Source organism: Arthrobacter sp. H-02-3, assembly GCF_003097355.1.
GTDB lineage: Bacteria > Actinomycetota > Actinomycetes > Actinomycetales > Micrococcaceae > Arthrobacter > Arthrobacter humicola.
In genome coordinates this window covers 402,431-506,972 of sequence record NZ_PYUI01000001.1, presented here as the reverse complement: position 1 = coordinate 506,972, position 104,542 = coordinate 402,431, and the positions used below count along the sequence as shown (strand labels likewise).

Below are 104,542 nucleotides of genomic sequence, written 5' to 3'. Positions count from 1 at the left end.
CCCGTGCCCCCCGCCCTCTCGGCGCCGTCCCCCCCCGGCGGGCGCCCCCCCCCCGCCCCCCCCGCCGCGGTGGCCCTCAGCATTACCGTCCGCACACTAAAATCGCCCTGTGATCCTCACCGGCACAGTCATCCCCGACAATAAGCAGTACGACTACCTAAGCGCCGAAGGTGCCACCTATGAGGAGGCTCGCGCCAAGCTCGACACTCTCTTGGCCGACGGTCAAAAGCTCCTCGTCATTCGTAGGGACCAGACCTAAGTTCGTGTCCCGCCGCCGCTTAAGCCATCTTGCGGCTGGGGCTAACTGGCCATGCTGGGCGACGGCCGAGCCGCTGCAGCCGCCGTCCCATCCGGGTTAATCAGACGGCAAATGGACGTAAGCCCACAGGTCTTCTGAAACATTGAAGAGCCGCGCACCGACTTCATCCAGCTCTTCTTGTCCGCGCAAAGTGGACTCCCAGCGCGGGTTCTCTCCATCCGGAACGGGCCCCTTTTTGCGCCGGCTGCGGAACAGCATCTTGCCTTCGAGCATGAGTTCTCCGAGGCTGGCGTGCAGGATCCTATTACGTTCCACTAGGGCTGCTCTCGCTTCCGTGAGCATTGCCATCACGTCGGCTCTGTCCTGGTCGCTGGTTGTCTTCGAGTCGATGACCAATTTCCGTACGAGCTCAATCACTGCTGAAGCACTCATGTTTGCAGTCACGGCGTAGCCAATTTCGTGGTCGTCGATATTGATTAGCCGCGAACACAGGTGCACAAGGTTTTCTTCAACGCTCGCAGCCCAAATGGCGACGCGGCCTATAGCTGCCTCCCCCTCGGGGGTCGTGCCGACGTAGGCCCGGTGACCCTGCACTTCAATGAAGTCTGGATCTGATCCGTAAGAGTATCCCTCTGTCGGTTCCGAGCTCACTTCACGCCGCCCGTGATTCGGACGTGGCCCTGCCGGCCGCCGCCGCGCTCAGTGCACGCGTCAGTGACGACACGCTGACACTGATGCGGTCCGCCGTCTCTTTCAGAGTCTTCCCTTCGCTGCGCAGCTGCAAAGCCGTCTCCAGCTTCCCATCTGTGATGACCCGGGGCCGGCCTCCGAGACGGCCGCGGGCCTTAGCGGCAGTCAGCCCCGCCTTTGTTCTCTCCGAGAGCCTGGAGCGCTCATACTCCGCGAGAGAGGCGAACATATCGAAGATCAGTTTTCCGTGGGCGCTGGTTGTATCCAGCCACGGCTCGGCCAGGGAACGAAATCCTATTCCCCGCTGCCCTATGACAGTCACGATGTCAGCCAGGTCGGCAGTACTCCGTCCGAGCCTGGTCAAATCGGCCACCACGAGCACATTGCCGGGCTGCAGGTAGTCCAGGCATTCCTTCCACCGGGCCCTCGCTTGGGTGGCTCCGGACGCGTATTCCTGGAAGACACGAACCGCGCCGGCAGCTACAAGGGCGTCAACTTGGGAATCCAAGGATTGCCCGCGCGTACTGACTCTCGCGTAGCCAATGGCGTTCCCAATCACGTCAAAACCCTTCATAAATCGTTTTGACTGGTTTTCATTTCGGCAACCAGTTTTGACCAAGAGTAGAAGTACTTTTTCTAGGCTCACGAAGGCTCGCCGCACAGCGGGTCGGAAACGGTCGTATTTGACCATGCCCGCCGACCATCCAAATCGACATGTGAGGTCCCCCAGTCGTCCAGGCCTGGACCCCCAAGCTCGAGGACTGCGTCCCAGTGCCACCAAATTCCCCAGGGGGTCGGAGTCCCGACCCCCTGCACTTCAAGATGACACGGCACCCAGTGGCCTACGCACAGATAACTGACGGACGTCCATCAGTAATCGACCCCGGGCCCCTCCCATGAAAACTCAATCCTGCCGGTGATGCACTGTGAACGCGTTCTTAGAAAAATTCTCTGAAAACATAAACTCATGCTTGACACACTTCTCCCAGGCCGGTAGTTTTGTGAAAACACAAACTCACAAGATGCTGGAGGAAATACAATGCTTGGATATGATCGATCCGTTCACCTGCTCGACATTGAGAACTTGCTCTCCACTGGAGAGATCGAGTCGAATGCGATCAATACCGTTTTTGCTGTCTACAAGGAGCAGGTGACCGTGACGAAGGACGATCTCGTGATCGTCGGCGTCTCCAGCGTCGAAGGCCTACTAGCTGTGGCCACGTCTCATTTGCGGAACTGCCGATTGCTTTACCAACCGGGAAAGAACGGCGCTGATCTTGCACTGCAGGAAGTTCTGGACCATGAACAACTAGAGCGTCGGTTTGAGGTCGTTCACGTCGCAACGGGGGATGGTGGATTTTCACCTTCTGTCGCCGCGTTGGCGGGACGTGGCGCCTATGTGGTCGTCATCTCCCTGCCAGCCTCGCTTTCCAGCCGGCTGCGCCTGGCGGCTCATCAGACAATTGAACTTCACACCGAGGCTATCGAACGGGATGCTGCCTAATGACCACCAATGCTGCCCAGCAGCTCATCAACCCTTCCGGCATCGCCCGCCTCGCCGGCGTTGCACCGTCGACTGTAAGTAACTGGCGGACCCGAGACGAAGGCTTTCCTGACCCGGAAAACGACAACGCTGCCCGGCCCTTGTTTTCAGTAGAAAAAATCACAGCCTGGCTGAAGTCCAAAAATATCGAAGTTGCACCACGGTCCCAGGCCTACGTACTGGCTGACACGATTCGCGGCACGGTGGCTCCCGACAGGTTCATAGATTTGGTTCTCCCATTGCTGTGCGCTGAACAGTGGGCCCGTGATTCAGGGGCAAGCCTCACCGACATGACGGTCGAAACCGTGGGAGTTCGCGAGTCAGGCGGGACTTATGACGCCTCGTCGGTGCTTGCCACGGCCGCCAAGGACATGGCCATAAGCCACCCCCTCGTTGCCTCAGCCATTAACCGGTCGCGTCAGGAACTTCACCTGGAGTGGAAAGGCACGCCGAAGCTCGAACAAGTCTGCATGATCATTTCCGAGATCGATGATCTTTCCCGCGTCGCTGAAGACCTTGTCGAGGCGACGGCCAGAAACGCCAAATCCCCGCTGAACGTGTACTCCGCTCCCCGCTCCTTTGCGCGGTTCCTGAACGCACTCCTGCCTCCCGGTGGAGACACATTCGCCGACCTTGCCTGCGGGTTCGGACAAACCCTGATGGTCGCCGCCGAAGCACGACCAGAGATAGAGCTCGTCGGCAACGACATCGATCAAGAAGCACTGGCAGTCTCCGCTTGCCGACTATTCCTGATAAGCCGGCCTGCCAGCCTCCAGTCCTCCGACCTGTTGGAGTCCCCGCCCGGCCCGGGATACGACCGCGTTGTGCTGCACCCGCCGTTCGGACTTCGGATTTCAGATACTCAACTTGCCAGACCCTGGCCATTCGGGCTTCCACTGAAAGGACAGAGCGACCTGCTCTGGCCTCAGCTTGCGTACCAGGAACTAGGCAAGGGCGGGTACGCCTCGGTGGTCCTCCCGACCGCGGCACTCTCCCGGGGCGGTAAGGCCCGAGACGTGTGGGCACGGATGATTTCCCAAGGCGCGATTGAGGCCGTCATAAGCCTCCCCGGAAACACCCAACTGAACACATCGCTTCCCGTGTCCGTGCTCGTCCTTCGCACAGATGCCTCATCTCGCGGGGTCCTCATGGCACACTTGCCCGACAGCGACGCCTTCTCCAACAAACGCACAGCCGCAACCGACGGACGCCAGTGGGATGCTTACGAATCCGTCGTACAGCTCCTGGCCGCTTGGCGCCAGGGAGAAAGCGGGGCCACTGGCGTATCTGTCGAGGTGCCCCGGGAGAAACTGCTCGCACCTGATGCCGTGCTAGCACCGCAGACATGGCTTGCCGCCCTGACACCGCTCTCCGAGGACCGCATTGAACAACTTGCAGAAACGGTAAAACAAACCGCCTCGGTATGGGAAGAGACCATCCTCGACTGGGACTTTCCCCCCAGCGCAAGACTGCTCGCGCCGTACACCGGAGAACCGGTTCATCTACGCCCCATATCGGAACTTGCGCAGTGCATCCCGCACGGCACCTATACAAAGCCAAAAAAAGACATTCCTGAAGACTCCATTCAGCCGGTCCAAGTGTTTACGCTGCGCTCCCTCCGCTCGGGAAAACCCGAAATCCTGCCAAGCCACCCCGTGCGAGGGACTAAGTCCGTAACCACTCAACCCGGCGACATCTTGGTCGCAACCGTTGGACGGACCATCAGTACTCTCGTATGCAAGGAAGAAGGTGTGGAAATTGACCGGAACGTCGGGCTCGTCCGACCCGCGAAAAACGCCTGGGACGCCGATTTTCTGGCGCAGCAGCTAATGGCCGACCACAACCAAGCAATGCTCTCCGGCGCCACGGTCCAGCGTGTCGACATCAGACGACTGCTGGTTCCCACACTCCCGCTAGCAGAACAAGAAGCCGCCGGCAGCATCATCCGACAGTTCACGCTCTTCACAGAACGGGCCACTGCAGCGGCCCAGCAGGCCGAGCAGTACATATCGACCGTGCGCAACGCTCTCGCCAGCGGCTCTTTCACCGTGGCCGAGCGACCGTAGCCGGCCGTAGCCCTTGCGTTCGACAGCAGCTCTTCTCCACAAGGTATGCGCCTATACGCTACTCAGAGACTAATGAAATGGATCGAAGTTGACTATCTCCGCGCTTGACCCCGCACATCTGACACAGAAGCAGCTTGAAACGACGCTGTGGGCCGCAGCCAACGCTCTAAGAGGACCAGTGGACCCGGGGGACTTTAAGGCTTATGTCTTCCCCGTCATGTTCTTCAAATGGATCAGCGACAGCTGGGATCACGAGCACCTCCGCGCCATCGAAGATTTCGGGGATGCCCTAACGGATGAGATCGAGGCGGATTATCACACGTTCATGATCCCGGAGGGCTGCCACTGGGCTGATGTGATCGAGACGGCCAGCCAGACCGGGGCCAAGCTGGACAACGCCATGCAACGCATCCAGCAGGCAAACCCCGACGCCCTGGCCGGAGTCTTCGGCGACGTCCAGTGGGCAAACCAGGAACGACTGCCCCAGTCGGCGCTGGCCGCCCTACTCAACTCGTTCCATCCTGTCCGGCTCGACCCGGACAGCGTCAACGGAGATATGCTCGGGTCCGCGTACGAGTACCTGCTGCGCGAGTTCGCGGAAGCTTCCGGCAAGAAAGCCGGCGAATTCTTTACCCCCCGCCACGTGGTGCACCTGCTTGTAAAGATTCTGGACCCGAAGCCGGGAGACACCATCGCTGACCCCGCCTGCGGGTCCGGAGGCATGCTCGTCGAAACCGTCACCGCAGTAAAGGAAGCCGGCGGAGACCCCCGCACCTTGCGCCTGCACGGCCAGGAAATCAACCTGACCACCAGCGCCATCGCCAAAATGAATCTTTACTTGCACGGGCTCAAGGAGTTCAAGGTAGTCCGGGGCGACACATTCCGCGAACCGAAACTCCTGGAGGGCGACGGCCTGCAAAAGTTCGACGTCGTCATCGCCAACCCGCCATTCAGCTTGCAGAATTGGGGCGCCGAGAGCTGGTCCGACGACCCATACGGTCGTGTCATCGGCGGTGTGCCCCCGGTAAGCAACGCCGACTTCGCTTGGATCCAGCACATGATCGCCAGCATGAAGGAGGACACTGGGCGAGTCGGCGTGGTGATGCCTCACGGCGTTCTGTTCCGTGAGGTGGGAAGGGAAGGCACCATAAGGGAGCAACTGGTCCGACTGAACCTGCTGGAAGCCGTCATCGGGCTTCCAAACAACCTCTTCTATTCGACGACTATCCCCGTCTGTCTACTCATCTTTCGGAAGAAGAAACCAGCCGAACGCCGGAACAAGGTCCTGTTCATCGACGCGTCCAAACGGCTGGTGTCCGGCAAGAACCAGAACACCTTGTCCGACGATGACATCAAGGTCATCGACGCCGCCTACAAGCGCGGAGAAGACATCGATGGTGAGGGAAGGCTGAGTCTGCGGCTCGTCGACCTGGATGAGATTGAAGCAAACGGATTCGACCTGAAAATTGGCCGGTATCTCAAGGCGGAAAGTATCGCCGAGGTCAACGTTGAGGAAGCCCTCATCGCCTATCAGGAGGCCCGGGAAAAATTCTCCGTGGCGGAGGCCGTACTGGCTGACAAGCTGAAGGCGGCTGGTTTTGTCATCTGAGTGGGCGACAGCGCTTCTAGGTGAGCTTTGCACTTTGACGAAAGGAAAGTCCCCAACCCTTAAGACTGTGCCTGGAGACTATCCGCTCATCGTGACAGGCCCGGAGCCTCTCTCCTCTGTCGACTATCAGTTTGACGGAGAAGCCGTATGCATTCCTATGGTTTCATCCACGGGGCACGGACATGCGTCTCTGAAACGCGTGCACTATGCGAACGGGAAGTTTGCCGTCGCCAACATTGTGACCGCTTGTGAAGTGAAGAATCCGGCGAAGTCCAGCACCCGCTTCCTCCACATCTATCTCCAGCACTACAAGGATGAGCTGATAGTTCCGCGGATGCAGGGGACCGCAAACGTGTCCCTCTCCCAAAGAGAACTGTCACAGGTCCCCGTGCGTCTACCGGCTTTGGACGAGCAGCTCCGCATCGTCAATCTGATCGGGGCTGTCGACCAAGCCGTCGAGGCTAGTGAGACGCGATTCACCGCTTCCAATCAGCTGCTGAACGAATATCTGGAAGGCGCCGACTTTTCGCAACGAAGGCCGTTGGGCGAGCTTGCCTCCATGCGGTCCGGGCCGTCCTGGAAGGCAGCAAACGAGTCGTCAGTTCCAGCGCCTGGCGGCGAATCGGTTCTCGGCATTACCAACACACCGCCGGGACGGGAACTTGATCTATCCAATCGAAAGTACGTTTCTGGGTTGCCGAAAAGCACGAAGAGGGTCACTCCAACATCGATTGTCATGATTCGCACAAATGGGAATCGAGCAAGAATCGGTAACGTCTACCGTCCATCCCCCGAGATCGAGGGCTTCGCTGTCTCGGCATTCCAAATCATCATCCAGCCAACAGATCCGGCCGACTCCGCAATCATTTACTGGGCTCTGAGCAGGCCCAGTATCCAGCGAATGATGTCCGAATCAGCAAGTGGCTCAACCGGCCTCGGAAACATTGCAATAGGTTGGCTGCGCCAGCTAAGTCTGCCGTATCCGACAGGCGAAGAACGCGAAATCTTCTTGGGCACCTGCGAGGCGATGCTCGATGCAATCAAGGCAGCAGATGAAACGTCCCGTTCGCTCAGGACGGTCCGCTCCGAACTGCTTTCTGCCCTCTTGTCGGGCGCGCATAGAATTCCAGAGACGTATGACGAACTAATGGGGGCGTAGTTTCATGGCGGGGTTCAACGAGTCGAACACAGTGCAGCAACCGATCCTGGATCTGCTGGTCTCCGGCGGCTGGAAACACATTCCGGGGTATCAGCTAGACCGGCACACCGAGGACGTGCTGATCGAAGCTGACCTCAAGACGGCACTAGCCCGTTTGAATCCTGCTGTTGCCGAGGCTCCGGAGCGCGCGGCAGAATTGCTGTCGCCGCTCCGGGGTCTGATGCTGTCCGCCCGGGAGGACGGACTGGTCCCGACCAACCAGCACTTCCTGGAGTGGCTTCGCGGTCAGAAAACCCACCGTTTCAACGGCCGGGACAGTTTCGACCCGGTGCAGCTGGTCGACTTCGGGAACCCGTCCAATAACATCCTGGTCGTCTCAGACGAGGTCACGTTTGGCACCCCTGGGCACTCCTGCCGGTTCGATCTGGTGTTGTGGGTGAACGGCATCCCGCTGGTGGTCATCGAAACCAAGACCAGGCTGGAGAAACGCGTCACTTGGCTCAAAGGTGCCCATGACATCCATGCCATTTACGAGCCGGGTTGGCCCGAATTCTTCGTGCCGAACGCGTTTTCGGTAGCCACCGAGGGCAAGGACTTCCATTACGGCGCCGTCGGCCAGGACATCGAATCGTGGGGCGTCTGGGGCTCCACAGAGGAAGACATCCTCCCGGCTGGCTGGCCGAGAGTGAAGCGCAGTGTCGAGCTGCTGCTGAACCCGGATACCGTGCTGTCCGTCCTCGCTGATTTCACCGCCTTCGAGCTGAAGGGTAAGCACTCCGGCGTTCCACGGCTGCACAAGATTGTGCCCCGCTACCCGCAGGTTGAAGCCGTCCGGGCCATCCATGCCCGTGCACTGCACAGCTCCAAGAAGCAGGGCCTGATTCACCAAACCCAAGGATCCGGAAAGACCCTGGCCATGCTCTTCGCCGCCGTGAAACTGGTCAACGAACCGCGGTTGAAAAACCCCTCTATCATCCTGATCGCAGACCGGATCCAGCTGGTTACCCAGATGTATCGCCAGTTCCTGCGCGCCGGAATGCCAGCCCTGGAAGCCCCAAACACTGCGTCTGACCTGCGCCGGATCCTGTCCGAAGACCGGCGCGGCATCATCTTCACCACGGTGCATAAGTTCAAGAACGCAGGGGTCTTGAACACCCGGGAAAACATCATCGTCCTAGTTGACGAGGCGCACCGGACTCAGGAAGGGCAGCTGGGTAAGTTCCTGCGGGCCGCCTTCCCGAATGCCCGGTTCTTCGGTTTCACCGGCACCCCGATCGCTGACGAGGACCGGAACACGTACGAGCTGTTCGGCGACCCGGATGACCCCAACCATGCGATGAACACTTACGACTCAGACCGTTCCATTGCGGATGGCACGACGGTCCCGATGCACGTCTCACCACGGCTGGTCGACTTTCATATCCGCAAGGCAGACCTGGATAAAGCCTTCAACGAACTCGCCGCCGAGGAAGGCCTGACCGAGGAGGAACAGGAGTACGTGGCTGCCAAGGCCACCGACACGCGCACCTTTTTCGCCAACCCGGAACGGGTTCGGAAGGTCTGCAAAGACATCATCGATCATTTCTACTCGACGGTTGATCCGCTGGGTATGAAAGCCCAGGTCGTTGCCTATGATCGGGGTCTGTGCGTCGCGTATCAGGATGAGCTCACCAGGCAGCTGCAGGCTCGCACCAGAGATGGTGCCACGCCTGATGAGTCGGCTGTCATAATGTCCATCCAGTCTAAAGACGACTCTGACTGGCAGCAGTACAAGCTCACCGATGACAAGGAAGAGGCCATCCTCAACCGGTTCCGCCAGCTCGGGGACCCGCTGAAGTTCCTTGTGGTCACCTCCAAGCTTGGCACCGGCTTCGACGCTCCCATAGAGGGCGTCATGTATCTGGATAAGCCGATGAAGCTACACACGCTGTACCAGACGATCACTCGAACCAATCGGAACTGGAAGAACCCGGTGACGGCGCAAGAAAAGCGCTATGGCCTCATCGTGGACTATGTCGGGCTCGGCGACGGCTTCGCCCGGGCGATGTCTCCTGCCAACCCGGAGCACGCCCGCAAGGAAATCGAAACGGATTCGCTCCTGGAACAGTTCGAGATCGAGATCGCCAACGTTCTGGATCGCTTCGCCGGCATCGACCGCGACAGCAATGGCTTCGAAGCACTTCAGGCCGCCCACGACCGGCTGCCCGATGACAAGGCGCTGGAACGCTTCGCGGCTCAGTACGGCATGCTCCAGGGCATCTGGGAAGCTGCCTATCCGGACCTGCGCCTGGAGCAGCACCGGGCAGACTACAAGTGGTTGTCAAAGGTTTACGCCTCGGTGGCGCCCTCCGATGACACCCGGGACCTGCTCTGGCGCCGGCTTGGCGCAAAAACCCTGGAGCTCGTCCACGGCCACATCGGCGAAGTTACCGTCAGCGATACTGGCGTAGACGTCGTCATCGCCGACGAGGGGACGATCAAGAGGCTCATCGAGGCGGGAGTGATCAACCCAGACGCCGGCAGTGGGGACACGCAGGTGACGACCGCCGCCGAAGTCGTGGACAACATCGCCTCGAGGCTGCGTAAACGGCTCGAAGGCGGCAACGGCACCCACCCGGCCTACAAGAGCCTGTCCGAGCGACTGGACCGCCTGCGGGAACGCCAGCTGGCTAAGGCCCAAGACTCGGTGGACTTCCTGCGCGACCTTCTGGATTTGGCCCGAGACCTGGCCGCAGCGGAAAAGGCGGAAGACACCTCAGGAACCGCTGGCCTGGACCTATTGCCCGATCCGAATGTTGGGGCCCTGACGCAGATCTTCGAGGAGTACAAGCCCGAGGGCGTTCCTGTCATCGTCGGCAAGGTTGTCGCCGACATCGACGCAATTGTGAAGGAAGTCCGGTGGGACGGCTGGAATAACTCTAAAGAAGGCGACCGAGCGGTGCGCATCGCTATCCGCAAAGTCCTAGTCCGCTACGGGCTGCCTGCTTCCGGTGAGCTTTTCGATCACGCCTACGCCTACGTATCAGAGAACTATTAGGGCAACCATCGCGGATGCGGCCTGCGCTTTTGCGCAGCCAACTGCGGAGGCGCTTGGGCGTAGACCGGCGGCTGCGGATCGGATCACCAATGGTCGTTTCTGATTGTCGCAGGTAGGACACGCAAAAGATTTTCACATGTTAGTGACAACGACTTGAAAAAGACTTGACATTGTGGTAGAATAGAGTGTATTAGGGCAAGGAAGAAAGTTCCCGGGTTCATGACTCAGTTGCTCACTAAACAAAAGGTCGGGGGTTCGAGTCCCCTCGCCTCCACATTCATGGGGGCGTAGCTCAGTTGGTAGAGCGTTTGTCTGATTTAGATAGGGCAAGGGAAGAGAGTTTCCCGCCGGCTCGTGACCGGATTGCTCACAAAACAGTGTGTCGGGGGTTCGAGTCCCCTCGCCTCCACATTCATGGGGGCGTAGCTCAGTTGGTAGAGCAGCTGTCTCCTGTGACACACCTTCGTGTGTAAGAAGAGGCACGGAACCAGTGGTTCCGTGCCTCTTCCTTTGGGCTTGGCAGACCTTGTGCAAGGTGCGTCGAGGACACTCTCCACATCAGATGTGTCGCGCCATCAAGGCACCGACTAAGAGGGGACTCAAGATATCGGTCGTTTTGCCGCTGCAAACTCATTCTTTGATCTCTGTGCCTAGACTCTAACCATGGACTTAGCAGACGCTCTAGCGACCTTCGATAAGGTGGCCGTCAATCTTGAGAAACTCGAGAGAGTTTGGCAAAGAGCACAACCTCACGTACCAACTGGCCCTGCCTTTGGAACAACTCCGGAGTACACCACTCTCGCCCGCAACTGGGACGACCTCCTCGCTGGTTTGCCTCCCATTGATGGCTGGAAAATTACAGCAGGATTGCCCGACACAAATGAGATCGGGCAACTCTTCCTGGACTACGCCGATATCGGAGAACTTCCCCGTCACGCCTGGGACCTTTCCGAGCAACCGAACGAGGACCTGGCGAAGTACCGCCACCTCCTCGATCGCGCCCGACGTAAGGTGATCGCTTCACGTCTGACTGAGCTAAGCGACCAGGTGACACAGCTTGTAGCAGAAGTTGTTGCCGGTATCCCATCCCTGGATGAATGGATAGCGACACCGCCCGCGCCAAGGGTTCGCATCGAAACACCCCAAGTGAGTGAAATAGAGAGTTGCCTGGCTGAAGTCGAGCGTCTACTCGGCCAGACTGTGGAACGCAAAGGAAGGTGGGCTGAACTTCGCCGCCACCTCCACTTCGGTGAAGTCAACGACTGGCATGACATAGCCATCGATGACTGGCCATCGGTTCAATCGGACATCGAGGCGGCGAAGATAGGTGAGGTGGATCCTGTTCCTGTTCCAGATGTGGACCTGGGTGAGATAGGGAACACCCAACTCACAGGTCAGGCCACTACGGCTTTGAACTGGGCCGCGCTGAACTCAGAGGGCTTTGAGCGGCTCCTTTTCGACATCCTGAGGGACCTAAACGGGTATCAAAATGTCGAATGGCTAATGAACACCAATGCACCGGATCGAGGGCGAGACATCTCCCTTCAGCGAGTGTTCCCCGACGCCTCCGGCACCGTCCGAACAGAACGCGTGATTGTGCAAGCAAAGCATTACACCTCGAAGGCAGTCAGCCCCATCGATATTCAGTCGTCTCTAGCGAGTTTGTCCACGTGGGAACCACCAGTGATCCGGTACCTCATCATCGCGACAAGTAGTAGATTCAGCGCTGATGCTGTCCTTATCGTGGATAAACACAACGTCACCGGGAAGCAACCGGAAATCGAGATGTGGCCAGCCAGCAAACTGGAAGTGCTCCTGTCCCAGCGACCGAAGATCGCCATCACCTATGGGTTGCGGGCGTGACTGGCGACATCGCTGCCCAGAAAGCTGGGTGAGAAACCGCCCAGCCTGACCTGTATGGTGGGCTCCGCCTGCCCCCAATGGGCACAACCGGGGAAGAGTCTTGCTGCGACCTATGAGGAAAGCCTCCGCGCGAATCCATGGACTCAAGCGCGGAGGCTCCCGGTTCTCCAAGCTGGGGGACTGGAGAACCGGTGTAACTCTACTAGCTGGCGTGATGTCCCTGGCCCGCGGGCCGCTGGGAGGCGCGACCTTCGGGCTACCTAACGGGGAGGGCGGCCCCGCGTTCTTCCGGTCTGCCATCCGGGAACGGTGTCGTCCAGGAGCTTGGCCTTCACTGGGTCGAGTTCGCCGCGGCGGTGTTTGTACCGTTGGGTGTGGATCCACACACCCAGGGAGTGTTCACGCTCTGAGTCATAGTCGTGGTGGCGGGGCCAGTCGTTGCCCTCCTCGCGGTAGGCCGCGAGCTGGGCAAGGCGACGGTGCCAGCGGGCTTCGTCCTCGGATTCCCTGCAGTTTTCCTGCCACCCGGGGATCCGGGACAGCCCGTCACGGTGGGCCGGGGCGAGGGTGCCTTTTGCTGCGTCGCGCCGGCGGCCGGCGAGCCACCTGGCCATCGACCTTTCGCCCCGTTGCCCGGAGCGGTCCTCGGGGACTCGGCCTTCGGCCGTGACCCATGCGATGACCTCTTCCATGCGGGCGAGATCCATGGGGGAGGGGTAAGGAACGGGTGCGGCGCCGGCGGCGGCCTGGTGCTCGGCCTCGAGGCCGGGGTCCCGGCGGCGGGCGATGACCAGGTGGTATCCGACAGTGTTGGGCTCGGCGCGCACGAGGGCAGCGATGCGTCGCCGGCTCAGCCCGAGCCGGTACATCAGCACCCATTCGGCGTCAGGAGCGCGCCGCAACCGCCTGTCCATGATGGACCCCATCCTGCCACGGTCTCAGCTCAAGTCGTGCGGCCACCGCGGGCAAGCAGACAATCTCTCCGGCGTCCGCTAGCGCGGTCGCTAGGATCCGGAGGCCCTCTCTGGGGAGGCGGGTATGTCTTCGCTTGATCTGGCGGACGTCGTGACGGCTTCGAAGGATTGGCCGCCCGCGACACCATGCTGGCTCGGCCTGTCTGTTGTCCAGGTGTGAACGGTCGCGTTACCGTCAGGTGGGCGGCGGATGCAGAAAATGTAGCAGGATTGGTATGTGGCGCCGCTGGCAGTCATCCGTCGTAAACGACGAACTCGGCGCGGCTTAGAAATCCCATTGCCGGGTGCCTGCGCAGCGAGTCAATGCCATCCGCGGGACCCACCAGAAGCAGTCCGACTGGCCGACCTCGACGCACGAGATGCTGAAAGGCCGCGACCAGTATCGGCACGCCTGGCGGAAGCGGCGCGACGACATCACAGAGGATGAGGAAACCGGCTTCCTGCGGTGGCAGAGGTGTACCTCCGATTTGACTTGCCGTGAGTTCGTATAAGGTCCAGCCGGCGGCGTTGACGGCACGACGAGCCATCTCCATGACCTCTTCGCTGGTAGTCGTGTCGGGGCACTGTGCCAGAGTTAACAGTGCAGGCGCCCCCGGACCATCGGTAAGCGACTCAGTCAGCTCCTCGCCCCATTCTGCTAAGTTCATGCTGCTTCGGTCACGGCAAGGAAGCGCCGCCTCCCGTGGGACTTTTGCTGCCTGAATCTGGAGAAGCGTTTATCTCGACTTCCAGATAACGGACGGCAAGGCCCCTGGCGTCCATCACCCTGACGTCTTTGTCGTGGTCGTGCCATTGAGGAACAAAGGAAAGAAACTGCCAGAGGTCATGTACCGATACTGCTTCTGCCAGATCGAGAACTATTGAGATGGCCATGGCATCGCCTTTCGGGTTCATTGTGTTTCGCCTCTCAACCACGCTTATGTATCACTAGTGGAGCAGACAAACATGCTCACTTCAAGTGGCATTGGGTGTGCCCACTAGACCGACGCAGACGACAGACGCTCAGCTCCAACGATGGCGGGATCGCCGGAAGCAGGTAGGATCCCGAATCCGCGAGATTCGGATTTCGCAAGAGCTCAGCCAGGAAGCCCTAGGTCTTGAGGCCGGCATGAGTCGAAACATGATCATCGGCATTGAATGGGGTCGCCGGAGTATCGCCTACGAGCGCCTCTGGGATATCGCGGACGTATTGAGAGTCGACCTGCGTGACTTGTTCACGCCACCTCCTTATGCCACCGCTACCGAACCTCAGCGCAAGGGAAGGGTGAAGAGCAGTACCGGTGTCAGAAGGTCGGCCGGTCCGGATGCGAAGTGACTGACTCGGGCCGTATGGACGCCTTGTGGGACCGTCTCTCGTCGGCTCCTTTGTAATTGTCTTGCCCCCTGCAGCGGAGTAGGGCCTCGTGCTGCGCTGCAATTCGTGAAATGGCCTGGGTGCGGAAAAGTTTCAATTCTTCTGCAGCGGTGGTCTGCTGGCGCAGTCTGGATTCTAGGCGCTTGATCCGCCTTAGGAGTTTGTCTGAATCGTAGTTTTGTTGAGGCCCCTTTGCAGAGAGGGCCTGCGCCCGGCGAAGAAACTCATCTTTCAGGGGCGAATAGTGATCGCTGTACAGGGCGCTTCGTGTGATGCCGGCAGCATCTGCTAACGCCTTCACATTGAGAGCGTCAGCCGAGATGCCATCCTGGTCTAGGAGCAACTCCATTGCTTCCCGGATTCTGGTCACGTTCCTTGCCCGATCAGCAGCACTGTTGCGCATTTTGTCTCCCTTGCGGTCACTTCTGGGGATCGCGCGTTGAATCTTTGATCTGACGTATGACTTCCTTGCCGCGTTTGACTTCGAGACGGAGTCGAATCCGTTCCCCTGGCGCCGTCGCCACGCTGTGGGCGAGAGCTTCAGTGTTAGCTGTGTAGTTGGTCCAGATCTGGAGGTGCTCGGGCCCGAAGCTGGCCTGTCCACATCGAGCAGAATCGCACATTGCCGTCAATGGCGCTTTCGCGTCTGTCTTGCCTGCCAGACGGAGACAGAGGGCTTGCTTCGGATCGCGGAAGAAGCAGTAGTTGGCCACATTCACATGGAGTGCCGCCGCTATTTCGCGAATAATGTTCTCCGCGGCTCGGTCACTCTTGACTACCTTTGGACTGGCGACCTCTTCCAGCCGGAGCGCCTCGTCTGCGAGTTTGAGCTGCTCAATGAGCTGTCGTGCGCCGGGACCGGCTGGCACTTTTCCTGCCCGGTAGTCGTCGACAGCCTGTCTTGCAAGGTGCAGCCTGTGCTCGGACTCACTGGCTAACACTTCCCTGTTGAACTGGGCCTGAGCCCCACCAGGGCGGGCAACATAGCCCTCCGTCGTAATGACGCTGGCGTGTTTAAGATGGTACTTTGCTGCGAAGAGCCCCCATGGCCGATTGCCAATCTCGATTGATAACGCACGTCTCAGCATGCGGCCGTTTACCGGACCGGGAGGAATGTGCGCGAGGCCGAGTCTCACCGCGAAGGGTTCTGCAAGCCACGACCGGAAGTTATCAACGAATGAGCCGATGTTGGCTGCCCCGAATATGTGGTCCTTTCCCAAGGAAGCCAGCTCAGCTGCGGTTTCTACTGCCTTGTGGACCGATTCGAGGACGACCCATTCGTCGGGATCCCCACCGAAACGGCGGCGTTTGATGATCTTGCTCCCCAAAATGAAGCGCTTTCCGCCTCCTGGGAGGTGAACAACCGGTCTCGGCGACCTCGTGCTCAGCTCCGCGATTTCGCTGGGCCGCATACCGGTGATTGCGGCAGTCAGCACCATGCTCGCTCCACAGACATAGTGGTTCAAACGGTGCAGATCGTTCTCCGACAAAGGAAGGGTCCACGGCACCAATCCGTCGTTTGATGCCTTCTGCACTAGTACTGCGTCGCGGGCCCATGCGTACTCAACCCCGACGTCTGCCACCGCATCCTCTAAGGAGTGCCTGATGTGGGGAAGATGCGCCCAGTGAAAGCTTCCGATATCGGCCTCACGAAATAGCGCATCGATGTTGACTGCAAGAAGCGGGTCGGACGATTCCCACTTCCCTGCTAGTCGCCGGCTAACGAGGGATTCGGAGAGTTGCGGCAGCGGCGTGTGCGCTTTCACGTACAGAGCCACTACTGCCTCGAAGTCTTGCTTTGCGCTGGTACTAGCTGCGATGCTCCTGGCCCCACGTTTTACGGGAAAGTGTGCCAAACGTTCGCGATGAAGGTCCAGCACTAATGGCGCGATCGTCTCTATCAGGTATGCGCAGTTGCCAATCAAGGGTTGGAGTATTTCCTGGGGGACGGGAGGCGTGCTGTTAATCCGGATATTTCGCTTCCCCACGATTGCAGCCGTCCGGCGACCTCCCCAAGGTGAGAACTCCTTCTTGTAGGCGTCTCCCGGGAACAGATCGCCATAGCAGTAGGGGAGTCTAACCGCCTCGACCCACTGGGCTAGACTGCCTGACACCAATCGGCGTTTCTTGCGACGCAGACCGTTGCGGCCTTCCCTGACAACCCTCAGGTACCGGTCGCAAACGTCTTGATCTACCGCCTGCAGTGACGCAACTCCTATGGAGCTGAGCCAGTTAAACCACCGAACGAGGCCACAGAATCGCGTGAAAATGGTTCGAGGATCGTAAATTCTCCGGTGGGCGGTAGCTATCAACACAATGTCAGGGTGCTTTGGAACCATTAGTGCAAGTAGAAGATCTTTGGCCATCGACCGCCACGACGGGTTGGAAATCCGCCTAAAATCCCAGATCTTTTCCCTATCCGTCATGGTTTTTGGGGCCAAGCTCAGTCCCCTCCAGTCCCAGACGTCGTCTTCATATAATGGTCGAACTGCTCCTGGCTCGTGCTCGTGGCCTGTCAACTGAAAGAGATCAGCGCCAGCGAACAGCGAGATTTGAGGATGAAGAGCCTCGAACCGGGCAGCGTTTGTCATCGGGTTGCCTCCTCCGGTCGCAAGGGCAGCGCATAGTCCTGATCCGTGACGCCGAGAGATGCCAGTTCCAGTACCTTTGGACTGAACCGGGGGAGAATCTCCTGATCCAAACGGATGGCGTAGGGACCATAGATGCTCATGAACTCCCGAATCGGAAGTTGACGCGACTGACGGGCAAAAAACGCCTTCAACTCAAGAAGATTTCCAGCGTGTCTCGGTAAGAAGACGGCGAGCGGACATAACAAGCACACCCAGACTCTGGCTGCGCACGCCTTACCTTTTACGCCGAACGGACTCGCAAGTTGATTCGCACATGACGCTAAGAAGACGTCCTGTTCTCCAGACAGCAACTGCTCAACGGTGGAGTCAGACGGCATGTGGGCATTGAGGCCGTCAGCAAAGTCATAGCCTGAATGTGCTAACTCCTCATCAGTCAAGACATTCACGGGCACACCCTTTCGCAGCATGTCCGTTTGAGCCTCTTCGACTATCTCCGTCAGCATCAGTTCGTATGTGTCGTCGATGCTTGCCAAATAATGGCGCCCTTCGACTGCTGCGCTGTGGTTGGGGTCGATGGTCGATCGACCATTCCAGTGCCTGTTGGCCATGAGAGTAAGGTAGGTGGCCCTAATGCGTCCTCTATTAAGTCGAAGAGGCATCCCTTGATCGTCCAAAATCTCATACTTCTCGGTGATCTTCCCGCTGTGGTTTGCGAAAGACGCGGGACCTGAAATGCGGTCTTCGTGGGCCTTTGAACCGCAGACGATCCAAAGATCTTCGGTACGCGATGGTGAAGCGTGGCGTCGAAGAGGCTCGCTGTGCGCCAACCACTGCTCCAGCAGTCTCGATGCGTTCTTTGAAAGGGTGAGTCCCTCGGGTCCCGTACGACCTTTGACGTACTTGATATTGGCAACGTGAGGGCTAACCCACGAAATGTCACGTACTTTCAGTCTGTCGATGCCATCCGGGACGACGCCCGTGAGCATCCCCAGCCGCAGCCGATAGGCCAGCTGGATCTCTATGTCATTGAAGAGAGCCCGCCTCACGGCCGCGATTGTGGCACCGGACACAGATCTCCCCTTCCGGCGCAGTGCTTCCTGCACCTCGAAGACAGTCGAAGGACCCGTTCGGAGAAGGTGTACTGCGGCAAGCCACTCCAGGTATTCTCCACTGGGGCCGTCTATGTCGTCTTCCCGCTGCGCGACATGCAGCAGCCTCTTATGGGCCAGCCAGGAACGGTTGATTATGACTTCACAAGCGTCCATAAGTCGTTCCCATTCGGGCTGGCTGTAGGCCTTGTAAGGGACGGTGGACGGCCGCGTGTGAATCTGTCTTGCGCCCAGGTGCAGACGGAGCGCAGGCGCAAGTTGGCCCGCTATGGAATCGAACCCTCTGAGTAGGGCCCGGGTGTTTCTCTCATGAGCGTGCGGCCGGGATAGCCAATGCTGTATGACGATCTCCCGCGTTAGGTCTCTGGCGGGGCCACGGAAACCAAGTTTGAAAGTATCTTCCACCATTCGCCGAAGGCTCACCGCGTGATTCTCGGCTGAAGACTTACTCGCAATTGTGCCGTGGGGATGAGCCAACAACGCCAGCCCCCTTGCCAAGTCCTGGGCCAACTCGGGGTTCGGGGTTCCCTCGAAGCGCCCGATCCATTCTGTCCCATCGGGAAAGAGGAAGTGGACGGAGACCGGGTCATCGTAGTAGACGGCCGGCACTAGCCATCCTCCTCTAGGAACTCTGATTCAACTTCGTCGCGGATGGCTTCGGAGCCGCTGTGCATATCCAACTCAGCGGACTCAAATGCGTCAGCAAAGATCCGGCGTGTATCTAGACGATCGAGATACAACTGAGTGGTTGTGACAGAGCTGTGTCCCAGCAGATCCCGAAGAACCATTAGTGGGTCCTGGCGCGTCATGTAGAGCGCCAATGCGGCGTTCCGATTTGTTCGCGATGAGACTCTCGCGACAGCTTCGTAGTACCCACGCACGAGACGCTCCAGAGTGTTCATGGCGAAAGTGTGACGAAGCATGTGCGGACGCACATGTGGAAACTTTTCATCGAATTCGAGCGCGATTTGCGCCGCTGTTCGCCGGAGGACTGTGCCGAGCGCTCGAAACGGAGCGCCGTTGCTCTGGAGAGCCAGGAGGCAAGAGCCGCCTTCGGGCGCTACCAGCCGGGCTCGCTCCTCCAATGTCACCTCTGACCAGCTTCGGCGTTCGCCGTCGATTATTGCGCCCAAAGTGTCAGCACCCTCCACGTGCAACGGCCCACCCGTTTTTGCCTTTGGAGTCCATGTGGATCGGCTGGCCGCGATTCTTCTCTCCCATTGGAGATACTCTTTCGCCTGCATCAGTGTGTCGAAGTCGATCCAAGTAGTACGTGGCCTTCCCCGCTTCGTTATGGTTCCAGGTATAAAAAATTCGATTGGCATATCCGTCCTTTCTTGGGGTAGATGAGGCAGCTCGTACGAGGTTAGAAAATTCAGTTCCTGACTTCGTAGTCCGGTCGTAATCAGAAGCCTTGTTAGAAGGCTGTTCCGCGCCAAGTTCCTTGCTTTGGTCTTTGCGGGTTGGCTCCCGTCAGGGGAAAGGCCCTCCAGTGTGTTGAGCAATATTCGTTGATACTCTTCTCCGAGATATTTGATAGTGCTGTGACCTTTGGGAATGGGCAGTTTAGCGTTGTTTTGTAAAACCACAACGGGTATTTCATCTCGCCACACCGTAATCTCTGCGTAGGTGAAAGGTGTCGCTTTCGCGTAGTTTTCTGAGATTGCCCACTTATAAAACTCTGATATGCACGTAATGTTGAGGTCCCATGTGGAATTGGCCCAGCGTCTTTTGCATTTACCTGACAGTTGAAAGTCGGCGTATAGACCTAGGGCTGCTTGAAGGGAGGCCCGATCTCCCAGGAGTTCGAAGCCGTTGCGGCGCAGGAAGACTAGCCAGGCAAGTAGGGCGCCTAGGTAGATGTTGAGTGTTCGAGTGGATATCCTCGGTTCGTGGGAACGATTTATTATCCATGCATTGACTATCCAAGAAGGACGATTCTTATCGGAGTCTTGGAACAACAAATCGTCATCGATGATTAGAGGCGTGCCCTCAGGTATTCTCAGATCTCCCTGCAGATGCGCGGCATCAGCGCCATCTAAGTGAAAGTGGATTCTGTGCATGACGCGACGTTACTTTCAGACGCGAAAATTTGCAATGACTTCACAAAGAAAATTTGGATGGCAACTTTGGCAGATTCATACACGCTTGACAGGAATCGAGCAAATCGCGTGCAAAAGCAATTACTACTCACTTCCCGGTGGAGCGTCAAGTATTCAGACACTGTTTAAGCAAAAACAACAGCCGAATACGCCATCGCAACACTCGCCGCCGTGGGGTTTGCCGGAGTTCTCGTGTTCATCATGCGCAGTGATGAGGTCCGGGGGTTCCTCCTGAACCTCATCCGCACGGCGCTTACGCTGCCATGACGTGGGTCTGGCGCGCGGGTGGGAGTGGGCGGCGGGGGTCGCCGCGAACCCCGGACTGCCTCGGGGCGGTCACAGCGGAGTTCGCCGTGGCGCTGCCGTCGGTCGTCTTTCTGCTCGCCATGCTGCTCGCGGGTTCGGCAGCCGGGGTGATGCAACTTCGCGTCGAGGAAGCGGCCCGGGGTGGTGCCCGTGCGCTGGCCAGAGGAGCCGCAGCCGTCGAAGTCGGAGGGATTGTCCGCCAGCTTGCCGGCGAAACCGCAGCGTCGACCGTGGCCCTCGACGGCGAATGGCTCAGGGTCACGGTGTCCGGCCGTGTCCCCGGGGCTGTCGGTTCCCTCATTCCGTGGACCCTGAGCGCCAGTGCCTGGGCGCGTCCGGAAACCCCCGGCGCGGCACAACCTGTCCCGGGTGGATGGGGCTTCCCGCTCGGGACGGGCACATGACGTCGCCGGTTAGTGCCGGGGCCAGCGGGCCATGGCACCGGACTCCGTCCCCAGGCCATGACGTGTACCGCTGCCGGCCGCGGGAGCGGGGATCAGGGACGGTCCTGGCCTTGGGACTCGGGCTGGTCGTGATCATGGCGGCAGTCTTGTTGCTGCTTCTGGCTCAGTCAGCCGTCGCTGCGGCCAGGGCTGCGGCGGCTGCCGACCTCGCAGCCCTGGCGGCAGCGGACGCCGCCCGAGGAATCACATCCGGTGAGCCGTGCGCCGTCGCCCGGGAGGTCGCACGGAAGAACAATGCCATTGTGCTCGCCTGCTCGAAGGGCGCGGACACGTCAGTCCAGGTCAGCACCGAGATCAACATCGGGCCGTTCCTCGGCGCTGCCAGAGGTCTGGCCAGGGCCGGTCCACCCCCGGCGCCCCGGAACGGACCCTCACCGTGAGGGCTGCTTTGCCCGCGGCAGGACGCGCGGCGCTTCGAAACAACCGGGATTCACCCGCTGGCACGCCCTGCTAGGGCCGCGCCAAACGCGCTATGGCGGCCCTGCTAGGGCCGCGCCAAAACGTGCTATCCGGCGCGGAGCGGTTGGGCGGGATCTTTTTCCGTACCGACCGCTGTACCGGCCGCCGTACCGGCAGCGGCCGTGGCCGCACCCGCCGCGCCGGCGCCCGCAACGGCCGTGCCAGCAGCAGCCGTGCCAGCCGCCCCCGTCCCAGTGCTGTCGGCGTTCATCAGCTCGCTGGCGTCTTTCAGCAGCACGTCAATCAAGGTGACGGCGGCGTCCTTGTCGAGAGGGTTGTTCTTGTTGCCGCACTTGGGTGACTGGACACAAGATGGGCAACCGGACTCGCATTCGCAGGCCTTGATGGCGTCCCGCGTGGCGGTCAGCCACACCCGGGCCTTGTCGTATCCGCGTTCGGCGAAGCCAGCCCCGCCGGGATGGCCGTCGTAGACGAAGATGGTAGGCACCCCGGTGTCGGCGTGGATGGCGGTGGACACCCCGCCGATGTCCCAGCGGTCGCTGGAGGCCACGAGCGGCAGGAGACCGATGGCTGCGTGCTCGGCGGCATGCAGGGCTCCGGGGAACTGCGCCTCGATCAGTCCCGCGCCGGTCAGCGAGCGGTTGTCCACAACGAACCAGACCGCCTTGGTAAACAGGTCTCTGGCCCCCAGTTCCAGTGGTTCTTCCCCGAGGATTTCATTTGAAATCAGTGCCTTGCGCTGGAACGAGACCACCTGGGTCGTCACCTTGACCTCGCCGAAATGTACGGCCACGTCGCCCCACCGGGTGGTGCGTTCGGTTTCGAGGATCTCGATCTGGGTCACGTCGCGGGCGGTGGTGTAGTAGTCGGGGTTCGCCCGGCGCACCATCACGCAGTGATCGCCCTCATTGAGGTCCTCCACGACGTAGCTGTCGCCCTGGTGGACGTAGACGGCGCCGGTGTGGGCCTGGTAGTGGGTCTGGGGCGAATCCATGGTGCCGAGCAGGGACCCGGTGTCGGCATCCACGATGCTCACCGGACCCCCGCCGTCGGCGCGCAGGTTCACCATGGCCGCAGCACTCTGCGGGTGGGTCCAAAACCAGCCGGCCGGCCGTTTGCGCAGGTAGCCCTGCGCCACCAGGCGCTCCAGCAGCTTCTCCGAGGTGGCCCCGAAAAGGTCAAGTTCGGCGAACCCCAGCGGAAGTTCCGCGGCGGCGGCGCAGAGATGCGGGCCCAGCACATAGGGATTGGAGGGATCGAAGACCGTGGCTTCCACCGAGACGTCGAAAATCGCCTCGGGGTGGTTCACCAGATAGGTATCCAGCGGGTCGTCGCTGGCTACGAAGGCCGCGATCGCGTCCTGCCCGGCCCTGCCCGCCCGGCCGATCTGCTGGAACAACGACGCGCGGGTGCCTGGCCATCCGGCCACCAGGACGGCGTCGAGACCGGAAATGTCGATGCCCAGCTCCAGCGCAGACGTGCTCGAGACGCCCAGCAGCTCACCCGAGCGCAACGACTTTTCCAGCGCCCGCCGCTCCTCCGGCAGGTAGCCCGAGCGGTAGGCGGCCACACGCTGCGGCAGGCTGGGGTCCACTTCATCGAGCAGGCGTTTGGCAATGGAGGAAATCGTCTCGGCTCCGCGCCTGGATTTGATGAAGGCAATGGTCCGGGTCCGGGAGGACACGAGATTGGCCAGCAGATCGGCGGTCTCGGCGACGGCGGTACGCCGCTCCTTGGCGCCGTTCTCGCCCCGCACTTCGGTCAGGGCAGGCTCCCAGAAAGCTACGGTCGTGGATCCGTGGGGCGAGCTGTCTTCGGAAACGGCACGGACCGGTGCGCCGATGAGCCTGCCGAAGGACGTTCCGGGCTCTGACGCCGTGGCCGACGCCGCGATGAACACGGGGCCCGGGTGGGAGCCGCCCGGGCTGTAGTAGGCACAGATCCGGCGCAGCCGGCGCATGAGGTTGGCGACATGGGAGCCGAACACTCCGCGATAGCTGTGGGCCTCGTCCACGATCACATAGCGGAGGCGCCGGAAGAACCGGGCCCACCAGGCATGGTTCGGGAGGATGCCGAAGTGCAGCATGTCAGGATTGGCGAGGATGAAGTTCGCATGGTCCCGGATCCAGCGCCGGGACGCGGGATCGGTGTCGCCGTCGTAGGTTTCGGCCCGGACGGTGGGGAGTTTCAGCGCGCGGATCGCGGCCAGCTGGTCCGCTGCGAGGGCCTTGGTGGGGGACAGATAGAGGGTCACGGCGCCGTCGTCGTGGATCTTTCCGGGATCGGCCAGGACCCTGAGTTCGGAACGGTGGATCGCGTCCAAGGCTGGTAGCTGGTACGCCAGGGACTTGCCGGACGCCGTGCCGGTGGCAATGACCACGTGTTCTCCGGCGTGGGCCAACTCGGCGGCCTGCACCTGGTGGCGGTAGGGCTCGTGGATGCCAAGGGAACCGTAGGCTGTCACGAGATCCGGGTGGGCCCAGCCCGGCCACGGCGCATTGACGGCCTGGCGGGCGGGGATCGTTCGCACATGACGCAGCTGTTCCGGGTCCGGACCTCGGCCCAGCAGCGGAATCAGGGACTCATGCGGGTTCACTCACACATTCTTTCATCCGGCCTCAAATCGCCGGAGAAGGCAGCCCGGGTCCCGCAGCGCCCGGCACGCGCAGAGCCTCAGCCGACGGAGAGGTCAGCGCCTTCGTCCGAGGTCGACAGCATCAGAACGTGGCAGACCATGCGCCAGCCGAGGTGCGAATAGAGCTTTTGGCCGTCCAGCGAGGCGAGCAGCAGCCCGGAGTCGACGTCGTGTTCGAAGGCCTGGGCCGCCAGGGCCTTCATGATGAAGCTGCCCAGTCCCCGCCGCTGGTACGCAGGCGCCGTCACGATCTTGTCGAAGATGGCGGTGTGTCCCACCACAAATACGCGCCCGCTCGCGGCGGTCTCTTCGCCTGCGTGGACCACAGCGTGGTGCACGCCGTCCGTCCGGGACGTCTCCAGCTTGAGGTCGTCGTCGGAAAGCCAGGGGTCCTCCGAGTCCTGAGTCTCCATGTCCACGATCATCATGGTCTGGGAAGCCGAGGTGACATGGAGGCCGTTTTCCTGGCCGAGGAACGTGTACCGGGCCACGTCATTGGTGAGGATCGTGAGGACTCGGGCCGGCACTTCAGCCGTCCTCGCCGCCAGCTCCGCAAACTCCGAATCGGACGGGTCGAAGGCAAAATATTCCCATTGACCGGTGGTGTCCGCGCGCAAGGCCGCAGGGAACCGTCCCTCCCTGCGCGTCTCATATCCGCGACAACCTGCCCATCCGGCAACCCAGATTTCCAGCAGATGAGTGGTGTCTTCAACCATGGCGTCAAGACTCATGTGATGAGCGTATTCCAGCCGTGCCACAAGCAACAGGGGCCGGGTCCGGGAAGTGTGCTCGCTTATGGAATTGTGACTGTCTCCCGGCCTCCCGTCCCAGCCAGTACCCTTAAAAGTGTGGCTTTGAACAGGATTGTGCTCTTTTACGGATTTACCCCCCTCGCTGACCCGGACGCCGTCCGGCTGTGGCAGCGCGCGCTATGCGAAAAACTCGGCCTCACCGGCCGCATCATCATCTCCAAGGACGGCATCAACGCCACGGTCGGCGGGGAGCTGAACGCCGTGAAGCAATACGTCAAGACCACGCGGGAGTACAAGGGATTCCACGGGATCGACGTGAAGTGGTCCGACGGCGGGGCGGCAGACTTCCCGCGCCTCAGCGTCAAGGTGCGGGATGAAATCGTCTCCTTCGGCGCCCCGGGCGAGCTGAAAGTCGACGCCGACGGCGTGGTGGGCGGCGGGACGCACCTCAAACCCGAGGAACTCCACGAACTCATTGAAGCCAAGAAGGAACAGGGCGACGATGTCGTGTTCTTCGACGGACGCAACGGCTTCGAGGCCCAGATCGGAAAGTTCAAGGATGCGGTGGTCCCCGACGTCGCTACCACCCACGACTTCATCAAAGAACTCGACTCGGGCAAATACGATGCCCTCAAGGACAAGCCGGTTGTCACCTACTGCACGGGCGGCATTCGCTGCGAGGTGCTGTCGAGCCTCATGGTGAACCGCGGGTTCAAGGAGGTCTACCAGCTCGACGGCGGCATTGTCCGGTACGGAGAGATCTTCAAGGACCACGGCCTGTGGGAGGGATCCCTGTACGTGTTCGACAAGCGCATGCACCTGGAGTTCAGCGAGGACGCCAAGACCATCGGCCAGTGCGTCCGCTGCTCGGCGCCCACGAGCAAGTTCGAGAACTGCTCCAATCCGAGCTGCCGGACCCTCACGCTTTACTGTGCCAGGTGCGCAGCGAGCCCTGAAACCCTGCGATGCCCCGAGGGCTGCGCCGCCTGATCGGCTGAGGCTGGACTATCCCAGCCGGTCCTGGCGCCCCGAGGCCCCCTGCACGCGCGGCCCCGCCCGTTGGGCGTTGCTTACGCAAGAGGCGTTGCCTACGCAAGAGGCGCGGCCCCCAGTGCGAGGGTTGTCTCAGATCCGGCTCACGCGGTAGGCGAAGTTTGCTGCGGCCCGCCCGGTCACCTGGACGGAGAGCACCGCGTCCACGGGCAGCGAGACGACGTTCACTCGTGAAGTTCCGCAACGCAGGCTCAGGTCTACCAGCGACTCTTCCCCATTGCGGACGGTGAAAGACACCCGGGCCGTGCTGCGGCACGCCAGCGTCAGGGAATAGGTACCGGCAGGCAGTTGCGTTGTCGTCTCTGTGTGCACCGCGCCGGCCGCCACGGAGCCGTAGCTGGTGTGAAAAACCTGCCCCGCGGCGTCGGGAAGCGCGTCGTCGACCCACTGCTCCAGCTCTTCACCGGACACCGGCTCGTTGCGATGGGGATCCTGCGGCAGGGCGGCGTCGGTGGTCGGCGCGGTGGAAACAGTGGGCGAGCCATCGTCCCAATGGTCGGCGCTGTATTCGTACTCGCAGCCGGACAAGACCGCCCCGAGGAACACCGCAATTGACAGCACCGCGGCGGCGGCCGGGGTGCGCCGTCGCGGCAGCCTGCGGGCCGGCACAGTTGGCATACCCTGAGATTAAGGTCGCCCCGATGCAAACACCAGAGGTCGAAGGTCCGCGGCGGGCGGTTTTCCCGGAAGGTGCCGAGCCGGCCGCCGTGACCGGGTTGCGGGCGGACCCTACTCGGACGCGGCCAGGTGATAGGCGTAGATGATTGGGGCGTCCACGCTGGACGTGCTGAGCTTCACCTCGCCCGCGGCGGGCACCGTGATGCGGGCGGTTTCGCGGCTGCCGTTGCAGGCAGCTCCTGCCTCGGTCAGCGGCCGGCCGGCCAGGCTGACGGCGAAGAACGCCTTACCGCCGCCGTCGCAGGTCATGGTCAGGGTGTAGGTGCCGGCGGGCACACCGGACGCGGTCCGGACGATCGGATCGCGGTTCAGGATTTTGCCGGCGTCCTCCAGCACAGTCCCGGGGGCCGAGGGCAGAGCGGTCGCCTTCCAGGCCGGGACATCGACGCCCTGAATTGAACCGGGCGGGGTACATGCCGTTGCGGCCAGCACGACGGCGGCTGCGGCCGCGCCCGTAAGCGTCCGCCTTACCAGCAGGGTCGCCGGCGCGTGAGAGGAGGGAAAAACCATGCCTCCAACTTACCGCCTTGCGGCTTCACCCCCGGCCGCGCCGGCCGTCCAGCGGCGCCTCCCGCGGGCTCTTGACGTTGACGTAACGTCAAAGTTTAGAGTCGTGGGGACGGCCCGGCAGGCGACAAGCGCGGCACCGGGAGACGGTGCTCCGGGGGACGGCGAACCGAGCTGACCGGCGCCGTCGGCAAGCTACTTCCGACGGGGCAGCCGGCCCTACGCAAAGGAGGAGATATGGACTGGTCCGTCCAACAAATCGCGAAATTGGCGGGCACCAGCGGACGGACTCTGCGTCACTATGACGACATCGGCCTGCTCAAGCCCAGCCGTACCGGCAACAACGGCTACCGGTACTACGGCCCCGACTCGCTGGTCCGTCTGCAGCGGATCCTACTACTGCGTGACCTGGGGCTCGGGCTGCCGGCGATCGCGGACGTACTCGCCGGCCAGGCGGACGCGGAGTACGCCCTGGGGCGGCATCTGGAGTGGCTGCAGCAGGAACAGGACCGGCTGGGGCGGCAGATCGCTTCGGTCCGGCACACCATTGAGGCACTGCAAGCGGGAGGAAAGATCATGGCAGAGGAAATGTTCGACGGCTTCGACCACACCCGGTACCGGGACGAAGTCCAGCAGCGGTGGGGCCAGGACGCCTATGCGACCTCAGATGCTTGGTGGCGCGGCATGCAGGCCGAGGAGAAGGCTGCCTGGCAGGAACAGTCCCGGCAGCTTGGTGCCGACTGGAGGGCCGCGGCAGAGTCGGGCGTCACGGCGGACAGCGTTCAGGCCCAAGACCTGGCCCGGCGCCACGTCGAATGGCTCAGGGGCATTCCCGGCACCCCGGCGGCGCCGCCCGCCGCAGGCGGTGGCAAGGGAGCCGGCGGTAACAAGGGAGGAGGCGGTGGCAAGGGAGCCGGCGCTAGGGCAGCAGGCGGCACCGCAGTTGCCGTGCCGGACATCAAGGGGTACGTGACGGGACTCGGCGAGATGTACGTGGCGGATCCCCGGTTCGCCGCGAACTACGGCGGTGCCGAGGGCGCGGCCTTCGTCCGGGATGCCCTGCGGCTTTATGCGGAGACCCGGCTCTCGCCGGCCCCGCCCAGTCCCCGGGACTAAACTTGTGCGGTGACGTCCTCAGCTCAAAACCCCGCCCCGCAGGCTCCCGCAGCACCGCGTCCGGCCACGCCAACTCCCGCCATGGCGGTTCGTTCATCGCCGTTCACGGCCGGCAACACTCCGGAGGCGCCGCGGAGCGACCTCCCCGGCCTCCTCGAGGCCCTGGCCGGGGACCTGCGGGCCGTTGGCTACACCGTGGATGGCGTCGCCGGGCTGTTGGGTGAGGCTGCGCACTCTGCCCTCAGCCGGGACCAGCTCATCCCCGCACTGATCGTCACCGGGCGCGCCTCCGGTGAGCCGTCGACGGCGGCGCTCGCCGCCGTCGTGCGTCTCTGTCTCCTGGCCGAGCCGCAGCGTGCGGAGACCCTCGACGCCGCGCTGCCCGGCATCCGCACGGAGGGGCTGACGGAACTCGGGCTCGTGGAGCGGTCCGACGAGGACCTGATCCGGGCGAAGGTGGATCTGAGGCCGTACGGCTGGGACCCCACTGTCGGGGACGATGGCGTGGCGAGCGGCGGGGCGGACCTCTGGGTGGCCAGCGACCTCGCGGCCCACCAGCGCGCAGGCGTCCTCCGTCACGACCACGTCCTGGGGATCGGGCAGGCCTCCACCACCCTGGTCCAGGTCACGGCCCGCCGGCATGTGGCCAGGGCCCTCGACCTCGGCACGGGCTGCGGCATCCAGACGTTCCATCTGCTCCACCACGCGGAGCACGTGACCGCCACGGACATTTCCGAACGCGCCCTCGCGTTCACCCGGTTCAATCTCTTGCTCAACGCCGCCGAGCTGCACCTGGACCCGGCGGATCCTGAGGCCCGCGTGAGCCTGAGGCTCGGGTCCCTGCTGGAACCCGTCGCGGGGGAGGAGTTCGAGCTGGTGGTGTCCAACCCGCCGTTCGTCATTACGCCGCGCAGCCTGGGCGAGACCCCCGTGGACCAGTTCACCTATCGCGACGGCGGCCTGCCGGGGGACGAGATCGTTTCTTCGCTGGTCCGGGCCCTGCCCTCCGTTCTCGCGCCGGGTGGAACGGCCCAGCTCCTGGGCAATTGGGAAATCGAGGCGGGGGCGGCCTGGTCCGAACGGCCCCAAAGCTGGGCCGACCCGGCCGCCGACGTCTGGTTCATCCAGCGGGAGCAGGTGGGGCCGGAGCAGTATGCCGAGACCTGGCTGCAGGACGCCTCCGAAAACCGGGACCGCCAGCTCTACCAGGACTCGTATGCGGCGTACCTTGACGACTTTGCCTCGCGCAATGTGGCGGGAATCGGTTTCGGCATGATCTGGCTGCGCCGGCCGGCTGACGGCGCCGGGCGGGTGATTTCCCGCTTCGAGGAGATCACGTACCCCATCGAACAGCCCGTGGGGCCGCACCTGGGCGCGGCGGTCGAGCGTGCCGACTGGCTGGCCGCCCACGATCTGGCCGCCGCTCACCTGCTGGTCGCGGAGGACGTCACCGAGGAGCGGCACCAGCGCCCGGGGGCGGAACACCCCGGCGTCATCCTGCTGCGGCAGGGTGCCGGGCTGCGCCGCACCAACCTGCTGGGCACCGAGCTGGCCGGCTTTGTTTCAGCGTGCGACGGCGACCTCTCTGTCGGGCAGATCATCGGCGCCCTCGAGGCCCTGCTGGGCGGCTATGAGGGGTTCGACGGCGCGCAGTTCCGCGCCGGCCTCCTGACCGAAGTCGGTAACCTGGTTCGCGACGGCTTCCTGCTGCCGGCCTGAGACGGCAGGCGCCGCCGCAACCGTGTCTGGCGCCCTCATGCCTGCCGTTCCAGCCCCGGCGGCCGTGACGGCAGGCGCCGCCTCGATACCGCGTGCGTCCTCCCGGCCGAACCTCGGCAGGACGTACGCGGTGAGGGCAAGAGTGACCAGCACCGCGATGGCCCCGGTGAGCAGGAAGCTGACACGCACCGGCACCAGTGCGCCCAGCAGCCCGCCCAGGGCCAGGGCGGCGATCGAGACGGCGCGTGTCATCCCGCCGACGATCGCCATGGCCTGGCCCCGGCCGCGTTCGGGTATCCGGAGGATCGCGATCGCCCCGAAGCAGGCATTCAGGACGCCGCAGGCCATTCCCGTCCCCGTGTAGGCCACAAAGAGCATCTCCACGGTGGGGACCATCCCCGTGATGCCCAGGAACGCCGAGACCAGGGCCATGGAGGCCAGCAGCACGCGCAGCCGTAACGCCGGCGTGGTGATCCTGCCGGCCATCGCGGCCCCGCCCGCCATGCCGAGGCCGAACGCCGCGGCCAGGAGGCCATACTGCGTCTCGGTGGCGCCAAGTTCGCCGCGGGCCAGGAACACTTCAAGAACATTCGTGGCCTCGCCCACGACGATAAAGAACATCGCCCCCAGGACCAGGGCCCAGACCAAGCTGTCCCGGCGGATCAGGCGCAGCCCGTCGAGCAGTGCGGGCTTCGCCTGGCCGGCCCGTTCGGCCGCCGTGCCGCGGCGGGTTCTGATTAGCAGGGCGCCCAGCCCCATGGCGACATAGCAGCCGCTGGCCACGGCGAACACGAGCCCGGCGCCGCCCCAGCCGCTGAGCATGCCGCCCGCGGCCGGGCCGGCCATGCCGGCAATCATGACGGTCGCCTGCATGGTCCCCATCGCCCGCGGGGTGCGGTCCTCGCCGACGAGCCGGGGCAGCAGGGCCTGCCAGGTGGGGCCGGCCACGGCCTGGGCCGCGTCGAGCAGGAACGTCATGGCAAAAAGCACGGGCAGGTAGTTCTCCACATACTGCATGCTCAGGCCCATGCCGGCGACGGCGGCGGCACTGACAGCAGAGGCCGCCGTCGCCAGCGTGCGGGAGTCCCTGGTGTCGGCGAGCCGGCCGGCCCAAGGGGCCAGCAGGACCAGCGGCAGCGCTGAGCAAAAGAGGTAGGCAGCCACGAGCCAGGGCCCGGCGACAGGGGTTCCCCCGGCAGCGGCCGCGTTCTGCAGGTGCAGCATGACGCTCACGACGACGGCGCCCATCCCCGCTGTCGCAACGAACCTGGCGGTGCTGGCGATCAGGAAATCGCGGTTGCGCCACAGGGGCTGCACCGCCGCTGAGGGGGCGGACGATTTATGAAATATCTGTTTCATAAATAGGAAGCTAGTCCCGGCCGGCAATAGATGTCAAGCATTTCTTTCATATTTTGGAGTGGCTGGATACACTGGAGGGGTGAATGCAGAAACCCCGACGGCGGAGTCCACGGCTCCGCCGGCCGCCAAGCGCCGGCATCGTCCGGAAAAGCAAGTGGAAATCACCGACCCGAAGGCGATCCGGGCCCTCGCTCACGCCGCCCGGCTGGAGGTTATTTCCGAACTGTATTCCACCCAGGTGAGCCGGACGGCCACCGAACTCGCGGCGCAGACCGGCCTGACCCCCAGCGCCATGAGCTACCACCTGCGGGCGCTGCAGAAGTGGGGCATTGTGGTCCCCGCAGCTACGGCAGGGGACGCCCGGGAGCGGCGCTGGAAGGCTGCCGGCACCGATTTCACTATTCACTCGCTCGGCGGAGTGGCCAGCCCTGAGCTCGCCGTCCTTGATCTCGAGCTCGAAGCCTACCGCCGCCGGGTGCTTGCGTACGCCAAGACCCGCAACGAACGGCGCGAGCGCGGCGAGACCGGCGACGGCCCGTCGTCGGTGGTGCTGGCGAGTAACCTGCTGTACCTGACGCCGGAGCAGCGGTCCGAGTTGACGCGGCGCGTCTTCGACCTCCTGCGCGATTATGAACTCGAGGATCCGGACCATGTGCCCGACGGCGCCGAACGCATGGCCACCATGTGGTCGATGATTCCGGACGACCGCGGCCCGGCCGCCGCGAAACCCGAGGCCGGCAGCGCCTGAGCCTCCGCCCGGCGCGGCCTCCAGGACCACCGGGCGCCCTGCTCTTTTGCGGCCGGAACCCGCCTCCGCGGGGCCGTCATTTCCGGCCGGATGCGCGCGATTCTGCAAAATATGGTGAACTAGGCGGGTATGGGCGCATCTGCCCGAGCAACCTTTTTCTGTAGGAGCACCGTGCCAAGCAAGGCCAAAACCGGCAAGAAACTCGTGATCGTGGAGTCTCCCGCCAAGAGCAAGACCATCGCCAAGTACTTGGGCGAGGGCTTCATCGTTGAGGCCTCCATTGGTCACATCCGCGACCTTCCGCAGCCTTCCGAGCTCCCCGCGGAACTGAAGAAGACCCCGCTGGGCAAGTTCGCCGTCGACATTGAAAACGACTTTAAGCCGTACTACGTGGTGTCCGCGGACAAGAAGAAAAAGGTCGCCGAACTCAAGGCCCAGCTCAAAGACGCCGATGCGCTCTATCTCGCAACCGATGGGGACCGCGAGGGCGAGGCCATCGCGTGGCACCTGCTGGAAGTCCTGAAGCCAAAGGTGCCGGTCTACCGGATGACCTTCGGTGAAATCACGAAGGAAGCCATCCACCGCGCCATGGACAACCTGCGCGACGTGGACCAGGACCTGGTGGACGCACAGGAAACCCGGCGCGTCCTGGACCGCCTCTACGGCTACGAGATCTCACCGGTGCTGTGGCGCAAGGTGGCCCGCGGTCTGTCCGCCGGCCGGGTGCAGTCGGTCGTGACCCGCATGGTGGTGGACCGGGAGCGTGAGCGCATGGCGTTCAAGGCTGCCTCTTACTGGGACCTGACCGGCCAGTTCGGTGCCGACGCCGGAGCCTTCAAAGCGAAACTCGCTGCCGTGGACGGCTCCAAGGTGGCCAGCGGCCGCGACTTCAATGACAACGGCGAACTCACCTCCCGCAACGTCGTCCACCTCAACGAGGAACTCGCCACCGCCTTGGCGGTCGGCCTGCAGACCGCTGATTTCCGCGTCCGTTCTGTCGACACCAAGCCGTACACCCGCCGCCCGGCGGCGCCGTTCACCACCTCGACGCTGCAGCAGGAGGCCGGCCGCAAGCTGCGCTTCTCCTCCAAGAGCACCATGCAGGTGGCCCAGCGGCTCTACGAAAACGGCTACATCACCTATATGCGCACGGACTCGTCCGCATTGAGCGACGAAGCCGTCACCGCCGCCCGGCGACAGGCAGCCGAGCTGTACGGCACGGAATACGTGCCCCAGTCCCCGAGGGTCTACACCAGCAAGGCCGCCAACGCCCAGGAGGCCCACGAGGCCATCCGCCCCGCTGGCGACTCCTTCCGCACCCCGGCCCAGGTCGCCAAGCAGCTCTCCGGCGACGAATTCCGGCTCTACGAGCTGATCTGGAAGCGCACCGTCGCCTCGCAGATGGCTGATGCCAAGGGCTCCACCGCCACCATCCGCCTGGGCGCCGTGACCGTGGGCGGCGCTGCTGCCGGCCGCGACGCGGAATTCTCCGCCTCCGGCACTGTCATCACCTTCCCCGGTTTCCTGGCCGCCTATGAAGAGGGCAAGGACGAAAGCCGCGGCGATGACGACTCCGAGGAAGCCCGCCGCCTGCCGAACGTGGCCAAGGACGACTCCCTGACCGCCTCGGACATCGTCGCCGTCGGCCACGAGACCTCGCCGCCCCCGCGCTACACGGAAGCATCGCTGACCGCTGAGCTGGAAAAGAAGGGCATCGGTCGTCCGTCCACCTACGCCTCCACCATCTCCACCATCCAGGACCGCGGCTACGTCCGGAAGCAGGGTTCCGCGCTGGTCCCGAGCTGGATCGCGTTCTCCGTGATCCGGCTGCTTGAACAGCACTTCCACGACTACGTGGACTACGAGTTCACGGCCGACATGGAAGCTGACCTGGACAAGATCGCCAACGGACAGGCGGCCGGACCCGCTTGGCTCAAGCACTTCTACTTCGGTGAAGACGCTGAGCCCGGCCTGCTGAGCATCGTCAACAACCTCGGCGAGATCGACGCCCGCGAAATCAACTCGATTCCGATCGCCGAGGGCATCACGCTGCGGGTCGGGAAATTCGGCCCGTACCTGGAAAGCTCCGTCCCGACGGTCGATCCCAAGACCGGCGAAGTGGTTGAAGCCGCCCGCGCCAACGTCCCCGAGGACCTGGCGCCGGACGAGCTCACCGCCGCCAAAGCCATTGAACTCATGGAGACCGCGGCCCCGGAAGAGCGCGTCCTCGGCACGGACCCGCACACCGGGCACACGGTCGTGGCCAAGAACGGCCGCTATGGCGCCTACGTCACCGAGATCATCCCGGAAATGACCGAGGAGCAGCTGGCCAGCCAGCCCGTGGAGTACTACAAGAACGGCAAGCCGAAGCCGCCGAAGAAGCCCGTCAAGGCCAAACCGCGTACGGGTTCCCTGTTCGCCTCGATGAGCGTGGAGACGGTCAGCCTGGACGAGGCCCTGCAGCTCATGAGCCTGCCCCGCGTGCTGGGCCAGGACGCCGAGGGCAACCCGATCACGGTGCAGAACGGCAGGTTCGGCCCGTACCTGAAGAAGGGCACGGACTCCCGCTCCATCGGCTCCGAGGAGGAAATCTTCACGATCACGCTGGAACAGGCGCTGGAGATCTACTCGCAGCCCAAGCAGCGCGGCGCCCGTGCCGCCGTGCCGCCGCTGGCCGAGTTCGGCCCGGACCCGGTCTCGGAGAAGAACATCGTGGTGAAGGAAGGCCGGTTCGGCCCGTACATCACCGACGGCATCACCAACATCACCGTGCCGCGCTCCACCTCGCTGGAGGAGCTCACCCGGGAACAGGCCGTCGAACTCCTCGCGGAGAAGCGCGCCAGGGGCCCGGTCAAGCGCACGACGACGGCCCGCAAGGCCCCGGCCCGGAAGACGCCGGCCAAGAAGTAGCCGAGCCACACCGGGTTCGCCGGAAAGCTGCGGAGTCGCCGGAATTTTCCGGCAACTCCGCAGCTTTCCGGCGATTCTGCGTTTGCGGAGCGGGCGCGGACGTGATCGAGTAGGACCATGACTGAACAGCCCGCACACCTGGACAACCAGCCGCTGAACGAGCTCGAAGAGCAGCTTGCCCGGGGGGAGCAGCCGGACGCCAACCCGGTGGACGTGATCCTGGCCTTCCTCAACAACGAGGTCTACGTGGTCAGCTCCGACGCCCTCGAGGGCCCCGACTCCCAGGTGGAGCCGCTGGTCCTCGCGAATTCCTCGGGCAAGCCGGTTCTGGCCGTCTTCTCGCACCCGAGCCGCGTCACCGAGCAGTATCTCGCGGCCGCTCCCAACGTGCTGGGCACACAGGGCGCCGCGATCATTGGCAACCTCGGCGACGAGCTCGGCATGGTGATCAACCCGGGGGCCGCCTACGGCTTTGAAATCGATCCGGAGGGAGTGGCCAACATCCGCCGCGACTTCAAGCCCTCCGACGAGTTCGCGGACGGTACTGCCGGGTCCGCGGACCACCCGGCGCAGGGTACGGACCTCGCCTGAGCCAGCGTCCCGGACGGCGGTAGTCTTCGCGAATACCGCCGTCGCAGTTAGACCAGCCGCTTCAGTGGGGGCAATAATGGCAACATGCGTCTAGGCGTCCTCGATATCGGGTCCAATACCGTCCACCTCCTGCTGGTCGACGCACACCCCGGCGCCCGGCCGGTCCCTTTCGCTTCACACAAGCGGCCGTTGTCCCTCGTGCAGTTCCTCGACGGCGACGGCAACATCAACGACGCCGGCCAGCATGAGCTTGTCGAGTTCGTCCTTGAAGCGTGGGAATTCGCCGCCAAGCACAAAGCCGACGACCTCCTCGCGTTCTGCACCTCGGCCATCCGCGAGGCCACCAACGGCGCGGAGGTCCTGGCCCGCGTCAAGCATGAAACCACGGTCACCCTCCGGGAACTCACCGGCAGCGAAGAGGCGTCCATGACGTTCTTCGCCGTCCGCCGCTGGTACGGCTGGGGCGCCGGGCCCATCCTGAACCTGGACATCGGCGGCGGCTCCTTCGAGATGGCCCTCGGACAGGACGAACTCCCCGAGCTGGCAATGTCCGTGCCGCTCGGGGCCAGCCGGCTGACGCGCGACTGGCTCCCCGGAGACCCGCCCTCGGCCAAAAGCATCAAGGAGCTGCGCCGCTACATCCGCTCCACGCTAAAGCCCGCCGTGCGCAAATTCGAGAAACTGGGCAGGCCCAACCATGTGGCGGGCACGTCCAAGACCTTCCGGTCCCTCGCCAGGATCGCAGGGGCCGCCCCCAGTGCCGCCGGTCCGTACGTCAAGCGCGAGCTGCAGGCGCTGGACCTGGGGCTTTGGGCGCAGCGTGTCTCGGCCATGGAGATCGGGGACAGGTTCCACCTGCCCGGCGTCTCCGAGGCCCGGGCGCCGCAGGTCCTCGCCGGCGCGCTCGTCGCGGAGGCCGCCTTGGAAATGTTCGAGTTCGCCAGCATGGAGATCTGCCCGTGGGCGCTGCGCGAGGGACTCATCCTCCGCCGCCTGGACCAACTGGTGTTCGAGGGGCCGCTCGACCCCGCACCGCATGTGGCGCAGCGGCCGCCGGCGCAGCTCCAGTCCCCGGAGAAGGTTTCCTGACCTGGTCAGTGTCCGCTGCGAATCCTGCGGGTTCGATTGGAAGTGCCGCTTGGAAGTGTCGATCTGCAGGGGTTCCGTTCGTGTAGATGCTGAGAGGCCGGCACGCCGCCGGCGGATTCGACAAGGAGGCACCTGAAATGTCGCAGTACCTGCTCAGCATTTACCAGCCGGACGGCCCGGTCCCGGGACCTGAGGTCCTCGAACCGATCATGCGGGACCTGGCGGCCCTGAACCGTGAGATGCAGGCAGCCGGGGCCTGGGTGTTCGCCGCCGGACTGCACCCCGCGGAGTCCGCCACCGTCCTCCGGCCCCGTGACGGCGAGATTCTTATCACCGACGGCCCGTTCACCGAAGGCAAAGAGCACTTGGGCGGTTTCACCGTCATCGAAGCCCAGGACCTGGACGCGGCCCTCGGCTGGGCCCGGAAGCTGGCCGGCGTCACGACCCTTCCCGTTGAAGTCCGTCCCTTCCAGCACTAGCCTCCGGACGGGAACGCTGCCGTGAACGGTCATGGCCACCGCGCCGGTGCCACCGAGGCGGACATTGCCCGGGTCTTCCGGAACGAATACGGCCGGGCAGTAGCCGTCCTGACGCGCACGTTCGGGAACATCGATATAGCCGAGGACGCCGTCCAGGATGCCTTCACGGCGGCGGTCCGGCACTGGCCCTCGGCAGGCGTCCCGCCCAGCCCGGCCGGCTGGATCATCACCACGGCACGGCGCCGGGCCATCGACCGGCTCCGGCGGGAGTCCTCGCGCGAGGACAAATACGCACAGGCCGCTTTCCTGTCTGCGGCACCGGCGGGGAACGGATCAGCACCGGCCGCGGACGAGCAGCTCCTGGCGGACCAGGCAGGAATCGACAACGTGGACGACGACACTTTGCGGCTGATTTTCACCTGCTGCCATCCGGCCCTGGCCAGGCCCGCCCAGGTGGCGCTCACGCTGCGGCTTCTGGGCGGACTGACGACGCCGGAGATCGCCCGGGCCTTCCTCGTTCCGGAGAGCACCATGGCCCAGCGGCTGGTCCGGGCCAAGGCGAAAATCCGTGACGCCAAGATCCCCTACCGCGTCCCGCAGGGCGCCGACCTGCCAGAGCGGCTGAAATCGGTGCTCGCCGTCGTCTACCTCATCTTCAACGAAGGCTACAGCGCCGGCCCCGCGGACAGCCCCGGCCGTACGGAGCTCTGTTGGGAGGCCATCCGGCTTGGCAGGCTGTTGACGTCCCTCATGCCGGACGAACCGGAGGCGAGGGGACTGCTGGCATTGATGCTGCTCATCGAGTCCCGCCGCGCCGCGCGGTTTACTCCCGACGGCGGACTCGTGCTGCTGCCTGAACAGGACCGGCAGCAGTGGGACAGGGCGCTGGCCGCCGAGGGCCAGGAGCTGGTGCGTCAGTGCCTGCGCCGGAACCGGCCGGGGCCCTATCAGCTTCAGGCCGCGATCAACGCCGTCCACAGCGACGCCGCGACCGCCCGCGGCACCGACTGGGCGCAGATCCTGCAGTTGTATGACCTGCTCCTGGCCGTCGCACCCGGACCGGTCGTGGCCCTCAACCGCGCCGTCGCCGTGGCGGAGCTGCACGGTCCCGCTGCCGGGTTGTCGGAGGTTGAGAGCCTGGGACTGGACAATTACTACCTCTTCCACGCCGTCCGCGCCGACTTCCTGGTGCGCCTGGACCGCGCTCCGGAGGCTGCCGGGGCCTACCGGCGGGCGCTGGAGCTTGCCGGGAGCGCGGCGGAACACCGGTTTCTGGAAGAGAAGCTCCGGAGCTGCTGGCTCGCCGGGGCCGGAGACTGCGAGCGGCCGGACCCGCAGGTGCCTTGAAGCTCGCAGCCCGCTTAACGGAGTAGCGCCGGGCGCTTGGAGCAGGACTTGGGGGAAATCTGCTGCAAACACCCGGCGCACCGCCGGCTCCGGTGGAACCGGCTATCATCACTCGCACCTGTTGAGGCACGCTCCACGGTAGTGGCCGTAGATGGGCGCACGGCGGGAGTCACCTGTGTGTTCGCTGACAATCCGCGGTCGTTCCGCTGCGGTGGCGTGCCGACGCAGGGGTCAGTCGGAATGGGCGCCCGCTTAAACGGAAAAGGCACCGATGGTCCACTGCGGGAAAATGGGAAAACCCGCCGCAGACCACCGGTGCCACGCAGGCATCCGCATGCCTGCTGCATCACTCGCACCCTCAATGAGGTAATGACAACGCTAGGCTCCGAAGTTGTGCGCTGACTGCGGCCAAGGTGTGAGCTGGCTGGGAATCGGGCCGGACTGCAATGATGGGAGCATGAGCAACCGAATCGCATTCCTGGGCTGTGGATCAATGAACGAGGCAATCATGGGCGGCCTGATCGACGGCGGCGTCGATCCCGCCGACATCGTCGCGACGGTGCGCCGGGCTGACCGCGCGGCCGGGCTCGCAGAGCGCCATCACGGGATCACGGCCATCGCCGGCGAAGAAGAGCCCGAAAACAACAAACAGGCGGCCACCGGCTCCGGCGTCGTGATCCTGGGCGTCAAGCCGGCGGGCATCGCGGACCTGGCACGGGAAATCAGCGGTTCCCTCTCTCCGGACACGATCGTCATCAGCGTCGCAGCCGCCGTCTCCCTGGCGCAGCTCGAAGCCGTGCTGCCGGCCGGCCAGCCCGTCATCCGCACAATGCCGAACACTCCGGCGAAGCTCGGCCGCGGCATGGTCTCCGTCACCCCCGGAAGCAGCTGCTCGGCCGCGCAGCTCCAGCACGCGAAAGACATCCTCGCAGCCGCCGGCACGGTGGTGGAGGTTCCCGAAGAGCAGGTGGACGCCGTCTCGGCGATCAGCGGCTCGGGCCCGGCCTACGCCTTCTACCTGGCGGAAGCCATGGCGGCGGCCGGCGTCGAACTGGGCCTGGACCCGGAACTGTCGCTGCTGCTCGCCCGCGGGACCGTCGCGGGGGCCGGCTTCATGCTGGCCGAGCCCGGGGCGGACCCCGCATCGCTGCGCAAGGCGGTCACCAGCCCGAACGGCACCACGGAACGGGCCATCGCGACGTTTGATGAGCGCGGCCTGCCGGCCATCATCGCCGAGGGCGCCCGCGCGGCCGCCGCCCGCTCGGCCGAAATCACCCGCCAGCTCGGCTGAACTCAGGGGCGCGCGGCGAACCGTTCCAGCAAGTCCACGTGGCCCGAAACAATGAGCATGTCCCGTGAGGAAACCTTCGTCTCGGGCCGCGCATAGGTGAAGTCCTCGCCCGGAGACTTCACGCCCACAATCGTGACGCCGTACTTGGACCGGACCTTGGACTCGTCGAGCGTGAAGCCCACGGTTTCGCGCGGCGGGTACATCTTGACGATGGCGAAGTCGTCGTCGAATTCGATGAAGTCCAGCATGCGGCCCGAGACCAGGTGCGCGGCGCGGACGCCGGCGTCGGCTTCCGGGTAGATGACGTGGTTGGCGCCGATCCGGGTCAGGATCTTGCCGTGCGAGGGCGTGATCGCCTTGACCCAGAGGTGTTCGATCCCGAGGTCCACGAGGTTCACCGTGATCAGCACCGAGGATTCGATCGAGGTGCCCACGCCCACCACGGCGGAACTGAATTCCTGGGCGCCGAGCTGGCGGAGGGCGTCGATGTTGGTGGCGTCGGCTTCCACCACGTGCGTCAGGACGCCAGCCCACTTCTGGACCAGGGTGCGGTCGCGCTCGATGGCAAGCACCTCCCGGCCCTGCTTCACCAGCTGCTCTGCGGTGGATGCGCCAAAGCGGCCAAGCCCGATCACCAGCACGGGGGCATTGTGGGCGGGGCGGTTGACGGCGCCTGAGGAACTAGCCAATGATCGGTCTCTCTTCCGGGTAGTGGTACAGCTGGCTGCGCTGGCGCAGGGCCAGGGCGGCGGCGAGGGTGACCGTCCCGACACGCCCGGCAAACATGAGCACAGTGAGGACGTAAACCCCCGACGGCGGTAATTCGGCACTGAGATTGGTGCTCAAGCCCACCGTGGCGAAGGCGGAAATGGTTTCAAACAGGACCCGGTCCAGGGAGGCGCCGCTGATGTGCAGGAGCAGCAGGGCCGAGACCGAGACGAGGGTGGCGCCGGCGACGATCACCGAGATGGCCACGCGCATGGTGCCCTCCGGGATGGTCCGGCCGTAGATCTTGACATCGGCATCGCCGCGGGCCTCGGCGGCGATCGCCAGGAACATCACCGCAATGGTGGTGACCTTGATGCCGCCGGCCGTGGATGCCGAGCCGCCGCCGGCGAACATGAGGGCATCGGAGACCAGCATGGTGGTGGATTCCATGTTGTTCTGGTCCACAAGGTTGAAGCCGCCTGAACGCAGCATGACGGAGGCAAACAGCGAATGCGTGATCTTGTCGCCGAGGTCCATGCCCCCGATGGTGCGCAGGTTGTCCCATTCCAGGAGCCCCCAGAGGAGCGCCCCGGCGGCGAAGAGGATGAAGGACACCTGGATGGTCAGCTTGGTGTGCAGGTTCCATTTCTTCCACCGCAGCCCGTTCTGCTGCAGCACCATGACCACGGGGAAGCCCAGGCTGCCCAGGAACACACCGAGCATGAGCGGGATGAGGATCCAGAGATCGGTTTCGTAGGGGACGATTCCGTCCGAATGCGGAGTGAAGCCGGCGTTGTTGAACGACGAAATTGCGTAGAAGACGCCGTGCCAGAGGGCCTGCGGGAAACTCTCCCCGAGGATCAGGAAGCGGGGGACCAGGGCCAGCGCCAGTGCGCCCTCGATCACGACTGACGTCACGATCACGATCCGGAGCAGGGTACCGACCTCGCCGAGCCGGCCGGCGTTGTTCATGGCCTCCTGGGCAATCAGCTTACCGCGGACACCGAGTTTCTTGCTGACCATGAGCGCCAGCAGCGACGCGAGAGTCAGGGTGCCCAGGCCGCCCACGAAAATGCCGACCAGAATCACGAGCTGACCGAAGAAGGACCAATACGCGGCTGTGGAGACCACGGTCAGGCCTGTGACGCAGACGGCGGACACCGCCGTGAAGAGGGCCTCGTGCAGGGGTGTGACCTGTCCGGTGGCGGAAGCGATAGGCAGCGAAAGCAGCGTGGTGAAAACCACGATGACGATGCCGAACACTGTGAGGGCCAGGCGGGCCGGCGAGCTGTTCGCGATGCTGTCAATGAAGTCGCGCAGGCGTGTGAAGATCCACAGGCCGTCCCGCTCCGGCATGCCTGGCTGCCAGCTGGCCGGGCGCGTGGACCTCGACTGGCTTTGCGTCATGTTTTTCCTTGGTTGAAACTGCTTCCCTCAGTAGTAAACCACTAAAGTCCGCGTCATGACCGGGGGAGCGCGCCTGCGCACGCGGGAAGCAGGGGGACGCTCGGGTAGCCTGTGAGTGATGACATTCCTGCCCGGACTCTCTCAGGCCGCGCTGCCAACGACGGTGGTGTGGGCTCCTGCCATGACCGCCTACAACTTTGGCCACAGCCACCCGATGGCGCCCGAGCGCATGGAGCTCACGGCGAAGCTGGCCGGCAGCCTGGGACTGCTGGATCTGGAGCACGTAACGGTAGCTGCCCCGGAAGTCGCCGCCGACGAGGAACTGTGCGCGGTCCACAGCCCCGAGTTCGTAGCCGCCGTGCGGCGCGTGAGCGAAGATCCGGACACCCCCGATGAAGCCAGGGGCCTCGGAACCGAGGACGACCCCGCCTTTGCCGGCATGCACGAGGCCAGCGCCCGGCTGGCCGGCGGCTCCCTGCTGGCGGCCGCCGCCGTCCTGGACGGCAGCGCGGTGCGGGCCGTGAACTTCGGCGGCGGAATGCACCACGCCTCCCGGGACCGCGCAAGCGGTTTTTGCATCTACAACGACGCCGCCCTCGCGATCCAGCGACTGCTTGACGGCGGCATCCGGCGCGTCGCCTACGTCGACGTCGACGCCCATCACGGCGACGGTACGCAGAGCATTTTCTGGGACGATCCGCGCGTCCTGACGATTTCGCTGCACGAGTCCGGGCTGACTCTCTTCCCGGGCACCGGGTTTGCCAATGAGATCGGCGGCCCGGGGGCGCAGGGCAGCGCCGCGAACGTGGCCCTCCCGGCGGCCACCGGCGACGCCGGCTGGCTGCGGGCCTTCCACGCCGTCGTGCCGCAACTCATCGGCGCGTTCGAACCGGAAGTCATCGTGAGCCAGCACGGGTGCGACTCGCACCGGCTTGACCCGCTCACCCATCTGAACATCAGCGTGGACGGCCAGCGTGAGGCCGCCACCGCGATCGGCAATCTCGCCGCGCGCTACTGCGACAACCGCTGGATTTCCACGGGCGGCGGCGGCTACAACGTCGTCAGCGTGGTGCCGCGCTCCTGGAGCCATCTCATCGCCATCGCCGCCGGCCGGCCTGTCCCCCTGCGCACCCCGGTTCCGGAGGACTGGCGGCGCTACGTCAGGGACAAGTACGGGGCCAAGTTCGGCGTGGAGCCCCCTGAACTGATGGGCGACGACGTCGACGTCTGGTGGCGGTCCTGGGAAGTGGGGTTCGACCCCAACGACGCGGTGGACCGCACCATCATGGCCACCCGCAAAGAAGTGTTTCCCCTGCATGGATTGGACCCCTGGTTCGACTAGCTCCGCGCCGCGGATCAGGCTAAGCGGCAGCCCGCCAATTTGTGGATGCCATCTGGCGTATATGTCGCTAGTGTGGAGGACATGGTGACAGACGACGTATTTGCCGTCATTGCTGAGGCAACCAGGCGTGACATTCTGGTGGCCCTCCGCAAGGGGGATAAGGCAGTGGGGGAATTGGTCCAGGAGCTTGATGCAAGCCAGCCCACCATTTCAAAACATCTCAAGGTCCTCCGGGAAGCGGACCTGGTGAGCATGCGCGCCCAGGGCCAGAAGCGCTACTATGCGCTCAACCCGAAGCCCCTTGCCGGCGTTGCCAACTGGCTGCAGACCTTCGACGTCGTCCCAGCAGCGGCCCCGGACACGGCACCGGCCCGCCACCCCGAATCCAGCCCCACAGCGGTGCCGGACAGCCTGGCGGCCGCGGCCGCCCCGCAGCCGTCACCGGCCGCCCCGCAGCCGGCGGCGGCACTGGCCGGCCGCCCTGCCGGCAGCCCGCTGAGCCCCGCCGTCGTTATCCCGGTGGGAACCGCCGGCGAGGATAAGATGCCCCAGCAGATCGGGCGGACCGTGGGCCGCGCCGCCACCAAGGCCGCGGACCTCCTCGCCAACCTGCCCAAGTTCGGCCGCAAGAAGTAGCCCTCCGGCCTCCCGTCTTGTGTTGGCGGTTCGCGCCAGTGCCCGGCGCCAACTCTGCCGCGAAATGCCGTCTCGGAGCGGGCTTACCCCTTGAGGATCCGTACGTGGTCCGGGGTGAGGTCCGCGATGCGGCTCACGCCCAGCAGGGCCATGGTGCGTTGCATGTCCTTCTCCAGGATCTGGAGGGCGCGGTCGACGCCGGCGCGGCCGCCGGCCATGAGTCCGTAGAGGTAGGCGCGGCCGATCAGCGTGAAGTCGGCGCCCAGGGCGAGGGCGGCGATGATGTCCGCGCCGCTCATGATGCCGGTGTCCAGGATGATCGCGGCGTCGCTTCGGTCCGCTTTCAGGGCGGCGGAGACTTCGGGGAGCAGGTGGAAGGGGATCGGTGCCCGGTCCAGCTGGCGGCCGCCGTGGTTGGAGAGCACGATCCCGTCCGCGCCGTGGCCCACCACCTTGCGGGCGTCCTCTACCGTCTGGATGCCCTTGACCACGAGCTTGCCCTTCCAGGTCTCGCGGAGCCAGTCGAGGTCGGCGAAGGTCAGGGTGGGGTCGAACATGGAGTTGATCAGGTCCGCGACCGTGCCCGTGTAGCGGGAGAGCGAGGCGAAGGTCAGAGGCTCGTGGGTGAGGAAATTGAACCACCATGCGGGCCGGTAGGAGGCGTCCAGGACGGTCTTGAGCGTCAGTGCGGGCGGGATGGTCATGCCGTTGCGGACGTCCCGGAGGCGGGCGCCGGCGACGGCGGTGTCCACCGTGACCATGAGGGTGTCGTTGCCGGCCGTGGCGGCGCGCTGGATCAGTTCCAGGGACCGGTCCCGGTCCGTCCAGAGGTAGAGCTGGAACCAGTTGCGGCCGGCCGGTGCGGCGGTGGCGACGTCCTCGATGGACGCCGTGCCCATGGTGGAGAGGGTGTACGGGATGCCGGCGGCTTCGGCGGCCCGGGAGCCGGCGTATTCGCCTTCGGACTGCATCATCCGGGTGAATCCCGTGGGCGCGATGCCCACCGGCAGCCGGGACGGCCCGCCCAGGATCTCGGTGCTGAGGTCGATGCTGGAGACGTCGCGCAGGATGCCGGGACGGAATTCGATGTCCAGGAAGGCCTGGCGGGCGCGGCGGAGGGTGATTTCAGCCTCGGCGGCGCCGTCGGTGTAGTCGAACGGCGCCTGGGGTGTGCGGCGCTTGGCGATGTCGCGCAGGTCCCAGATGGTGCTCGCGCGGCGCAGCCGGGCGGCCCGGCTGAACTCCGGCTTCTTGAACTGCATCAGGGGCGCGAGGTCGGCGTACCTGGGCACGCGGCGCCTCAGCGCCGCCGGAACGGCCCCGGGGCCGGCCTGCCCGAATGCACGGGCGCCGGGCGCCCGGATGTCCGGCGCCGTCGCGCTCGGCGTTGTGGGGGCCTCTGGGTTCTCGGGCGGGAAGGTCTGCGTCATGGCTTCCTCCAAAGCGGTCGGATGCTCGTGTTGGGGTCCTTTCACACTCTAGGGGGTGGCCGGTGGTGACGAGGGACGCGGTTGGCGGCAGCGCCGGTAATGGGCACTGCCGCCAACTGCTCCTTCGCCAAGCGTCGGGCGGGCCGAAAGGCCTTAGCGCAGTTCGATGTCCAGGGTCTGGAAATCATCGGCCGAGTGGCGGCCTACCAGCAGCCGGAAGGTTCCGGGCTCAAACTGCCAGCCGCCGTCGTAGTGGCCGAACGCCTTGGCCGGGATCCGGACTTCAACGCTCTCCGTTCCGCCGGGCGCGAGGTGTGTTCCGGCGTAGCCGGCCAGCCAGCGGACCGGCCGCTCCACGGCGGAGTCGGCGCGGTCCAGATAGACCTGGACGATTTCCCGGCCGGTGCGCGTGCCCGTGTTCCGGACCGGCACGTGCACCACCACGTCCTGGTTGGCGGGAACGGATGCCGGAGCGTGCGGGCTGCCGACGTCGAACGTGGTGTACCCGAGGCCGAATCCGAACGGCAGGGCCGGCGCAGCTCCGCCGTTGGCCTGCTGCCGGAGCCACGCGCGGTAGCCGATGTGGATCCCCTCGGAATACACCACCTTGCCGTCGACGGGGCTGGTGGCGAGCACCGGAACGTCCGCCAAAGCCGCAGGCCAGGTGGTGGGCAGCCGGCCGCCGGGCTCCTCGGCGCCGAGCAGGATATCGGCGACTGCGGTGCCGAACTCCTGGCCGCCGAACCAGCCCAGCAGGACCGCGTCAACCTTGTCCAGCCACGGCATGAGTACCGGCGAACCGGAGTTGACCACAACTACCGTGCGCGGATTGGCCGCGGCTACGGCTTCCACGAGCTGGTTCTGCCGGCCGGGCAGGTCAAGGTCCTTGCGGTCGAAACCCTCGGATTCGATCGCCGCGTTGGTGCCAACCACCACCACCGCGACGTCGGCGTCCCGTGCGGCGTCCACGGCAGCGTCGATCTCCGCCTGGGGATCCGTGACCACGGTTTCCTCGCCCAGCAGGATGGCCGTGAACGGGATGACCTGCTGCTTCGGCAGCTGGTATTCGGCGTCGATCCGGACCCTCCGGTCGGCCGCGGCCTCAAGGGCGTGGACGGTCTTGGGCGGGTCGAACAATGCGGCGCCAAGGACGTCGGTGTCGTCCTCGAGCTCACCGTTGAACACTTCATCCCCGTCGAGGGCGAGCCGGATCTGACCGACGGTCCCTACGCCGAGGTGGTGGATACCGGCCGTTTCCGCGGTCCAGTCGGCCTGCATCCGGATGGCTGCGGTGCCGTCGGGAATGCCCACGCCGAACCAGATCAGATGTGAGGCAAGGCGGTCTTCGCCCGAGATCTCCGTTCCGTCCGCTGTGAGGAAAGTGACCCGGATTCCGGGCACACCTGATACCGGGTTGTGAAGCGAGGTGCGCGGGAACGCCTGAAGGCCTTCCGCCACCTTGGCGCCGCGGGCATAGGTGACGTCGACGCCGTCGGGCAGCGCCTTTCGCAGTCCCTCCAGCGGCGAGACGGTGTATTTGGGCATGACGGTGGCGCTGCCCCCGCCCTGCGTGCGCGCCTCCTCGGCGTTGTGGCCGATCACTGCCACGCTGCCCAGCTTCGCGGCGTCCAGCGGCAGGATTCCGCCCTCGTTACGGACCAGTACCGCGCCACGGACAGCCACTTCACGGGCGACGGCGGCGCCGTTCAACTGTGCAGGCAGGTCCGTCACGGCCGGCGTGAATCCCTCGATGGAACCCACGCGGGCGGCAAGCCGCAAGATGCGGGTCACTTTTTCCAGGATGGCGTCCCGGCTGACCCGGCCGTCGTTCACGGCCGCCAGCAGCTTCGGGCCCCAGTGACCCACAGGTCCCGGCATTTCCAGGTCCTGGTGCGCATTGGCAGCCTCCACGGACCGGACCCCGGTCCAGTCAGACACGACGACGCCGTCGAAGCCCCATTCCGTGGCGAGCGGCGTCTCGAGGAGTTTGTTTTCGCTGGCCGTGGTGCCGTTGATGGAGTTGTACGAGCTCATCACGAGCCAGGCGCGGGCTTCGGTGATGGCGTCTTCGAAGGCGGCGAGGTAGAGCTCGCGGAGCGGGCGCTCGGCCACGACGGAATCCGATGTGAAACGCTCCGTCTCGGCCTCGTTGGCGAGGTAGTGCTTCGGGGTGGCGCCCACGCCCATGGACTGCACGCCGGAGACGTACCCGGCGGCCAGCGTCGCGGTGAGCCGGGGATCTTCGCTCATGCACTCGAAGTGCCGACCGCCCAGCGGCGAGCGCTGGAGGTTGATAGTGGGGCCGAGGACGGCGTGGACGCCCTTGCGCCGGGCCTCCTGCCCGAGTACCTGACCGTAGCGGCGGGCGGTTTCAACGCTCCACGTCGCGGACAGGGCGGAGGACGAGGGCAGCGAGACGGAGTCGTGGCGCTCATCGAAGTCCTCGCCGCGGACGCCGGCGGGGCCGTCGGACATGACGACGCGGCTGAGCCCGATTTCGGGGATGGCGTGCGTGGACCACACATCCGCTCCGGTCAGCAGCTGGATCTGCTGCTCCAGGCTCAGACCGGCAGCGAGCTCGCGGATCCGGGCCTCCGCATCCGGCGAATCCGGGGAGAGGGCCAGGACGGCAGGGGATAGCGAGGGGTTCATTTACTTGACTCCTTTGATACGGGTGACAAGGATCGCCCCGATGATGCCGACGACGGCGCCGCCGAGGAACAGTGCGGGGTATCCGCCCAAGGCGATCACGGGGAAGGCGACGGCGGGCACCAGGGACTGGGGAAGCGCCTGGGCAATGTTGAACACGCCGAAGGTCTTGGCGTTTTCAGACTGGGTACCCGGCAGGAGGTCGGCGATGAGGGCGACGTCCACGGCGCCGAAGCAGCCCAGGCCCAGTCCGGCGATGGCCTGGCCCACCAGGACCTGGTCGGTGGTGCTGGACGTGGCGATGACGATAAGGCCCACCATGATGATGAGGGCCGAGGCGATCACCATGCCCTTTCGCTTGCCGATCCTGTCGCTGAGCCAACCGCCGGCCACGCTGGTGAGCACCGTGCCGGCGGAACTGATCAGCGTTGCCTGGAAGACCAGGGTGGTGACCTGGGTCGGGGCCACGTGGAGCTGGTCGGTGAAGAAGTACGGCAGATAGAGCAGGGCCGCGCAGTAGCCCACATAGACCATGAACTTGGTCAGCCAGGCCCAGCCCAGGCCAGGGTAGGTGCGGGGGTTGAAGTAGAACGAACCCAAGATCTCCTTGAGGTTCAGCGGAGCGGGCTTCTCGGTGAGGACACGGTCCTTGAAAGTGAAGGCGAAGCCGATGGCCAGGGCGGTCCCCACGACGCCGGGAACAACGGCCATCTGCAGGGCATTGTCGAAGAGCTGCGCGAAGAACGCCGCGGCCACAAGCCCGACGGACAGGGTCATGCCGATGAGCCCGGACAGGCGGCCGCGTTCCGACGGGGCGGCCTGGTCCGGAAGGGTGGCCACCAGCGCCGCGAGTGCCGCGTTGAAGCCTAGCTGGGCAAAGATCCACGCGACCAGGACCCCCGTGACAGTGGTGGCCGAACCCAAAAAGAAGAGCGCAACAAGCCCGGTCAGCGCCCCGCCGATGATCCACGGCTTGCGCATTCCGAAGCGGGACGTCGTGCGGTCACTCAGCCGGCCGAAGAACGGATTGGCGAGAAGGGCGACGATGGCGCCGACGCCGGCGACAAGGCTCAGTGCACCGGCGCGCGTGTCCGGCGTGGTGATTTCGGAAACCTTGATGGCCAGAACAACGATGGCCGGCGCAAGCACCGCCATCCACAGACCGGCGCTCGCGATCGGCATCCCGATCACGTAGGCGCGGGAAGCCTTGCTGATTGACGGTTCCAGGCTGCTGGGAGCCTGATGGGCGGCCTGAGCCGCTGAATCCTGGTTGATGGTCCTGACGGCCACATTGCCTCCTGACGAAAAGTGGCCCTCCGTTGGGCCCGGGAATGATCGTAACCATAAAAACCGAGTACGACTAGGTTTTAAGACAAAAAGGTGAAATAAACTGTGTCAATGTCAATCTCGAAGCCGCGCGGGCCCTACGCCAAAGGAGCGGAACGCCGCGAGCAGATCGTTCGGACAGCGACCGATGTGTTCGCCACAGAAGGCTTTGAGGGCACTGCCCTGAAGCGCGTCGCCGAACTCGTCGGCGTGAAAGAGGCAACACTTTTCCACTACTTCACTGGCAAACAGGAACTCCTGACGGCCGTGCTGGCCGAACGGGACCGGCGCAGCCGGGAAGCCGGGGGGATGGGGGACGCGGGGCTGTCTTCCCTCGCCGTCGTTGCCGAGCGAAACCGCCGCGAACCGGGCCTCACTACTCTGTACGCCGTGGCGTCGGCGACCGCCAACGACCCCGGACATGATTCCCACGGCTATTTCCAGGACAGGTACGCGCAGCTGGTCGAGGAATTGCGGCAGGACATCGCGCACCGCCAGGGTGCGGGTTCGGTGCGGACGGACGTTGCGCCGGACATCCTGGCCAGGTTGGTGATCGCAGCGTTTGACGGCCTGCAGCTGCAGTGGCTCTACGACAAGGACGTGGACATGGCGGACGGCTTGACCCAGCTTGTCGACGTCCTGCTGGCCCCGCCGGCGGCCTGATCCCGAGCCTGCCCCGAGATGACACTTCGCGGCAGCATCGACCCGCAAGATAGCGCCGTGATCTGCCGTCTCGACGACGTGGGGCGGCCGGGGAGCTGGGGTGGCCCGCCGGCTGGGTGGCGGCGGTGCCGGCGAAATGTTACGCCCGGCGTTTGCCCCTGCCTCGGCTCCGGGGCTATGGTCGACGCTATGACTAACCGTTGGTATGCGTATTTTTCGTTGGCTCTGGAGGGGCCCGCGTCTAACTGACACGCATCCAACTTTCCTTCAGAGCCAACAGGGCAGAGATCATTCTCTGCCCTTCGCCATTTCTCCGGCGGGTTCTGATCAGGGCCCGCTCCGCACCCGGAACAGGACCCGAACATGAGCATCGAAGCAGCCGCCGACACCCAGCAATCCACCTCGAACCTGCGCGTCAGCGAGTTCACCCCGCTGCCCACCCCGCAGGACCTCATGGCGGAACTGCCGCTGGAGGCCCGCATGGCCGAGGTGGTGGGACGAAGCCGCGACGAGGTCCGAGCCATCATGGACGGCGTCGATGACCGGCTGCTGGTGATCGTGGGTCCGTGCTCCATTCACGACCCCAAGGCCGGCCTCGAATACGCCCGCCGGCTGGTGAGCCAGGCAGAAAAGCACCGTGAAGACCTGCTGATCGTCATGCGCACGTACTTCGAAAAGCCGCGCACCACGGTCGGCTGGAAAGGCCTGATCAACGACCCCCGGCTGGACGGCAGCCACGACATCGCCGCAGGCCTGCGCGCGGCCCGGTCATTCCTGCGGCAGGTCACCGCGCTCGGCCTGCCCACGGCCACCGAGTTCCTCGAGCCCATCAGCCCGCAGTACGTCGCGGACCTCGTCTCCTGGGGCGCAATCGGCGCCCGCACCACGGAGAGCCAGATCCACCGCCAGCTGGCCTCCGGGCTGTCCATGCCGATCGGGTTCAAGAACGGGACCGACGGCGACCTCCAGGTGGCGCTGGACGCCTGCAGCGCCGCCGCGGCCGCCCAGGCGTTCCTCGGGATCGACGACGACGGCAGGGCCGCGCTCGTGGCCACCGCCGGCAATCCGGACACCCACATCATCCTCCGCGGCGGACGCAAGGGACCCAACTACTCCGCCGCCGACGTTGAGGCCACGTCGGCCAAGCTGGCCGCGAAGCAATTGAACCCCCGGCTGATCGTCGACGCCAGCCACGCCAACAGCGGCAAGAACCACCACCGCCAGGCCGAGGTCGCCCTCGAAATCGGATCCCAGCTGGAAAGCGCCGGAGCCGCTGCCGGGGCCATCGCCGGCGTCATGCTGGAGAGCTTCCTGGTGGGCGGGGCACAGAACCTGGACGTCAACGCCTCGGCCAACGCCGCCGGCACAGCCGAAGAACCAGGCTCGGGGCGGGACGAATTGGTCTACGGCCAGAGCGTCACGGACGCCTGCATGGACTGGGACGTAACGGCGTCGGTGCTCGGCCAACTGGCGGCCTCGGCCCGCACGCGCCGGACCCGCGCCTGAGGCCGCAACCCGGACCAGGGAACGGGGTGCCGGCGCGGCCAGCATTTCGAGATTCCTGCGGAAAGTGCGTGGGTATTCCTGCGGAAGCCTTTCACATTGGCACCATGAGCAACTACAGTTGCTTTCACATGGTTGTTTGATGGCTCAGCATCGGCACACCGCCATGGCATCAGGTGGGGCTGCCGTTCGCTTGAGCAAAGGAATAAGGGAAATGTCTACGGAGGCCAACTTCTCCAAAGCCCGTTTTTTGACCGTGGCTGAGGTCGCGGAACTCATGCGGGTATCAAAGATGACTGTGTACCGTCTGGTGCATTCGGGGGAGATGCCGGCCGTTCGCTTCGGCCGCTCCTACCGTGTACCGGAGAACGCCGTCGAGCAGTACCTCAAGGGTGCTGTCGTCGACTCGAGCGACGGCCACGCCGGGACTGGTTAAACAGTCCGCAACATCTTTCTCAGCGTGAATTGACTGCTTTGGGGCCCGCATACGACCCGCGGTCGTGGGGTGCCCCGGAGAGGCGGTACCCTGTTAAGGAACGTTTTACGTCATTGTAAGAACCTGTCAGTTGTTTCAGTCTGCTGCTTAGCCCGCGGACCCTTCCCAACAGGCAGGTACTGCATCTAGCCGGTAAGGAACTTTCGTGGGTTCAGTTATTAAGAAGCGTCGCAAGCGTATGGCCAAGAAGAAGCACCGCAAGCTGCTTCGCAAGACGCGCCACCAGCGTCGCAATAAGAAGTAGCAATACTTCGCACTGCATGAAATGCCCGTTGCCTTCCAGGTGGCGGGCATTTTCTTGCCTTTGTGCGGGCGGGCAGGGATTTTGCGCCGGAAACGGGCACGGGCTGCGGAACCGGGCGCAGGCTACGGGACCGGACGACGGCGGGCCGGATCCGCGCCGCGCGCGACCGGAACCGCGGCGGAAAGGTCTGGAGCTTAGCGGCCGGGGCCGCGGAAGCGGGAGAACCCCCGCCACAGGCCGTAGATGGCCCCGCCCACCGTGGCGGCCTTGAACCCCAGAGTGGCAGCGCGCCGGCCGGAGCGGAAATCGTAGACCGGCCAGTTGTGCTCGCGGGCGTAACGGCGCAGCTTGGAGTCGGGATTGATGGCGACGGGGTGTCCCACCATGCTCAGGAGCGGGATGTCGTTGTGGGAATCGCTGTAGGCCCAGCAGCGGCCAAGGTCCAGGCCCTGGTCCTCGGCGATTTCGCGGACCGCCACCGCCTTGGCCGGGCCATGGAGGATTTCGCCCACGAGCTGTCCGGTGTAGGAGCCGTCCAGGATCTCGCCCACAGTGCCCAGCGCCCCGGTCAGGCCCAGCCGGCTGGCAATAACGTTCGCCACCTCGACCGGTGTCGCCGTGACGAGCCAAACCTTGCGCCCGACCCGGAGGTGCTGCTCGGCCAGGGCTTTGGCCCCTGGCCAGATCCGTGACTCGATCATCTCGTCATAGACCTCTTCGCCCAGGGCCTCGATATCCTTCGCCGTGATGCCGGCGGCGAGGGACAGGGCGGAATCCCGGACGGCATGGACATCGTCCATGTTTTCGCCGCGCAGGATGAACATGAACTGCTTCCAGGCGAAGCCGGCAGCCTGCCACAGGGTGAAAGCGCCGCGCTGGTGCAGTTTGCGTGCCACGTGGAAAAGGCTTGCGCCCTTCATGAGGGTGTTGTCGACGTCGAAGAACGCGGCCTCGCCGTGCTGCGGCGTTGCAGCGGGCTCGCTGGCCACAGCGACGTTTTTCTCCTCGGGCATGCCACGAGTCTAGTCAATGACCGGCCCCGGACCGCCCGCGGGGCGCGCGACGCGGCGGCAGGACTGCATGACGGCCCCCAAGCGCCGCCGCCGGTGTTGTCCCCATGAGGGGAGTGCAGCGCGTCGACGCCGACGCGCCCGCCGGGCTACGGTGGATCCATGGCCACACCCGCGTCTTTCCCCGATGTAGTTCTGATCACCAAAGCTAACTGTCACCTGTGCACGGAGGCGCGCGCCGCCGTCGCCCGCGTCACTGCTGCCCTCGGGATCGGTTGGACGGAGCAATCCGTGGACGACGACGCCGGGCTGCGCGACCGCTTCGCGGAGGAGATCCCGGTGGTGCTGGTGGACGGCGTGCAGCGGGATTTCTGGAAGATCGACGAGGCCCGCCTGACACGGACGCTTCAGCGGGCCCTCGGACAACAGCCCTGACGCCTGGTGCTTTGTTGCGTGATGCGCGGGGGCTCTAGAGTGGGAAGCACAACGCGACGCAATGGAGCAGATAGTGACTTCGCTGGATTCATCTCCCGAGGCTGTTCCCGGGGGAGCCGGGACTGCCGCCAAACAGATTCCGCCCGCGGCCGTGGCGCGGCTGACCATTTATCTGCGCGCCCTGACCACACTGCTGGCTGAAGGGGTGGACCGGGTCTCGTCCGAGTCCCTGGCCGAGGCCTCCGGGGTTAGTTCCTCGACGCTGCGCAAGGACCTCTCCTATGTTGGCTCCTACGGAACGCGGGGCGTGGGGTACGAGGTCCAGTACCTCAACCGGCACATCGCGGCCGCCCTCGGGCTGACGCATGACTGGAAGGTCGCAATCGTCGGTGCGGGCAACCTGGGCAAGGCCTTGGCCCGGTACGGCGGATTCGAGTCGCGGGGCTTTGACATCGTGGCAATTTTCGACGCCGATCAGATGGTGGTGGGTAGCGAAGTCGGCTGGCTGCGCGTCAGCGACGCCGCGGACCTTGAGCCGGTATTGCAACGGACGGGCGCCAACATGGTGGTCCTAGCCCTGCCCGCCGCGGTGGCCCAGGATGTCTGCGACCGCGTGATTGCCGCCGGTGTGCGGAGCATCCTCAGCTTCGCCCCGGTGATGCTGCAGGTCCCGCCGGGGGTCAACCTCCGCAAGGTCGACATGGCAACTGAACTGCAGATCCTGGCCTATCACGCACAACGGGCGCAGGACCCGGAGGACGCCGACTAGGTTCGGCCAGGTCCTCCGGCTCCCGCGCCCGTTGGGCAGTTCCCTGTTGGGGAATCCTTGGTTCAGCTACTTCCCGAAGGGGGCGCCGGGACGCCCGTAGGGGTTGGCAAAGGGTTGCCGCTTCTGGAAATAGGGCGACGCCGCGGGCAGGTACAGCAGCACGATGGCCGCAATGCCGAGCAGCGCGGCCAAGGTGGCGAGGCTGAACGGGAAGAGGTTGAGGATCGACAGCGCAGCAAACACCGTGCCCAAAATACGGGCCCAGTTATTGCCCTTGCGGACATTGAACGCGACGAGGGCGTACAGCCCGGCGGTGATCACGGCGATCACCACGATGGTGCCGATCAGGACACCTTTGAGGGACTCGAAATCGACCTTCGTGCCGCTTGTTGCCATCTGCTGCTCGAACAGGTCCCGAACGGCGGGGCTGTCCAGGGTGCCCAAGGACAGCAGCATGGAAATCACCCACACCGCGCCTGCCGCGATGATCAGCCAGAACGAGGTGTTGACGAGCTGGGGAACGGGGCCAGCAGCCTGAGGCTGCTCGGACGGGTACTGGGCGTAGGGGGACTGGCCGTACTGCGGGGCATTCTGGCCATACTGCGGTGCGTTTTGGCCGTAGGCCGGGGGCGTCTGCTGGCCATACTGCGGGGTTTGCGGGGCGTTTTGGCCGTAGGCCGGCGGGGTCTGCTGGCCATACTGCGGAGTCTGCGGGGCGTTTTGGCCGTAGGCCGGGGGCGTCTGCTGGCCATACTGCGGAGTCTGCGGGGCGTTTTGGCCGTAGGCCGGGGGCGTCTGCTGGCCGTACTGCGGAGTCTGCGGGGCGTTTTGGCCGTAGGCCGGCGGGGTCTGCTGGCCATACTGCGGTGCGTTCTGGCCGTACTGCGGAGCCTGCGGTGCGTTCTGGCCGTAGGCCGGGGGCGTCTGCTGGTCGTACTGCGGGGTCTGCGGCGCGTTCTGACCGTTGGCAGGGGTGGACTCCCCTCCCGGCTCGGAGCCGTTGGGAGGTGAAGGCTGGACTGGAGGGTTGCTCATGAAGCGGTCCTTTGCGAGTCGATCACGGAATCGGCCACCGGGACCAGCGATCCTGCCCTGCCCCCAGCATGGTTTAGCTCCACCGTACCGCGGGCCGGCCGCCGTGCGGATCATTCCGAAGAGGTATTCTCAACCCTCGTTCGACCCCCGGCTGTGCCGCGGCTGGACGGCAAGCGGGACGGGCGGTCGGGCCGCGCGCACGCCACTGCCATCAGACGGAATCCCGGGGCGCGGCAGGCCTAGATTCGGCCCCGATGGGCGACAAACCAAGCCTGTGAATTTGGCAGCCACATGAGCACGGTTGCCGCCAGGCTGATGAAGAAGCCCGGCAGGCCTCCTCCGCCCCGACCGGCAGCGACACCGGCACTAACGATGGCCAGCACCAAGGAGATGCCAACAAGGACCGTGAGGGCGAAGCGGGCCCACTCCCGGCCCTCCTTCATCTTCATGGCCAGGATGATCTGGGCAGTCGCCAGCACGAGGGCCACCAACACCAGGACGAACACCAGGAGCCCGAGGGGCGGCGCAAAGGCGATGATGACAAAGGACCCGAACAAACCAATGATTCCGCCGAGGATGCCCAGAAGCCCGCCGATGAGCCAGATCCAGTACGAGACCTTCAGCTCTGTGGGCATTGCGGTGACCTTAAACATGCCGGACAGGCCGCCCGCGGGCAATGCATCGCTAAAGCTTCTCGGGCGGTCCGCAGGCATCTCGAAGCGGAATCCGCCCGTAGGCGCCGGCTGCCCCTGGTAGCCCGGCGGCGGTGCCTGGTACCCGGGTGGAGGTGCCTCATAGCCCGGCGGCGGTGCCTGGTAGCCCGGCGGGGGCGGCTGATAACCCGGCGGCGGCGCCTGGTAGCCCGGCGGCTGCTCCGGGCCGGCCGGCGGGACACTGCCCGGCGGCGGCGGGGGATGGGCACCTGGCTGCTGCGGCGGTACATCACTCGGGTTGCTCATGGCTCTCACTGTAGACCGGCGATTCCCTGTTATCTAGGGAATCCGAGGCCCGCCGCGGCCCGCGAAGCAACTGCAGAAAAATGGCGGAAACAACGGCGCCCTGCTACATCGCGAAGATGAAGCAGGGCGCCGGAACCGGCCACCCGGCGTCGGGCGGCCAGCGGGGAGAGTAGTGGCTATGCCGCGGGAGCGATGAAGGCCAGTTCCAGGTTGATGGCAACCTTGTCGCTGACCAGCACGCCGCCGGCTTCGAGGACTGCGTTCCACGTCAGGCCGAAGTCCTTCCGGCTGATGGTGGTTTCGGCGGTGAGTCCGGCGCGGGTGTTGCCGAACGGATCGACGGCCACGCCGTTGAACTCGGTCTCGAGGGCCACCGGGTGGGTGATGCCCTTGATGGTGAGGTCGCCCTGGAGTTCGTAGGCGTCGCCCTTGGGGACGATGGTGTTGGAGACGAAGGAGATCTCCGGGAACTTCTCGACGTCGAAGAAGTCCTCGCCGCGGACGTGGCCGTCGCGGTTGGCATCGCCGGAGTCGAAGCTCGCGGTCTTGATCGAGGCGCTCACCTTGGAGTCGGTGACGTTCTCGGAGAGGTCCAGCGTGGCTGCGGCGTCGGTGAACTGGCCGCGGACCTTGCTGATGCCTGCGTGGCGGACGGTGAACCCGATCTCGCTGTGCGACGGGTCGAGGGTCCAGGTGCCGGTGGTGACGTTTGCGGGAAGTGCCATGGTGATGCTCCTTGAGTCGGGTGGGTCCTGCTGCGGTTCGTCTGATCGTTACTTGAAACCTCATTGGTTGAAATCTCAACTAACTGCTTCACTCAGTATAAACATGCATTTGCATCTTTTATTCCAACTCCAGGGAACATTTTTCAAAACTCGTCAGTTCTACCTTCCGTAGAAGATTTCAGATCGACCGTCATCTTTGAGAAACTGGTAGACATGCCCCAAGCCACTGTTCATTTGCTCCGCCACGGCGAGGTCCACAATCCCGATGGTGTCCTGTACGGCAGGCTGCCGGAATTCCACCTCTCCGAACTCGGCCGGGAGATGGCCCGCACGCTGGCCGAACACTTCAGCGAGCGGTCCGAACAAGGGGCCCGGATCGTCCACCTGGCGGCGTCGCCGCTGGCCCGGGCGCAGGAGACTGCCCAGCCGATTGCCGCAGCCTTGGGCCTTGAGATCGCCACCGACGCCCGCATTATCGAAGCGGCCAATTACTTTGAGGGGCTCCACGTCTCCAAGGCGGAGCTGCTCCGGCCCAAGCACTGGACCAAGCTGTACAACCCGCTCCGGCCGTCGTGGGGCGAGCCCTACAAGGAGCAGGCTGCGCGGGTCATCGCGGCGGTCCACGACGCACGCGTCCGGGCGATCGAGCTTGGCGGCGACGGGGCCGAAGCCATCCTGGTCAGCCACCAGCTGCCCATCTGGGCCACGCGGCTCAGCGCCGAGGGCCGCCCGCTGTGGCATGATCCGCGGAAGCGCGAGTGCACGCTGACCTCGCTGACGTCCCTGGTGTTCGACGACGCCGGCGTGCTTGTACGGGTTGACTACAGCGAGCCCGCTGCCGCCCTCTTGCCCGGTGCCGCCAGCACCCCGGGAGCCTGACCATGGCAGAGAACCGACGTGCCGGGGCTCCGCTGTCCCGCCGCAACGTCCTGACGGCCGGCGGGGCCGCCCTCGCCGCAGTATTCGGGCTGTCCGGCTGCGCCCAGGACGATGCCCTCGCCAAGCAGGCCAAGGCCGGGGACAACAAGAACTATGTGGCCGGCGACGGATCCGTGACCGAATTCGCCGTCGCGGACCGCAAGAGTCCCGTGGAGCTCAAGGGGACGCTGTTCGACGGCACCGCCGTCACCTCGGCGGACTTCACCGGCAAAGTCACCGTGCTGAACTTCTGGTTCGCCGCGTGCGCCCCCTGCCGGGTCGAAGCGCCCACCCTTGAGTCGCTGCACCAGGAATTCAAGAACCAGGGCGTGCAGTTCTTCGGCGTCAACCTGCGCGACGAGAAACCCACGGCCGACGCGTTCGACCAGACCTTCAAACTGACTTACCCAAGCTTCAACGACAAAGACGGCGCCGTACTGCTGGCCGTCTCCGGTCTCGTGCCGCCCGGCGCTGTGCCCACCACCCTCGTGCTGGACAAGCAGGGCCGCGTCGCGTCCCGGGTGCTCGGCGAAATCCAGCAGGGCACCCTTAAATCCCTCATCGCCGCCGCCGTGGCCGAGTAGCTCGGTCCACACCGTGAACAGCCCCTTCGCCGAAGCCATCCTGAACGGATCGCTCCTGCTGGCCATTCCCGTTGCCCTCCTGGCCGGATTTGTCTCCTTCCTCTCTCCCTGCGTCCTTCCGCTCGTCCCCGGATACCTCGGCTACGTCACCGGGCTGACCGGCGTCGACCTGCAGAAGCAAAGGCGCGGCCGCATGCTGGCCGGGATCGGGCTCTTCGTCCTGGGCTTCTCCGTGATCTTCGTGCTGCTTGGCGGGGCGTTCGGGCAGCTGGGCAGCCTCATCACCGGCTCGCAGAACAAGTGGATCACCCAGTTGCTGGGTATCCTGGTGATCATCATGGGCGTGGTGTTCATGGGCGGCTTCGGCTGGCTGCAACGCGATGCCAAGATCCATGCCAAACCCCCGGCCGGCCTATGGGGTGCGCCCTTGCTCGGCATCACCTTTGGGCTGGGCTGGGCCCCGTGCATCGGTCCCACCTATTCCGCCGTCCAACTGCTCAGCCTCTCCGGCGGCTCGTCCGCGGCGAAGGGGGCGTTCCTGGCCTTCGTGTATAGCCTTGGGCTGGGTATCCCGTTCCTGCTGATCGCGCTGGCTGTGCGCCGCGGCATTGGCGTGATGTCCTTCTTCCGCAAGCACCGGCTCGCCATCCAGCGCACCGGCGGCGGCATCCTGATCCTGCTCGGCGTCCTGATGGCCAGCGGCGTGTGGGGTACCTGGGTCTCCGGGTTGCAGTACTGGTTCCAAACCGATGTGAAATTGCCGATCTGATGAGCGAGCGCGTGAACGTAAAGAAGAAGAAGTCCCCCAAGTCCGAGGCCGTCATGCCCTCGCTGGGTCCGTTGGGCATGCTCCGCTGGGCGTGGACGCAGCTGACCAGCATGCGCACGGCCCTGTTCCTGCTCCTGCTGCTGGCCGTCGCCGCCGTGCCCGGCTCGCTGTTCCCTCAGCGGCCCGCCAACCCGTCGATTGTCACGCAGTACATCCAGGACCACCCGGACTACGGCAAGATCCTGGACTCGGTCCAGCTCTACGACGTCTACTCTTCGGCGTGGTTTTCCGCGATCTACCTCCTGCTGTTCATCTCGCTGATCGGCTGCGTGATCCCGCGTGCCATCGCGCACTACAAAGCGATGCGCTCCCAGCCTCCGCGCACCCCGGCACGGCTGTCCCGCCTCCCCGAATACGGCACCCTGGTGATTCCGGCCGACGCCGGGATCCCGGCGTCGGCGGCTATCTCCGACGCCGCGGAGCTGCTGAAAAAGCGCGGATACCGGGTGGATGTCCGGGACCGCGATGGCGAGCGGCCCTCCCTCGGGGCCGAGCGCGGCTTCCTGAAGGAAGTCGGCAACCTCGTCTTCCACACCGCGCTGATCGGGGTGCTGGTCTCGGTGGCGGCCGGCGGCCTCTTCGGCTACAGCGGTCAGCGGATCCTGGTGGAGGGCGACACCTTCGTCAACACCCTGGTCGGCTATGACCAGTTCACGCCCGGCACGAACTTCCAGAGCAGCCAGCTTCAGCCGTATTCCGTCCAGCTGGATAAGTTCGACATCACCTTCGACCGCGAATCCAAGGGCAAGTTCGGACAGCCCATCGATTTCACCGCCGAAGTGACCACGAAGGAAAACCCGGACGCGCCGGCCAAGAAGGAATTGCTCAAAGTCAACGACCCCCTGAGCCTCGGCGGCACCAGCGTGTACCTCACGGGCAACGGCTACGCCCCCGTGGTCACCGTCCGCGACGCCGCCGGGAACATCGCCATGCAGGGGCCCGTGGTCGCCAAACTCCAGGGCGAGAACTACTACTCTTCCGTGGTCATCAAAGTCCCGGACGCCAAGCCCGAGCAGCTCGCGTTCGCCGGGTTCTTCCTGCCGACGGCCTTCATCACCGACAAGGGCGTATCCTTCAGCGGTGATCCGGAGCTCATCAACCCGCAGCTGACCCTGAACTCGTACTTCGGCGACCTCGGCCTGAACGCGGGGGCCCCGCAGAACGTGTTCGAACTCGACGTCAAGAAGCTGACGCCGCTCAATGCGCGGAACCTGCCCACCAAGGGCATCGTCCTGGCGCCCGGGAGCAGCTACACGTTGCCCGACGGCAAGGGCTCCATCAGCTTCGACGGCGTGAAGCGCTACGTCGGCGTGGACATCCACCACAACCCCGGCCAGCTCTACGCCCTGATCTTCGCGCTCCTGGCCGTCGCCGGGCTGGTCACCTCGCTCTACGTGAACCGCCGCCGCGTCTGGGTCCGGACCGGCACCCACGAGGACGGCCGCACCATGGTGGAATACGGTCTCCTGGCCCGCGGCGAGGACCACCGCCTGGCCGGGGAAGCCGCGGCCATCCGCAAACTCCTGTCCAGCGAATGGCTGCTGGGCGAGGACGCCGCGCCCGGTTCCCAGCCCGCTCCCAGCAGGACGGCGGATAATGACCGGGCAGATACCGCCGAGAGCGGTGCCGGCGGCACGGACGCCTCCCCTGAACACCCCGCAGAAGACTTCATTCAGTCAACAGCCGGCTCCTCTGAGTCGAAGAAGGATCAGTAATGCTGTTCTCGATCAACGAAACCATGGGCCAGTACAGCGAGCTCTTCATGCTGCTGGCCGCCGGCACATACACAGTGGCCTTCATCGCCTTCGCCTGGGACCTGGCCAAGAGCAGCAAGACGCTGCGCGCGGTGGACCTCAAGGCGGCGGAACTCTCCGGCCAGTCGACCGAGGCCGCGCGCGTCCCCGTCGGCGTCGGTGCGGGGGCCGCCGGAGGCGACGCCGACCGCGCCGATTCGGATGTCAGCGGACCCGTGGGCCGCGCCGAACGTCCGACGTCGTCCTCCTCCGGCCGTAGCGGCGCGGCAGGGGCCGGCTACACCGCCGACGGCAGCATGCGCTACGGCGGCGAGCGGCGGGTCCCCGCGCGGGTGGCTGTCGCGCTGACCGTCCTGGGCGCCGCAATCCATGCTGCCGGCGTGATCACCCGTGCGCTCGGCGCGGGCCGGGTGCCGTGGGGCAACATGTACGAATTCCTCACCACCGGTGCCTTCGTGGCCGTCGCCGTCTTCCTGCTGGTCCTGATCCGCCGCGACCTGCGCTTCCTGGGCACGTTCGTGATCGGCCTGGCGATCATCATGCTCGTTGCGGCCTCCATCGCCTTCTGGACGCCCGTGGGGCACCTCGTGCCCGCTCTGCAGAGCTACTGGCTGATCATCCACGTCTCGATCGCGGTGATGTCCTCTGCCCTGTTCACCCTGACCTTCGCCATGTCCGCGCTGCAGCTCGTGCAGTCGCACCGGCAGAAGACCATCGCCGCGGGAGGTGCCGACAAGCTGGGATTCATGCGCCTCGTGCCGAACGCCCTGAGCCTGGAGAACCTGTCCTACCGCATCAACGCCATCGCGTTCGTCGGCTGGACGTTCACGCTCATGTTCGGCGCCATCTGGGCGGAGAAGGCCTGGGGCCGGTTCTGGGGCTGGGACACGAAGGAAGTCTGGACCTTCGTGATCTGGGTGGTTTACGCCGGCTACCTGCACGCCCGCGCGACCCGTGGCTGGACCGGAACCCGCGCCGCCTGGCTCTCGATCGTCGGCTACCTGTGCGTGGTCTTCAACTTCACGATCGTGAACCAGTTCTTCAACGGCCTGCACTCCTACTCGGGGCTGTAGACCGCACCCCAGAGCCACAAGGCTTCCGCGATCCGCCACGAATGGCCGCCAAGCTACCGCGTTTGGCGGCCATTCGTGTCAAGTGAGTGCGGTGTGGGTCGGCTGGGGCAGCGCGGCATGGCTCGGCGGCACTGGGCTGCGTCGGCCCCGCACTTCCTCGATTCGCCACAGAAGGCCGCTACGCCACCAGGCTCAGCGGCCATTCGTGTCAAGTGAGTTCGGTGTGGGGTGAGCACGCTGACGTCGCCCCTGCTGTGTAACCGGGGCGGGAGTCCAGCCGCGCTCCGTCAACGCGGCACGCACTCGGGTAACCGCCGCCGGCTCCATCCCCGGGGCGAACGGGGTCAAGTGCCATTGGGTCAATACGACGACGCGCCACCCGGCATCCCTGGCGTTCTCATCCCGGAAGATGTCGCTGCGGCGCTGGGCCGGAGTGGCATGATGCCCGCCGTCGAACTGAATCGCTACCTTTTCTTGCTCGTACGAGAGGTCCGGGTCCTGGATCCAACCGCCGGTCTCGTCGAACATGGGGACGTTGATTCCGGGTTCGGGCAGGCCGTGCCGAATCAGAAGTAGCCGGAGTTCCGTCTCTTTGGGGGAGTCCGTGTCGGCGCGTATCAGGGAGCGGGCACGCATAGCGCGCCGGTAGCCCGCCCTGCCTTGCTTCCCGGCGAGGTATGCGTCCAGCCTGTCGATCGTGGTCAATGGATTTCTCCGCCGTAATAGGAAGTCCCCGGCAATCACCAATTCATCGAGACTCAGTATGCCGGCGAGATCGAACCACGTTCGCAGCGGGGATGTGCAGCTCACCCTGACACCGGACACGATCTCTTCCGGTTCGAGTGACTGCTGATGGCCCACCACATTCTTATGCCGCACAGCGCGCCGGCCCGGTTGACTCGTCAGGTGGACGACGGTCAGGTTCTCCAAGGCGCGCGGCAGGGGGAAGCCCCACAGCACGGCCGCAGACAGATGGCTCACGACTGCGCCCGTCACCGCCGTCAGGGCGTGCACACGTGCCAGCAAACTATTCGGGGCGGCGGCGGTGGCGCGCACTCCGTAACAGGGGCTGGCGAGATCCTGGGCCCGGGTCCGTCGTCGGCTCAGCCCGGCAGCGCGGGCCTCGGCCACGGTGAAGGGTCGATGTCGAAGGTGCGGGGGTAGCTCACTGGGCTCGCGCATATGAGCATTCTGCGCCCGCGTCGAGGAGGCTCGGGCGTTGTCCACAGAGCGGGCCGGGTGTGGGGGAGCAGTGGGCCGTGTGAGCAGCAGCCCCCGAGTGGATGAGTGGCGGCCATTTGCCGGAGATGGCCGCTTTGAGGCCGGGATTCCGGCCATCTGGGGCGAATGGCGGCAGTTAGTATGGCGCGGAGTCGTTGGACCGGGGGAATGAGGGCCGGAGTACTGCTACTTGACCTCGTCGGTGCCTTGCGTGCCGGCGTCGCCTGGTTCGCGGGCATCGCCGGCGCTCTCCGGGCGGCTCGCATCCCCGTTGCCGGCGTCAAGCTTGCGCTCCTTGGCATCGAGTTGGTCCTTGAGCCTCTTGAGCCGGTCGGCCTCGGCCTGGTTGCGGCGGCGGATTTCAAGGTTGCGCAGAAAATCGGGGTCGTCGTCGGGCGCTACGGGGTGGCTGTAGGCGACGGGCGCGGTGTCCGTGGCACGGGGGCGTCCGATCAGGAACCACAGGATGGCGCCGACCACGGGGAGGAGGATCTGCACGAAGATCCAAGCCGTTTTGGAGATCCCCCTGGTCAACCGCTTGTCAGTCCGGATGAGGTCGACAAGTCCATAGACGAATACGACCAGTATGACGATCGGGACCACTACTCGGAGCATATCTTCAGTCTAGCCGTCAAGCGGCCCGACGGCGCCGATCACCGCCCCCGGTCCGTCCCCGGGTCCGGGCACCGGTACTGCTGCCGGGACACGTCAGGGGCGCCGCAGCCGCGGGGAGGTCGGCGGCCGAAGCCGGGCTGCCGTCCTGGCGGCTAAACTTGGGGTGTGGCTTTCCTCAAATACTCCCTGATTCGGTTGGCGCTGTTTGCGCCTCTCTTCGCACTTTTCCTCTACCTGCAGCTGGGGGTGCTCCTGGCCGCGCTGTGCGCCGGGATGATGTCTTTCGCCATCAGCTTCCTGTTCTTCCAGAGGCAGCGCGACGCGGCCACCGCGACGCTCCACCACCGGTTCTCGGGCAAGGCCAAGCCGCTGCGCAGTGCCGGCGAGGTGGCTGATGCCGAGGCCGAAGACCGAATGGTGGATGCGAACCCCGACATTGCCGTCCACACGGACGCCCGCCCCAAAAACTCCTAACAGCGCCGGGCCGGAACCCGCCGGGCCGGAGCGCCGGCCATGACTCGGAAGCAGCGCCGGGCCACGGACTCGAATCCGTTCTTAGAACCAGCGTGCTAGAAGCCGTGACTCAGGACGAGTCCCAGTGAAAACAGTGCCGCGAAGCCGAGGTTGATCAGTCCGGTCTGCTTCAGGACCGGGATGAGGCTCTTCCGGCGCCGCCCGGAGATCATGAGCCAGGACGGCATGAGGCTGGCAGGGATCAGCAGCAGCACAATCAGCATCCACGGCCGGGCCGGGGCCAGGACGATCACCAGCAGGATCGCGACGGCGAGCATCAGCACGTAGCTTTCGCGGGCATGCTTGTCGCCGAGCCGCACGGCCAGGGTTTTCTTTCCGGCCTTCCTGTCGGTCGGGATGTCGCGGACGTTGTTCGCCATCAGCAGGGCGCACGCGATCAGCCCCGTGCCGATCGCCCCGATGATGGCGGCGAGGCTGAGCTGGCCGGCCTGGGTGTAGGTGGTGCCCAGCGTTGCCACGAGGCCGAAGAACACAAACACAAAGACGTCGCCCAGGCCGAGGTAGCCGTACGGGTTCTTGCCGCCCGTGTAGCCCCAGGCGGCCAGCACGCAGCCGATACCAACCAGGATGAGCCACCAAGCCTGCGTGATGATCACCAGGATCAGGCCAAACAGCATCGCCAGCCCGAACGCCGCGAACGCGGCCCGTTTGACGTGTTCGGGCTTGGCCGCGCCGGAGCCCACCAGCCGGAGCGGGCCCACCCGGTCTTCGTCCGTACCGCGGATGCCGTCCGAGTAGTCGTTCGCGTAGTTGACACCGATCTGCAGGAGCAGGGCGACCAGTGCGGCCAGCACGGCGTTCAGCAGGATGAACGAATCCATCTCGTAGGCCGCCGCGCTGCCGATCAGCACCGGCGCAATCGCGGCGGGCAGGGTGCGCAGTCGGGCGCCTTGGATCCATTGTGCGGCTGTGGCCACGGTCAGTACCTCATTGGTTCGTTGAATGCTCGTTGGTTGGTTCGATACCCGGCCGGAAGCCGGAAGCCGCTTGTCTATTTTCCCTGATGCAGGGCATCGAGCAGGACCGTCATGCGGAGGCGGTCCGGCTTGCCGTTGGGCAGCATGAGCAATTCCGCGGCGGGCAGGACCGTTTTAGGCGCCAGCGCACCCAGCGCCGTCCGCCAAGTTTCGTTCCGGCCGTCGGCGAACGCGGCCAGGCCTTCCGGGGAACTGTCGGCCACCGCGACGTATGCGGCCAGGGCGTGGCCCCACTCCGCGGAGGGCACGCCGGCCACGAAGGCGGCGCGCACGCCGTCGAGCTTTTCCAGCTCGGCCTGGACGCGCGCGGCCGAAACCTTCAGGCCGCCGGTGATCACGACGTCGTCGGCCCGCCCGAGCACCGTGAGCCGGCCGTCGGCGTCCAGTTCGCCGAGGTCGTTGGTGCGGTACCAGCGGACGCCGTCCTCGTCGATGAAGGCGCCGGCCGAGAGCTCGGGGGCATCCAGATACCCGGCGGCGACGGTTGCCCCGCCCAGCAGGATGCGGCCGTCTTCCGCCACGCGGACCAGGACGTCTTCGAGCGGGAAGCCGTCGTACACGCACCCGCCGCAGGTCTCGGCCGACCCGTAGGTGGTAACCACCTTGACTCCGGCGTCACGGGCCGCCGCGAGCAGCTCCGGGGCCGCGGGGCCACCGCCGAGCAGGACGGCGTTAAAGCGCCGCAGCACGGCCAGCGTCTCGGCCGAGGGCGAGTCCAGCAGCCGCTGCAGCTGGGTTGGCACCAGCGAGGTGAAACGGATCTTGTCCGTGAGCTCCAAAGCCGCGGCCGTGAAGGCCTCCGGGGTGAAGCCCCCGGACATGTCCATGACCCACGGGCGGGTGCCCGCAAAGAGGGAGCGGACCAGCACCTGCAGGCCGGCCACATACTGCACGGGGAGGGCCAGCAGCCACTGGCCTTCGCCCTTCAGCGCAAAGGCGGTCGCCACCGACGACGCCGCCAGGGCGTCGACGGTGAGGACGGTTGCCTTCGGCGTGCCCGTGGACCCGGACGTCCGCACCACGACGGCTGCGTCCTCGATGCCGGGCGTTGCGGGGAACGCCAGCACCGGAGCGCCGTCGGGCCCGGCGGAGAGTTCGACGGCGGGTCCCTCGCCATGGAGGGCAGCAGCCAGCGCCTTGAGCGCAGGTTCGATGTTGATAGCTCCGGAAGTCACACTGCGCCTTAGAAGTAGTACGGGAATTTGGACCAGTCGGGGTCGCGCTTTTCGAGGAAGGCTTCCTTGCCTTCCACGGCCTCGTCGGTCATGTAGGCCAGACGGGTCGCTTCGCCGGCGAAGACCTGCTGGCCGGCCAGGCCGTCGTCGGCCAGGTTGAATGCGAACTTGAGCATGCGGATGGCCTGCGGGGACTGCCGGGCGATGTCGGCGGCGTACTCCAGCGCGACGTCCTCGAGGCGTTCGTGGTCCACGGCCTCGTTGACCGCGCCCATCCGGACCATGTCTTCGGCGGAATATTCGCGGGCCAGGAAGAAGATTTCCCGGGCGGCCTTCTGGCCGATCTGACGGGCCAGGAGGGCCGAGCCGTAACCGGCGTCGAAGCTTCCCACAGTGGCGTCGGTCTGCTTGAACTTGCCGTGCTGGCGGGAGGCGATGGTGAGGTCCGAGACCACGTGGAGGGAATGCCCGCCGCCGGCTGCCCAGCCGTTGACGACGGCGATCACCACCTTGGGCATGGTGCGCATGAGCCGCTGGACCTCCAGGATGTGGAGCCGGCCGGCGCGGGCGGGGTCGATGGACTCCTTCGTCTCCCCATCGGCGTAGCGGTACCCGTCGCGGCCGCGGATCCGCTGGTCGCCGCCCGAACAGAACGAGTGGCCGCCGTCTTTGGAGGAGGGGCCGTTCCCGGTGAGCAGCACGGTGGCCACGTCCGGGGTCATCCGGGCGTGGTCCATGGCCCGGTAGAGCTCGTCCACGGTGCCGGGCCGGAAGGCGTTGCGGACCTCGGGGCGGTTGAAGGCGATGCGCACGGTGGGCAGGTCCCGGACCGCCTCTCCGTCGGCGGAGCGCTCCACCTGCCGGTGGTAGGTCATGTCCTGGAAGTCGTCGAAACCGGACACGGTGCGCCACCGCTGGGGGTCAAAGACGTCGGATACCTTGGCGGGGATTTCGTTGCTCACAGTCCGAGTCTAGTAATCGGCTCAGCTGATGCAGAACTCGTTGCCCTCCGGGTCCGCCATGGTGTGCCATTCGTGCGGTCCCTGGCGGGCCGTCCAGAGGAATGTGGCGCCGCGTGCCTCCAGGGCAGCGCGCACCTCATCCTTGTCCGCGCCGGCGAGCCGCACGTCCCAATGGACCCGGTTCTTGACGGACTTTGGTTCCGGGACCGTCTGGAACAGGATGCGGCGGGCGGGCGCTGTGGCGTCGAGTTCTTCGGGCGGCCGGATGGCGGCGCCGGCACCCCACACGAGTTTGCCGTGATGAGTCCGGGTTTCCGCATCCGTCGCGAAACCCTGCTCGATCATGGAGCGGATGAAGCCCTCATCCTGCGGCTCCACGGCCCAGTCCAGGGTTTCGGCCCACCAGTCGGCGAGCCCGTGCGGGTCGATGCAGTCCACCACGATCTGAATGTTCAGTGTCATGGGAAGAACCTACGACGCCGGGGGCCGCGACGGAAGGTGCCCGGGCCGCGCGGTAGGTGCCCGGTCTCCCCGCGTTGTTTCGCCTAGCCCTGGATCCGCTGCAGCTGTTCGAGGACCTCCGGCGGAATCGCGTAGATGAAGACCACCGCCAGAAGATTCTTGGAGGCGTGGACGAAGTAGGAGAACATCACGTTCTTGCCGGTCCAGACGTACACGAACACCAGGACGGCGCCCATGGCGAGGTACGGCATCAGCACCTGCAGGGTCATCTGCTCCTGGCCCACGATGTGCAGGGCCGCGAACAGGACCACGGACAGGCCGCAGCACAGCCAGAGGTTGACCCGGCGGCTCAGCTTGCCGATCAGCAGGTGGCGGAAGATGTACTCCTCGACGAACGGGCCCACGATCACCAGCAGGGGCACCATGAGCCACACCGGGACCTGCTGCATGAGCGCTTGAAGACCGGCCTGGTTGGCGGAGGTCTGCACCGGCCCGCTGACGGCCACGAACACGGCGGTGAGGATGAGCATCGCCACCACGGTCAGCGGCACCATGAGCGCGGTGAACCAGGGTCTCGTGGCCAGGACGCGGAGGTCCCGCGCGGCAACGCGTCGGGCGGCGGCCAGCGCCAGGATGCCGATGGTTGCGTAGAAGATCAGGTTCACCGTATAGGACGCCACGGCCGGATTGGGGGACAGCCTCAGCAGCAGCGGCGCCAGCAGTTCGCCCGCCACGGCGAAGAATGCGGCCACGGCCACATAGAGTCCGGCAGTGATGAAATCTAGCCGTGAGAACCGGTAAAGCTCCGGCTGCGGCGCCGGCGGTGTGCGGAGAGCTGTACCCATGCCCCCAGCCTAGCGCCGGGGCGCACTGACGCGGTCAAGTACACCATGCGGCAGTCGCCGCGGTACCTCAGCAAGAGTTGACGGTGCGATACTTGAGGACGCAAGCCGCCGCCGGCAGGCTGGGCACATACTTGCGAGGACTCCTTGAGCGAACATCTCCGCCTTTCGGGCGTATCCCATGGTTATGGGGACCGCCAGCTATTTGCCGGCGTCGAACTGGCCATCACAGCCGGTGAACATGTGGCGGTAGTCGGCGAAAACGGCGCGGGCAAATCAACGCTGCTCCGGGTTCTGGCCGGCCTTGAGGCCCCGGACGAGGGCACCGCCGTCAGCCAAGGCCGTGTCGGCTACCTTGCCCAGGCTCATGGCCTGCCCGATCAGTTCACCGTCAGCGACGCGATCGACGCCGCACTGGCATCGCTGCGCGCACTGGAGGCCGAGCTGGACCGGCTGGAGGACGGGCTTGCCGGCGCGGAAGCGGACGAACTGGAGCGCTACGGAAACCTGCAGACGCGGTACCAGCTCAGGGAAGGCTACGCCGCGGAATCCCGGGTGGAGGCGGCGCTGGACAGGCTGGGCCTGGGCGGACTGGATCGGATGCGGACGCTGGGCTCGCTCTCCGGCGGGGAACAGGAACGCGTGGCACTCGCCTGCGTACTGGCCGATCCCGCGGACATCCTCCTCCTGGACGAACCCACCAACCACCTTGACGCCAGCGGCACGGCCTGGCTGGAGGCGCGGCTGGCGGCGCACCGCGGAACCGTGGTGGTGGTTTCCCACGACCGCGTGCTCTTGCGCAAAGTGGCCTCAACCGTGATTGAGGTTGATGCCGAACGCCGGACGGTCAGCCGCTATGGCAACGGATATGAAGGTTACTTGCGGGAGAAGGCTGCCGAACGCCAGCGCTGGGCGCAGCAATACCAGGGGTGGCTGGACGCGATGGCTGCCGAACGGCTCCAGGCGGACACGGTCGCGGGAAGGATGGGCTATGCCCGCCAACGCGACGGCGACAAAATGGGGTTCGACTTCAAGGCCGGCACGTGGCAAAAGGCGGTCACCAGCAAGGTCCGCAATGCCCAGGAGCGTCTCCGCCGGCTGGAGGCCAACCCCATCGACCGTCCCCCGGTGCCCCTGAAGCTGGCAACGGATCTGCAGGCGGACGTTGCGGCGGGTCCCGCTCTTGAAGCAAGCGGGGTGGCCGTGCCCGGCCGCCTGGAGCCCACGGACTTCCGGGTGGAGGCGGGCCAGAAAATCCTCATCACGGGCCCCAATGGTGCAGGCAAGTCCACACTGCTCTCTGTCCTCGCGGGCACGCTGGAACCGGCCAAGGGCACCGTGGTGAGGCACGGCCGGATCGGGTACCTGCAGCAGGAGTTGGAGCTCCCGCGGCGTCCGGCCTTGCGCCTCTTGCCTGCTTTTGCCGCGGGCCTGGGCGGCAACATCGATGAGCACGCCGAGGCACTGCTGCGCCTGGGGCTCTTCCGGACCAGCGAATTCCACGTACCGGTGGGCAGCCTTTCCGCAGGGCAACAACGCAGGCTGGCGCTGGCCCGGCTCCTGCTCGGCGGGTTCGGGACGATGCTCGTGGATGAGCCCACCAACCATCTGGCGCCCGTCCTCGTGGAACAGCTTGAAGCGGCCCTCTCCGACTTCGCAGGGACGCTGGTCATAGTCAGCCATGACCGCGCGCTGGGGGAGTGGTTCAGCGAGTGCGCCCGTGCAAACAGCAGCGGGAACCGCACCGGGCACGGCGTTGAGGCCGGGAACTGGCGCCGGTACGCCATGCGGGACGGCGCCGTGACGCAAGGCAATGATGCGCCGGGATTTACGGACTCCAAATAGAACATTATTCGGCCTTTGAGAAGATCGGGCATCATTAATTAGGCATAGTGCCCGTCTGGTGTTGCCCGCGTCACGGTGCGGCCGGGAATTCTAGTACGATGGATGAGCCGCGCGAAGCTTTGACTTTGTGAGGTTCGGTACACGCTGCCGCCCCGCCGGGGCAAACCCGCATGTTGTGTAACCGAATCCCGGTCCCGTCCCGGCCCTAATCCGACCTGCAAGGAACTGTTGTGCCACAAAGTACTTCCACCGAACTTCAGAGCGCGCCGGCGCAACCCGCCGTCGTCGACTCGACTCTCAGCGCCGAGGGCTACAAGAAGACCCTGAGCGGCCGCCACGTGACGATGATCTCGATGGGCGGCGCAATCGGCGTCGGCCTGTTCATGGGAGCCGGCGGACGCCTGGCCTCCACCGGCCCCGCGCTGATCTTCTCCTACGCCATTGCCGGCGTGATCGCCTACCTGCTGATGCGGGCCCTCGGCGAGCTCATCATGTACCGGCAGACCTCGGGCTCCTTCGTCAGCTACGCCGGCGAAATGTTCGGCAAGAAGGGCGCCTTCATCTCCGGCTGGATGTACTTCATCAACTGGGGCATGACCGGGATCGCGGAACTGATCGCGATCGGCCTGTACTTCCAGTTCTTCTTCCCCAACGTGCCGGTGGAAGCCTCCGCGATTGCGGCGCTCGCGCTGCTGGTGGCCGTGAACCTGTTCAGCGTCAAGGCGTTCGGCGAGTTCGAATTCTGGGCGTCCTGCCTCAAGGTCGGCGCCATCCTGATCTTCCTGGCTGTGGGCACCTTCATGGTGGTCACCAACGCCAAGGTGGGCGCGGGCCACGCCTCGGTGGCCAACCTCTTTGCCGACGACGGCGGGATGTTCCCCAAGGGCGCCCTTGTCATGGTCCTGGTGCTGAACGCCGTGATCTTCGCGTACAACGGCATCGAACTCGTCGGCATCACCGCCGGCGAGATGGAAAACGCCAAGCGCGAAGTGCCCAAGGCGATCCGCGCCGTCGTACTGCGCATTGTGGTCTTCTACGTCGGTTCCGTACTGCTGCTGGCCATGCTGCTGCCGTCGGACCAGTACAAGGCCGGCGTGTCCCCGTTCGTCACCGTCTTCGGCCAGATGGGCCTTGGCTGGGTGGGCGACGTCATGAACATGATCGTCATCACCGCCGCTCTGTCCTCCTGCAACTCGGGCCTGTACTCGATCGGCCGAGTCTTCCGCACCATGGCCAACAACGGACATGCCCCGCAGTGGCTCACCAGGATGTCCAAGCGGCACGTGCCGTACGCGGCCATCCTCGCCATCGCCGCCTTCTACCTGGTGGGCATCCTGCTGAACATCTGGCTGGGCGGCTCGCACGCCTTCGACCTCGCGCTGAACACCGCCTCGATCGGCGTGATCTTCACGTGGGGCGCCATCTTCGCCAGCCAGATCGCGCTGCGCCACCAGAAGGGCCGCGTCTCCAGCCTCCCGATGCCGGGCTCGCCGTGGACCAGCTGGGCCGGACTGCTCGCGCTCCTGGCGATCACCGTGCTGATCGGCTTCGATACCATGACCAGCAAGACCGGCGAGGTCTTCCACCTCGGCCTGTGGACCCTCGCCACCGTTCCGTTCTTCGCCCTCATGCTGTGGATGGGCTGGCAGAAGGTCAAGCACAACGCACCCAAGAGCGAGCTCTACAGCTAGGAGCCGCCGCTGGTGCCCATCGATTGCTCCGTAACCGCCCTTCTGGAACCCCATGAGGGCGGTTTCGGAGCAGCCGATGCGGAACACGCGGTCGCTCAGGCTTTCAAATGCTCACGCCTTCAGATGCTCAGCGAAGTGGTCCTCGATCCGCTGCCAGGCTTCCGGAGCCGACTGCGGATCGGGGCCGACGCCCATGACCCGGAAGAGCGGCCGCAGCGCCCTCGGTCCGGCCTCCGCGTCATTGAGGAACGCGTGCCCGGCGGAGGGGAACTCCTTGACATCGTTTTCCACTCCGAGCCGGTCCAGGACGGACTCAAGCTTCGCCGCCCCGCCGGGAATGCTGCGGTCCTTGCCGCCAAAGTTGCCCACCACCGGGCAGGCGCCGGCCAGGGCCTTCTCGGGGTTCTTGGGGAGCCGGCCGTAGTTGACGGCCGCGGCGTCGAAGCGGTCATTGGCCAGGAGCAGGGCGAATCCGCCGCCCATGCAGAACCCGATCACGCCGATTTTGCCGGTGGTCCGGCCGGATTCCAGCAGCCAGTCCCGGGCTGTCGCCAGGTCGGTGAAGGCCCGTCCCTCGCCCGCCGCCAGCGCCCGCATGGTGGCCACGAGGCAGCGGCGGGCGCCGCCGTCGCTGAACAGATCAACGGCCAGCGTCAGGTATCCCGCCGCCGCCAACCTGTCAGCGTGGCGGACCGTGATGTCGTTGAGGCCGAACGCTTCGTGGATCATCAGGACCGCCGGGAAAGGCCCCTCGCCCTCCGGCGTCGCCAGGTAACCTCGCAGCACCCGCGAACCGCCGGCCGCGGCGCTGGCCTGGCTCAGGTCGACGTTGCTGAGATCCCGGCTTGCGGGCTTGCCGTGGTCTGCCTCGGTGCGTGCCATGCTGTCCCCTCTGTGGCTGTTTGGGCCATTGTTGCAGGATGTTCGCCCGGAGGGCACAAAAAAGCGGCGCCGGACATCCCCCAAAGGAAAGTCCGGCGCCGCAATTCTTGAAAAGGACTAGTCCTTTTTGAAAGCGTCTTTGACGTTTTCGCCGACCTTCTTCGCGTCGGCTACAACCTGGTCGCGCTGCCCCTCGGCCCGCAGCTGGTCGTTGTCAGTCGCGTTTCCTGCGGCTTCCTTGGCCTTGCCGCCAAGGTGCTCCGCTTCGTTCTGAATCTTGTCTCCGATACCCATGGTGCAGGCCACCTTTCGTTTCCGGTAGAAATTCACTGTCCGAACACCATAACACAAAGCATGCTTACTACTTCAAGGGGCCCCGTCCAAAAAGGTGCCGCGAGCTGATCGGTGGATGTCGCCGCCGGCCGCGGCAGAGCGGCGCGAACCCTGGGGGCTTTTCCCGGCGGGCGCTCCCCGGGCTAGGCTCGGAGTCATGGACCACAAGACCACTCTCACGCAGCACATCAAGGCTCCGGCGGACTCGGTCTGGGCGGTGGTGTCGGACATTCCCGCATCTGCCGCAACCCTGTCCGGCGTTGACGCGATCCAGATGCTCACCGATGGACCCTATGCCGTGGGGACCCGCTGGAAGGAAACCCGCACCATGATGGGGCGCTCGGAAACGGTGGAGATGTGGGTCTCCCAGTGCGAGGCGCCGTCGAACGGCCGGGGCGGCGGCACCACCGTAAAGGCTCTCCAGGGCGGCGCGGACTACACCTCGCGCTTCTCCCTGGCGGAGCGCGACGGCGGCACTGACCTCACGCTGACATTCGGTGCCGAGCTCGCCAGCCCCACCCGTTTCAGCAAGATCATGCTCACCGTGTTCGGTCCGCTCGGCATGCGCATCACCCGCAAGGCGCTCGCGAAGGACCTGGCGGAAATCGCAGCCAAAGCCGAGTCGCTCTGATGGTCCGGCACACCGGGGCGGCCAAGGCGCCCAAAGTCACCGCCCCCCGCCTCGCGCCGGTTCGGCCGGGGGAGTTGCGGGATGAGCCCGCCCCGGACTTCCGGCGCGGTATTCGGTACGACGGTGGCCGGTACAGCCGCGCGTCGGCCGACGGCCTGGACCTTGGCGGCACGGACTTTGCCGAGTGCGAGTTCGCAGGGGTGTCGTTCAATGAGACCCAGTTGCGCGGCGCCACCTTCCGCGACTGCATCCTCACCGAGGTCTACGCCCCGGTGCTGACGGCCGCCCGGACCAGCCTGCGCGACGTGGAGATCGGCAATCCCCGCTGGGGATCGGCGGAGCTCTACGAAAGCGGCTGGCAGTCGGTGCGGATCGACGGCGGCAAACTCGACTACGTGAACCTGCGCGGATCCAAGCTCACCGACGTGCAGATCAGCGACTGCATCATCAACGAGTTGGATCTGGGCTCCTGCACCGCCACCCGGGTCGCCTTGAAGAACTGCACGATCGGCACCCTCGATTTCACCGGAGCCCGGCTCAAGGACTTCGACCTCCGCGGCACCGACTTCCGCACGATCAGCGGCCTGGGCAGCCTGGCCGGCCTCGTGATCAACGACTACCAGCTCACCCTGCTGGCCCCGCTGCTCGCAACGCATCTGGGTGTGGTCGTCGCGTAATCCGGCGGCATCCGGTTGACCCGCTTGCCCTGCCGTGTAATCTTTATAGAACGAACGGTCGGTAAATTAGTCTGCTGCCGGCCCCGCTTTCTTGGTGAAGGATGTTCTCATGGTCGAGGCTTTTCTTGTAGGCGGTGCCCGCACCCCGGTTGGCCGCTACGGCGGCGCCCTCTCCGCGGTCCGCCCCGATGACCTGGCCGCACTGGTGGTCCGCGAAGCCGTGGTCCGCGCCGGCGTCGACCCGGACAGCATTGACGAGGTGATCCTCGGCAACGCCAACGGCGCCGGCGAAGAGAACCGCAACGTGGCCCGGATGGCCACGCTCCTGGCCGGGCTTCCCCTGCACATCCCCGGCATCACCGTGAACCGGCTGTGTGCCTCCGGCCTCAGCGCCATCATCATGGCCAGCCAGATGATCAAATCCGGCGCCGCCGACATCGTGATCGCAGGCGGCGTCGAATCCATGAGCCGGGCCCCGTGGGTCCAGGAAAAGCCCCGGACGGCCTTCGCCAAACCCGGCGAAATCTTCGATACCTCCATTGGGTGGCGTTTCGTCAACCCGCGGTTCGCCAAGGGCGAGCTCGCCCGGGACGGGAAGATGACCTACTCCATGCCGGAGACGGCCGAGGAAGTGGGACGGGTTGACGGCATCTCCCGTGAGGACGCCGACGCCTTCGCCGTCCGTTCCCACGAACGCGCCCTCGCCGCGATCGCCGCAGGCCGCTTCGCCGACGAGATCGTTCCGGTGACCGTCGCGTCCCGCAAGGGCGAGACGATCGTGGACACCGATGAGGGCCCCCGGGCAGGCACCACCATGGACGTCCTCGCCGGCCTCCGGCCCGTCGTCAAGGGCGGCTCGATTGTCACCGCCGGCAACTCCTCCACCCTCAACGACGGCGCCTCCGCCATCATCGTGGCCTCTGAAGCCGCCATCCAGAAGCTTGGCCTCACGCCGCGCGCCCGCATCATCGACGGCGCCTCGGCCGGCTGTGAGCCCGAAATCATGGGCATCGGCCCCGTCCCGGCCACCCAGAAGGTCCTCAAGCGCAGCGGGCTCAGCGTCGGCGACCTCGGCGCCGTCGAACTCAACGAAGCATTCGCGACCCAGTCCCTGGCCAGCATGCGCCGGCTCGGCCTGGACCCGGAAATCGTCAACCGCGACGGCGGCGCGATCTCCCTCGGCCACCCGCTGGGTTCGTCCGGGTCGCGGATCGCCATCACGCTGCTGGGCCGGATGGAACGCGAAGACGCCAGGATCGGCCTCGCCACCATGTGCATCGGCGTCGGCCAGGGCACGGCCATGCTGCTGGAGCGCGTGTAGTGGCGGCCGAGACGCTCGACCCGGCCGGCTTCAGCACGCTCCTGGTCGAACAGCGTGAGGACCGCGTCGTTGTGGTCCTCAACCGCCCCGAGGTCCGCAACGCGATCGACCAGCAGATGGTCGACGAACTCCACGCCGTGTGCGCCTACCTCGAGCAGCACCCCAAGATCCTCATCATCGCCGGCGCCGACGGAGTCTTCGCGTCCGGCGCCGACATCGCACAGCTGCGCGAACGCCGCCGGGACGACGCCCTGCAGGGCATCAACTCCACCATCTTCGTCCGCATCGCCAAGCTGCCTATGCCCGTCATCGCGGCCCTGGACGGCTTCTGCCTCGGCGGCGGCGCCGAGTTGGCCTACGCCGCCGACTTCCGAATCGGCACCCCGTCGGTCCGGATCGGCAACCCGGAAACCGGTCTCGGGATCCTCGCCGCGGCAGGTGCCAGCTGGCGCCTCAAAGAGCTTGTCGGGGAGCCTGTGGCCAAGGAGATGCTGCTCGCCGGCGCCGTGCTGCGCGCAGAACGCGCCCTGGCCGTCAACCTCATCACCGAAATCCATGAACCATCCGAGCTCATGGCCGCGGCGCACAAGCTCGCCGACCGGATCGCCACGCAGGACCCGCTCGCCGTGCGGATCACCAAGTCCGTGTTCCATGCCCCGGCCGAGGCGCACCCCCTCATCGACCAGCTGGCGCAGGGGATCCTCTTCGAATCGCAGGCAAAATTCGACCGCATGCAGGCGTTCCTGGACAAAAAATCCGACAAGAAATCCGACAAGAAATCTGCCGCCAAGACGGCAGCCAACGAATCCGAGAAGAAGAACTAGCCATGGGCAACTCCGTACTCCCCGCCAACCTTCCCGCAGCCGTGGGAGTCCTCGGCGGCGGCCGCATGGGCGCCGGCATCGCCCACGCCTTCCTGATCAAGGGCGCCGATGTCCTGATCGTGGAGCGCGACGAGGCTTCGGCCGAGGCCGCCCGCGAGCGGGTCGAGTCTGCCGCGGCCAAGAGCATCGAACGTGGCGCCGTGGACGGCAATCTGGACGAGATGGTCTCCCGCCTCGCCGTCACTGTGGACTATGACGACTTCGCCGGCCGGCACCTGGTGGTCGAGGCGGTGCCGGAAGACTGGAACCTGAAGGTCACCGCCCTGCGCGGCATCGAGGAACGGCTCGACGACGACGCCTACCTCGCCTCCAACACGTCATCACTGTCCGTCAACGGGCTGGCCCGCGAGCTGAAGCGGCCGCAGAACTTCCTGGGCCTGCACTTCTTCAACCCGGTTCCGGCGTCGACCCTGATCGAAGTGGTCCTCGGCGAACAGACCTCCCATGCCCTGGCCCAGGCCGCCCGCGGCTGGGTGGAAGCTCTCGGCAAGACCGCCGTCGTCGTCAACGACGCCCCCGGCTTCGCCTCCTCGAGGCTTGGCGTCGCGATCGCCCTCGAAGCGATGCGCATGGTGGAAGAGGGCGTGGCGTCCGCCGAGGACATCGACAACGCCATGGTCCTGGGATACAAGCACCCCACCGGACCCTTGCGGACCACAGACATCGTCGGCCTCGACGTGCGCCTCGGCATCGCGGAATACCTGCAGTCCACCCTGGGGGAGCGCTTCGCCCCGCCGCAGATCCTCCGCGACAAGGTGGCCCGCGGCGAACTGGGCCGCAAGACCGGCAAGGGCTTCTTCGACTGGACCGAGTGACCGCAGGGCGGGGACTACCTTGCTGCCCGCGCGTCCAGGGTCTTCTTCATGCCGTCCATGGCCGGAGCCGCAAGTGACTGGAAGGCCGGCTTGACGAACGGTTCGGCAAGCTTGAGCCAACCTTTGAGCTGGAATTCTGCGGTGTACCGGACTTCGGATCCGGAGCCTGAAGGCGTGACGTCGATGGTGTCCACGGAGATGACTGACTTGTTTTCACCACGCAGTTTGATGACGGTCCCGGCCAGCTCCACGACCTCGTAGATCAGCGTCTGCCGCTTGCCGCGAAACTCCGCTTCGGCGTGATAGCGGTGGCCCACAGCCACCGGGCCGTCGGAGAGCTTCCTGACCACCGGCGTCCCGGGATCCCATTCCGGCGTGTGTTCGAAAGCGGCGAGGTATGCGAAGGCGCTACTGGCATCCAGGGCGGAGCGGACCGTACCGGTGACTGTGATCATGGGCCCCAGCCTACCCAGAAGGCCCGGCATGGGGACCGAACCTGCCTCCGGGCCGCCCGAGATCCGGCAAACAGCCGTCTCCCGCACCTAGGATGGTCGCGTGAACCGCATCCATCCCACAACGCTCACCGGAAAATATGTCGTGCTGGAACCGCTGAGCCAGGACCACCACGACGGCCTCGTGGACGCGGTGCGCGACGGCGAACTGTGGAAGCTCTGGTACACCGGCGTCCCCGAGCCGGAGGGGATGGCAGCGGAGATTGACCGCCGTCTCGCGCTCCAGGAGCAGGGATCCATGCTGCCGTTCGCCACGCGGCTGATCGATCCGGCCACCGGTACACCCGGCGCGGTCATCGGCATGACCACCTACATGAACATCGACCCGGTCACGCCGCGCGTCGAGATCGGATCCACCTGGAACGCCGCCTCCGCGCAAGGCAGCGGCACCAACCCGGACTCCAAGCTCCTGATGCTGCGGCACGCGTTCGAAACGCTCGGGTGCCCGGCGGTCGAATTCCGGACACACTGGCTCAACCACCAGTCCCGCGAGGCGATCGCCCGGCTGGGAGCCAAGCAGGACGGCGTCCTGCGCAGCCACTCCCGCACCGCCGACGGCGTCCTGCGGGACACGGTGGTCTTTTCCATCCTCGAGCACGAGTGGCCCATGGTCCGCAACGGCCTCGAGGCCCGGCTGGCCAAGCGGCGCTAGCGGGCCGAATAGGCTCCGGCCGCGCTCAGCGACGCGAAGTATGCCTGGTAGCCCTTGGCGTTGGGGTGGAAGTTGCCGGGACTTGTCGGGGCCGACAGATCGAGGTTGATCCACGGGGCCGCGGAGTTTATGCCGTGACCGGCGAATGCCGCACTGACATCGACATACTCCGTACCGGTGGCCCGGGCGGCGGCGGCGATGGAGCCGTTCAGTCCGTCAGCCAGTTGAGTGGCCTGGTAGATGAACAGCGACGTCGGATCGGACCGGCCGGGGGCGACCGGGTCGTAGAGGTAGGGGTAGCCGGTCACCACAATCCTGGCGCGGGGCGCGGCGGCCTTCACTCTCTGAATCATCGCGCCGACGTCGCCGGCGAGTTGTCCGCTGGCGATCTGGGCAGTGGCGTCACTGCCGGCCTTGTAACAGCCCGGCGCCGCGGTCGGATCGTATATGGCGGTGACGCACTTCGTGACGATGGCCCCAAATCCGAGGTTGTTGCCGCCGGCAGTGATGGTCACGAGCTCCGTGCTCTTGTTCAGCTGGCGAAGTTGGGTGTTCACGACTTCCTGGGTCGTTTTGCCGCTGCAGGCCGCATTCGTGACCAGCTTGACGGCCTTTGAGTCGGCCGCGAGTTCCGAATAGGCGTTGTCGCTGCGGTAGCAAGCATCCAGGTATGGACCCGCACCCTGTCCGGCGGCGTAGGAGTCTCCGAGCGCGATGTACGTTGTCTTGTCAACGGCTTGCGCCGGGACCGCCGCCACCCCGACCGCCATTGCCAGGGTGGCGAGACCGGCAGCCAGAGCCGTTCGCCGGCGTCGAAGATTCAGAGTTCCCATGGTGTTCCCCTCAGTAGCACGCTGGTTCAGCGCCGTGCCGCGATGGGGTGTCAGCCCCGGCGACAGACGGGCTGAAAAAGAGCCCGGCGGCTACCGGGATCACCGCCACCCTACGGCGCAGTCTTAACCCGGCACCATGCCAATGGTCCCGTTGTGGGTATCTTTCGTGAATCCGGGTCGTGGATCGGCGCCGGGGCGTGTGATTAGCTTTCAGGATGACGATTCCTGCCGCCTCGGGTGGCTATGCCAATGGGATGGCGGTGCACAGAGCGATGCGCTGGGAGGGTGCGGTCAACGCCTGGCACGTGGCCGGGGACGTCTACCGCATGGGACGCCGCGAATGGCTGACCGAGGCCGGCTGGCGGCAGGCGTACGACCACGGCATCCGGACCATCGTCGACCTCCGCAACGAGGCCGAAATCCGGCGCCGGGAGACCGACCCGCCGGTGGACGAGGCAGCCCTGGCGGCCTTCGAGGTCGTGCTGGCCCCCACCGAAGACCCGGCCAACAGCGAATTCCGTGAACTCTGCGTGCCGTACCTGAACGACCCCGCCTCCTATGCCGACAACGCCAGGCTCTTCCCGGACCTGCTGGCCGGCGTCTTCAAAGCGGTGGCCGCCGCGGAGGGCGGGGTGATCATCCATTGCTCCGCCGGGCGGGACCGGAGCGGCATGATCGCCGCCATGCTCCAGGACCTCGCCGGGCACAGCGACGACGCCATTGTGCGTGCCTACCAGCGCTCCATGCGGGGCATCAACGAGCATCACCGGCGCTCCGCCGTCCCGCATCCGCACGAGCGCTTCCTGCCCGAGGACGCCCTGGTGCCCCTGCTGGAATCCCGCGGCGAAAGCCTGCTGCGGTTCGTTCGCCACGTGAAGACTGAAAATTTCTTACGCCACAATGGCATAACGGACCGGGAGTTGACGGCCATCCTGTCCAAATTGGGACGTTAGAGTAACCGGGTGAAGACTCCGAAGTTCCAGCTGATGGCGCGTGCCGCCGCTGCCCTCGCGATCGCGCTCGCCGGCACCGTGTCCGCCGGAACCGTGTCCGCCATGCCGGCCGTGGCCGAAGCCAGTACGGGCACGCCGACGCCGGTCTCGGCTGAGCCGTCACCCTCAACCTCTCCCTCGTCGGTCCCAACGGCGACGGCGGCGGCGCCTGCCGCGTCTTCCCCGGCTAAGACTTCGGCTGGTTCTTCGGCTGCGTCTTCTGCGGCTGACTCTGCTCCGGCGCCTGCCACGGCGCCCATCAGCGGTACCGGTCTCGCCGAAGCCGTGCAGCGGGACCTTGGCATGACCCTCTCGGAATTCAACGCCGCCGGGGCCCTGGCCCGGCGGGCCGCCGACGCTGCGCCCTCCCTCCGTGCGCTCCCCGGCTATGTGGGGATCAGCCTCCACGCCGGCACGATCGTCGTCGAAGGCGACGGCCCCGAGCTCCAAGCGCGCGTGGCAGAACTCAACCGCGTGGACCAGCTGAATGGCGTGGACCAGCTAAATCAGGCCGGCCCTGCCGATTTCGTGCTGGCCGCCCCCGCATCCGCAGCCGTGGTCCCCTCGGCCGCCGAGCTCCTAGCCTCCAGCACGCAGCAACTGTTCGAGGCCTATGTCCGCGACGTCGGCGCCGCCGGGCTCCAGGCAGTCACCTACACCAACGGCCACTTCGTCATCCGAACCGGCGGCACAACGACGGCGCAAACCGGGCCGGCCTCCAGCGCCAGCCTGCTCACCGGCCCGGACACAACGCCAGCGACGGCGCCGGACACCAAGCCGAAGATGTCCGCGGCGGACTTTGTGGCCCGCTACGCCAACGTAGCGCTGGAGCAAGGATCCCGGATCGCCACGGAAGAGGACTACTTTGGCGGCGAGGGCTACATCATTGACGGCCGGACCGTGTGCTCGGCCGGGTTCGGAGCCTTCGGCCCCGCGGGCGAGCCCCTGGTCCTGACGGCCGGGCACTGCGCCGCTGACGGCGCCGCGAAGCAGGCCGAGATTGAAAACCCGGCGGGTGCGCCGGCGGCCGGCGGGGCCGGTTCCGGCACAGCCGCCGGAACCCTGGGGTCCTTCGGATTCAGCCAGTTCGGCGGTCCGGGCAACACCAAGGTTGCCTCGGACGGGACCAATGTGGGCACGGACATCGCCGTCCTCCAAGGCATCAGAAGCGGCCTGGACCTCCAGCCCGCCGTCACCCGGTGGGACAACCCCGCCGATCCTGGGCCGACCTCCGTGAAGATCGTGGGAACCGTGGCTCCCTTCCAGGGCCAGCCCGTGTGCCGATCCGGCCGGAGCCTCGGCTGGTCGTGCGGAACCGTGGACTCCGTGGGAACGTGGGTCATCGCCGGTCCGGACTCCCTGCCGCCGGACTACGACAACGATCTCCGGGCGCTGAACGGCTTTGACTCCACCACGGTCAAGTCCCGCCCCGGCGACTCGGGCGGCCCGTGGATCAGCGGGAACTTCGCGGTGGGCACGCACACCGGGGCGGAAAGCGACGGCGGCGTCCAGACCCGCGCCATCGCGACGACGCTCGAGGACGCCACCGGCCGGATCCCCGGAGGAGTCCAGCTGCAGCTGTTCCTGAACAAGCCGACGCTCGCCGCGGCCGCCAACGGAACCCTCACGGCCGGCGAGCCCATCACGGGCCACGTGGATGCCGGCCCGGCTTCCGTGGTGGCGCCGAATTCCAAGGTCCGCATCACCGTCCAAAGCTCAAACCCGGGCCAGAAGCCGGGCCAGCCGTTGGAAGTGCCGGTGGACGCGTCGGGAAACTGGCAGTTCCCCGCACCCGAGTGGGCCGGTTCCTTCACGTTTTCCGCGGAAACCGTGAACGGCTTCAGCCGCTCCGGGGCGGTCTCCCTGTCCGTGAAGGTCTCCGGCCTCGCGGCCCCGGTCATCACGGCTCCGGCAGACGCCCGGACGGACGGCCATGCGGACGGCCCTGGGCTTACCGCCGTCGAAACGATTGAGGGAACGGGGGAGCCCGGCCGCACGGTGCGGCTCTCCGGTGACTTCACCGGGACCGGACTGGTCGCCCCAGACGGCCGCTGGAGCATCAACGTGGCCGATCAGTCGGTCTTCGGAAAAGTCTCGGTGACCGCGGTGCTGACGGCTCCGGGCCAAACGGACAGCCCCTCCGCGACCAGCAGTTTCACCGTCACCCCGCCAGTCCCGGCGGTCTCGGGCATCCGCGATGGCAAGCATCTCCGCCAGGATGCCCTGCCCGCGAGCATCTCCGGGACCGCCGTCGATGGCGCCGAGGTCAGCGTGTCCATGGACGGTGCGGCCATCGGATCGGCACAGGCAAGTTCCGCCGGTGCGGGGGCGAGGGCCGCGCTGCAGCCGCGGGTTCCGCAGGACCTGGCCGGCGGCGCCCGGTGGAGTGTCCCCTTCCCTGCAGGCCTGGCCGCCGGGGCGCATAGGCTGACGGTCACGCAGGCAATTGACGGGGTCGCTTCACTTCCGGCCGCCGTCGCGTTCACCATCGACGCCGCGCCTGCTTCCGCGGGCACCCCCGATGAGACGCCGGCGGCTCCCCAGCAGCCGGCCGTCCAGCAGCCCGCTCCCCGGCAGCCCGGAATTCCTGCGCAGTCGACAGTTCCGGCGCAGGTTCCCGTTGCGCCGTCCACCGCCCCGCCCTCTACCGTCCCGCCGTCGGACGCCTCCGTCACGGTGGGCGGCACGCCCCCGGGCAACGCAAACCAGCTGGCCAGCACGGGCGCCGGAGGGCTGTTGTACGCCGCCGGTCTCGGCGCCGGTGCCCTGCTGCTGGGCGCGGCCTTCGTGATCTTCGCCCGGCGTCGGGCGGTGCGTTAGCTACCGCGGCTACTGGAAGTCAGCCAGCCAGAGATCCGGGCCGAAAACCTCGTATTGAATGTCCTTGGCAGGGACGCCGCCGGCAATCAGGGCGCTGCGCACCGACTTCAGGAACGGCAGGGGACCGCAGAGGTAGTACTCGGCGTCGTCGGGGAGCTCCACCGCGCTGACGTCCATGAACCCGGAGAACACGGATCCGGACGACTCTCCGGCCTCCGGGGGAGTCAGGAACCACGTCTTCAAGGTCCCGTCCGCCAGCGTCGCGAGATCCTCCCGGACCTGCGCCCGGAGCGGAAAGGACGCCTCGCTGTCATCGGCATGGAGGAGCATCACCTGGCGCTGGGAGCCGGACTTCACCAGGTGCGACAGCATCCCGGCCATCGGGGTGATCCCAATCCCCGCGCTGGCCATAACCAGCGGACGGTCCGTGTACTCCAGCACCACGTCGCCGAACGGTGCCGAGAGCACCACCTCATCGCCCACCTGGACATCGTTGTGGAGCAGCGTGGACATCTCGCCGTCGGGAGTCGCGAGGCCATGGACGCGCTTCACCGCGAACTGCCGGTGCTGCCCGTCGTCGGCCTTGGTGAGGCTGTATTGCCGGGGCTGCTGCACGCCGTCGGGCATGGCCATCTTGAGGGTCACGTACTGCCCCGGCAGGGACGGCTTGACGTCTCGCTCGTCGGTCCGTTCGACGACGAAGGAGACAACGTCCTCCGTCTCCTGGATCCGCCGCACCACCCGCCACGTCCGCCATATGGTCTCGGGGGAGAGATGCACGGCGTTGTACAGTCCGCGTTCCTTGTTGATGAGCAGGTTCCCCATCAGCCAGTAGACCTCGTCCCAGGCGGCGGCGACCTCGGGGGTCACAGCGTCCCCGAGGACATCCACGATCGCCCACATGAGGTGGTCGTGGACAACCTGGTATTGGTCCGGGCTTAGTCCCAGCGAGACGTGTTTGTGGGCCACCCGGGAGAGCAGATGGTCCGGGACCTGATCCGGTTTGTCCACGAGCATGCCGGCGAAGGCCGCGATAGATCCGGCGAGCGCCTGCTGCTGGCGGCCGTCCGCCTGGTTCCCCCGGTTGAAGAGGCCGTCCAGGAGGTCCGGCCGCGCCTCGAACATATGTTTGTAGAAGCGCTTGGCGATCTCCTCGATGTGCTCGCCGACTACGGGAAGCGTTGCCTTGATGACGGGAAGCGAGGTGTCTGAGAGCATGATGGGTCCCTTCCGGTGTGACCGGTTGCACCCAGCGTTGCCGGGCGACTCAGCACTTCCAAGCTAACAGTCCCGTCGTCGGGCCTTCCGGGTCGATCGGCCCTACATCACGCGGGGAGAGCGGTGTAGGCGGGCCTTGGCCCAGGACCCAGTTCGCCGGAAAGCTGCGGGCTCGCCGTACGGCTACGGCGAGCCCGCAAGTCTGGGGCGACCTCGGGGGTGCGGGACGGAACCCCGGGCCGCGAACTCGGCCGTCAGGACTTGCGGTCCAGCAACAGGTTGGTGATCCGCAGCGTGCAGAGCCGCTGGCCGGCCTCGTTGGTGATCAGGACCTCGTGGGTGGTCAGGGTGCCGCCGAGGTGGATGGGGGTTGCCGTGATCGTGATGGTCCCCTCCCGGGCCGACTTGTGGTGCGTGGCCGAGACGTCGACGCCCACGGCCGTCTTGCCCAGCGTGCTGGCGTGGATCACGGCGGCCCAGGATCCCACGGCCTCGCCCACGGCCAGCGAGGCGCCGCCGTGCAGGAGCCCGAACGACTGCCGGTTGCCCTCCACCGGCATGGTCGCCACCACGCGGTCCACGGACTCCTCGACGATCTTCACGCCCATCTTCTCGTCGAGTTCCCCGAGGGTGATCTTCCACAACTCGGTGCTGCCGGTCTCGGGCGTCATAGCGTCTCCTTCGTTGCCGGCCGGCCATTGGCCTGGCCGGTCTGTGCTGCCGTAGCTAGTGTGCGGCAAGCCTCATTCATGTACTGTAGACATATTACCGAACGGACGGTCAGTAATGCTGGCCGTGTTGATCTTGCCCCGCGTTGGAAGGACCCGTCAACGATGACCACCACAGTCGTACCCACAGTAGACACCGTAGAGATCGTTCCCAGCTTCATCCGGGGTTCCTGGTGGACTCCCGACGCAGTCTCCGCCGCCGGCGCCGCGCCGGTCCTGGACGCCAGCACCGGCGAACTCCTGGCCAAGGTGAGCACCGAAGGACTCGACCTCGCCGCCGTCGTGGACTACGGCCGCACCACCGGGCAGGCGGAACTCGGCAAGCTGACCTTCCACCAGCGCGCCCTCAAGCTCAAGGAACTGGCGCAGTACCTCAACGGCCGGCGCGAGGAGTTCTACGCCCTTTCGGCGCAGACCGGCGCCACCAAGATCGACTCCATGATCGACATCGACGGCGGCATCGGCGTGCTCTTCACGTTCGGTTCCAAGGGCCGCCGCGAGCTCCCCAACTCCCAGGTGGTGGTAGACGGCCCCATGGAGGTGCTGTCCAAGGACGGCTCCTTCGCCGGAGAACACATCTACACCCGCATCCCGGGCGTCGCCGTGCAGATCAACGCCTTCAACTTCCCGGTCTGGGGCATGCTGGAGAAGCTCGCCCCGGCCTTCATTGCCGGGGTGCCGACCATTGTCAAGCCCGCCACCCCCACCGGGTACGTGGCCGCGGCCGTCGTCAAGGCAATCGATGAATCCGGCATCCTCCCCAAGGGCTCGCTGCAGCTTATTTCCGGCTCCGTCCGCACCCTGCTGGACCACCTGGACTACCGCGACCTCGTGGCGTTCACGGGCTCGGCCTCGACCGCCAACACGCTGAAGTCCCACCCCAACGTGGTCAAGGGCGGCGTCCGCTTCACTTCCGAAACCGACTCCCTCAACGCCGCGATCCTGGGCCCGGACGCCGTCAAGGGCACGCCGGAATTCGACGCCTTCATCAAATCCCTCGTCACTGAGATGACGGCCAAAGCAGGCCAGAAATGCACCTCGATCCGCCGCGCGATCGTTCCGCAGGAGCAGGTTCAGGACGTCATCGCCGCAGTCGGGGAGCGCATCCGCGAACGCGTTGTGCTCGGTGACCCCCGCGCGGACGGCGTCACGATGGGCGCCCTGGCCTCCCGGGAGCAGCTCGCCGATGTGCGCGCGGCCGTCCAGTCCATGCTCGACGCCGGCGGCGAGCTTGCCTACGGCACGCTCGATTCGCCGAAGGTCACCAGCGCGGACGGGAGCATCGGCGTCGTCGACGGCGGCGCCTTCATGTCCCCGGTCCTGCTGAGCTGGGCCGACCCGGAAGCCGAGGAAGTCCACTCGCTCGAGGCCTTCGGCCCGGTGTCCTCGGTGATCGGTTACACGGATCTGGCCGACGCCGTCCGGCTCGCCGCCCGCGGCGGCGGCTCGCTCGTCGCCTCGGTCTGCACCAACGATCCCGCCGTGGCGCAGCAGCTGGTCACCGGGATCGCGGCCCACCACGGCCGTGTGCTCATGCTCAACCGCGAGGACGCCCGGAGCTCCACCGGCCACGGCTCCCCGGTCCCGCACCTGGTCCACGGCGGACCGGGTCGCGCCGGTGGCGGCGAAGAGCTCGGCGGCATCCGCTCCGTGATGCATCACATGCAGCGCACCGCGATCCAAGGCTCGCCCAACATGCTCACCGCGGTCACGGGCGTCTGGCACACGGGCGCGGACCGCAACTTCACGCTCGAGACCGAGGGTCAGCACCCGTTCCGGAAGTCCCTCGCCACGCTGCACATCGGCGACGCCATCCGCTCGGGGCTGCGCGAAGTGTCCCTCGAGGAGATCACGAAGTTCGCGAACTCCACGGGCGACACCTTCTATGCCCACACCAACCCGGAAGCCGCGGCGGCCAACCCGTTCTTCCCGGGCATCGTGGCGCACGGCTACCTGCTCCTGGCATGGGGCGCCGGCCTGTTCGTAGAGCCCGCGCCGGGCCCGGTTCTGGCCAACTACGGGCTGGAGAACCTGCGCTTCATCACGCCCGTGGCGGCCGGGGACTCTATCCGGGTCACCCTGACTGCCAAGAAGATCACCCCGCGCGAGACCGACGAATATGGCGAGGTGGCCTGGGACGCCGTCCTGACTAACCAGAACGACGAAATCGTGGCCACCTACGACGTCCTGACCCTCGTCGAAAAGTAACCCCTTCCCGTTGCCCTATCACTTGTGGCTGCCTAAACCCCGGAATAGCAGCCATAAGTGATAGGGCAACAGTGGTGGAGGGGGCAATTGGCGGGCTCTTTCCACCGGGCTCCGGCGTAAAATCGTGCTCGTAGGAGGTGGCGAAATGTCCCTAGTACTCAGTAAAGCCACAACAGTCCTGCCAGTCGATGATGCAGAGCGTGCCCGGCATTTCTACGCGGACACCTTGGGACTCCCGCACCGCGGCGTGGCTGAGGACGGAAGCGAAATGTTCGGCTCAGAAGGCGGCCCCATGCTGCAGCTGATGCCAGTCAAGGATGGGATGCATTCAGAGCACACCACCCTGAGTTTCGAAGTCAGCGAGATCGAACGCACCGTCAGGGAGATGGAAGCCAAGGGCGTAACGTTCCAGGACTACGATCTCCCGGATCTCAAGACCGAGAACCACATTTGCACAACGGACTCCGAGAAGTGCGCCTGGTTCATGGACTCGGAACACAATATTCTCTGCGTGCACGAGAACATCACCACGGTAGCTGATTATCAGCTCTAGGCTGCGGCTCCCGGCGTCCAGCCTGCAGTAGAGCATTGCCGAAAAGAACCACGGAACAGCACCCCGGCCATCCGGGGTGCTCTTCTGTTCTTTTTTGCTGCCGTCAACGGGTTTCCCGGCCTTGTGGGGGGATGGGATTCCGCGCCCGAACCAGGGCGGAGGGACGGATCGCGCCCGGGAGCGTCAGGCCTGGCTGGGGACGTGGAGGCCGTGGAAGGCCATGGTGATGACGTCGTCGGCCAGCTTCTCCGGGGACAGCGAGCCGCCGGGCTTGTACCACTCGACGATCGAGTTGATGGTGCCGAACAGCAGGCGGGTGACGGTGCGGGGATCGATGTCCTGGCGCAGCGAGCCTTCGTCGCGGGCGGCGGATATGAGGGCCGCCACTTTGTGGTCGAAGGTGCGACGGCGTTCCAGCGCATTCCGCTCAATCTCGGTGTTGCCGCGCAGGCGCAGCAGCAGCGTGACGAACGGCAGCCGTTCCACCAGGACCGAGATGGTCTGGCGGACCACGAATTCCAGCCGGGCCTCGGCCGAGCCGGTCTGCGCCTCGGGCCGGTCCAGGATGGCTTCGAGGCCGCCGAGGGCGTGATCCAGCGCGAGCTTGAGCAGATCGCCCTTGGACGGCACGTGGTGATAGATCGCGGACTTCGAGATGCCCAGGTTTTCGGCGAGGATGCCCATGGAGGTGGCGTCGTAGCCGTGGCGGTTGAAGACGTCGACGGCGATCACCAGAACCGACTGCTGGTCATAGCCGGGGCGGCCGCGCTTGGTGGTTACTGTACTGGGCATACTCGCTAGTTTCTCATGAACGGTCGGTCAGCCCGGCCAGCCCCGCCCTGAAGGACGGGCGGGCCGGGCTGACCTGGTGGCTGGACCGGCGGGCCAGGGTCAGCCCTTGGGGCGCATGTCGTAGATCCGGCGCAGCTTGCCGTTGGACCGCTCCAGCGAGCCGGGGTCGACGACGTCGACGGTGCAGGAGGAGCCGACGTGAATCTTGATCTGCTGCTGCAGAACCTTGGCGGCGGCCGCGCCGCTCTCGATCGTGACGGTGTCGCGGCGTTCAATCTTGACGGTCATCTGGTCCATCCGATGGCCCTCGGGGCGGGTGAGCTCCAGCTGGAAGTGCGGGCTGAGCTCGGGGATGCGCAGGGCGATTTCCTCGATCTGCGACGGGAACAGATTCACGCCGCGCAGGATGATCATGTCATCGCTGCGGCCGGTGATGCGGCCCATGCGGCGGTGTGCCGGCCGCGCGGTGCCCGGCAGAAGCCGGGTGAGGTCCTTGGTGCGGTACCGGATGATCGGCAGGGCTTCCTTGGTGAGCGAGGTGAAGACCAGCTCGCCGGGTTCGCCGTCGCCCAGCACCGCGGAGGGGTCGAAGGCGTCGATGATCTCGGGACGGAAGTGGTCCTCCCAGATGTGGCTGCCGTCTTGCGTTTCCACGGCTTCGCCGGCCACGCCCGGGCCCATGACCTCGGAGAGGCCGTAGATGTCGCATGCCTTGAGGTTCATTGTCACCTCGAGCTCGTGCCGCATTTCCTCGGTCCACGGCTCGGCACCCAGCACGGCGTACTTCAGCGAAGTGGAGGCCGGGTCGATGCCCTGCTTGATCATGGCGTCCGCGATGGTCAGCAGGTAGGTGGGGGTGGCCAGGATAGCGTCGGGCTTGAAGTCCTGGATGAGTGTGATCTGGCGTTCGGTCTGGCCGCCGGAGATCGGGATGACGGTGCAGCCGAGGGCCTCGGCGCCGGCGTGGGCGCCCATGCCGCCGGTGAACAGGCCGTAGCCGTAGGCGTTGTGCACCTTCATGCCCGGCCGGACGCCGGAGGCGCGCAGCGAGCGTGCCACGAGCTTGGCCCAGTCGGCGAGATCCTTCTTCGTGTAGCCCACCACGGTGGCGCGGCCCGTGGTTCCGGAGCTGGCGTGGATCCGGGCGACCTCGTGCTGCGGCACGGCGAACATGCCGAACGGGTACTCGAGGCGGAGGTCTTCCTTGGTGGTGAAGGGGAACTTGCCGAGGTCGGAGAGCTCGCGCAGGTCGGTCGGGTGGACGCCGGCGGCGTCGAACTTGCGCTTGTACAGGGGAACGCGGTCGTAGGCGTAGGCCACGGTGTGCTGCAGGCGGCTGAGCTGGAGCGCCTCGAGTTCGTCGCGGGAAATGGTTTCCTCGCGGTCCAGGACAGCATCGGTAGTGGCGGCGGCAGTTTCTTGGGTCATCTGTGGTTCCCTGTTTCTATTTCTTGGAGATGGTGCGGCTGCGGCCGCGGAACTCAGCGACGAGTTCGCCCGGGGCGATGTCGGTGGGGAGTTCGCCCGGAACCGTGGCGGCGGGAGCCGGGCCGGCGGGTGCCGCCGTCGGAGTGCCCTCGCCTGGATCGGCGGCGTAGATCTGGATGTCGTAGAGGCCACTGCGCCCTGTGCTGGCGCGGCGGTTGGCGACGGCGGTCAGGACCTGGCCGCGGAAAGCCGGCTTGAGGAAGTTGATGTCTACGCCGGAAGCCACGGTGATTGTGCCCGAGTCGATCCTGGCTTCGCCCGGTTTCGGGTTGGCCGGGTTGCAGGCCAGCGCGAAAGCTGTGTCGCCGAAGGCGAAGATCATCCCGCCATGGGCCATGCCGAATCCATTGAGCATTTCCTGCCGGAGCGTCATGCGGATCGTGGCATGTCCGTCGTCCAGTGCCACAACTTCGATGCCCATCCACTCCGATGCGTAGTCGTCTTTGAGGATGGGGTGGGTGTCACCGGAAATCGTCAGTTCAGCCATGCGTCGTTGCCTCCAGCTTTATTTACCGAATGTTCATTAGGTAATCCCATTTGGGTGCCCGCTGTCAAGAGCTGGCGGCCCATCCGCCCGAACATCGGGCATATTTCGGGACCTGCTCCGTGGGCTCCGGGCGCCGCATGGAGAAACTGCGGCAACTGGTGAAAGTATGGAGGGACGGAGCACCACCACGACACGACCTAAGGGCGGATCATGGCCAAGGGGATATACGTCAGCGCGACCACACCGGGATCCGGGAAGTCGCTCATAGCGCTGGGGCTGGCGGACACGCTGCACCGCCATGCTGACCGCATCGGCTTTTTCAAGCCTGTGGTTCACGGCAACGACGCCGCGGCGGACCCTATGGTGGCCCTGATGAAGGCCCGGTTCGACCTTGACGACCAGCGCTGCCGCGGCGGCCTGACGTTTACCGAGGTCCGCGGGCTGCTGGCCGAGGGAAACCGGGCGGAGATCGACGCCCGGTGCGTGGAGATCTTCGCCGAAATGTCACGCCACTGCGACGTGGTGATCGTGGAGGGAACGGACCTCACCGGCCAGGACGCCGCCGTCGAATTCGACCTCAACGCACGCCTCGCGAACAATCTGGGCGCCTCCATCGTGGCTGTGGTGGGCGCGAAGGGGCGGACTGTCGCGGAAGCGGCCGACGCCGTCGAGGTTGCCCGCAAGGAACTCCTCGCCGAACGCTGCACGCTCCTGGCGATCATGGTGAACCGGGCCGACCCGGAGGACCTGGACGGCATTGCCGCGGCCGTCCGCCCGGGCGCCTCGGGCCGGCCCGTGTACGTCCTGCCGGAGCTGGAGTCGATCGCCAGGCCGACCACCGGCGAGGTCGCCTCCGCCCTGGGTCTGGGACAGGTCGCCGGGCTGCCGGACCTGGAACGTGACGTGCATTCGGTCAAAGTAGCGGCCATGAACGTCGCCAACTTCCTGCACGTGCTCGACGACGGCGCCCTGGTGATCGTTCCCGGCGACCGGGCCGACGTGCTGGTCGCCTGCCTGGCGTCGTCGTTCTCGCCCGAGTTCCCCGTCCCGTCCGCGCTGATCCTGACCGGCGGGCTGGCACCCGATCCCACCATCTACTCGCTGCTGGCGCAGGCCCCGTTCCCGATCTTCGCTGCCCCTGACGACACCTACGTGACCGCCAAGCGGGTCTCCGAGGTGCGCAGCGAGATCTGGTCCGGACACCGCCGCAAGGTGGCCTCCGCCCTGGGCCTCTGGGCCAGGCGGGTGGACGAGGCCGAGCTGCTGGAGCGGCTGCACCTGCCCCGGCCGGAACGCATGACGCCGCTGCGGTTCCTGCACGATCTCATTGAGCGGGCCAGGCTGCAGCGCCGGCACATCGTCCTGCCGGAGGGGAACGACGCGCGGATCCTGCGTGCGGCCGAGATTCTGCACCGGCGCGACGTCTGCGACCTCACGATCCTGGGCAACGAGTCGGCGGTCCGGGAGCTCGCGTCCACCCAGGGCATCGACCTCTCCGGCATGAGCATCGTGGACCCCGCGACGTCGGAGCTGCGCCAGCAGTTTGCGGAGAAGTACGCGGAGCTGCGGGCACACAAGGGCGTGGACCTCGCCCGGGCGCTGGAAGTCATGCTGGACGGCAGCTATTTCGGCACCATGATGGTGCAGCTGGGCGTGGTGGACGGCATGGTGTCCGGCGCCGCGCACACCACCGCCCACACCATCCGTCCCGCACTGGAGTTCGTCAAGACCCGCGACGGCGTGAAGATCGTCTCCTCCGTGTTCCTGATGCTGATGCCGGACCGCGTGCTGGTCTACGGGGACTGCGCGGTCAATCCGGACCCGAACGCGGAGCAGCTGGCGGACATCGCGCTGGCCTCGGCCGAGACCGCCGCCCAGTTCGGCGTGGAGCCCCGCGTGGCCATGTTGTCCTACTCCACGGGCGGATCCGGCAGCGGCGAGGCGGTGGACAAAGTCCGGCAGGCCACCGAAGCGGTGAAGGCGCGCCGCCCGGATCTCGCCGTCGAGGGCCCCATCCAGTACGACGCCGCCGTGGATGCCGCGATCGCGCAGTCCAAGATGCCCGGCTCAACCGTCGCCGGGCAGGCCACCGTGTTCATCTTCCCGGACCTCAACACCGGCAACAACACCTACAAGGCGGTGCAACAGTCCTCGGGTGCTGTCGCCGTCGGGCCCGTCCTGCAGGGGCTCCGTAAGCCGGTGAACGACCTCTCCCGCGGTTGCACAGTGGAGGACATCGTGAACACAGTGGCCATCACCGCCGTCCAGGCGCAGTCCGCGGAGATCCAGCCAGCAACCAAACTTCCCGTCGAAGCCAAGGCTTAGGAGGCCCCGTGCTCGTGCTCGTCATCAACTCCGGCTCATCGTCGCTCAAGTACCAGGTACGTGACGTCGAGGCTGGCAGCGTGCTCACCGAAGGCCTGGTCGAGAAGATCGGGATGGGCACCGGCGGTGAGGGGGACGGCCAGATCGAGGGCCCGCGCGACCACGCCGAAGCCCTGGAACAAGTGGACGCGGCCATCCACGCAGCCCTGGGGGACCGGGCCCTGGACGCCGTGGGCCACCGCGTGGTGCACGGCGGCGAACGCTTCGCCGAGCCGGTGCTGGTCAACAACGAGATCACCCGGGCCATCGAACGGCTGAACCCGCTCGCGCCGCTGCACAACCCGGCGAACGTCCTGGGCATCCGCGCCATCTCGAAGAAGTGGCCGCAGCTGCCGCAGGTCGCCGTGTTCGACACCGCCTTCCACCGCACCCTGCCGGAGCACGCCTGGCGCTACGCGGTGCCGGACGAGCTCTACACGAACCACGGGATCCGCCGCTACGGGTTCCACGGCACCTCGCACGAGTACGTTGCGCACCGGGCGGCGGCGCTGCTGGACGTTCCGGTCGAAGAGTTCGACGCCGTCATCGCCCACCTGGGGAACGGCGCCTCGGTCACGGCCATCCGCGGCGGCCAGTCCATCGACACGTCCATGGGCTTCACGCCCCTCGAGGGACTCGTCATGGGCACCCGCTCCGGTGACCTCGATCCGTCCATCCTCGTCTTCCTGGGCCGGGCCGGCTGGTCCCCCGAGGACCTGGATTCGATGCTGAACCGGCAGTCCGGGCTCAAGGGCCTTGCCGGAAACAACGACATGCGCTCGGTCGTGGAGGCCGCGGAGGCCGGCGACGCCAAGGCCGCCATGGCCCTTGAGGTCGCGTCCTACCGGCTCGCGAAGTACATCGGCGGGTACCACGTGGCTGTCGGCGGCGCGAAGGCCCTCGTGTTCACGGCGGGGATCGGCGAGAACTCGCACCAGTTCCGGACCCTTGTGGCACAGCGGCTCGGTGCCTTGGGCGTGGAGCTCGACGCCGGGCTGAACCGGGAGCGGTCCAAAGAACCCCGCGTCATTTCCACCCCGACGTCGGCCGTGCCCGTTCTCGTCGTGCCGACCGACGAGGAGCGCGCGATCGCCGAGGCGACGGCCGCCGTCGTCGCCCAGGCGTCCGTTGCTCCGTAGCCGCCCCAAGTAGCTCGCAGCAGGGGTCGTTTTGAGCCCCCAAAACGGCCTCAACTGCGAGTCACTTGGGCGGAGGGTAGCGTTGGGGACATGAAGGAACCCACGCCCCTCCCTCCGCTGCCACTCCGCACCGAACGGCTGGTGCTGCGGCGCTTCGAAGCCGCCGACCTCGACGCCTTCCACGCGTACCACTGCCTGCCCGAGACCGCCCGGTTCCTGCCCCGCGAGGCCAAGAGCTATACCCAGTCGATGGAGACCGTGGGCAAGTACGCCAACTTCGAGTTCGAGAAGGAGGGCGACTGGGTTGCCCTGGCCATAGAGGCCCAGGATTCGCCCGGGCTGCTCGGTGAGGTGGTCCTGAAGTGGCTGGAGGGGCCGGGCCAGGCCGAGATCGGCTGGAGCCTGGCGCCGGAGGCCCGGGGACGGGGCATCGCGAGCGAGGCCGCCCGGGCGCTGCTCAAGCTGGGCTTCGAGGAGTTCGGCTTTCACCGGATAGACGCCAAGCTCGATGCCCTGAACACTGCCTCGGCGGCGCTCTGCGAACGGCTCGGCATGCGCCTGGAATCCACCCAGGTGGACAAGTGGCACTACAAAGGACAGTGGGCCACGGAAGTCGTGTACGCCCTCCTCGAGGAGGAATGGAAGGCCCGCTAACCGGGTTCAACCATCGGACGAACCAGGCCCATAGGTCCCGTACGTCGGAAGCCCTGCCGACTCATAGACAAGAATCGCGAGTCCGCCGGGCGTCGACTCATTGCGGACCAGACGCAGGCCCGCCGGGGCTCCCCCCGCCGGAAACAGCCGCCTGCCGTTCCCCACCACCACCGGGGCAATCACCAGCCTCAGTTCGTCGATCATCCCCGCGCCCAGAAGCGACTGGGCCAGCCGGGCACTCCCGTGGATCTGCAACTCCCTGCCGGGCTGCCTCTTCAACTCAGCCACCTGTGCGGGGACGTCCCCGGACAGGATCGTCGTCGGTGCCCAACCAGCCTGCGCCAGGCTGCGCGAGGCCACGTACTTCGGCAATCCGTTCATTTTTTCAGAGAACGGATCATCAGGGTCCGTGATTCTCGGCCAGTCCCTCGCAAAGTTGTCGTAGGTCCGACGGCCGAACAGTAACGCATCCGCCTCACCGAGCCAGTCCGCCGCCCGCTGGACGAAATCCTCGTCCAGATAGGGGACGAACCAACCTCCTTGTGAGAAGCCGTCGCTGGTGTCCTCCTCGGGCGATCCAGGACCTTGCGCCACGCCGTCCAATGTGAGGAACTGTGTCAGCGTTAATCTCATCGTCTTACCTCTCCGTGTTGGGTGCCGGGCTCCAACGGCTCGGCGTGGGCCTGGAATCACAGCAGGTGGAAGAGTGGCACTACGAAGACGAACCGGCCACGGAAATGGTGTACACCATCGTCGCGGATGAATGAAAGACCCGCAGGAGGTATACGGCGGTTGAGGGCTCCGGGACGCGCCGACCTTGCGGAACGCCAATCTGACGCAGATGGCCGGAATGAAGTCCTCATTGCGGCCATCTGCGTCAGATGGGTGCCGTTAGGGTCCCAGCCTAGGGTGCGGGCGGCGCGGTGGATGCGGGCGCTGGTGAGAGCGTGCCCGATGCCGGAGCCGGCGCAGTCGGTTGCTGCTCTGCAGGCACCGTGGCACCGGAGCCCGGGGCAGGACCGGACGACGCCGCACCGCCAGTCGGCGCAGCACCGCCGGTTGGCGCCGTGGTCACGCTGGCACCCGGTGACGCGGCCTGCGTGCTGCCCGGGGTGGCTCCCGTGGCGCCGGGCGTCGCTCCAGGTGTCGCGGAGGGACTGGCTCCCGGTGCGGCACCCTGCGTCGCGCCGGTCCCTCTCGTGGCAGGAGCCCTGCCGGAGGACCCGGCCGGGCTGGCACTGGGATCGGCTTTGATGACCGCCATGATCTGTTCCTTGTACGCGCTGAGCCGGTCCTGGATCTCCGAGAGGGGCCGGTTGCGCAGGTCCTGACCGTAAGCGGCGATCTCCTGCCACAGCGCGTTGAGCCTGGCCGTGCCGTCGCTGCTCAGGGGACCGTCGAGGGTGAGGACCAGTTGGCTCGCCAGGGCATAGGTCAGGCACCGTACGCAGTTGTAGTTGGCGGACGCCGAGAGGTTCTCCGGGACGATCACATCGGTCTGGCCCACAATCAGGACCACCTGGAAGCCCACCGCCACGGCGGCGCAGTCTGCGCAGTTCGCGAAGGCGTAGGCCTCATTCTTGGTGTCCACCGTGTCGCCGTCATCGGCCCAGACCAGGGCGAAGGCGACGTCGTACACCACGGAACCGTCAGTGGTATTGACCGCGAGGGACTGGTTGCCGTCGTCCTGGGGAGCGGCCGGCTTGTCGAACGGGAAAACCCAGGAAGGGGCAGCCGGCGCCGCTGCGGCGCCCGCAGGACCTGCGGTGCCGGCCGCGCCGGCCTGCCGCGGCACCAGGACCATGCTGAGCTGGGGCTCGTCGCGCGTGGGTCTCCGGGCGCCCTCGGGCCACAGGGCAACGGTCCTTCCTGACTGGCCCTCCGCCATCCGGCCCGTGGCCGCAACGGGGAAGACTGCCACAGTGGCGTCGGCCAGGGTGCCGCGCTCGTAGGGCTGGACGGGGCGGTAGGTGTCGCCGCCGGGCCACCAGGCCCACGCGAGGCCGGCGGCAACGGCCGCGATGGCAACCATGGCGGTAGCCCGCTGCAGCGACTTGCCGCGGGTTTTCTGCCACAGCCCAGTGACGAGCTGGCGGAGAAGGCGCAGCAGGATGTACAAGATGCCCAGCACCGGCAGTGCCAGGCAGGCGATCGCGATCACCCGGACCGCGGCGTCGGCGAAGTCGCCGGCGGAGATGCTGTGGGAGAGCATGGCCTGCTGCTTCAGTCCGTTGTCCCAGGCGGTCCCGAGGACGCGCGGCAGGGTCAGCACCATGGTGACCATGCTGAAGACCAGCAGGGGAACCGTGACCAGCACCCAAATGGTGACTACCGCCCGCGCCCAGGGCTTCAGGAGCCGGGCTTCGGGGTCGGTGCGGCGCCACGGTATCAAGGCGAGCAGGGTGGGTTTGATCCGCTGGAACAGGTCCGGGACGCCGGTGGCGTCGGCCAGAATGTGATAGCCGTCAAAACGGACCATCGGCATCAGCTGCCGGACCATTTGCAGGATCTGGGTGACCACCACCAGCAAGAGCGCATCGAAGCCGGTGGCCCACCAGATGCCCATGATCGCGACGGCTACGATCGCGTTGAAGTACAGTCCGCCGAGGTCGGTGCGGAGGCGGCCGCCCCGCCCGAGCCGGTAGGAGTCGGTGACATCGGTGTAGAAGGCCGGCCACATCAGGTACAGTCCTGTGCCCATGGCGCCGGGGGTTGCCCCGCCGCGGCGGGCAGCGGCGGCATGGCCGAATTCATGGAAACCGGCAGAGAACACGGTGACCACCAGAATCAGGAGCACCAGGCCGGGGTTGGCGAATGCTTCGTGCGTGGCCGACGCCAGCCCCTTGACCATCAGCACCCACCAGCATGTGGCCAGGAAGGCCGCGGTCACGGCCACCACGATCAAGGGGTTGAACAGCGTGGCGAACGGCGCGGTGATCTTCCGGGTGCGGTCCGGATCGGTCACCGAGTACCGGAAGCGCATACCCAGCAGCTGGTTCGATTTCTTTACCGCCGGCTCGGAACCGTCAGCCAGCCGGAGGAGTCCGAGGGGTAGGAGCTGGGAGGTAATCAGCGTACGGACGTTATCGGCACTGACCAGCCGTCCGAAACTGTTGCTGGCGTGCTCGGCGATTTCTTCCGTGTCCCGGCGGCCGTCGATCGCCTCGAGCACGAGGTACAGCAGGCGGGTGAGCTGGATGGTCTGGCCGTCGGAACGGCGCACGAGGGACGGGGCTTCCTTGTAGCCGGAGCCCTTCGCCTCGCCGATCAGCTGGATGCCGGCGGCCCGCGCCGGAACCGGCTGCTGGCTGACCGCCACGGACGACGCCGGGCGGCCAGTCCCGGCGGCAGCTGCAGCAGGAGTTTCAGCGGCCGTGCCGCCGGCAGTTCCAGCGCCGCCGCTGGGAGGCAGGACCGGAGGGCCGCCCTGTTCGGACGGCCCTCCGTGCACAGTGCTCATCGAGGTGCTACTGCTTCAGAGTGGACTGCTGATCGGCCGAGGACGTGGCATCGCCGTGGATGTCCTGGTTGATGATGGCGTCCTGGTGGGCAACTGCGTACGCGTTGCTGTCGATCGAGCCGATGTTGGCGCCGACGGCCGCGTCGATCGGCGCTGCCACGTTGGCGTTGGCGGCCACGGCCCCGTTGATGGGCGCTGCGATGCCGGCATTGGCGTCCAGGTTCACGTCGACATTGAGCAGGTTGCCGTTCAGGGCACCAGCGGCCCCAGCAGCACCGGCGGCACCGGCGACATCCGTCGGCAGCGCGCCGCCCAGGTCCGGGGCCGTGCCGCCCAAGTCTGTGCCGCCCAGGTCCGTGGTCGGATCCGTGACTGGGGTCGGGGCCGGGGCCGAGTCGGTGGAGGCAGGCTCGGTGGCGGTGCCCGTGCCCTGGTCGATGCCGCTGTCCTGCACGGAATGCGCCGTGGCATCGCCCGTGATGCCCTGGTTGATGAGGGTGCCCTGATCGGCCAGCGCCTGCGATTCGGACCCGACGGAGAGAACGTTGGCCGAGGCGCCGGCGTCGATCGGGGCGGCAACGTTGGCGTTGGCTGCGACGCCGAGGTCGATCGGCGCCGCGGCGCTGATGCCCAAGTTGAGGTCGGCGTTCAGGTCCAGGACGGACGCAACTTCCTTGTCCGGAAGGGCCGTGCCGCCCTGCGCCATCAGCTCATCATCAGTCAACGGGGTCATTCCCTGCTCAACGCTCACAATAAACTCCATCTCCGGCACCCTGTGCCCGGTCAAAGCTCTGCGACGCCCCGCCCCCAGCGGCCGGGTTCCACGTCGAAGTGCCCATCATGCCAGTAAATAGTAAGCATGATTACCAATTAGGCAACAGGCAACCCGATCGGTTGCTCCGCAACTGCCCTAATGGGCCCCCAAAAGGGCGCCTGCGGAGCAACCGATGGGGGTGGGGGATCTACTTCAGCCCGGCCCCCGGCAGCAGCTCGGTGGCGCCGAGGGAATCGGCCACGAACGCGTAGTCCCAGGCCCGCTCGCGCCACTGCACGTACCGGCCCGAGGCGCCCCCGTGGCCGCCTTCCATCTCGATCTTCATGACAATCGGCTCGCTGCCGGTGTTCACTTCGCGCAGCCGCTGCACCCATTTGGCGGGCTCCACGTAAAGTACCCGCGTGTCATTAAACGAAGTGACCGCGGCGATCTTCGGGTAGGCCACGGCCCTGACGTTCTCGTACGGCGTGTACGACTTCATGTACGCGTACACCTCCGGGTCGGTGATCGGGTTGCCCCATTCCTCCCACTCCAGCGCCGAGAGCGGCAGTTCGGGGTCCAGGATGGTGGTCAGCGCGTCCACGAACGGAACGGCCGCCACGATGGCGGCGTACTTTTCCGGTGCCAGGTTGGCGACGGCGCCCATCAGCAGGCCGCCCGCGGAGCCCCCCATCGCGGCGATCCGGGCCGGGTCCACCCAGCCGGATCCGGCGAGCCAGTCCGTCGCGGCGATGAAATCGGTGAACGTGTTCTTCTTGCGCAGCTTCTTGCCGTCGTCGTACCAGTGCCGGCCCAGCTCGCCGCCGCCGCGGATGTGCGCGATCACGAACACGATGCCCCGGTCCAGCAGGGACAGCCGGGGGATCCCGAAGCCCGGATCCATGCTCATCTCGTAGGAGCCGTAGCCGTACACGAGGCCGGGCGCCGTCGAATCCTGCCGGACCGAGGCGTGCCGGAGGACCGAGAGCGGGACGCGGGTCCCGTCGTCGGCCGTGGCCCATTCCCGGGTGGCGACGTAGTCGGACGGCGAGTAGCCGCCCAGTACCGGGCTCTCCTTGCGCAGCAGGAGTTCACCGCCCGGGCGCTCCGGGGTCGGCAGCACGAAGTCGTAGACCCGGGACGGGGTGAAGTACGAGGTATAGCCCATCCGGATCACGGGGGCCTCGTAGTCGGAGCCCGCGACGCCGGCCGTATACAGCTCCTCGTCGAAGGCCGGCTCCACCGCGGCGCCCTGCTCCGGGGTGCCCAGTCCGGCCAAGGGCAGGACCTGGACCCGTTCAATCGTGTCCTTACGGATCGAGACCACCACGTGGGTCGACGTCACGCCGGCGCCGTTGACCCGGACCTGCTCGGAATGCGCGACGACGGTGCTCCAGTGCTGCTCGGCGAGCGGCTTCGCGAGCTCGGCCGGGTCCACGAGCGACACCATGGAATTGATGGCGTCCTTGTTGTGGGTGAGCAGGATCCTTTCCTGGCCGCGGCCGGAGGTGTCGGCCAGCAGGAACGGCTCGGCCTCGTACAGGATGCGCTCGTCGCGGGAGATCACGGTGCGGAGTCCGGCGTCGGGGTCATCAAAGCGCAGCAGGCGGGTTTCGCTGAACTCGGAGCAACCGATGCTCAGCACCAAGTGGCGCCGGTCGGCGGAGAGCTCGAAGCCGAGCCACATGGCGACGTCGTCCTCCTGATAGATGACCTCGTCCTCGCTGACGGGGGTGCCGAGCACGTGGGACTTGACCTGGTACGGCCGCCAGGAGTCGTCCACCACGGTGTAGAAGATCCGGCTGCCGTCGGGGGAGAAGGAGATGCCGTAAAAGACGTTCTCGATCACGTCCGGCAGCAGCTCGCCGGTGCGGAGGTCCTTGATGCGCAGCGTGAAACGCTCGTCGCCGGCGTTGTCCACGGCATAGGCGTAGAGGGTGCCGTCGATGGTCGTTGCGGCCCCGCCCACGGCGAAGAACGGCTTGCCCTCCGCCTCGATGTTGCCGTCGAGGAGGACCTCCTCGCCGGGAATCACGACGCCTGCCTCGACCGCCGGCGGAGTCCAGTCCGCGACGCGGTCCCCGGTGTCCTGGCCGCGCACGCGGCAGTGGATGCCGTACTCCTTGCCTTCGACCGATCGGGTGTAGTACCACCAGCCATCCTTGCGGTTGGGGACGGAGAGGTCTGTTTCCTGGGTGCGGCCCTTGATTTCCTGGAAGATGGCCTCGCGGAGCGGCTCCTGGTGCGCGGTCACCGCCTCCTGGTAGGCGTTCTCCGCCTTGAGCAGGTCCACGACCTCTGCGGATTCCTTGTCCCGGAGCCACTCGTAGTTGTCCTCGAAGGAGTCGCCGTGGTGGGTGCGCACCGAGGGGACTTTCCGGGCGACAGGAGGCTGCGGGGACGGCTGGACGGGTGTCTGGGTCATGGACCCAATGTACCGAAGAGCGGCGCTTCAGTTGCCGTTCTGCAGATTGTTGGCCGCCACGTAGCGGGCGAGCGTTCCCGAGTCCAGCGCGGCGGAGAGCGCGGCGGTCGCGGCACGGTCCTGCAGGACAATCGACTGGCCGTCCCGGCTGGTCCCGGTGCCGGAGGTCGGGAGCGTGAAGAACACGCCACGCCCGGGCGCCGTTTTGCGGAGGCTGAAGGCGAGCTCCTCCAGCGACGCCGGGGTGAAGCTCGCATCCAGGGTCACATGCGGCAGCACCGTCGTGACGAGTTTCCGGACGGTATCGCGGTCCGCCAGGCCGCCGTCGGAGGCCATCTTGGCCATCACGGCCTTCAGGAACGTCTGCTGGTTCCGCACCCGCTGGTAGTCGCCGTCAGGGAAGGCATGGCGCTCGCGGACAAAAGCCAGGGCCTGCAGTCCGTTGAGCCGGTTCACGCCCGCCGGAAAACGCACTTTGTCATCCACGGTGCCGGTGAACGGCTGCTTGATGTCGACGTCGACACCGCCGAGCGCGTCTGTCAGGGCCGCGAACCCCTGGAAATCAAGCATGACCGTGTGGTCGATGTGCGCACCAAGGAGCGCCTCTACCGTCCGGGTCATCAGGGGCAGCCCGCCCAGTTCAAGTGCGGCGTTCACCTTCGCCTCGCCGTGGCCGGGGATGTCGACCCAGAGATCGCGCATGATCGAGAAGCCGTAGATGCTCTGCCGGTCCGCCGGAAGGTGGATGAAAATGAGGGCATCCCCGCGCTGGTCGGAGGTGCTGCCGGCGGCCGCCGCCGCCCGCGCATTGACCCGGCTGTCGCTTCCGATCAGCAGGATGTTAAGGGCGGCGGCGGGTGGTTCCGGCGTGGGCGTAGGACTGGGCGGCGCCGATGGCACGGCAGCCGGGCTGGCGGCCGGCGCCGTGGCTCCCGACGGCCCCGGCCGGGAACGGGTGAGAACGAACACCGCGGCCGAGGCAGCGACGGCGAGCACGAGCAGCACGCCCAGAAGCAGCACTAGCCGACGTCGGCCGGTTCCGGCCTTGGGAGACGGCGGAGGCGGCGGGGACGCCGCGGAAGCCTCGGCTGCCGGCTCCTGAGCGCTCCCCATGAGCGGACGCTACCATTGCCGCCCGCCGCCGACCATGGGCCCAAGGGCCCGCCGCCCCGGATCAGGTGGCGGGAATCAGTTGCCGTTCTCGAACTTGTTCGCCGCGACGTAATCGCCCAAGGTGTCCGAGGCCATCGCGCCGGAGATGGCCTGGATCGCGTTCGGGTCGGTCACGACGATCGACTGGCCGTCGGAGGATGTTCCGATGCCGCCGGTCGGGAGCGTGAACATGACGGCATTCTGCGCCCGAATGTCCTTGAGTTCAAGGGCCAGACCCGCCACGGCTCCTGAATCCAGGGACTTGTCCACGGTGACGAACGGCGAGACGGCGCCCACCATGTTGTTGATCGTGATCGGGTTGCTCAGCGTCTGGCCGGCAATCGACTTCTTGATGATGGCCCGCAGGAACTCCTGCTGGTTGCGGACGCGCTGGTAGTCGCCGTCAGCGTAGGCGTGGCGTTCGCGCACGAACGCCAAAGCTTCGGTTCCGTTGAAGGTGTGCTGGCCCGGGGCGAAAGACTGGCCCGGAAGCGCGGTGGAGCTGAACGGCACCTTGATGTTCACGGTCACCCCGCCCAGCGCGTCGGTGAGGCCCTTGAAGCCCTCAAAGTCGATCATCGCGACGTGATCGATGCGCTGCTGGAAAATCGACTCGACGGTCTGCACCATCAGGGGCGTGCCGCCCAGGGCCAGCGCGGAGTTGATCTTCGCCTCGCCGTGCCCGGGGATGTTGACCCAGAGGTCGCGCATGATGGACATCGTGTAGATGTTCTTGCGGTCCGCCGGGATGTGCATGAGCATCAGCGTGTCCGCGCGCTGGTTCGTGGGCGTGCCGCCGCCGGCATCTGACTCGGTGGCGCCGCGGCTGTCGCTGCCCATCACCAGGATGTTCATCGCCGTGCCCGTCTTCTGCGGGCGCGTGGACTCGTCCGGGAAGGCCTGGTCAATCTTGCTGGTGCCCGAGTCGAAGGTGCGGGCGAGGTTGAAGAGGTAGCCGCCGGCCACGACCGCGACGAGCGCCACCACCACGGCGACGGCGATCAGCACCGTGCGGCCCCGGCGTTTCCGTGCGGGGCGCCGCTCGCGGGACCCGGGCCCGGGGATGTGGTCTGCGGTTTCGAAGGGGTCTGTCATGTGTTCCTCTATGTCGGCCGGGCTTCGTACCCGG

At 65.8% G+C, this 104,542-nt stretch carries 95 protein-coding genes, 1 tRNA gene and 2 pseudogenes; 52 read left to right on the top strand and 46 right to left on the bottom strand.

Annotated features, from left to right (window positions below; translation table 11 throughout):
• The first annotated feature begins 109 nt into the window (after positions 1-109).
• Entirely contained in the window at positions 110-259 is a 150-nt protein-coding gene (locus C9424_RS21600) for a hypothetical protein (RefSeq protein WP_202615746.1), read from the top strand.
• A gap of 96 nt (positions 260-355) precedes the next feature.
• Here the strand turns inward: C9424_RS21600 and C9424_RS02390 are convergent, their stop codons facing one another.
• Positions 356-910 (bottom strand): hypothetical protein, encoded by a 555-nt coding sequence (locus tag C9424_RS02390; RefSeq protein WP_133247469.1) that lies wholly within the window; start codon positions 908-910, stop codon positions 356-358.
• 1 nt (position 911) lies between these two features.
• On the bottom strand, positions 912-1,523 hold the full coding sequence (locus tag C9424_RS02385) for a recombinase family protein (protein ID WP_116765316.1): 612 nt from the start codon (positions 1,521-1,523) through the stop codon (positions 912-914).
• A 465-nt stretch (positions 1,524-1,988) separates the two neighbouring features.
• On the opposite strand from C9424_RS02385, the gene C9424_RS02380 reads away from it, so the two are divergent.
• The 7 genes from C9424_RS02380 (at position 1,989) to C9424_RS02355 (ending at position 12,226) form a co-directional block, all read left to right on the top strand.
• Complete coding sequence (locus tag C9424_RS02380) at positions 1,989-2,453, top strand: NYN domain-containing protein (protein ID WP_116765315.1); 465 nt, start codon at positions 1,989-1,991, stop codon at positions 2,451-2,453.
• Positions 2,453-4,558 (top strand): N-6 DNA methylase, encoded by a 2,106-nt coding sequence (locus C9424_RS02375; RefSeq protein ID WP_116765314.1) that lies wholly within the window; start codon positions 2,453-2,455, stop codon positions 4,556-4,558. The genes C9424_RS02380 and C9424_RS02375 overlap by 1 nt, the downstream gene beginning before the upstream one ends.
• 88 nt (positions 4,559-4,646) lie before the next feature.
• A complete protein-coding gene (locus tag C9424_RS02370; RefSeq protein WP_116765313.1) occupies positions 4,647-6,167 on the top strand; it encodes a type I restriction-modification system subunit M in 1,521 nt (506 codons plus the stop codon).
• A gap of 34 nt (positions 6,168-6,201) precedes the next feature.
• Positions 6,202-7,326 carry a restriction endonuclease subunit S gene (locus C9424_RS02365; RefSeq protein ID WP_161958186.1) on the top strand — a complete coding sequence of 375 codons (1,125 nt, stop codon included), beginning with the start codon at positions 6,202-6,204 and terminating at the stop codon, positions 7,324-7,326.
• 4 nt (positions 7,327-7,330) lie between these two features.
• Complete coding sequence (locus C9424_RS02360) at positions 7,331-10,363, top strand: type I restriction endonuclease subunit R (protein ID WP_116765311.1); 3,033 nt, start codon at positions 7,331-7,333, stop codon at positions 10,361-10,363.
• Positions 10,364-10,644: 281 nt separating this feature from the next.
• A tRNA-OTHER gene (locus C9424_RS21385) sits at positions 10,645-10,772 on the top strand.
• A 254-nt stretch (positions 10,773-11,026) separates the two neighbouring features.
• Complete coding sequence (locus C9424_RS02355) at positions 11,027-12,226, top strand: restriction endonuclease (RefSeq protein ID WP_116765310.1); 1,200 nt, start codon at positions 11,027-11,029, stop codon at positions 12,224-12,226.
• Between the two features lie 260 nt (positions 12,227-12,486).
• On the opposite strand, the gene C9424_RS02350 is transcribed toward C9424_RS02355, so the two are convergent.
• From C9424_RS02350 to C9424_RS21265, 3 genes are all read right to left on the bottom strand, one after another.
• A complete protein-coding gene (locus C9424_RS02350) occupies positions 12,487-13,140 on the bottom strand; it encodes a helicase associated domain-containing protein (RefSeq protein WP_116765309.1) in 654 nt (217 codons plus the stop codon).
• 293 nt (positions 13,141-13,433) lie between these two features.
• Entirely contained in the window at positions 13,434-13,847 is a 414-nt protein-coding gene (locus tag C9424_RS21270) for a hypothetical protein (protein ID WP_133247468.1), read from the bottom strand.
• A gap of 10 nt (positions 13,848-13,857) precedes the next feature.
• On the bottom strand, positions 13,858-14,094 hold the full coding sequence (locus C9424_RS21265; protein ID WP_133247467.1) for a hypothetical protein: 237 nt from the start codon (positions 14,092-14,094) through the stop codon (positions 13,858-13,860).
• 64 nt (positions 14,095-14,158) lie between these two features.
• On the opposite strand from C9424_RS21265, the gene C9424_RS22190 reads away from it, so the two are divergent.
• Positions 14,159-14,515 (top strand): helix-turn-helix domain-containing protein, encoded by a 357-nt coding sequence (locus tag C9424_RS22190; RefSeq protein WP_202615733.1) that lies wholly within the window; start codon positions 14,159-14,161, stop codon positions 14,513-14,515.
• Here the strand turns inward: C9424_RS22190 and C9424_RS21595 are convergent.
• The 4 genes from C9424_RS21595 to C9424_RS02320 are packed head-to-tail and all read right to left on the bottom strand — an operon-like array spanning position 14,484 to position 20,317.
• The gene (locus C9424_RS21595; RefSeq protein ID WP_202615745.1) at positions 14,484-14,957 is read right to left on the bottom strand and encodes a hypothetical protein; all 474 of its coding nucleotides are present in this window, start codon (positions 14,955-14,957) and stop codon (positions 14,484-14,486) included. The genes C9424_RS22190 and C9424_RS21595 overlap by 32 nt on opposite strands.
• Positions 14,958-14,973: 16 nt before the next feature.
• Entirely contained in the window at positions 14,974-17,145 is a 2,172-nt protein-coding gene (locus C9424_RS21260; protein WP_133247466.1) for a hypothetical protein, read from the bottom strand.
• A complete protein-coding gene (locus tag C9424_RS02325) occupies positions 17,142-18,863 on the bottom strand; it encodes a hypothetical protein (protein ID WP_116765305.1) in 1,722 nt (573 codons plus the stop codon). Before C9424_RS02325 ends, C9424_RS21260 begins: the two co-directional genes overlap by 4 nt.
• Positions 18,863-20,317 carry a tyrosine-type recombinase/integrase gene (locus C9424_RS02320; protein ID WP_116765304.1) on the bottom strand — a complete coding sequence of 485 codons (1,455 nt, stop codon included), beginning with the start codon at positions 20,315-20,317 and terminating at the stop codon, positions 18,863-18,865. Before C9424_RS02320 ends, C9424_RS02325 begins: the two co-directional genes overlap by 1 nt.
• 177 nt (positions 20,318-20,494) lie before the next feature.
• On the opposite strand from C9424_RS02320, the pseudogene C9424_RS02315 reads away from it, so the two are divergent.
• The 3 genes and pseudogenes from C9424_RS02315 to C9424_RS02305 all read left to right on the top strand — a co-directional run.
• Positions 20,495-20,623, top strand: a pseudogene (locus C9424_RS02315) (DUF4244 domain-containing protein); the annotation flags it as partial.
• 86 nt (positions 20,624-20,709) lie between these two features.
• A complete protein-coding gene (locus tag C9424_RS02310) occupies positions 20,710-21,066 on the top strand; it encodes a TadE family type IV pilus minor pilin (RefSeq protein ID WP_237563247.1) in 357 nt (118 codons plus the stop codon).
• Positions 21,067-21,176: 110 nt separating this feature from the next.
• Positions 21,177-21,506 (top strand): Rv3654c family TadE-like protein, encoded by a 330-nt coding sequence (locus C9424_RS02305; protein ID WP_442862004.1) that lies wholly within the window; start codon positions 21,177-21,179, stop codon positions 21,504-21,506.
• Between the two features lie 125 nt (positions 21,507-21,631).
• Here C9424_RS02305 and C9424_RS02300 read toward each other — a convergent pair whose 3' ends face one another.
• Entirely contained in the window at positions 21,632-24,142 is a 2,511-nt protein-coding gene (locus C9424_RS02300) for a DEAD/DEAH box helicase (protein ID WP_237563245.1), read from the bottom strand.
• Positions 24,143-24,219: 77 nt separating this feature from the next.
• Entirely contained in the window at positions 24,220-24,912 is a 693-nt protein-coding gene (locus C9424_RS02295; RefSeq protein ID WP_116765301.1) for a GNAT family N-acetyltransferase, read from the bottom strand.
• 117 nt (positions 24,913-25,029) lie between these two features.
• Here C9424_RS02295 and trhO point away from each other — a divergent pair, with 117 nt between their 5' ends.
• The gene (trhO, locus tag C9424_RS02290; protein ID WP_116765300.1) at positions 25,030-25,923 is read left to right on the top strand and encodes an oxygen-dependent tRNA uridine(34) hydroxylase TrhO; all 894 of its coding nucleotides are present in this window, start codon (positions 25,030-25,032) and stop codon (positions 25,921-25,923) included.
• A gap of 135 nt (positions 25,924-26,058) precedes the next feature.
• Here trhO and C9424_RS02285 read toward each other — a convergent pair whose 3' ends face one another.
• The gene (locus tag C9424_RS02285) at positions 26,059-26,604 is read right to left on the bottom strand and encodes a hypothetical protein (RefSeq protein WP_116765299.1); all 546 of its coding nucleotides are present in this window, start codon (positions 26,602-26,604) and stop codon (positions 26,059-26,061) included.
• Between the two features lie 111 nt (positions 26,605-26,715).
• Complete coding sequence (locus C9424_RS02280) at positions 26,716-27,174, bottom strand: hypothetical protein (RefSeq protein ID WP_116765298.1); 459 nt, start codon at positions 27,172-27,174, stop codon at positions 26,716-26,718.
• Positions 27,175-27,408: 234 nt separating this feature from the next.
• Here C9424_RS02280 and C9424_RS02275 point away from each other — a divergent pair, with 234 nt between their 5' ends.
• Entirely contained in the window at positions 27,409-28,287 is an 879-nt protein-coding gene (locus tag C9424_RS02275) for a MerR family transcriptional regulator (protein WP_116765297.1), read from the top strand.
• Positions 28,288-28,368: 81 nt separating this feature from the next.
• Positions 28,369-30,006, top strand: coding sequence for a DUF7059 domain-containing protein (locus C9424_RS02270; protein ID WP_237563254.1), 1,638 nt, complete (start codon positions 28,369-28,371; stop codon positions 30,004-30,006).
• 78 nt (positions 30,007-30,084) lie between these two features.
• On the opposite strand, the pseudogene C9424_RS02265 reads toward C9424_RS02270, so the two are convergent.
• Positions 30,085-31,254: pseudogene (locus C9424_RS02265) on the bottom strand (MFS transporter); the annotation flags it as partial.
• A 190-nt stretch (positions 31,255-31,444) separates the two neighbouring features.
• On the opposite strand from C9424_RS02265, the gene C9424_RS02260 reads away from it, so the two are divergent.
• From C9424_RS02260 to proC, 7 genes are all read left to right on the top strand, one after another.
• A complete protein-coding gene (locus tag C9424_RS02260; protein ID WP_116765295.1) occupies positions 31,445-32,113 on the top strand; it encodes an ArsR/SmtB family transcription factor in 669 nt (222 codons plus the stop codon).
• Positions 32,114-32,284: 171 nt separating this feature from the next.
• Positions 32,285-35,023 (top strand): type I DNA topoisomerase, encoded by a 2,739-nt coding sequence (gene topA, locus C9424_RS02255; RefSeq protein ID WP_116765294.1) that lies wholly within the window; start codon positions 32,285-32,287, stop codon positions 35,021-35,023.
• Between the two features lie 117 nt (positions 35,024-35,140).
• Entirely contained in the window at positions 35,141-35,614 is a 474-nt protein-coding gene (locus C9424_RS02250; RefSeq protein WP_116765293.1) for an SseB family protein, read from the top strand.
• Positions 35,615-35,698: 84 nt separating this feature from the next.
• Complete coding sequence (locus C9424_RS02245; protein WP_116765292.1) at positions 35,699-36,703, top strand: Ppx/GppA phosphatase family protein; 1,005 nt, start codon at positions 35,699-35,701, stop codon at positions 36,701-36,703.
• A gap of 137 nt (positions 36,704-36,840) precedes the next feature.
• Positions 36,841-37,182 carry a YciI family protein gene (locus C9424_RS02240; protein WP_116765357.1) on the top strand — a complete coding sequence of 114 codons (342 nt, stop codon included), beginning with the start codon at positions 36,841-36,843 and terminating at the stop codon, positions 37,180-37,182.
• Positions 37,183-37,203: 21 nt separating this feature from the next.
• Positions 37,204-38,529 carry an RNA polymerase sigma factor gene (locus C9424_RS02235; protein WP_116765291.1) on the top strand — a complete coding sequence of 442 codons (1,326 nt, stop codon included), beginning with the start codon at positions 37,204-37,206 and terminating at the stop codon, positions 38,527-38,529.
• A gap of 457 nt (positions 38,530-38,986) precedes the next feature.
• Entirely contained in the window at positions 38,987-39,820 is an 834-nt protein-coding gene (gene proC / locus C9424_RS02230; protein ID WP_116765290.1) for a pyrroline-5-carboxylate reductase, read from the top strand.
• Positions 39,821-39,822: 2 nt separating this feature from the next.
• On the opposite strand, the gene C9424_RS02225 is transcribed toward proC, so the two are convergent.
• Together C9424_RS02225 and C9424_RS02220 are read right to left on the bottom strand one after the other, a co-directional pair.
• A complete protein-coding gene (locus tag C9424_RS02225; protein WP_202615744.1) occupies positions 39,823-40,461 on the bottom strand; it encodes a potassium channel family protein in 639 nt (212 codons plus the stop codon).
• 40 nt (positions 40,462-40,501) lie between these two features.
• A complete protein-coding gene (locus C9424_RS02220) occupies positions 40,502-41,935 on the bottom strand; it encodes a TrkH family potassium uptake protein (RefSeq protein WP_116765288.1) in 1,434 nt (477 codons plus the stop codon).
• 118 nt (positions 41,936-42,053) lie between these two features.
• Between C9424_RS02220 and C9424_RS02215 the strand changes: the two genes are divergently transcribed.
• Positions 42,054-43,277 carry an acetoin utilization protein AcuC gene (locus C9424_RS02215; RefSeq protein WP_116765287.1) on the top strand — a complete coding sequence of 408 codons (1,224 nt, stop codon included), beginning with the start codon at positions 42,054-42,056 and terminating at the stop codon, positions 43,275-43,277.
• 81 nt (positions 43,278-43,358) lie between these two features.
• Entirely contained in the window at positions 43,359-43,913 is a 555-nt protein-coding gene (locus C9424_RS02210) for an ArsR/SmtB family transcription factor (protein ID WP_116765356.1), read from the top strand.
• 83 nt (positions 43,914-43,996) lie between these two features.
• Here C9424_RS02210 and C9424_RS02205 read toward each other — a convergent pair whose 3' ends face one another.
• From C9424_RS02205 to C9424_RS02195, 3 genes are all read right to left on the bottom strand, one after another.
• A complete protein-coding gene (locus tag C9424_RS02205; RefSeq protein ID WP_116765286.1) occupies positions 43,997-45,343 on the bottom strand; it encodes an alpha-hydroxy acid oxidase in 1,347 nt (448 codons plus the stop codon).
• 153 nt (positions 45,344-45,496) lie between these two features.
• A complete protein-coding gene (locus tag C9424_RS02200) occupies positions 45,497-47,995 on the bottom strand; it encodes a beta-glucosidase family protein (RefSeq protein WP_116765285.1) in 2,499 nt (832 codons plus the stop codon).
• The gene (locus C9424_RS02195; protein WP_237563244.1) at positions 47,996-49,282 is read right to left on the bottom strand and encodes an MFS transporter; all 1,287 of its coding nucleotides are present in this window, start codon (positions 49,280-49,282) and stop codon (positions 47,996-47,998) included.
• Between the two features lie 108 nt (positions 49,283-49,390).
• Here C9424_RS02195 and C9424_RS02190 point away from each other — a divergent pair, with 108 nt between their 5' ends.
• From C9424_RS02190 to C9424_RS02175, 4 genes are all read left to right on the top strand, one after another.
• A complete protein-coding gene (locus C9424_RS02190; RefSeq protein ID WP_116765284.1) occupies positions 49,391-49,981 on the top strand; it encodes a TetR/AcrR family transcriptional regulator in 591 nt (196 codons plus the stop codon).
• Positions 49,982-50,344: 363 nt separating this feature from the next.
• A complete protein-coding gene (locus tag C9424_RS02185) occupies positions 50,345-51,487 on the top strand; it encodes a 3-deoxy-7-phosphoheptulonate synthase (RefSeq protein WP_116765283.1) in 1,143 nt (380 codons plus the stop codon).
• A gap of 211 nt (positions 51,488-51,698) precedes the next feature.
• Positions 51,699-51,920, top strand: a complete 222-nt coding sequence (locus C9424_RS02180) for a helix-turn-helix domain-containing protein (RefSeq protein ID WP_116765282.1) — start codon at positions 51,699-51,701, stop codon at positions 51,918-51,920.
• Between the two features lie 205 nt (positions 51,921-52,125).
• Positions 52,126-52,224 carry a 30S ribosomal protein bS22 gene (locus tag C9424_RS02175; RefSeq protein ID WP_003792170.1) on the top strand — a complete coding sequence of 33 codons (99 nt, stop codon included), beginning with the start codon at positions 52,126-52,128 and terminating at the stop codon, positions 52,222-52,224.
• A gap of 194 nt (positions 52,225-52,418) precedes the next feature.
• Here the strand turns inward: C9424_RS02175 and C9424_RS02170 are convergent, their stop codons facing one another.
• Positions 52,419-53,237 (bottom strand): HAD family hydrolase, encoded by an 819-nt coding sequence (locus C9424_RS02170; RefSeq protein ID WP_116765281.1) that lies wholly within the window; start codon positions 53,235-53,237, stop codon positions 52,419-52,421.
• A gap of 159 nt (positions 53,238-53,396) precedes the next feature.
• On the opposite strand from C9424_RS02170, the gene C9424_RS02165 reads away from it, so the two are divergent.
• Positions 53,397-53,669, top strand: a complete 273-nt coding sequence (locus C9424_RS02165; RefSeq protein ID WP_116765280.1) for a glutaredoxin family protein — start codon at positions 53,397-53,399, stop codon at positions 53,667-53,669.
• Positions 53,670-53,742: 73 nt separating this feature from the next.
• Complete coding sequence (locus C9424_RS02160; RefSeq protein ID WP_116765279.1) at positions 53,743-54,438, top strand: redox-sensing transcriptional repressor Rex; 696 nt, start codon at positions 53,743-53,745, stop codon at positions 54,436-54,438.
• Between the two features lie 66 nt (positions 54,439-54,504).
• On the opposite strand, the gene C9424_RS02155 is transcribed toward C9424_RS02160, so the two are convergent.
• From C9424_RS02155 to C9424_RS02145, 3 genes are all read right to left on the bottom strand, one after another.
• Entirely contained in the window at positions 54,505-55,473 is a 969-nt protein-coding gene (locus tag C9424_RS02155; RefSeq protein WP_116765278.1) for a Yip1 family protein, read from the bottom strand.
• Positions 55,474-55,712: 239 nt separating this feature from the next.
• The gene (locus C9424_RS02150) at positions 55,713-56,108 is read right to left on the bottom strand and encodes a hypothetical protein (RefSeq protein WP_237563243.1); all 396 of its coding nucleotides are present in this window, start codon (positions 56,106-56,108) and stop codon (positions 55,713-55,715) included.
• Between the two features lie 500 nt (positions 56,109-56,608).
• Positions 56,609-57,157 (bottom strand): YceI family protein, encoded by a 549-nt coding sequence (locus tag C9424_RS02145; RefSeq protein WP_116765276.1) that lies wholly within the window; start codon positions 57,155-57,157, stop codon positions 56,609-56,611.
• Between the two features lie 213 nt (positions 57,158-57,370).
• Here C9424_RS02145 and C9424_RS02140 point away from each other — a divergent pair, with 213 nt between their 5' ends.
• Genes C9424_RS02140 through ccsB form a run of 5 tightly spaced genes read left to right on the top strand, consistent with a single transcriptional unit; the run spans position 57,371 to position 62,315 of the window.
• Positions 57,371-58,036, top strand: coding sequence for a histidine phosphatase family protein (locus C9424_RS02140; protein ID WP_116765275.1), 666 nt, complete (start codon positions 57,371-57,373; stop codon positions 58,034-58,036).
• 2 nt (positions 58,037-58,038) lie between these two features.
• On the top strand, positions 58,039-58,659 hold the full coding sequence (locus tag C9424_RS02135) for a TlpA family protein disulfide reductase (RefSeq protein ID WP_116765274.1): 621 nt from the start codon (positions 58,039-58,041) through the stop codon (positions 58,657-58,659).
• Positions 58,660-58,672: 13 nt separating this feature from the next.
• Positions 58,673-59,428, top strand: a complete 756-nt coding sequence (locus tag C9424_RS02130; protein WP_116765273.1) for a cytochrome c biogenesis CcdA family protein — start codon at positions 58,673-58,675, stop codon at positions 59,426-59,428.
• On the top strand, positions 59,428-61,203 hold the full coding sequence (resB, locus tag C9424_RS02125) for a cytochrome c biogenesis protein ResB (RefSeq protein WP_116765272.1): 1,776 nt from the start codon (positions 59,428-59,430) through the stop codon (positions 61,201-61,203). The genes C9424_RS02130 and resB overlap by 1 nt, the downstream gene beginning before the upstream one ends.
• Positions 61,203-62,315: a c-type cytochrome biogenesis protein CcsB gene (gene ccsB / locus C9424_RS02120; RefSeq protein WP_202615732.1), complete on the top strand. Its 1,113-nt coding sequence runs from the start codon at positions 61,203-61,205 to the stop codon at positions 62,313-62,315. The genes resB and ccsB overlap by 1 nt, the downstream gene beginning before the upstream one ends.
• 192 nt (positions 62,316-62,507) lie before the next feature.
• On the opposite strand, the gene C9424_RS02115 is transcribed toward ccsB, so the two are convergent.
• Positions 62,508-63,497 (bottom strand): hypothetical protein, encoded by a 990-nt coding sequence (locus C9424_RS02115; RefSeq protein WP_237563242.1) that lies wholly within the window; start codon positions 63,495-63,497, stop codon positions 62,508-62,510.
• A 225-nt stretch (positions 63,498-63,722) separates the two neighbouring features.
• Positions 63,723-64,151, bottom strand: a complete 429-nt coding sequence (locus tag C9424_RS02110; protein WP_091251080.1) for a PLD nuclease N-terminal domain-containing protein — start codon at positions 64,149-64,151, stop codon at positions 63,723-63,725.
• Between the two features lie 165 nt (positions 64,152-64,316).
• Between C9424_RS02110 and C9424_RS02105 the strand changes: the two genes are divergently transcribed.
• Positions 64,317-64,625 carry a DUF4229 domain-containing protein gene (locus tag C9424_RS02105; protein WP_116765271.1) on the top strand — a complete coding sequence of 103 codons (309 nt, stop codon included), beginning with the start codon at positions 64,317-64,319 and terminating at the stop codon, positions 64,623-64,625.
• A gap of 95 nt (positions 64,626-64,720) precedes the next feature.
• Here the strand turns inward: C9424_RS02105 and C9424_RS02100 are convergent, their stop codons facing one another.
• From C9424_RS02100 to C9424_RS02080, 5 genes are all read right to left on the bottom strand, one after another.
• Entirely contained in the window at positions 64,721-65,602 is an 882-nt protein-coding gene (locus C9424_RS02100; protein WP_116765270.1) for a 1,4-dihydroxy-2-naphthoate polyprenyltransferase, read from the bottom strand.
• Between the two features lie 74 nt (positions 65,603-65,676).
• On the bottom strand, positions 65,677-66,837 hold the full coding sequence (locus C9424_RS02095) for an AMP-binding protein (RefSeq protein WP_237563241.1): 1,161 nt from the start codon (positions 66,835-66,837) through the stop codon (positions 65,677-65,679).
• A gap of 8 nt (positions 66,838-66,845) precedes the next feature.
• A complete protein-coding gene (locus C9424_RS02090; RefSeq protein WP_116765269.1) occupies positions 66,846-67,799 on the bottom strand; it encodes a 1,4-dihydroxy-2-naphthoyl-CoA synthase in 954 nt (317 codons plus the stop codon).
• A gap of 21 nt (positions 67,800-67,820) precedes the next feature.
• On the bottom strand, positions 67,821-68,261 hold the full coding sequence (locus C9424_RS02085; RefSeq protein WP_116765268.1) for a VOC family protein: 441 nt from the start codon (positions 68,259-68,261) through the stop codon (positions 67,821-67,823).
• A gap of 83 nt (positions 68,262-68,344) precedes the next feature.
• On the bottom strand, positions 68,345-69,106 hold the full coding sequence (locus C9424_RS02080) for a CPBP family intramembrane glutamic endopeptidase (protein WP_116765267.1): 762 nt from the start codon (positions 69,104-69,106) through the stop codon (positions 68,345-68,347).
• 144 nt (positions 69,107-69,250) lie between these two features.
• Here C9424_RS02080 and C9424_RS02075 point away from each other — a divergent pair, with 144 nt between their 5' ends.
• Positions 69,251-70,948 carry an ABC-F family ATP-binding cassette domain-containing protein gene (locus C9424_RS02075; protein WP_116765266.1) on the top strand — a complete coding sequence of 566 codons (1,698 nt, stop codon included), beginning with the start codon at positions 69,251-69,253 and terminating at the stop codon, positions 70,946-70,948.
• A gap of 230 nt (positions 70,949-71,178) precedes the next feature.
• Complete coding sequence (locus tag C9424_RS02070; RefSeq protein ID WP_116765265.1) at positions 71,179-72,639, top strand: amino acid permease; 1,461 nt, start codon at positions 71,179-71,181, stop codon at positions 72,637-72,639.
• A gap of 111 nt (positions 72,640-72,750) precedes the next feature.
• Here C9424_RS02070 and C9424_RS02065 read toward each other — a convergent pair whose 3' ends face one another.
• Both C9424_RS02065 and C9424_RS02060 read right to left on the bottom strand, forming a co-directional pair.
• Positions 72,751-73,521 carry a dienelactone hydrolase family protein gene (locus C9424_RS02065; RefSeq protein WP_116765264.1) on the bottom strand — a complete coding sequence of 257 codons (771 nt, stop codon included), beginning with the start codon at positions 73,519-73,521 and terminating at the stop codon, positions 72,751-72,753.
• A gap of 117 nt (positions 73,522-73,638) precedes the next feature.
• Positions 73,639-73,815 carry a CsbD family protein gene (locus C9424_RS02060; protein WP_116765351.1) on the bottom strand — a complete coding sequence of 59 codons (177 nt, stop codon included), beginning with the start codon at positions 73,813-73,815 and terminating at the stop codon, positions 73,639-73,641.
• Positions 73,816-74,011: 196 nt separating this feature from the next.
• Here C9424_RS02060 and C9424_RS02055 point away from each other — a divergent pair, with 196 nt between their 5' ends.
• The 5 genes from C9424_RS02055 (at position 74,012) to C9424_RS02035 (ending at position 78,182) form a co-directional block, all read left to right on the top strand.
• Entirely contained in the window at positions 74,012-74,485 is a 474-nt protein-coding gene (locus C9424_RS02055) for an SRPBCC family protein (protein WP_116765263.1), read from the top strand.
• Entirely contained in the window at positions 74,485-75,162 is a 678-nt protein-coding gene (locus C9424_RS02050) for a pentapeptide repeat-containing protein (protein WP_116765262.1), read from the top strand. The genes C9424_RS02055 and C9424_RS02050 overlap by 1 nt, the downstream gene beginning before the upstream one ends.
• A 109-nt stretch (positions 75,163-75,271) precedes the next feature.
• On the top strand, positions 75,272-76,483 hold the full coding sequence (locus C9424_RS02045; protein ID WP_116765261.1) for a thiolase family protein: 1,212 nt from the start codon (positions 75,272-75,274) through the stop codon (positions 76,481-76,483).
• A complete protein-coding gene (locus C9424_RS02040) occupies positions 76,483-77,307 on the top strand; it encodes an enoyl-CoA hydratase/isomerase family protein (protein ID WP_116765260.1) in 825 nt (274 codons plus the stop codon). The genes C9424_RS02045 and C9424_RS02040 overlap by 1 nt, the downstream gene beginning before the upstream one ends.
• A 2-nt stretch (positions 77,308-77,309) precedes the next feature.
• A complete protein-coding gene (locus C9424_RS02035) occupies positions 77,310-78,182 on the top strand; it encodes a 3-hydroxyacyl-CoA dehydrogenase family protein (RefSeq protein WP_116765259.1) in 873 nt (290 codons plus the stop codon).
• Between the two features lie 14 nt (positions 78,183-78,196).
• Here C9424_RS02035 and C9424_RS02030 read toward each other — a convergent pair whose 3' ends face one another.
• A complete protein-coding gene (locus C9424_RS02030) occupies positions 78,197-78,637 on the bottom strand; it encodes an SRPBCC family protein (protein ID WP_116765258.1) in 441 nt (146 codons plus the stop codon).
• 100 nt (positions 78,638-78,737) lie between these two features.
• On the opposite strand from C9424_RS02030, the gene C9424_RS02025 reads away from it, so the two are divergent.
• Complete coding sequence (locus tag C9424_RS02025; RefSeq protein WP_116765257.1) at positions 78,738-79,346, top strand: GNAT family N-acetyltransferase; 609 nt, start codon at positions 78,738-78,740, stop codon at positions 79,344-79,346.
• Here C9424_RS02025 and C9424_RS02020 read toward each other — a convergent pair.
• Complete coding sequence (locus C9424_RS02020) at positions 79,343-80,179, bottom strand: SGNH/GDSL hydrolase family protein (RefSeq protein WP_116765256.1); 837 nt, start codon at positions 80,177-80,179, stop codon at positions 79,343-79,345. The two genes, C9424_RS02025 and C9424_RS02020, sit on opposite strands and share 4 nt — an antisense overlap.
• Positions 80,180-80,451: 272 nt before the next feature.
• Between C9424_RS02020 and C9424_RS02015 the strand changes: the two genes are divergently transcribed.
• Positions 80,452-81,132, top strand: coding sequence for a tyrosine-protein phosphatase (locus C9424_RS02015; RefSeq protein WP_116765255.1), 681 nt, complete (start codon positions 80,452-80,454; stop codon positions 81,130-81,132).
• Here the strand turns inward: C9424_RS02015 and C9424_RS02010 are convergent.
• On the bottom strand, positions 81,129-81,431 hold the full coding sequence (locus C9424_RS02010; protein ID WP_116765254.1) for a hypothetical protein: 303 nt from the start codon (positions 81,429-81,431) through the stop codon (positions 81,129-81,131). The genes C9424_RS02015 and C9424_RS02010 overlap by 4 nt on opposite strands.
• Positions 81,432-81,474: 43 nt before the next feature.
• On the opposite strand from C9424_RS02010, the gene C9424_RS02005 reads away from it, so the two are divergent.
• A complete protein-coding gene (locus C9424_RS02005) occupies positions 81,475-83,991 on the top strand; it encodes a S1 family peptidase (RefSeq protein WP_116765253.1) in 2,517 nt (838 codons plus the stop codon).
• A 9-nt stretch (positions 83,992-84,000) separates the two neighbouring features.
• On the opposite strand, the gene C9424_RS02000 is transcribed toward C9424_RS02005, so the two are convergent.
• Together C9424_RS02000 and C9424_RS01995 are read right to left on the bottom strand one after the other, a co-directional pair.
• The gene (locus C9424_RS02000) at positions 84,001-85,209 is read right to left on the bottom strand and encodes a globin domain-containing protein (protein WP_116765252.1); all 1,209 of its coding nucleotides are present in this window, start codon (positions 85,207-85,209) and stop codon (positions 84,001-84,003) included.
• Between the two features lie 254 nt (positions 85,210-85,463).
• A complete protein-coding gene (locus tag C9424_RS01995; protein WP_091251117.1) occupies positions 85,464-85,880 on the bottom strand; it encodes a PaaI family thioesterase in 417 nt (138 codons plus the stop codon).
• Positions 85,881-86,042: 162 nt separating this feature from the next.
• Between C9424_RS01995 and paaZ the strand changes: the two genes are divergently transcribed.
• Both paaZ and C9424_RS01985 read left to right on the top strand, forming a co-directional pair.
• Positions 86,043-88,145, top strand: a complete 2,103-nt coding sequence (paaZ, locus tag C9424_RS01990) for a phenylacetic acid degradation bifunctional protein PaaZ (RefSeq protein ID WP_116765251.1) — start codon at positions 86,043-86,045, stop codon at positions 88,143-88,145.
• A gap of 145 nt (positions 88,146-88,290) precedes the next feature.
• Complete coding sequence (locus tag C9424_RS01985; protein WP_116765250.1) at positions 88,291-88,698, top strand: VOC family protein; 408 nt, start codon at positions 88,291-88,293, stop codon at positions 88,696-88,698.
• Positions 88,699-88,881: 183 nt separating this feature from the next.
• On the opposite strand, the gene C9424_RS01980 is transcribed toward C9424_RS01985, so the two are convergent.
• The 3 genes from C9424_RS01980 to C9424_RS01970 all read right to left on the bottom strand — a co-directional run bounded on the left by C9424_RS01980 (position 88,882) and on the right by C9424_RS01970 (position 91,465).
• Positions 88,882-89,490, bottom strand: coding sequence for a TetR/AcrR family transcriptional regulator (locus tag C9424_RS01980; protein ID WP_116765249.1), 609 nt, complete (start codon positions 89,488-89,490; stop codon positions 88,882-88,884).
• Between the two features lie 99 nt (positions 89,491-89,589).
• Positions 89,590-90,918 (bottom strand): phenylacetate--CoA ligase PaaK, encoded by a 1,329-nt coding sequence (gene paaK, locus C9424_RS01975; RefSeq protein WP_116765248.1) that lies wholly within the window; start codon positions 90,916-90,918, stop codon positions 89,590-89,592.
• Positions 90,919-90,934: 16 nt separating this feature from the next.
• Positions 90,935-91,465 (bottom strand): hotdog fold thioesterase, encoded by a 531-nt coding sequence (locus tag C9424_RS01970; RefSeq protein WP_116765247.1) that lies wholly within the window; start codon positions 91,463-91,465, stop codon positions 90,935-90,937.
• Between the two features lie 210 nt (positions 91,466-91,675).
• Here C9424_RS01970 and pta point away from each other — a divergent pair, with 210 nt between their 5' ends.
• From pta to C9424_RS01955, 3 genes are all read left to right on the top strand, one after another.
• Positions 91,676-93,790 carry a phosphate acetyltransferase gene (gene pta / locus C9424_RS01965; protein ID WP_116765246.1) on the top strand — a complete coding sequence of 705 codons (2,115 nt, stop codon included), beginning with the start codon at positions 91,676-91,678 and terminating at the stop codon, positions 93,788-93,790.
• An 8-nt stretch (positions 93,791-93,798) separates the two neighbouring features.
• Positions 93,799-94,968: an acetate kinase gene (locus tag C9424_RS01960; protein ID WP_116765245.1), complete on the top strand. Its 1,170-nt coding sequence runs from the start codon at positions 93,799-93,801 to the stop codon at positions 94,966-94,968.
• A 90-nt stretch (positions 94,969-95,058) separates the two neighbouring features.
• Positions 95,059-95,622, top strand: coding sequence for a GNAT family N-acetyltransferase (locus tag C9424_RS01955; protein ID WP_116765244.1), 564 nt, complete (start codon positions 95,059-95,061; stop codon positions 95,620-95,622).
• Positions 95,623-95,628: 6 nt separating this feature from the next.
• Here C9424_RS01955 and C9424_RS01950 read toward each other — a convergent pair whose 3' ends face one another.
• Complete coding sequence (locus C9424_RS01950; protein WP_116765243.1) at positions 95,629-96,255, bottom strand: dihydrofolate reductase family protein; 627 nt, start codon at positions 96,253-96,255, stop codon at positions 95,629-95,631.
• On the opposite strand from C9424_RS01950, the gene C9424_RS21380 reads away from it, so the two are divergent.
• Positions 96,237-96,389 carry a hypothetical protein gene (locus C9424_RS21380; protein WP_161958185.1) on the top strand — a complete coding sequence of 51 codons (153 nt, stop codon included), beginning with the start codon at positions 96,237-96,239 and terminating at the stop codon, positions 96,387-96,389. The genes C9424_RS01950 and C9424_RS21380 overlap by 19 nt on opposite strands.
• 137 nt (positions 96,390-96,526) lie before the next feature.
• Here the strand turns inward: C9424_RS21380 and C9424_RS01945 are convergent, their stop codons facing one another.
• The 5 genes from C9424_RS01945 to C9424_RS01925 form a co-directional block, all read right to left on the bottom strand.
• The gene (locus C9424_RS01945; RefSeq protein ID WP_116765242.1) at positions 96,527-99,082 is read right to left on the bottom strand and encodes a hypothetical protein; all 2,556 of its coding nucleotides are present in this window, start codon (positions 99,080-99,082) and stop codon (positions 96,527-96,529) included.
• A gap of 7 nt (positions 99,083-99,089) precedes the next feature.
• Positions 99,090-99,815 (bottom strand): peptidoglycan-binding protein, encoded by a 726-nt coding sequence (locus C9424_RS01940; protein WP_116765241.1) that lies wholly within the window; start codon positions 99,813-99,815, stop codon positions 99,090-99,092.
• Between the two features lie 229 nt (positions 99,816-100,044).
• The gene (locus C9424_RS01935) at positions 100,045-102,261 is read right to left on the bottom strand and encodes a S9 family peptidase (protein ID WP_116765240.1); all 2,217 of its coding nucleotides are present in this window, start codon (positions 102,259-102,261) and stop codon (positions 100,045-100,047) included.
• A 27-nt stretch (positions 102,262-102,288) separates the two neighbouring features.
• A complete protein-coding gene (locus C9424_RS01930) occupies positions 102,289-103,374 on the bottom strand; it encodes an LCP family protein (protein WP_237563240.1) in 1,086 nt (361 codons plus the stop codon).
• Between the two features lie 75 nt (positions 103,375-103,449).
• Entirely contained in the window at positions 103,450-104,508 is a 1,059-nt protein-coding gene (locus tag C9424_RS01925) for an LCP family protein (protein WP_116765238.1), read from the bottom strand.
• Positions 104,509-104,542 lie beyond the last annotated feature (34 nt).

What these genes read in the sequence shown, in the direction of transcription:
- C9424_RS02385 (WP_116765316.1), bottom strand. Translation starts at nt 1,523, where the DNA reads ATGAAGGGTTTTGACGTGATTGGGAACGCCATTGGCTACGCGAGAGTC.
- C9424_RS02380 (WP_116765315.1), top strand. Translation starts at nt 1,989, where the DNA reads ATGCTTGGATATGATCGATCCGTTCACCTGCTCGACATTGAGAACTTG.
- C9424_RS02375 (WP_116765314.1), top strand. Translation starts at nt 2,453, where the DNA reads ATGACCACCAATGCTGCCCAGCAGCTCATCAACCCTTCCGGCATCGCC.
- C9424_RS02360 (WP_116765311.1), top strand. Translation starts at nt 7,331, where the DNA reads ATGGCGGGGTTCAACGAGTCGAACACAGTGCAGCAACCGATCCTGGAT.
- C9424_RS02355 (WP_116765310.1), top strand. Translation starts at nt 11,027, where the DNA reads ATGGACTTAGCAGACGCTCTAGCGACCTTCGATAAGGTGGCCGTCAAT.
- C9424_RS02350 (WP_116765309.1), bottom strand. Translation starts at nt 13,140, where the DNA reads ATGGACAGGCGGTTGCGGCGCGCTCCTGACGCCGAATGGGTGCTGATG.
- C9424_RS21270 (WP_133247468.1), bottom strand. Translation starts at nt 13,847, where the DNA reads ATGAACTTAGCAGAATGGGGCGAGGAGCTGACTGAGTCGCTTACCGAT.
- C9424_RS21265 (WP_133247467.1), bottom strand. Translation starts at nt 14,094, where the DNA reads ATGAACCCGAAAGGCGATGCCATGGCCATCTCAATAGTTCTCGATCTG.
- C9424_RS21595 (WP_202615745.1), bottom strand. Translation starts at nt 14,957, where the DNA reads ATGCGCAACAGTGCTGCTGATCGGGCAAGGAACGTGACCAGAATCCGG.
- C9424_RS21260 (WP_133247466.1), bottom strand. Translation starts at nt 17,145, where the DNA reads ATGACAAACGCTGCCCGGTTCGAGGCTCTTCATCCTCAAATCTCGCTG.
- C9424_RS02320 (WP_116765304.1), bottom strand. Translation starts at nt 20,317, where the DNA reads ATGCACAGAATCCACTTTCACTTAGATGGCGCTGATGCCGCGCATCTG.
- C9424_RS02295 (WP_116765301.1), bottom strand. Translation starts at nt 24,912, where the DNA reads ATGAGTCTTGACGCCATGGTTGAAGACACCACTCATCTGCTGGAAATC.
- C9424_RS02285 (WP_116765299.1), bottom strand. Translation starts at nt 26,604, where the DNA reads ATGCCAACTGTGCCGGCCCGCAGGCTGCCGCGACGGCGCACCCCGGCC.
- C9424_RS02280 (WP_116765298.1), bottom strand. Translation starts at nt 27,174, where the DNA reads ATGGTTTTTCCCTCCTCTCACGCGCCGGCGACCCTGCTGGTAAGGCGG.
- C9424_RS02275 (WP_116765297.1), top strand. Translation starts at nt 27,409, where the DNA reads ATGGACTGGTCCGTCCAACAAATCGCGAAATTGGCGGGCACCAGCGGA.
- C9424_RS02270 (WP_237563254.1), top strand. Translation starts at nt 28,369, where the DNA reads ATGGCGGTTCGTTCATCGCCGTTCACGGCCGGCAACACTCCGGAGGCG.
- C9424_RS02250 (WP_116765293.1), top strand. Translation starts at nt 35,141, where the DNA reads ATGACTGAACAGCCCGCACACCTGGACAACCAGCCGCTGAACGAGCTC.
- C9424_RS02245 (WP_116765292.1), top strand. Translation starts at nt 35,699, where the DNA reads ATGCGTCTAGGCGTCCTCGATATCGGGTCCAATACCGTCCACCTCCTG.
- C9424_RS02240 (WP_116765357.1), top strand. Translation starts at nt 36,841, where the DNA reads ATGTCGCAGTACCTGCTCAGCATTTACCAGCCGGACGGCCCGGTCCCG.
- proC (WP_116765290.1), top strand. Translation starts at nt 38,987, where the DNA reads ATGAGCAACCGAATCGCATTCCTGGGCTGTGGATCAATGAACGAGGCA.
- C9424_RS02220 (WP_116765288.1), bottom strand. Translation starts at nt 41,935, where the DNA reads ATGACGCAAAGCCAGTCGAGGTCCACGCGCCCGGCCAGCTGGCAGCCA.
- C9424_RS02215 (WP_116765287.1), top strand. Translation starts at nt 42,054, where the DNA reads ATGACATTCCTGCCCGGACTCTCTCAGGCCGCGCTGCCAACGACGGTG.
- C9424_RS02210 (WP_116765356.1), top strand. Translation starts at nt 43,359, where the DNA reads ATGGTGACAGACGACGTATTTGCCGTCATTGCTGAGGCAACCAGGCGT.
- C9424_RS02205 (WP_116765286.1), bottom strand. Translation starts at nt 45,343, where the DNA reads ATGACGCAGACCTTCCCGCCCGAGAACCCAGAGGCCCCCACAACGCCG.
- C9424_RS02200 (WP_116765285.1), bottom strand. Translation starts at nt 47,995, where the DNA reads ATGAACCCCTCGCTATCCCCTGCCGTCCTGGCCCTCTCCCCGGATTCG.
- C9424_RS02190 (WP_116765284.1), top strand. Translation starts at nt 49,391, where the DNA reads ATGTCAATCTCGAAGCCGCGCGGGCCCTACGCCAAAGGAGCGGAACGC.
- C9424_RS02185 (WP_116765283.1), top strand. Translation starts at nt 50,345, where the DNA reads ATGAGCATCGAAGCAGCCGCCGACACCCAGCAATCCACCTCGAACCTG.
- C9424_RS02180 (WP_116765282.1), top strand. Translation starts at nt 51,699, where the DNA reads ATGTCTACGGAGGCCAACTTCTCCAAAGCCCGTTTTTTGACCGTGGCT.
- C9424_RS02170 (WP_116765281.1), bottom strand. Translation starts at nt 53,237, where the DNA reads ATGCCCGAGGAGAAAAACGTCGCTGTGGCCAGCGAGCCCGCTGCAACG.
- C9424_RS02165 (WP_116765280.1), top strand. Translation starts at nt 53,397, where the DNA reads ATGGCCACACCCGCGTCTTTCCCCGATGTAGTTCTGATCACCAAAGCT.
- C9424_RS02155 (WP_116765278.1), bottom strand. Translation starts at nt 55,473, where the DNA reads ATGAGCAACCCTCCAGTCCAGCCTTCACCTCCCAACGGCTCCGAGCCG.
- C9424_RS02150 (WP_237563243.1), bottom strand. Translation starts at nt 56,108, where the DNA reads ATGCCCACAGAGCTGAAGGTCTCGTACTGGATCTGGCTCATCGGCGGG.
- C9424_RS02145 (WP_116765276.1), bottom strand. Translation starts at nt 57,157, where the DNA reads ATGGCACTTCCCGCAAACGTCACCACCGGCACCTGGACCCTCGACCCG.
- C9424_RS02140 (WP_116765275.1), top strand. Translation starts at nt 57,371, where the DNA reads ATGCCCCAAGCCACTGTTCATTTGCTCCGCCACGGCGAGGTCCACAAT.
- C9424_RS02135 (WP_116765274.1), top strand. Translation starts at nt 58,039, where the DNA reads ATGGCAGAGAACCGACGTGCCGGGGCTCCGCTGTCCCGCCGCAACGTC.
- resB (WP_116765272.1), top strand. Translation starts at nt 59,428, where the DNA reads ATGAGCGAGCGCGTGAACGTAAAGAAGAAGAAGTCCCCCAAGTCCGAG.
- ccsB (WP_202615732.1), top strand. Translation starts at nt 61,203, where the DNA reads ATGCTGTTCTCGATCAACGAAACCATGGGCCAGTACAGCGAGCTCTTC.
- C9424_RS02115 (WP_237563242.1), bottom strand. Translation starts at nt 63,497, where the DNA reads ATGCGCGAGCCCAGTGAGCTACCCCCGCACCTTCGACATCGACCCTTC.
- C9424_RS02110 (WP_091251080.1), bottom strand. Translation starts at nt 64,151, where the DNA reads ATGCTCCGAGTAGTGGTCCCGATCGTCATACTGGTCGTATTCGTCTAT.
- C9424_RS02085 (WP_116765268.1), bottom strand. Translation starts at nt 68,261, where the DNA reads ATGACACTGAACATTCAGATCGTGGTGGACTGCATCGACCCGCACGGG.
- C9424_RS02080 (WP_116765267.1), bottom strand. Translation starts at nt 69,106, where the DNA reads ATGGGTACAGCTCTCCGCACACCGCCGGCGCCGCAGCCGGAGCTTTAC.
- C9424_RS02065 (WP_116765264.1), bottom strand. Translation starts at nt 73,521, where the DNA reads ATGGCACGCACCGAGGCAGACCACGGCAAGCCCGCAAGCCGGGATCTC.
- C9424_RS02060 (WP_116765351.1), bottom strand. Translation starts at nt 73,815, where the DNA reads ATGGGTATCGGAGACAAGATTCAGAACGAAGCGGAGCACCTTGGCGGC.
- C9424_RS02055 (WP_116765263.1), top strand. Translation starts at nt 74,012, where the DNA reads ATGGACCACAAGACCACTCTCACGCAGCACATCAAGGCTCCGGCGGAC.
- C9424_RS02050 (WP_116765262.1), top strand. Translation starts at nt 74,485, where the DNA reads ATGGTCCGGCACACCGGGGCGGCCAAGGCGCCCAAAGTCACCGCCCCC.
- C9424_RS02045 (WP_116765261.1), top strand. Translation starts at nt 75,272, where the DNA reads ATGGTCGAGGCTTTTCTTGTAGGCGGTGCCCGCACCCCGGTTGGCCGC.
- C9424_RS02035 (WP_116765259.1), top strand. Translation starts at nt 77,310, where the DNA reads ATGGGCAACTCCGTACTCCCCGCCAACCTTCCCGCAGCCGTGGGAGTC.
- C9424_RS02030 (WP_116765258.1), bottom strand. Translation starts at nt 78,637, where the DNA reads ATGATCACAGTCACCGGTACGGTCCGCTCCGCCCTGGATGCCAGTAGC.
- C9424_RS02020 (WP_116765256.1), bottom strand. Translation starts at nt 80,179, where the DNA reads ATGGGAACTCTGAATCTTCGACGCCGGCGAACGGCTCTGGCTGCCGGT.
- C9424_RS02015 (WP_116765255.1), top strand. Translation starts at nt 80,452, where the DNA reads ATGCGCTGGGAGGGTGCGGTCAACGCCTGGCACGTGGCCGGGGACGTC.
- C9424_RS02010 (WP_116765254.1), bottom strand. Translation starts at nt 81,431, where the DNA reads ATGGGCGCCGTGGCAGGCGCCGGAGCAGAGTCAGCCGCAGAAGACGCA.
- C9424_RS02005 (WP_116765253.1), top strand. Translation starts at nt 81,475, where the DNA reads ATGACCCTCTCGGAATTCAACGCCGCCGGGGCCCTGGCCCGGCGGGCC.
- C9424_RS02000 (WP_116765252.1), bottom strand. Translation starts at nt 85,209, where the DNA reads ATGCTCTCAGACACCTCGCTTCCCGTCATCAAGGCAACGCTTCCCGTA.
- C9424_RS01995 (WP_091251117.1), bottom strand. Translation starts at nt 85,880, where the DNA reads ATGACGCCCGAGACCGGCAGCACCGAGTTGTGGAAGATCACCCTCGGG.
- paaZ (WP_116765251.1), top strand. Translation starts at nt 86,043, where the DNA reads ATGACCACCACAGTCGTACCCACAGTAGACACCGTAGAGATCGTTCCC.
- C9424_RS01985 (WP_116765250.1), top strand. Translation starts at nt 88,291, where the DNA reads ATGTCCCTAGTACTCAGTAAAGCCACAACAGTCCTGCCAGTCGATGAT.
- C9424_RS01980 (WP_116765249.1), bottom strand. Translation starts at nt 89,490, where the DNA reads ATGCCCAGTACAGTAACCACCAAGCGCGGCCGCCCCGGCTATGACCAG.
- paaK (WP_116765248.1), bottom strand. Translation starts at nt 90,918, where the DNA reads ATGACCCAAGAAACTGCCGCCGCCACTACCGATGCTGTCCTGGACCGC.
- C9424_RS01970 (WP_116765247.1), bottom strand. Translation starts at nt 91,465, where the DNA reads ATGGCTGAACTGACGATTTCCGGTGACACCCACCCCATCCTCAAAGAC.
- pta (WP_116765246.1), top strand. Translation starts at nt 91,676, where the DNA reads ATGGCCAAGGGGATATACGTCAGCGCGACCACACCGGGATCCGGGAAG.
- C9424_RS01955 (WP_116765244.1), top strand. Translation starts at nt 95,059, where the DNA reads ATGAAGGAACCCACGCCCCTCCCTCCGCTGCCACTCCGCACCGAACGG.
- C9424_RS01950 (WP_116765243.1), bottom strand. Translation starts at nt 96,255, where the DNA reads ATGAGATTAACGCTGACACAGTTCCTCACATTGGACGGCGTGGCGCAA.
- C9424_RS01945 (WP_116765242.1), bottom strand. Translation starts at nt 99,082, where the DNA reads ATGAGCACTGTGCACGGAGGGCCGTCCGAACAGGGCGGCCCTCCGGTC.
- C9424_RS01940 (WP_116765241.1), bottom strand. Translation starts at nt 99,815, where the DNA reads ATGACCCCGTTGACTGATGATGAGCTGATGGCGCAGGGCGGCACGGCC.
- C9424_RS01935 (WP_116765240.1), bottom strand. Translation starts at nt 102,261, where the DNA reads ATGACCCAGACACCCGTCCAGCCGTCCCCGCAGCCTCCTGTCGCCCGG.
- C9424_RS01930 (WP_237563240.1), bottom strand. Translation starts at nt 103,374, where the DNA reads ATGGGGAGCGCTCAGGAGCCGGCAGCCGAGGCTTCCGCGGCGTCCCCG.
- C9424_RS01925 (WP_116765238.1), bottom strand. Translation starts at nt 104,508, where the DNA reads ATGACAGACCCCTTCGAAACCGCAGACCACATCCCCGGGCCCGGGTCC.